This is a genomic window from Azospirillum sp. P4_B5 (assembly GCF_056402275.1).
Genome location: NZ_JBFUHT010000004.1, coordinates 56608 through 170404, shown reverse-complemented (window position 1 = coordinate 170404; position 113797 = coordinate 56608). Strand labels below are relative to the sequence as shown.

Sequence of the window (113797 nt, the reverse complement as noted above, 5' to 3'; positions counted from 1 at the left end):
CAAGGCGCGGGACTTCATCCGCTCCGCCTGGGCCGGGCAGATCGACCGCGCGGAGCCGCCGCCGCTGGACTCCAAGACGGCGTTGCAGGAATGGGCGCAAGGCAACGGGCGGCCCCTTCCCACCTATGAACTGATCGAGCAGAGCGGCCCGGCGCACGAGCCGATGTTCCGCATCGCGGTCCGGCTGAAGGGTATGGAGCCGGTGACGGCCACCGGCCCGTCCAAGCGGGTCGCCGAACGGAAAGCGGCCAGCGCCTTGCTGCGCCAATTGGGAGTGCAGGTCGATGACTGACGGCCGCGACAAGTTTGAAGACGACGATTTCGACGATAAGGACGAGGGCGTGAGCGAGAGCGTGGACGCTGATCTTGAAGAGGGCGGCTCGGAAGAGGGCGCCGAAGAGGCTGCCTATGTGCCGGAGAATCCGCGCTGCGGCTTCGTTGCCCTGGTCGGCGCGCCGAACGCCGGCAAGTCGACCCTGCTGAACGCCATGGTCGGCTCCAAGGTGTCGATCGTCAGCTCCAAGGTGCAGACCACCCGCACGCGCGTGCTCGGCATCACCATTGCCGGCGACAGCCAGATCATCTTCGTGGACACGCCCGGCATCTTCAAGCCGAAGCGCCGTCTGGACCGGGCCATGGTGGCGGCGGCCTGGCAGGGGGCGGAGGACGCCGATCTCGTCGGACTGCTGTTCGACGTGTCGCGCCGCGGCATCGACCAGGACACGCAGGGCATCATCGCCCGGCTGAAGGAGCAGGGGCGCAAGGCCATCCTGATCCTGAACAAGATCGACCTCGTGCCGCGCGAGAAGCTGCTGGGCCTCGCCGACAGCTTCAACCAGGAAGGCATCTTCACCGACATCTTCATGCTGTCCGCCTCGACGGGCGACGGGGTGGAGCATTTGCGCGGCTTCCTGGCCGCCCGCATGCCGGAAGGCCCCTGGCACTACCCGGAGGACCAGATCTCCGACATGCCGATGCGCCTCCTGGCGGCGGAGATCACCCGCGAGAAGCTGTTCCAGCAGCTTCACCAGGAACTCCCCTATTCGGCGACGGTCGAGACCGAGCAGTGGGAGGAGTTCGAGAACGGGTCGGTCAAGATCTCCCAGGTCGTGTATGTCCAGCGCGACAGCCAGAAGGCCATCGTGCTCGGCAAGCAGGGCTCGCGCATCAAGGCGCTGGGGCAGGCCGCCCGCACCGAGCTGGAGGAGATGCTGGAGCAGCGCGTCCACCTGATGCTGTTCGTCAAGGTGCGCGAGGACTGGGAGAACGATCCGGAGCGCTACGAGGCGTGGAACCTCGACTTCGGCGCGTCGTAAAGCGCCGGTCTGGGTATAGGCGTGGGCGGACGGTCCCCCATATAGAGGGGCGATCGTCCCCTACACGGACCGGCTGACCGTGCGCGTGCCCATTTTCAACGATCTGTACGACGCCGGCTCGCGCCTGTTGGGGCGGGCCGGCGATCTCGTTTCCGGCGGCATCCTGGAGCAGGACGTCCGTCTTGGCGTCACCGGGCTGCGGCGGGCTGGTAAGACCGTGTTCGTCACCTCGCTGGTCGACAACCTGCTGAAGGCCGGGCGGCTTCCCTTCCTCGACGTCGTGTCCTCCGGCCGCTTCCAGGCCTCGCGCCTGCGTCCGCAGCCCGACGCCCAGGTCCCCCGCTTCGAGGTCGAGCAGCGGCTGGCCGAACTGGCCGGCCCGGCACCCCACTGGCCGACCGAGACGCGGGGCATCAGCCAGCTCCGCCTGTCCATGCGCTACCGCCCGAACGCGATGCTGAGGCGCACGGTGCAGCCGGTCGCCACGCTGAATCTGGACATCGTCGACTATCCCGGCGAATGGCTGCTCGACCTGCCGCTGCTCCACCAGTCCTTCGCGGAATGGAGCGCGCTCACCCTGGAACTGGCCGGTCGGGCGCCGCGCGACGAGCTTTCGGTGTCCTGGCGCGGCTGGCTCGCCACCCTCGACACGGCGGCTCCGGCGGAGGAGGAGCAGGCGCGGCGCGGCGCGGCGCTGTTCACGGATTACCTGCACGCCTGCCGCCGCTCCGACAACCTGCTGAGCCTGATCCAGCCGGGGCGCTTCGTCGAGCCGGGCGACATGGCCAACGCGCCGCTGCTGACCTTCTGCCCGCTGCCGGGCGAAAGACCGCGCGCGCGCGGCAGCCTGTGGGCGCTGATGGAGGACCGTTACGAGGCGTACAAGTCCAAGGTGGTTCGCCGCTTCTTCGCCGAGCATTTTGCCCGCCTCGACCGGCAGATCGTTCTGATCGACGTGCTGGGGGCGCTGAACTCCGGCCCGGCGGGCATGGCGGATATGAAGCGCGCCCTCGAACTGAGTCTGGAGCCCTTCCGCCACGGGTCCAGCAGTTGGCTGGACTGGCTGCTGGGCCGGAAGATCGACCGCGTGCTGTTCGCCGCGACCAAGGCCGACCATGTCGCCTCGCACCAGCACAACAGCCTGCGCCACCTGCTGGACCGGCTGGTGTCCGACGCCCGCGCCGGCATCCGCTTCGAAGGGGCGCAGGTGGAGACGATGGCCATCGCCGCCCTGAAATCCACCGAGACGGTGGTGACCGAGCATGAGGGGCGGCAGTTGCGCTGCGTGCGCGGCGTGCCGCTCGGGCGCGACCGCCCGACCGTGTTGTTCCCCGGCGAGATCCCCGAGGACGCCGATTTCCCGCCGGGGCAGGAGCGGCCCTACAACTTCATGGCCTTCCAGCCGCCCGCCGACCTCGCCCACGAGGCGCGCGGCCTGCCGCACATCCGGCTGGATCAGGCCATGCAGTTCCTGCTGGGGGATTATCTGGAATGAGCGAGCGCACGCGCGACCGCCACTGGGTCCCGCCGATGGAACTGGATCCCGCACGCGCCGCCGCCGTCCCCGCGGCGGAGGAGGAGGCGATCATCGCCGGCCCCCTAGCCGGTTCGGCGGCGGAGCGCCTCCCCGCGCTGCTGGCGGAGGACCGGCCGCGAAGCCGGTTCGGCCGCTGGTTGGCCGGCTCGGTCGCCGCGCTGGTGCTGATCGCGCTGGGCTTCGACACCTGGGACCTGTTCAATCGAGCCTTCGCCACCAGCGCCGCGCTGGGCGTCCTGGTGGCCGCCGCCGTGACGGTGGCCGGCGGGGCGGCAGTGGCGATGCTGCTGCGCGAGTTGCGCGCGCTGCGCCGCCTGCGCAAGATCGAGGAGCTGCGCGGCGAGGCGGGACGCCTGTCCACGGAGATCGCGACGCAAGCCGGGGAGCCGGGCCACGCCGAGCGCTTCGCCGGGTCGCTGACCCGGCTCTACGAGGGCCGTGCCGATCTGGCGCCTTCGTTGGAGCGGGTGCGCGACCATGTGACCGACGCCCACGACGATGCGGAGATTCTCCGCCTGCTCGACCGCGAGGTGGTGGGACCGCTGGACCGCCGCGCCTACCAGACCGTCCTGCGCGCCTCCCGTGACACGGCGGTGGCGACGGCGCTCAGCCCGGCGGCGGTCGTCGACCTTGCCGTGGTGCTGTGGCGCAACCTGAAGCTGGTGCGGGAGATCGCGGCGCTCTACGGCGCGCGGCCCGGCTATGTCGGGTCGCTGCGGCTGTTGCGGCGGATGCTCGCCAACCTCGCCGTCGCCGGGGTGGCGGAAAGCGCCCACCACGTCGCCGTCGAGGCGCTGGGCGGCTCCATCGCCGCGGCCATCTCCACCCGCATGGGGCAGGGGGTGATCAACGGGCTGCTGACCGCGCGGGTCGGGCTGACCGCCATGCATCTGTGCCGCCCCATCGCCTTCGGGCCGGACAACCGCCCCAGCATGGGGCAGATCCGCAAGGAACTGCTGTCACTGCCGAAGCAGGTGTTGTAGCCGGTCAGGTTTTCGGAATGGGCAGGCCGTGCCGGGGATGGGCGCGGTCGTGGATCAGGGCGCGGTCGCGGATCATCGGCCAGACGATCCGGCGCAGGAACCGGTGATCCTGCGCCCGGTCCACCTCGGCGGCGGCGTGGCGTTCGGCCAGCGGCAGCAGGTCGGGCAGCAGTCCGGCGACGCCGCCCCAGTGACCGCCCGACATCACCTCCGTGTGCAGCACCCCGTCACGCAAGACGTGGAAGGGTAGGCCGGAGGCGATCCAGGCATCGACGGCCGCCTTTCCGTCGGCGGACGGCAGCGCATCCCAATCCCGGCAGAGGAAGCGCGCCGTCGTGGGATCGTCGGCGGCGGTCAGACGCCAATAGGGAGCACCGGTCGGCGCGTCGGAGGCCACCGCCACGAGGTCCGCCCCCGCCCGGGCCAGTTCGGCCAACCGGTCCGCGGCAAGACTGCCGTCATGGTAAACCCGGCAGACCCAGCCTGGATGCAGCGCCACGGCTCGCCGCAGAATTTCCGGCGGGTCGTTGGCGCCGACGGGTTGGCCGTTCCACAGGCTGAAGGCGATGACGTTGTGCCGCCGCTGCTCCGCCCCGCGCGGCTGAGCGGGCAGCGGCGGCAGAGCAGGAGTCGTGCCCATGGCCGCCCGGTCCTTCAGGTCCAGCGCGCGTTCACCCCAAGCGGCGGCCTCGTCCTCCCGACCGAGAAGGGCGAGGGCGACGACCAACCGGTCGATGGCGTCGAGATGGCGAGGGTCCAGGCGGGCGGCCCGCTCCAGCGCGCGGGCGGAGTCCTCCAGCCGATCCACGCCCCCAAGCGCGACCCCCAGATTGAAGGCGGCGGAGGGGAAGTCCGGCGTGATGGCCAGGGCGTTGCGGTAGGCGAGGGTGGAATCCTCCCGCAATCCCATGGCGAACAGGGCGTTGCCGTAGAGAAAGGCGACGTCGGCGTCCAGCGGCAGCAGTTCCGCGGCCCGGGCCAGCGGGCGAAGGGATTCGGTACCGCGCCCTTGCTCCACAAGAAGGCGCCCTTCCTCGTGTCGCAGCGCGCCCAAGCGTTCCACGGCGATGGCGAGGGTGGGGGCGGACGTGACGGCGCGCTCCAGGGCGCTGATGGCTCCGGCGAAGCGGCCCAGGCTGCGCAGGGCGTTCGCCATGTCGGTCCAGGCTTCCGCGAAATCGGGCTGGAGGGCGACGGCACGCCGGTAGTCCTCCACCGCGACCTCCGGTTGCCCGGAAGAGCGCCGGATGTTGCCGCTGTTGGCGTGCATGTCCGCCGCCTCTGGCCGCTGGGCGATGGCGCGGTCGATGAGTTGCAGAGCAAGCGCCTGCTCTCCCACCTGACCGGCTAGAACGCCAAGGAAATGCAGGGCGTCCGGCTGATCCGGGTCCACATCCAAGATGCGGTTGTAGAGCTGCTGGGCCTCGGCCAGCCGGCCGGCCAGATGGTGGTCCAGGGCGAGCGTCAGCGCTTCCGCGATCGTAGCCATGCATACAGGCTTAAGCACACCGGCGCCCCTCCGCAAGCGTCATGGCTGTGAGAAGGGTAGGCGACGGCCTCAATGGTCCTGGAATGCGAAGCTTTGGTGCCGGAAACAGCCTGCGAGACTTCATCCTTTGGCATAGCCGGAAAAAAGGTGAACGAACCCTTTACAATGCACGAGTGCGGCTGCAATATATGAGCTGGATTGTCCAATCATCGGTGTAATGTCATGAACGTGGCCATCGCCACCGCAACGGCTGCAAGGCCGTTGGCCTTCATGACGGCCCGCAACAGCGAGGCTGTTGAAACCGGGGCCGATACCGGGACTCCGCCCGCGAAGGACCCCGTGACCGGGCAGTCCGAACCTCTCTCCGGGCGTTACACGAAGACCGCGTACCGCTATGACGCCGATGCGTCGCGGCTGGTGCTGCTGTTCCGCAGCCCGGAAGACGGGGCGACCCTCGACCAGATACCGACCGAGGCGGCTCTGCGGCAGTACCGCGAGGCGCAGAAGGACCGGAAGAGCGGCAAGGCGTCGCTTGAGCTTCTGGTCGGTGGTTCGGACGGGCAGGACCAGCCGAACGGTGCGGGCCAGAGCGGGACCTCCGCCACCGGTTCGCCTGTGCACCGGTGGGCCTCGGGCCATTCCGGGACCGGCGCGGGCCGCTCCGGACCTTCACAGGGGACTTCCGCGCACGCGTCGCCGGTGGTAGCCTCGACACCGATGGTGGCCCACGCGTCGGCCGCTCCCTCGGCGGGGACCGGTTCCGTCAACGTCGTCATCTGACTGGCGCGGCGCGGGCCGTACGGCGTCGGCCGACTGTTTCCTTTGAAGGCATCCTGCGATGGCTCTCGACATTTCCTCCTCCACCCTGGGTGCCGCGGTCGGCTTGCGGCAGGCGCAGGGACAGATGGACTTCGGCGTGAAGACGCTGAACCAGACCGCGCAACAGCAGGATCAGGCGATCGCCACATTGCTTCAGGGCGGTTCGGATGGGTCCTCGTCCGGCGGAAACGTCACGGCCACGCGCGGGCAGAATCTGAACATCGTCGTGTAAGCGGCTGATTTGACGGGCTTGATCGCTCAAGCCAAGCGGCGGCCATAAAAAAAGCCCCTCTCGCAAGAGAGGGGCTTCGTGCGTTCCGGAGGACCGCTTACTTCAGCTCGTCGAAGGTGTCGATGACATGGGTGACGATGCCGTACTCGCGGGCCTCGTCGGCCATCATCCAGTAGTTCCGGTCGGTGTCCTTGGAAACCTTCTCCACCGGCTGGCCGGTCTCGCGCGCGATGATGCGGTTCAGACGCTCACGCATGCGGATGATTTCCTTCGCCTCGATGGCGATGTCCGTCGCCCGGCCACCAGTGCCGCCCAGCGGCTGGTGGATCAGGAAGCGGGTGTTCGGCAGGCAGTAGCGGTCTTCCTTCTTCGCGGCCAGGAAAATGTGGCAGCCGGCGCTGGCGACCCAGCCGGTGCCCAACATCTTCACGCGCGGTTTCACGAAGCGGATCATGTCGTGAATGGTGTCGCCCGCCTCGACGTGGCCGCCGGGGGAGTTCACCACGACCGTGATGTCGTCGTTGCTCTCGTGGGCCAGAGCCAGCAGTTGGGCCGAGACGGCCTGCGCCAGCTTCATGTCGATCTGCCCGAAGATCAGCACCGTGCGCGCCTTGAACAGGTTCGACTGCACGGCAGCGAACGGCGGCGGGGCGCTTTCCTTCGACTTCTCGTCCGGCTCCTGCTCGGGCTCGTCGTCGAAGCGGGTGTATCCGTCTTGCGCCATCGTTTTTGAACTCCCTGAGGTCGGCGTGTCTACCGGGGGGCTTTGGCTTGCGGGGGCTTGGGATGTCGGATGGGGACCGAACCACGCCACTCGTTTCTCCACATAGCCCGTATCGGTTCCTTGTTCAACGGGCCGCGACGCCAAATCCCACCCCGGCGCCGTCATAGTCGCGCTCAGGCTGGCCGCATCGGTGCGGATCGCCGCTTGCCGACCATAGGGAAGGATAGGCACACTGCCCCTTGCACAATCGGAGGGCGGTGCATGGAAAGGGGCATCGGGGGCGGCGTATCGGTCATCATTCCAGCCTACCGGGCGCAGGACACCATCGCCCGCGCCGTGTCCAGCCTTTTGGTGCAGAGCTTTCCCCACTGGGAGGCGGTGGTGGTCAGCGACGACGGCGCCGACTACCGCGCCCTTCTGGCGGCCGCCGGAATCACCGACTCGCGCCTGACCTTCACCGGAACCGGCCGCGTCGGGTCCGGCGCACCGGCGGCGCGCAACGCCGGACTGCGGTGCGCCAGTCTACCGCTGATCGCCCCGCTGGACGCCGACGACCGGTTCGAGCCGGACCGGCTGGCGCGGCTGGCCCCGCTTGCGGCGGCGCAGGGTGCGGCGGCGGACAATGTGGCGGTGGTGCGCGACGGCGACGGCTCGCCGCTCTCCACCCTGTTCCCACCCGGGACCGGGATCACGACGCTGGACGCGGCGGCCTTCCTGGAAACCTCCGTCCCGATGTTCTTCGTGGTTCGCCGCGCCCTCGTCCCCGGCTGGGAGGAGGGGGTCGATTTCTGCGACGACGTGGTTTTCAACGTCCAGGTCCTCGACCGGCTGGGCCGTCTGCCGCTGGTGCTGGAACCGCTCTACGAATACCGGCAGCGGGAGGGGTCGATCACCTGCTCCGCCGACAGCGGCGCGCGGGCGGACCTCTGCTACCGCCATGTTCTCGACCGCTTGGACGGCGACGGGCTGCGGATCGCCGACGCCATGCTGCGCCACCGCTTCGCCGCCGCCCTGGGCGCCAAGCGCGCCTTGAACGCCGCCTACATGGCGGCGCAGGCCGCCGGACGCTGTGCCAATTTTCAGGAGTTCCTGGCCCTGCGGGAAAACTCCCTGCCGGGATAGTCGCCGATCACGCTCAGATGCGTCACCACCGTGCCATCCGGTCGGAATTGATGAAGAGCGAGCGCGGACGGCTCCTCCGTCCAGCGGTAGGGCGGCTCCGGCGCCAAGTCCAGGGCGATCTGATAGGCCACCGACGGGGCGACGTAGCCGTGCGCCCCGTTCCAGGCAACCGCGGTCTGGCGGTGGGTGTGGCCGCTCAGAACGGCCCGGACATTTGGGCGGCTCCGCACCAGCCGCCCCAGTTCCTCCGCGCCCTCCAGGCAGCGCAGCGTGTCGAGGAAGGCCAGCCCGGTGTCGAAGAGAGGATGGTGCAGCGCCAGCACGGTCGGGCGCTCCGGCTGCTCGGCCAGACGCTCCGCCAGCCAGGACAGCCGGTCGGCGCACAGGCCGCCCACCGCCATGCCGGGGATCACCGAATCGAGCATCAGGATGCGGACCGGAAATTCCTCCACCGCGTGGTGAAGGAAGGGGCCATTCATAGGCATCCAGCCGGTGCCGGCGAAGGTCCGGCGCAGTTCCGCACGGTCGTCATGATTGCCTGGCAGCACGCGCAAAGGAATAGAGAGCGGTTCCAGCAGGGCGAACAGCGCCTCGTACTCGCCGGGCTTCGGTCCGTTGACAAGGTCGCCGGTGATGAGGACGAGGTCCGGGCGCGGCACCAGAGCGTTCAAGTGGGCCACCGCGGCGGCGAGGCGGGCGTTCGTGTCGTAGGCGGTGGTCGGGGTGGTGCCGGGGGCCATCACATGCAGGTCGGACATCTGGGCGATCAGCATCGGGAACCCCTTGGAACGCGAAGGTCGGAGGACCAAGGATTGTCACATCGCCGATTTCCCGGACGCGTTCAAGAGTCCAACCGGAGCAAAACTTCCTTTACGCTTCCGTGACAGGCTGTGCCATCAGCCGAACGACCGTCTTGCCGCCACTGCATCGGATCGGGGAATGAGCGTGTCTACCTCCTCCTGCCTGCTCGCACGGTTGCTGGCGTCCGGGAAGTTCTGGCTGAAACGCGCCCGCATCGAACCCCGGGACCTCGGCGAGGGCACCCCGCCACCCGGCGCGGACGGCGCCCTGCTGGCCGATCTTCGCATTGAAGGCGATCGGATTCGTGCGGTTCTACCGGCAGGCGAAGCGCCCTGCTGCGCTCCCGGCCTCTGCCTCGATGGCGCGTCGGTACGTCCGTGCGGTGGCTGCACCGCAGTTGGTCCCGGACAACCAGCTGATTTGAAAGTGATTTTTCCTGATGGTGCGCGGTTGGAGATAGGGGAGGGCCGGGTTGTGCACGCCGATCCGCCGCCGCCGCGCGTGTGAACTCTTGCAACCGTCTCGACTCCGGAACTGAACTGAACGATATAGTTCAGTTTACCGCCCGCCCCTCACAGCGGCCCGGTTGACACGAAACGCCCCGCGCGCCCGTCCGGCGGGTCAGCGGGCCTGTGCGGGTTCCGTATCCATGCGCCACACGCTTCGCATCGTCGCCCTTCTGGTCCTGGTCGCTCTCGGCGGCGGTGCCTACTGGTACTTCGTCAAGCAGGGCGGAACCATCAACACGCTGCTCGCCGGCAAGGTTCCGTCTCCCGGAGGCGCGTCGTCTGGCGCTCCGGCGGCGGGAGGGCCGCCGGGCGGCACGCCGCCGATTCCGGTGGAGGCCCTGCCGGTCAAGGTCGGCACGGTGTCGCGCCAGGTCACCGCGGTCGGCTCGCTGCTGTCCAGCGAATCGGTGGTCATCCGGCCCGAGGTGGCGGGCAAGGTCTCCGAGATCGCCTTCCTGGAAGGGCAGGCGGTGAAGAAGGGGGCGGTGCTGATCCGGCTGGACGATTCCATCGCCCGCGCCACGCTGGCCCAGGCGCAGGCGAGCATCGCCTTCTCCCGCGCCGAGCTGAGCCGCGCCGAGGAGCTGTACCGCCAGCGCACCGGCCCCGCCCGCAACCGCGAGCAGGCGCTCGCCAAGCTCCAGTCCGACGAGGCGGCGGTGCAGCTGGCCAGGGCGCAGCTTGAGAAGCTGACCCTGACGGCCCCCTTCGACGGCGTGCTGGGCCTGCGCAAGGTGTCGGTGGGCGACGTGGTGGCGGCGGGCAAGGACATCGTGAATCTGGAGGCCATCGAAACCCTGAAGCTCGATTTCCGGGTGCCGGAGCTGTATCTGCCGACCGTCCGCACCGGCCAGACCCTGAAGGTCGCCGTGGACTCCTTCGGCGGGCGGACCTTCGACGGTACGGTCTACGCCATCGACCCGCTGGTCGACGTGAACGGCCGCGCGGTGGTGATTCGCGCCCGCGTCCCCAACACCGACGGCGCGCTGCGCCCCGGCCTGTTCGCGCGGGTGGCGCTGACGCTGGACCAGAATCCGAACGCCGTGCTGGTGCCCGAGCAGGCGGTCAGCGCCTTCGGCAACAAGCAGTTCGTCTTCAAGGTGGTGGAGGGCAAGGCGGTGCAGACCACGGTCACGCTGGGCGAGCGCCGCAACGCCGAGGTGGAGATCACCGCCGGCCTGCAGCCCGGCGACGTGGTGGTGACCGCCGGCCAGCTGAAGATCCGCGACGGCGCCCCGGTGATGGTCGTCAACAACAAGCCGGCGGGGAGCTGATCCGATGGTCCTCTCCGACATCTCCATCCGCCGGCCCGTCCTGGCGACGGTCATGAGCCTCGCGCTCATGCTGATCGGCATCGTGTCGTACCAACGCCTGTCGGTGCGCGAATACCCGAAGATCGACGAACCCGTCGTCACGGTGGAAACCACCTACAAGGGCGCTTCGGCCGAGATCATCGAAAGCCAGGTCACCCAGATCCTGGAGGATTCGCTGTCGGGCATCGAGGGCATCGACGTGATGTCCTCGATCAGCCGCGCCGAGAAGAGCCAGATCACCCTGCGCTTCCGGCTGGACCGCAACGTCGACACGGCGGCCAGCGACGTGCGCGATCGCGTCGGCCGCGTGCGCGCCCAGCTTCCCAACGAGATCGACGAACCGGTCATCGCGAAGGTGGAGGCCGATGCGCAGCCGATCATCTATCTGGCCTTCTCCTCCGACCGCCATTCGCCGCTGGACGTGACGGACTTCGCCGACCGCTACGTCAAGGACCGCTTGCAGAACCTGCCCGGCGTCGCCCAGGTGCGAATCTTCGGCGAGCGGCGCTTCGCCATGCGGCTGTGGCTCGACCCGCAGCGCATGGCCGCCTACCGCGTCACCCCGCAAGACGTCGAGAACGCGCTGCGCAAGCAGAACGTCGAGATCCCGGCGGGCCGCGTCGAGAGCAAGGCGCGGGAGTTCACCGTCGTCTCCGAAACCGACCTGCGCACGCCGGAGGAGTTCGACCGCATCATCCTGCGCGACGACGGCGGCTATCTGGTCCGGCTGAAGGACGTCGGCCGGGCCGAGCTGGGGGCGCGGGACGAGCGGGTCAGCGCCCGTTTCAACGGGCGCGGCGCCGTCGCCATCGGCGTGGTGAAGCAGTCCACCGCCAACCCGCTGGACGTCTCCAAGGCGGTGAACGAGGCGCTGCCGAAGATCCGCGCCGCCCTTCCGGAGGGCATGGGGGTGGATGTCGGCTACGACAGCTCCGTCTTCATCGCCAAGTCGATCGACGCGGTGTTCAGCACGATCTTCGAGGCCATCGTCCTGGTCGTTCTGGTCATCTTCGTGTTCCTGCGCAGCTTCCGCGCCACGCTGGTGCCGCTGGTGACCATCCCGGTGTCGCTGATCGGCGGCTTCGCGCTGATGTACGCCTTCGGCTTCTCAGTCAACACGCTGACTCTGCTGTCCATGGTGCTGGCCATCGGCCTCGTCGTGGACGACGCCATCGTGATGCTGGAGAACATCTACCGGCACATCGAGGAGGGCGTTCCGCCTTTCCAGGCGGCGTTGCAGGGATCGAAGGAGATCGGCTTCGCGGTCATCGCGATGACCATCACTCTGGCCGCGGTCTACGCGCCCATCGGCTTCATGACTGGCCGCACCGGCCGCCTCTTCTCCGAGTTCGCGCTGACGCTGGCGGGGGCGGTGATCGTGTCGGGCTTCGTCGCCCTGACCCTGTCGCCGATGATGTGCTCCAAGCTTCTGAAGCACCAGACCAAGCACAACGCGCTCTACAACGCCATCGAGCGGCTGCTGAACGGGCTGACCAACGGCTACCGGGCGCTGCTCCGCCTGTCGCTGAAGGCGCGGCCGCTGGTGCTGCTGGTCGGCGCGGTGGTGGCGGGGCTCAGCTACACGCTGTTCACCGGGCTGAAGTCGGAACTGGCGCCGGTCGAGGACCGGGGCACCATCGTCGGCATCGCCATCGCGCCGGAAGGCTCGACGCTCGACTACACGGAGAGCTACGCCAAGCGGATGGAGGAGCTGTTCCGCCAGATCCCCATCGTCGAGAAGTTCTTCGTCGTGGTCGGCTTCCCGGTGGTCAACCAGGGCATCTCCTTCGTCCGCCTGATCGACTGGGACGAGCGCGACGTGAAGCAGCAGGCGATCACCGCCCAGCTCTTCCCCAAGATGTTCGGCATCCCCGGCATCCTCGCCTTCGTCACCAACCCGCCCTCGCTGGGGCAGAGCCCGGTGGACAAGCCGGTTAACTTCGTCATCCAAAGCTCGCTGCCCTACGACGAGCTTCAGAAGATGGTCGACGGGCTGATGGCCGAAGCGCGGAAGTTCCCCGGCCTGACCAACCTCGACACCGACCTGAAGCTGAACAAGCCGGAACTGCGCATCACCATCGACCGCGACAAGGCCGCCGACCTCGGCGTGGATGTGGAGACGGTGGGCCGCACTCTGGAGACCCTGCTGGGCGGGCGGCAGGTCACCCGCTTCAAGAAGGAGGGCAAGCAGTACGACGTGGTGGTCCAGGTCGGCGACGTCGACCGCCGCAACCCGGACGACATCGCTTCCATCTACGTCCGCGGCACGCCCACCGCGGCGGCGGAGGCCGGGGTCGCCACCAGCGCCGGGGCGATGATCTCGCTCGCCAACCTCGTCCACATCGAGGAGCGGGTGGCGCCCAAGGAGCTGAACCACTTCAACAAGCTGCGCTCCGTCACCATCACCGCCACGCTGGCGCCGGGCACCTCGCTGGGCGAGGCGCTGGGCTATCTCCAGGAGGCGGCGAACCGCGTGCTGCCGGCCACCGCCCAGACCGATTATGCGGGGCAGAGCCGCGAGTTCCGGGAATCGGCGACCGGCCTCTACTTCGTCTTCATCCTGGCGCTGGCCTTCATCTATCTGGTGCTGGCGGCGCAGTTCGAGAGCTTCATCGACCCCTTCGTGATCATGCTGACGGTGCCGCTGTCGATGACCGGCGCGCTGGCCGCCCTGCATTTCACCGGCGGGACGATGAACGTCTACAGCCAGATCGGGTTGGTGACGCTCGTCGGCCTCATCACCAAGCACGGCATCCTGATCGTGGAGTTCGCCAACCAGCTCCAGCGCGAGGGGGTGGACATCCGCAAGGCGGTGGAGGAGGCCGCCGTGCTGCGCCTGCGCCCGATCCTGATGACCACGGGTGCCATGGTGCTGGGTGCCGTGCCGCTCGCCAACGCCCATGGGGCGGGCGCGGAGAGCCGTCAGGCCATCGGCGCGGTGATCGTCGGCGGCATGCTGCTGGGCACCTTCCTGACTCTGTTCGTGGTGCCGACGGTCTACAGCTACATCGCCAAGAAGAAGCCCCTCCCGGCGGTGGACGGCTCTGCCAGCCATCCGACGGGCGCGCACCCGCAGCCGGCGGAGTGATCGGCGGCCAGATGGCTGTATTTTGAACAGGCGGTGAAGAGCGAAGCGGGGCGCCCAGATCAGGGCGCCCCGTTCTCATCCAGCGGCTCGACATCGACGCTGACCGACAGAGTGTGGCCGGCGGCCCCCATCAGGACGCCGCGGGCGGGGCTGACGTCGTCGTAGTCGCGGCCCCAGGCGATGGTGATGAAGTCCTGGTCGGCGCGCCGCGCGTTGGTCGGGCAGACGTCGATCCAGCCGGCCTCGGTGCCGCACCAGACGGAGGCCCAGGCGTGGCTGACGTCGGCGCCGATCAGCCGCGGCCGGCCCGGCGGGGGCAGGGTGCGCAGATAGCCGGAGACGTAGCGGGACGGCAGCCCCATGGCACGCGCGCAGCCGACCACGATGTGGGCGAAGTCCTGGCAGACGCCGCGACGGTGCCGCATCACCTCGGCCATCGGGGTGGCGATCGTCGTCGCGGTGGGGTCGAAGGTGAAGTCGTCGTGGATCCGCTGCATCAGGTCCAGGGCAGCGTCCGCCGCCGCGCGGCCGGGAGTGAAGGACAGCGCGGCGTACTCCTGCAGCGTCGGGCCGGCCGCCACCAGCGCGCTGTCGAAGCGGTACTGGAGCACCTCCGCCCCGTCCTCCGGCCCGGTCAGGCCGCCCAGCGAATCGCGCACAAGCTCCCAGGATGGGGTTAACATGGCGTCGAGCAGCGGCGGTGGGCCGACCTCCACCTCGCTCTCCGCCGTCACAACCAATTGCCGGTGCGGCTCCTGCATCGCGACATAGGTGACGGTGTTGCCGAAATAGTCGGTGTGGGACGACTGCACCGCCGGAGCCGGCAGGATGGTCAGCGTGCTCCGGTGGACGCGCTGGCGCGGGTGCGGCCGGGCGTTCAGGTGCAGCAGATGGTGCGACACCGACACGTCCTCGCCATAGTCGTAGCGGGTCGTGTGGCGCACGCGGAAGCGAACGCCGAAACGGTCACCGGAGGGATCGTCAGCGGGGGCCGCGCCGGCCAGGGTCGGGGAGAGGTCAGGCCGGTCGGGCAAAGGCATGGCTGAAATAGGCGTGGGTCAGGAGGTTGGAAATCTCAGGCAACGACAGGGCGAGCGAGTCCAGCAGCGTGTGCAGGGCGGCGCCCGAATCCAGAGCCTCCGGCGCACGCAACGAGGCGCGGGCGGCGCCCAGGATCGAGCGGGCCGAGGCGGCCGTGTCGCCCGGCACGGCCTGCGACCCGCTGGGCAGGGCCGCCACATGCCGCTCCAGCGCCGCCAGCTGGAAATCCAGGGCGCGTGGGTTGGAGTCGTCGGCCAGCAGGAGTTCCAGCACCGGGCGCCGTCGCACGCTGGTCAGGTAGCGGGACCGGTAGGTCATCACGCTTTCTCCCAGTTCCAGCAGCACGCTCAGCGTCGCCACCTGGACGGGCTCGTCCTGCCGTTCGAGCGCGTGGACCTGGATGCCCCGCATCACCGAAATGATGTGGAGCGCCCGCTCCATGCGCCGTCCGATGTCGAGGAAGCGCCAGCCCTGGCCGCGCGTCATGCTTTCCTGTTCCAGCCCGGCGATGGCGGCGAGGCTGGTCATCAGGTCGTCCAGCCGCAGCAGCATGGCGGCGGCGTCCAGCTTGTGCGCCGGCGGCTGGCTCTGCCGCTCCAGCATCGTGACCACGCGCCACATGTCGAGCGACAGGCGGTCGCGCACCGAATAGGCGGTGCGGTGCACCCGCTGAACCTGGGCGCGCAGGCTGTTGGGATGGTCCGGGTCGACGACCGAGCTGTAGAGCGCCGTCCTCAACGCCCGCCCGCCACCGAGTGCCGTGACGCGCGTCAGGTCCCAGGGGATCATGCCCTCCCAGGCCATCAGATGGAGCAGCGGGCGAAGCTGCAGCGACGCGCCCGGCACGTTGCCGTCGGTCAGGCGGGAATGGGTGGAGCGCAGCAGGCGCACCGTGCCCTCCGACCGCTCCGCGTAGCGGCCCAGCCAATAAAGGCTGTCGGCCACCCGGCTGGGCAGGTCGGCGGAGGCCGCCCTGGGCGCCGGCTGCGGCTCCTGGGCCGGCTGCGGGCGTGGCGTCGCCAAGGTGGCCTCGGCCCGGCGCCCGGACAGGATCCAGGTGTCCTTGCTGCCGCCGCCCCGCTGCATGGAGACGACCAGCTTTCCGGATTCGGTGGACACGCGGGTCAGGCCGCCGGGCATGACGGTGTAACTGCCGTCCGGACGGGCGCAGAGGAAGACGCGCAGCACCAGCGGGCGCGGCTGCAACCGTCCGCCCTGCCAGACCGGCGCCGTGGACAGGGCCAGCCGCTCCTGCGCGACGTAACACCAGGGGCGGGCTTTGATGCGCTCCACGAGGGAAGCGCGCTCGGCCGCCGACAGGTCGGCGCCGAAGATCGGCTCGAAAGACAGGGACGGGAAGGCGGGCTTCACCACCAGCCCGTCGAGATGCTCGATGACGTAGGCCCGCTCGTCGTCGTTGCCGCACCACCAGACCGCCACGCCCGGCATCTTCAGCTCCTCGCCCAGCAGATGGCGGCACAGCATGGGCAGCGACGGCTTGACCGCCATGGATTCCATGAAGCCGGAGCCGAGCGCGTTCGCCACCACCACGTTGCCGGCGCGCACCGCCTCGATCAGCCCCGCCACGCCCAGCGAGCTGTCGGCGCGCAGCTCCAACGGGTCGGCGAAATCGGCGTCCAGGCGGCGCAGGATCACGTCCACCGGCTCCAGCCCCGACAGGGTCTTCAGATAGACCTGACGGTCGCGCACGGTCAGGTCGCCGCCCTCTACCAACGTGATGCCGAGGTAGCGGGCCAGATAGACGTGCTCGAAATAGGTTTCGTTGTAAGGGCCGGGCGTCAGCAGAACGATCCGCGGCTGGTCGCGGCGCGGGCTGAGCGACAGCAGCGTTTCCTTGTACGCCTCGAAGAAGGGGGACAGATGCTCCACCTGGCAATGGCGGAAGCTGTCCGGCAACACCTTCGCCAGCACCGCCCGGTTCTCCAGCGCGTAGCCGCTGCCGCTCGGCGCCTGGGTGCGGTCGGACAGCACCCACCAGCGCCCGTCCGGCGCGCGGGCGAGGTCCGCCGCGTAGAAATGCAGGTGGATGTCGTTGGGCACCGGAATGCCATGCACGGCGCGGCGAAATCCGGGATCGGCATGGATCACCGCCGGGGACAGCCGCCCGCTGCGCGTCAAGGTCTGCGGCCCGTAGATGTCGGCCAGCACCGCGTTCAGCAGCGTGGCGCGCTGGATCAGCCCCGATTCGACCGCCTTCCACTCGTGAGCGGGGATCAGCAGCGGCACCATGTCGAGCGGCCAGGGCCGCTCCATCCCCTTGGGGTCGCCGTAGATGTTGTAGGTGACGCCGTTCTGGTGCAGCAGGCGCCGCGCCTCCTCCCATCTCTCGGCCATCAGCTCCGGGTCGAGGGGACCCAGCGTGCCCATGAAGGTCTGCCAATGCGGGCGCAGGCGACCCTGCCCGGTGACCATCTCGTCATAGACCTGCCCGCCGCCATAACCCATGGCGTCAGCCTCGCCGAACAGCGATCCCTGAAGGAACGGCACCGGACGCAGCCCCGGAAGGGCCGGCGTGCTGGGGTCGAGAAAGGGGGAATCGCGGTCGGACAAGGCGGGTTCGGGCGCTCAACTCTGGTACGGTGCTGGGGAGTGTGAACGTCCGTTCCCGCCGATGCAAGCGGCGGTTCGGAGGCGGCGTGGCGCAATCGCGTTCCGTCGCCCTCCGGGGACAGGGGGCGCGTGTGAGGGGTGCCCTTTTGCCGGACGTTTCCGCTTCCCCGCTCTCCGGCCCTTCGGGGCACCCTCTCCCCGAAGGGAGAGGGCTGTGTACGGCCGCCTTACAGGGTCTTCAGGTACTCGAGCAACTGCCAGCGCTGTTCGTCGGTCAGCGACGCGCCGAATTCGTGACCGGTGTTGTGATTGCCGGGCTTGGCCGTGTCGAAGGTGAAGCTGTTGTCGTCCGCGCTCTGGTCCACGCCGACCTTGAGCGGCTCGAAGGAGTGCGTGCCCAGGCGGAAGGTCGCCGAACGCTGCGAGGCCGGGAGCAGCATCTCGTACAGGTTCGGGACCGAACCGTTGTGCATGTACGGCGCCGTCGCCCACACGCCGTCCAGCGGACGGGCCTTGTAAGCCAGGATGCTCTGGATCAGCTCAGCCAGAGCCTTGGTCGCCTTGGCATCGGCGTCTTTGGCGGCCTGCGTCGGCTCGGTCGTGAGGTTCGTCGCGGCAGCGGCTGAGGCCTGCTCGCTCGAAGGGGACGCCCGCTCCTTCAGCCTGCGCAGCAGGGCCTGGGCGGCTTCGTCAACGGGCTTGCCCTCGACCGGCTTGGTGAAGGCGCGGGTGTCCTTGACCAGCACGGATGGCTGCGGGGCGGAGGCTGAGGCGGCTCCGGTCTCCGTCCGCCACACCGGCGGATCGTCCCACGGGGTCGGGGTCCGCACGTCCTTGGCGCCCGTCCAGCTGGTGTCCAGCAGCAGCGAGGCGACCGTCCGGTCGTGGATGACCGTGCCGATCAGCGAACCGGTCACGGCGTTGGCCAGGACGTTGACGGCCAGATCCTCCTTCTTCAGCGCCGTGCCGATGATCGGCGGCATGACCACGCCCTCGATCGGGCCGGTCTTCAGGAAGCGGCAGGCGGCGTCCACCGCCATGGTCGGATCGGATTCGTAGGCGACGGAGATATGGCCAGCCTTGACGGCGGCGGGAACTCCCTTCGCCGGGTCGCAGATGGTCTTGGTGAAGACCTCGACCACCGTCTCCGGCCGCTTGTCCGCCCAATTGAACAGCGGGATCATCCGGATCGGCGTGTCGGTGACGGTCATGTCACGCGGCAGGACCTCATGACAGCTCTCGCAATTTTCCTTGTAGATCGACTCGCCGGCCGAAGCCGTGACGATGTCCACCTTGCCGGCGATCGAGTCCGGCCACACGGGCGAACGCAGCTCGCGCACCAGTTCTTCCATCCAGATCAGGTTTTTCGCCCGGATGGTGGAGTTGTAATAGTATTGATCCTTGCTGGGCGGTGCCTTCAGCGCGGCCTTGCCGAACACGCCCAGAACCTCTCCGGCGTTGCGGGCAAGCGCGGTCAGGCGATCGCCGTTCGGCACCGCGCCGTTCCACTGGGCCTTCGGCTGCTTGGAGGCGTCCCACAGGTAGGGGAAGCTGACCGGCGCGTTGGGGTGAGCGCTGTTGGACGGGATCTTCAGGTCGATGGCCCCGACCCGGTTGAAGATCATCTGGAATGCGTCGGTGCGCATCGGCCCCCACGGTGACGCCGGGGTGCTGTCGGCGACGAAGGTCGCGAAGTCCTTGTGGAAGGCGGCCAACTTCCGGTGCAGGTCCACCCGCTGCGCGTCGGTGGCATAGGGACCGAGAACGCGGCGGGAGAACACGTCGAAGGCGGCCGTGTTGCCCAACGTGTATTTCACCGCGTCCGAGATGCCGCTGATCAGGCCGTACAGGTCACCGGTGGTGGCCGAGCCGTCGATGCGCATGGTTTTGTCGCCGACGCGCCAGTCGCCGGTGTGGCAGGCCGCGCAGGTCAGGCCGATCCAGGCGGCGCCATCCTTCGGGTCGGTGTCCTTGATGAAGCCGACCGGCAGAACGCCGTCGCTCCAGCCACTCTTGCTCGCCGCCAGATAGCCGTAGCGCGCCAGATCCTGATGGAAATAGCTTTGCTCCAGCGGCGTGGTCAGCGACGAGTCCGGCAAGGCCATGAACCAGTCATGGGGCATGATCTGCGAACCCTGGGTGGTGCTGTAGTACCACTGGCGCTCGGCGTCGGTCCAGTTCTGGTCCAGGTACCAGTAGTCGCCGATCTTCTGCGGCAGGCTGACGGGAACGGGCCGCGGCGGCTCCGGCGGCCTTTCGGCGCAAGCGCCGAGCAGCACGGTCCCCGCCACGACGGTAAGAAGGCTGGCTTTCATCCCTTTCGCTCCTGAAGGATATCGGCGGCAGGCCGACGGAAATCGGTCAGAAGCTAGCCCGGATAACAACCAAAGGGATATTTAATCCAGAAACACTCTCCTTTCTGTTCTTATTTCGCCGAATGCGCCGCCTTCTGGGAGGTGAAATCCAGAACTGCACCTACAAATGGATGATCATGAAGCCGAATCGCGCAGCGCGCGCGAATCGGCCTTTCGCCCCCGCCGCGGATCACCCTCGCCGCAGGTCCAGCGTCATCGGAAACTGCGGGTTGCGCTCCTCCGCTGGGGTATCCATAGGGCCGGGGGTGTGGCCGAAGGGGAAGAAGCGGGCGAGGCGCCGCCCCTCCGCCTCGTTGGCGTTGACCGGGAAGGTGTCGTAGCTGCGCCCGCCAGGATGCATGACGTGGTAGGTGCAGCCGCCGATGGAGCGGCCCGCCCACTGGTCCAGGATGTCGAAGACCAGCGGCGTGTGCACCGGGATGGTCGGGTGCAGGCAGGAGGGCGGTTGCCACGCCCGGTACCGCACGCCGGCCACGAATTCGCCCTCCGTCCCGGTGGGAATCAGCGGCACGCGGCGGCCGTTGCAGGTGATGGCGTAGCGCGCGTCGGTCAGGCCGGCGACCCGCACCTGCACCCGCTCGACCGAGCTGTCGACGTAGCGCACGGTGCCGCCGCCGCCCGGCTCCTCGCCCAGGACGTTCCAGGGCTCCAGCGCCATGCGCAGTTCCAGCGCGATGCCGCGCTGGTTGACATGGCCGTAGACCGGGAAGCGGAAGTTCATGTGCGGGTCGAACCAGCGCTCCTCGATGGGATAGCCGTGGTCGCGCAGGTCGGCGATGACGTCCGCCAGATCCTGCTGCACGAAGTACGGCAGCATGAAGCGGTCGTGCAGTTCCGTCCCCCAGCGCACCAGCTTGCCCTTGTAGGGCGTCTTCCAGAAGCGCGCGACCAGGGCGCGCAGCAGAAGTTGCTGGGTCAGGCTCATCTCGGCGTGCGGCGGCATCTCGAAGGCGCGGAACTCGACCAGCCCGAGCCGCCCGGTCGCGCTGTCAGGCGAATAGAGCTTGTCGATGCAGAACTCCGCCCGGTGGGTGTTGCCCTGCACGTCGGTCAGCAGGTTGCGCAGCACGCGGTCGACCATCCAGGGCGGGCAATCGCCCGCGGCGGCGGCCTTGTCGATCTGGTTGAAGGCGATCTCCAGCTCGTAGAGCGCGTCGTCGCGGGCCTCGTCCACGCGCGGCGCCTGGCTGGTCGGGCCGATGAACATGCCGGAGAAGGCGTAGGACAGGGACGGGTGGTTCTGCCAGAAGGCGATCAGGCTGCGCAGCATGTCGGGCCGCCGCAGGAAGGGGCTGTCCGCCGCGGTGGCGCCGCCCATCACCACATGGTTGCCGCCGCCGGTGCCGCAGTGGCGCCCGTCGATCATGAACTTCTCGGCGCCCAGCCGCGACTGGCGGGCATCCTCGTAAAGTTCCAGCGTGTTGCGGACCAACTCGTCCCAACTGTGGGCGGGGTGGATGTTCACCTCGATCACGCCGGGGTCGGGCGTGACGGCCAGCGAGTTCAGGCGCGGGTCTTTCGGCGGCTGGTAGCCCTCGATCACCACCGGCATGTCCAGTTCGAGCGCCGTCGCCTCGATCTCCGCCAGCATCGCCAGATAGTCCTCCAGCGTGTTCATCGGCGGCAGGAAGAGGTGGATGCGCCCGTTGCGCGCCTCGCAGGTCAGGGCGGTGCGCACCACCCACCACGCGGATTTGCCATGCTCCGGCATCTCGCTGCGCACCTCGGCCATGGCGCGCTGGACGCGCTCGCTCCGCCGAGGATCGTCCTGGCGTCCCGCCTCCTCGCGCATGGCGTGCTGGCGCAGCGGCACCCGGTTCGGCGGCAGAGGCGCCCGCTCCTCGAACGGGTCGGTCTCCCAGGAATAAGGATAGTCCTGCGGCGACACCCAGGGCAGCGAGCCGAGCGGCAGGCGGAAGCCGACCGGGCTGTCGCCCGGCATCAGCAGCAGCCGTTCCTGGCGCAGCGGCCACGCGCTGGACAGCCACACCGGCCCCTGCTGGGTCATCTTGCGGTTGATCGGCAGGGCGAAGCCGACCGGCTCGTTCAGGCCGCGGGTGAAGACGTGGGCGAGGCGCGCGCGCTCCTCCTTGTCCTCCAGCTTGCTGTCCAGCGGATCGACGTTGACCGGCAGAAGCGATTCGCGGCGCAGGTAGTGCCAGGGGTCCTCATAGGCCGCCAGCACCAGCGCCGGGTCCAGCCCCAGCTTTTTGGCCAGCGTGACCAGGAAGGCGCCGGCATCCTCCGCGGTGTGGCCGTAATCGGTGTCCTCGCGGGCCAGCAGGTCGCTGTTCGCCCACAGCGCCTCGCCGTCGCGGCGCCAGTAAACGGTCATCGCCCAGCGCGGCAGCGATTCGCCGGGATACCATTTGCCCTGGCCGAAATGCAGCAACCCGCCCGGCGCGAAGCGCTTGGCCAGCCGGTGCACGAGGTCGGCGGCCATCTTGCGCTTGTTGGGCCCGAGCGCCGTGGTGTTCCACTCCGCCCCGTCCATGTCGTCGATGGACACGAAGGTCGGCTCGCCGCCCATGGTCAGGCGCACGTCGCCGGCGGTCAGCTCCTCGTCGATGCGGTGGCCCAGCGCTTCGATCCCCGCCCATTGCCGGGGAGTGTAGGGCTTGGTGACGCGCGGCGCCTCGTAGATGCGGGTGACCGACATCTCGTGCCCAAACTCCACCTCGCACTCGTCGATGAGTCCGGAGATCGGGGCGGCGGACGAGGCGTCCGGCGTGCAGGCCAGCGGGATGTGCCCTTCGCCGGCCAGCAGGCCGGAGGTGGGATCGAGGCCGACCCAGCCGGCGCCGGGCAGGAACACCTCGGTCCAGGCGTGCAGGTCGGTGAAGTCCTCTTCCGGACCGGATGGGCCGTCGAGCGCCTTCTGGTCGGCGGTGAGCTGGATCAGGTAGCCGGAGACGAAGCGCGCGGCCAGACCGAGGTTGCGCAGGATCTGCACCAGCAGCCACGCCGAATCGCGGCAGGAGCCGGTCCGCTTGCCCAGCGTCTCCTCGCAGGTCTGGATGCCCGGCTCGAGGCGGATGACGTAGCCGATGTCCGTCTGGAGCCGCTGGTTGATGTCCACCAGGAAGTTGATGGACGCCGCCGGCTCCCGCGAAATGCCGGTCAGGTAGTCGGCCAGCAGCGGCCCCGGCTCCTCCACCTCCAGATAGGGGCGCAGCTCGCGCTCCAGCCAGGGTTCGTAGGCGAAGGGGATGGTCTGGGCCTTCTCCTCCAGGAAGAAGTCGAAGGGGTTGATCGCCGCGATCTCCGCGACGAGATCGACCTCGATCACGAATTCGCGGGTCTTTTCCGGGAAGACGAAGCGGGCCTGGTAGTTGGACTGCGGGTCCTGCTGCCAGTTCAGGAAATGATGCTTCGGGGTGACGCGCAGCGAATAGCTGAGGATCGGGGTGCGGCAGTGGGGGGCCGGGCGGAGCCGGACGATCTGTGGTCCCAGATTGACCAATCGGTCGTAACGGTAGACGGTCTTGTGGTTGAGAGCGACGTGGATCGCCATGAAGTTCCACCCGTTGTCTGCGCTGGCCGGTCCCCTGCGGCTCTCCGCCGCACGGACGAGGGCATAGTACCATCGAAGAGTTCGCGCAGACCAGAGCGCCTTCGCAATCGCGGCACGAACTGGTTGCACAAAAAACAAGCAGATGCATATTGGACCGGTTGCGCCTTTCATCGACGCCCCGACCGCTTTATAAAGACCCATCTCTGTCCGCGGGCCTCGCCCGCCGGGCGGGAGCGACGCAGGCAGAGTGTGCATTGGGAATGGCGACGCTGGCGGGCCTGTCTGTGGGTGGCGGTGTTCCGGCGGGCGATGGAGCGCCCGGCGGTGCCACGCGTGGTGTCGTCACGGGCAAATATTTCAATTTCAACCCTCTGCCGCCTCCGCCCGACGTGCTCGGCAACCCGCTGGTCGTCGGCAATCTGCCGACCCACAAGGCGCCGAAGGAAACTTGGCGCAGTCGGTGGCAGCGCCGCCTGGCGCGTTTCCACATCGGCAAGCAATCGGCGCAGGTGAAGCGGCGCTGGAAGATCCAGGACACCATCTCCTCGGTGATCGCCTCGGTGTCGCCGGCGGCGACCCTTCTGGGTGAGCGACGGGTGCCGGAAAAACGCCAAGCATCGAGCGCTCCGGTCATCGTGGTCAGGCACCCCTATCATCTCCGCCATGTCTTTGAACTGATTCTGCAGACATCGGACGACCTCGCGGCGGAGCGCCGGTTCCTCGAATTGCTGATGGGGCGCGTTCTGCGCCGGTATGGGGAGCAGCTCGCGCAAATCCGCGGCTCCGCTTTTTCCTTCGAGAACGAGGCGCGGGAGTATTTTTTTGCAGGGTTCAAGCTGGAGCGCCAGATCAAGAAATACACAAGTCCCGACGAGCGCTTTGCCGCGCTGCAATCAATTTATGTCAATTATTTCCATGGGCGGAACTACTACCTTTACGCGCTGCTGCGCCGGGAGAAGATGGCGCCGGACAACAAGCTGTTCATGCTGAATTCCCGTGCCGTCTATTTCATGGCGCGGATCGGCTGGAACGGGGAACTGCTGGACAAGCCCAACCCGCGCTCCCTGCCCAGCCGGGAGGACATCTTTTTCCTTGTTCAGCGTGACAAGACGGTCCTGACGCGCTATCGCAGCGATCAGGATTTCCAACGGCAGGTGAAGGCCGTCCTGGAAGCGTTTCCGGCGTAAGGGATTTTGTGCGATGCGGGCAGCGATTCTTCTGGCGGGCATGCTGGTGGCCGGCACGGCCATGGCGGCGGACACCAGCGGGGAGGCCGCCAAGCCCGCGGACTGCGCCGGGGAGACTCCGCTGGCACTGCTGCTGTGCCGCGACGCGTCTCTGGAGGCCTTCGCCGACAAGCTCGATTCGGCGCTGCGGGCGCTGACCGAAGAGGCCGGGAAGGTGGGTGAGGAGGCGGTAGCCGCCGGCCAGCGCGCCTGGGTTCAGCGGCGGGACGCCGCCTGCCCGGTCGCGGAAGCCGATCTGGCCGACCCGAAGAAGGGCAGGGAGCGGGCCGGGTGTCTGGTACGCCAGATGGCCGAGCGCACCAAGGCGCTGGAAGCGGAACTGGCCGCCCGCCGCGCTCCGGTGGCCGACGAACCGCTGACCGTTTCCGCGTCCGCCCCGCAGCGCCCGGCTCCAACCAGTCTTCAGGGCCAAGCGAAGCCTGCCTCGGCGAAGCGCATGGTGGGCGTGCCGGCTCTGACCGGCCGTTGGGCCAAGGCCGATCCGGCCACCCGGACGCCGATCGACGATTGCCGGACCTCCTACCTGGAGATCACCGGCGACGGCGCCTTCGGCCTGCATGACCCGCGCATTGCCGCTTTTCCGCTGGAAGGACCACTGGCACCCGGCGAGGGCGACGTGGCGGAGGGCCTGTCCTTCGGCGGGGAGGAGGGGTTGCCGGAGGGCACGCTGCGCCTGGACGCCGCCGACGTGCCGAGATTCGACCGCCTGTTCGTGACGCTGGATCAACCGGCCTTCGGCGCCACCTTCGTCCGCTGCCGCTGACGCCGGTCTCTGGGTCTCAACGGGCGAGCGTTCCCAGGCGCAAGCGCATGGTGCCGCTCAGTTCTTCGCCCGGTTCGAGACGGCGCAGGCCGGTGTCGGTTTGCTCGGGGTGGTTGACCGCGTCGGTCATGTGGGATACCGGCTCGACGCAGAGATAGCCCTCGCCCGGCGGGGCATAGACGATGAGATGGCCGAACGGTCCTTCGGTCTCGATCGACAATCGACGGTCGAGCGTCGGCCAGTCCAGCGCCGCCGCCCCGTCCCAGCCGGTGAAGCCGTTGTCGAGAACGGTCCGGTCCATGACGATTCCGTCGGCAAAGGCCCAGCGGGATGGCACCGCGACGCGCTCCACCGGAAGGATGGTCGGCCCGTTCAGCCAGACGCCGTCGACCCGCGCGGTCAGGCGGGTGCCCGGCGGCTTCGGGAAATAGGGGTGCAGCCCAATTCCGGCGGGCATCGGCGTGTCGTCCTCGTTGACGAGGGAAAGGGTCAGGCTGGCCCCATCCTCCTCCAACACCACCGTCTGCGTCGCGCGGTAACGCCAGGGCCAAGCGTCGGCAGCGTGCCGGAAAACCATGCGCACGGCCGAGGCGCTGGCGTCCTCGACCGTCCAGGAGGCGCGCCAGCCATGGCCGTGGATGACGTGCGGATTGCCGTCGCCGTCGAGTGGGAGCCGCACCTGTCGCCCGTCGTAGCTGAATTGCCCCCCACCGATGCGGTTGGAGAAGGGCACAAGCGGGAAGCAGCCCATGTCGTTGGCCGAGCCGTGGCGCAACGCCCAGTCGGAAGCCGGACGCAAGAGGTCGATCGTTCCGTCCGCGCCGTGCCAGGCGAGGCGCGCCACGACGCCGCCGCGCTGTGGGCACAGCGTGCATTCCAGGGATCCGTTCGCAGCGCTGCGATTCAGCGTAAGGGTGTGGGCACCGATTCCCTGGTCCAACTCGACCTGCTCCATCCGGATCTCCTGCCGGCGGTGGTTGGGCGCCGGTATCGGTTCGGGTATCGCACAGCCCGCAGGGGAAGGGAAGGGCAGGGCTGCGCGCAAAAGTGTGCGGCGGGCCAAGCCCTATGGCCCCTTGCAACACCTTTGCGCAAACATTCTCCTCCGCCGTCGCGCAACCGGGCCGTTCGGCCAAGTCGGTCCGCGTATACCGGCTGTTTACCGGATCGCGTGGATGATGACCGACCGTTCACGCCATCCGCCGCCGCGCCGATCCTGACCAAAGGCCGCCCGTGTCAATGCCCGCCTCCAGGACGCCCGCTTCCGCCGGGGCGGCCGGCCCCGCCGGCACGCTCGACGAGGCGGTGCTGTGCCAGACGCTCGCCGATCACCATGACGGGCCGGCGCGGATGGTCATCGGCATCGCCCTGCGTCCGCATCTCGACAGCCTCGTGCTGACCCCGACGGAGCTGATCCACAGCAGCCGGCATCTGAAGGCGCTCCAGTCCAAGGCCACGCTGATGGAGTCCGCCCTGGGCCGGGTCGCCACGGTGCAGGCACGCCTCCCCGGCCAGGATGCCAAGGCCCGCCGCCGTGCGCTGGACCACGCACTTTTCGAGACCATGGCGAAGGCTCGCGCCGCCCAGCTCGCCTTCACCGGGCTGGGGCGGGGACGTTCCCTCATCGACCTCGTCCTGCGCAGCGCACCGGGAAAATCGCCGACCGGCGACGCTGGATTCGATTTGCGCGCAGCGGTTTGCCTGGAGCTTGAGGACTGCCGGACCTGGTCGTCGAAGCTCGACGCTCTGATCCAGCTGTTTCCGGCGGAGCGGCAGGACGCCTTGTCCACCGCTCTGGACGAGGTGATCGGCGACGTGCTGGCCTCGCCCGCCGCGACGCAGGAGCTGTTCGGAAACACGCCGGCCGGCGGGTCGCCGCTGGTGAGGCTGTGCGATCTTCTGTTCGGGCGCGTGCCGATGGAGGCGTCCGGGCCGAATCGGCTGGGCGTTCTCAACGGCCTGTTCCGCCAGGGGCGCTTGCCTGCCGCCCGCGACATGGTGCTGGAGCGCATCCGGCGCCAGTTGCGCGCTCCACAGCCGCTCGGGCGCGGCACGGCGGAGCAGGAAGCCGCTCTGCTGCGTGCGCTGATGGGGCATCTGCTGTCCCCGGCTGGACTGACCGGCGGGTCCGCCATGGCCGATGCCTTGACCATCCGCTATTCCCGTCGGTTGGAACAGGGCGGGGCGAGCGCCTACCGGCGTTCCCTCGTGGGTCTCAGCGAAACGCAACCGGACCTGATCTGCCGGATCCATTATCTGACCGCCATCTCCGCGGTGCCCGCCGCGGAGCGGCACATGGGCGAAATCGTGGACGCGCTGGACGCCGCGCTGAAGAACGAGCTGCTGGTGGAGAACATGGTGCTCCAGACGCCCGATACGGCGCTGGTGCGGCAGGCCCTGACCGGGGCGGTGGAGGCCGTCCGAGGCTCGGCCATGGCAGAGTATGACCGGGAGCGGATCGCCGCCCGTGCGGCCTCTGTGGTCGACGAGTTTGCCCGGCGGGGCCGGCTCGTCCAGCGACTCCGTCAGACCGAACCGCTGCCGCGCCGCCGGATCATCCGTCTGGCGGAACTGGCCTGTTCCGGTCTGATCGCCGACGACGGGGCGCTTTCGGTCCTACGCCAGCACATTCTGGAGACGGTCCGCCAGCCGCAGTTCCAGGCCGAACTGGCCGGCTCTCAAGGCGACGACATCGCCCAGGCGGAGGTCCGCCGCCTGTACGAACTGCTCGACCGCTTGAGCCAGATGCAGTTGCCTTCGGCCAAGCCGTCGTCCCGGCGCGACCAGACGGCAGCGCGGTCCGCCTTCGAACCTTGCGGCGCGACGGCGCTGCCCACCGTCGTGGCTCCGCAGGTCCGCAGCATAGCCCTTCCGGTGAGCGCCGCCGCAGTGACGATGGAGGCGCCTTTGGCCGGCGCCGCCGCGTCGGGCCTGTGCCCGGCCTGCTTCGTGCCGAAGGCTCCGCGCGACGTGTGCCGGGATTGCGGCTACCCGGTCCGGGTGCCGAACCGCAACGGGGTCCATCTGCTTCCGGGAACGCGGCTGCTGGGCCGCTATCTGGTGGGCCGTGTCCTGGGGCAGGGGGGCTTCGGGGCAACCTATCTTGGTTGGGACGAACGGCTTCAGATCAAGGTCGCGGTGAAGGAGTTCTATCCGGCCAATCTGGTGTCCCGCGTCGTCGGATCGCCGGGGATCGCTCCCTTCTCCGACGAGCATGCGGAGAGCTTCTCCGCCGGGCTGGCGAAGTTCCTGGAGGAGGCGCGGATGCTCGCCCGCCTGCGGGAGGTCAAGGAGATCGTCAGCGTCCAGGACTTCTTCGAGGAGAACGAGACCGCCTACATCGTCATGGAGCTTCTCGACGGGCGGACCCTGAAGCGGCATGTCTCCGAAAATGGCGGACGGATCGCGGCGCGTCAGACGCTGACCCTGCTGTCACCGATCATCAAGGCGCTGCACGCCGTGCACGAGCAGGGTCTGATCCACCGCGACATCAGCCCCGACAATATTTTCCTCACCAGTTCCGGCGACCGCAAGCTGCTGGATTTCGGTGCCGCGCGCCACGCCGCGGGAAAGAGCGCCGACCTGACGGTGATCCTGAAGCCGGGCTACGCGCCGCCCGAACAATACGCGCCGGATGGCAAGCAGGGGCCTTGGACGGACGTCTACGCGCTGTGCGCCACCGCTTACTTCGTGCTGACCGGCAAGACACCGCCCGACGCCACCAGCCGCTTCATGAGTGACCGGGTGCCCCGTCTGGCCGAAGGCGGCGCCACAGTGCCGCCCGGGTTCGAGAAGGTCCTGTTGAGCGGCCTGTCGATGCGCTGGCAGGACCGTCCCCGCAGCATGCGGGATCTCCTGGTGGCGCTGACCGGGGCGATGAACGGGTCGTGACGACCCGGAGGAACGGCACGGGAAACGGGGCGGCGCGCGGTTTCACCGCCCCAATCACCTGAACAGGACCGCCGCGAACGGCGATCCTTTCCCCGGCGCCGTTACTTGGCGTCGGCGGCGACCTGCATCTTGACGATCTTGTCCGGGTCGCTGACCTGACCGTTGCGGGACTGGCTGCCCTTCTTGATCTTGTCGACGAATTCCATGCCTTCGACGACCTTGCCCCAGACGGTGTACTGCTTGTCCAGGAACGAGGCCGGGGCGAAGCAGATGAAGAACTGGCTGTCGGCGCTGTCCGGGTCCGGCGTGCGGGCCATCGACAGCGTGCCGCGGACGTGCGGCTCGTTGCTGAACTCGGCCTTCAGCTTCTTGCCGGAGCCGCCGGTGCCGGTGCCGGTCGGGTCGCCGGTCTGTGCCATGAAGCCGTCGATCACACGGTGGAAGACGACGCCGTTGTAGAAGCCCTGACGGGTCAGCTCCTTGATGCGGGCGACGTGGTTCGGTGCCAGGTCGGGGCGCAGTTCGATGACCACGCGGCCGTCCTTGAGGTCGAGATAGAGGGTGTTTTCCGGATCCAAGGCCTTGGCCTCCCCCTGAGCGAAGATGAATGTGGCGAACAGTGCCGCCATGAGAATGCGCGTCCACCGCAACATGCGAAACACTCCGATGTGCCGATTCCGCGGACGCGACCATAGGGGAAACCGGCGCCGATGCAAAGACGCCCTGCGGGGCTGCCTTCATCGAAGCCTTTCCGATCCGTTTCCGCCGCCGGCTCATCATTGTCCCAACGCTGCACGGTCGCGCCCCGGCCGCGATGGACGATAGACTGCCTTTCGGGTGTTCATACCCGAAAGAGACCGGCGGCGATTTCAAAGGCGAGGGGTGGGGCGTGCGGCAGCAAAGCGTGCGGCGGTTGAGACGATGGCTGGTGCTGGTGAAGCTGGTGCTGATCGGTGGTGCGGTCACCCTCGCCGTCCAGCACCGGACCGATCTGGCCGGCACCGCCGCCACGCAGGCGCTGCGCCGCGCCGGCTTCCCGGACGCCGCCGTGACGGTGACCGACCTGTCGGTGGAGCAGACCAGCGCCGTGGTCCGCCTGGACCGGCAGGGCACGGTCGCTGGAACGCTCACCATCCGTCATCCGACAGACGCCCTTCGGGAGGGGCGAATCGAACGCCTCGATCTTGCGGACGTGCGCCTGAGGCTGGACGTGGCCAAGGACGGTGCCCTGCGCGTCGCCGGCTATCCATTGGCCGGTTCCGCCGGGGCGGGAAGCAACGGCGGCGCGGCGGGCGGTGGCGCCTTCGCGATTCCCATCGACACCATCCGGCTCGGCGATGCCGCGGTCACGCTGGCGACACCGCGGGGCACGGCCGGCGGGACGCTGCGCCTGACCATGGCCCGCGACGGCGCGATTCACCGCGGGCAGGCGACGCTGAACGCACCGGCCAAGGGGTTGCCGGCCCTGACCCACTGGACCGGTGCCGGGACCATCGCCGAGACGGTGGGCACCCTGACGGCCAAGGTCCGCTTCACCTGGGATGGTTCGGCCTTGAAAGCCCAGGGCGACCTGCTGCTCGCCGATCTCGCCGGACAGTTCGGGCCGGTCTCGGCCAGCGGGATCAACGGGGTGGTCTCCCTTCCCAGCCTGTTCCCCCCTGTGATCGCGCCCGGCCAGACGCTGGCGGTGAAGCTGCTCGATGTCGGGTTGCCGCTGACCGACGGCACCCTGCGCTTCGGCTATGGGGCGAAGGGCCGGCTGAACGTGGAGCGCGCCGAATGGCAATGGGCCGGCGGCGTGCTGCGGGCCGACCCCTTCACCATCGACCCGGTGGCGCCGCGGGGAACGGTGACGCTGCGGGCGGAGCGCGTCCATCTCGGCCCCATGCTGGCGATGGTCGCCGTGGACGGGCTGGAGGCGAGCGGAACGGTGAGCGGGCGCCTGCCGGTGCGCATCGGCACCGATTCCGTCCATCTCGACGGTGGGCTGCTGGAGGCCGACGGTCCCGGCACGCTGCGCTACGATCCCGAAAACCCTCCGGGCTTTCTGAAGGGCGAGGAGGGCAGCCCGACGGCCCTGCTGATGGGGGCGCTGACCGACTTCCGCTACGACACGCTGACCGCCACCGTGGAGGGACAGGCGGGCGGAGAACTGGCGGTCGGCATCGCCATCCGCGGCTCCAACCCGGCATTCTACGATGGCTATCCGGTCGCGCTTAATCTTAAGGTGAGCGGCGCGCTCGACCGGATTCTGCGGCAGAGCCTCGACACCTACCGCATTCCCGAGACGGTGCGCGACCGCATGACGGAGTTCCAACGAAAGAATCCATGAGACACACGGTTCGAAGCCGGCGCGTCCTGACCGCCGCACTGATCGCCGGGATGGGTGCCGGAATGGGCGCCTGCACCCCGACCGTCAAGGTCGAGGCCCCCGACAAGCCCATCGAAATCAATCTGAACATCCGGATCGAACAGGAGGTCCGCGTGAAGGTCGAACGCGACCTGGAAAAGGCCATTGCGGACGATCCGGCGCTGTTCGGCCTGCCGCCGGCCCAGGACCCCTTGGGCGCCGCGAAGGGAGGGAAGAAGCCATGAAGCGCATGATTGCCGCCGCCGGACTGGTCCTGGCACTCGCCTTGTCGGGTCCCGTTCCGGCGCCGGCGCAGGACGCCCTGGGCGCCGCCAAGGCCGCCGGGCAGATCGGCGAGCGTCCGGATGGTCTGGTCGGGGCGGTCCCCGGCGCGCCGGCCACGGCGGCTCAGCTCGCCGAGCAGGTCAACGCCCAGCGCATAGCCCGCTACAGAGAGATCGCCGGCAGCAACGGCACCTCGGTGGATCAGGTCCAGGCCCTGGCCGGGAAGCAGCTGATCGAGCGGACCCCCGCCGGCCAGTATGTCCTTTCGGGCGGGCGCTGGGTCCGCAAGTAGGCCACCCGCGGGCATGACCGCCGCCCTCCGTGCCCGGATCGGGGAGTGCCGTGCGGCCCTGGCCGCCACGCCCGGCGATTCCGCGGCTCTGGCCGGATTGTTCGACGGGCTCGATGCGCTGGGCGAGCCCGGTACGCCGGAGGAGGCGGTGGCCCGCTCCGCCTTCGGCGAGGCGCTGCGGCGGCAGGGGCGGGCGGCCGAGGCCGAGGCGCACCACCGCGCCGCGCTGTCCTGGCTGCCCGATTTCGGCGGCAGCCATTTCAATCTCGGCCTGACGCTCCAGGCGCTGGGTCGCATCGCGGAGGCGGCGGACGCCTATGGCGAGGCCGCGAGGCTGATGCCGCGCTTCGCCCCGGCTCTCTGCAACCAGGGTGTCCTGCTCCGCGCGCTGGGCCATCGGGGAGCGGCGGAAACGGCGTTGCGCCGGGCCGTTTCGCTCGACCCCATGCTGGTTCCCGTCTGGCTCAACCTCGGCGCGGTGGTCCAGGAGTTGGAGCAGGCGGAGGCCGCCGCCGGCTGTTACCGCAACGCTTTGGCGCTGCGTCCCGATTTGGCCGAAGCCCACGCGAATCTCGGGCTCGTGGTGAAGGAGGCTGGACACCTCGCGGACAGCCTGCCGACCTTCGAACGCGCCCTGGCGATCGGCCTGCCCGACGCGGGCGGTGTGCTTGCCCAGCTCGTCCAGCAGATGCGTCATCTCTGCCGCTGGAACGGACTGGCGGAACGCTCCGCGCAACTGACTGCCCTGGTGGGCGGCGGCAGGACGCGGCAGGTCCACCCTTGGATCTTCCTCGGCGAGGGCGCCGGTCCGGCGGCGGAGTTGGCGTGCGCCCGCCGCTACGCGGGCTGGCGGACGCAGGGCATCGCCGCCCTGCCGGTTCGCCGCGACACCGGACCGCGCGGCCGCCTGCGCATCGGTTACCTGTCCGCCGACTACCACGAGCACGCCACAGCCGCCCTCATCGCGGAATTGATCGAGCGCCACGACCGGTCTCGGGTTGAGGCGGTCGCCTTCAGCTATGGACCCGACGACGGCGGCCCGATGCGGCGCCGGCTGATCGCCGGCTTCGACGGTTTCGTGGACATCTCCGCCTGTTCACACGCCGATGCCGCGGCGCGCATCCGAGCGGACGGCGTGGACATCCTGGTGGATTTGAAGGGCTACACCCAGCACGCCCGGCCGGAGATCGCCGCCCATCGGCCCGCCCCCGTGCAGGTGCAGTGGCTCGGTTATCCAGGGACGACGGGAACTGGGTTCATCGATTACGTGATCGGCGATCCCCTGGTCACGCCGCTCGACCACCAGCCATTCTACGCGGAGCGAATCGTCCAGCTTCCCGTCTGCTACCAACCCAACGACCGGAACCGGCCGATCGGCCCGACCCCGTCTCGCGCGGCCTGCGGCCTGCCGGAGCGGGGCGTGGTCTTCTGCTGCTTCAACGCCGCCTACAAGATCACGCCGGCCCTGTTCGACCTGTGGTGCCGCCTGCTGCGCGCTGTGCCGGACAGCGTGCTGTGGCTGCTCGACAGTCACCCGGAGGCGAGCGCGAACCTGCGGCGTGAGGCGGCACGCCGCGGCGTGGCGGGGGATCGGCTGATCTTTGCAGCCCGGCGCGCTCCGGCGGAGCATCTGGCGCGCTATCGTCTGGCCGACCTGTTCCTCGACACCACGCCGGTCGGAGCCCATACCACCGCCAGCGACGCGCTGTGGGCGGGCCTGCCGGTGTTGACGGTGACGGGGGACGGGTTCGCGTCCCGCGTCGGGACGAGTCTGCTGCGCGCCGCCAGCCTGCCCGAGCTGGCCGTCCGTTCGCTCGCTGATTATGAAGCAACGGCTTTGCGATTGGCCTGCGACCCGGCCGGCCTCGTCCGGCTGAAGGCTCGCCTCGCCGCAGAGCGGGACCGCACGCCGCTGTTCGACACCGACCGCTTCGCCCGCGCTCTGGAACGCGCCTACGCGACGATGTGGGAGGTCCAGGCGGCCGGAATGCCGCCCCGCCCCTTCACCGTCCCGGACGACGGCTAAGGGAAGGGGCAACGGTCGGCGGTCACGTCCACGAAGGAGCGGGCGCCGGGCGCGAAGGTGAAGCGGTACTCGGTGTTGTCGATCACCACCGTCTGGTGAAGGGGAAGAACGCCCTTGGCGACCGTCTCCTTGCCGCCCATGCCGGCGATCTTGATGGTCACCGGCTGCGCCGGGTCGAACCAGCTTTCGGCGTTGCCCTGGGCGTTGCGCGACGATTGGCCCTCGCCGCTGACCGTCACCGCGCCGTTGTTGAAGCTGGTGCTGCGGTTGCCCGATTTCAGGAGGGGGGTGGCCAGGGCGAAGCGCTTGGTTTCCGCCGGCTGGCAGTTGCGCACCGTCTGGACCTGGGCGATCACGAAGGCAAGGCGGTTGGGGTCCATGCCGCCCTTCAGCCGTTCCGATACCAGTCCGGTCAGCCGTGCGAGATCGCCCGAGGGGACCTCGCGCTGGAGACGGGCCTCCAACTCCGCGGCGCGGGCCTCCGCCGTGCGGGCGGCGTGCTGCATCTGGCTGGCGAGCAGCTCAAGCTCGGCCTTCTGGCGCGACAGGGTGGAGATCTCCTCCCGCAGCGTGACGTCGCGGCCCTTCAACTGCTCGATGCCCATCTGGTAGGCGAACAGACCGACACCGAGGAGAACGGCGGCGAACAGACCGAACTTCGCGAACCCCGCCCAGAAGCGGCGGCGATAACGGCGTTCGTAGTCGTAGCGTCCCAAGGCCATGTGCAGCAAACCCAAGCGGAAGAAGAGGGTGCTATGGCTACCCAGATCGGCCGCCCGATGCAACCCCTTGACCTTGGCGGGAGACGCCGCTCCCGATCAGTTGCTGGCCCCGGACGGGCCGAGGAATCCGGCGCTGATCCCGGGCGTGCGGAACTCGCCGACATTCTTGAACACGAAGCGGAAGAAGATGGTGTTTCCTTCCTGCTCGCCGTTCTGGATGACGGTGTAGTCGCGCTGGGCGATGGTTTCGAAGATCAGGCATTCGTCCTGATAGCGGAGGATGCCCGCGCTGGAACGCGGTCCCGCATCGGGACGGAAGGCTTGAGAATGGGACACGCCGATCGACCAATGTTCTGAAAACTGCGACGACACCGAAACGCCTGCCTGCTCCACCTCGTTCCGCTCGACGACGTAGGGATTCTCGGTCTGGTCGACATAGGTGTAGGTGCCGGAAATGCGCAGCAGCGGCACGCCGGCCGACGCGTTGACCGAATGGCGGCGCGGCTTCAGCGTGTCGTGGTCGATGCGGAAGCCGTAATTCACGTCCAGCCAATCCGCCGGGCGCAGATCGAGACGACCGACGTAATCCGACGTCTTCTTGTCGAGCCCCGATCCGCCACGGAAGTTGTCCGTGTCGTCGGCGCGGAAGCTCTGACCGACGAACAGGCTGGCCGAACCGGTCTTGTAGCCCTGGAACGTCGTGCGCAGGCCATAGGTGGCGCGCGGTCCCCCGTCCAGCCGGTCGATGCCGGTGAAGCGGTTGGGCATCAGCAGGTTGACCTCGTCGAACTCGACGTCGAGGCTGTCCTCGTTCGGGAAGGCCGGATCGTTGTCCACCCGCGGCGACACGCTGATCTGACCGATCGGCTCGATGGTCTGGAAACTGCTCTCCCCGTAGCGGACGAAGGGATAGCGGACGGTGGCCGTGGCCTGCGGGAAGAAGCGCAGGCGCTGCACGCTGTCGTTGCCGGTTCCGGCCGGATCGTTCGGATCGAACCGCTGGGCGGTGTAGCCGGCCAGCAGGACGCTGCCCTCGATCGTGGTGACGAAACCGAGGTTGGAGTAGATGTCCCGCTGCCAGCCGGGCTGCACGGCCAACCGCTGGGTGTCGGGACCGCCGCTGCCCGGACGGGCGACGGCCAGCAGGCTGCTGTCCAGAGACCACCGCCCGCCCAACAGGCTTCCCGGTTCGCCCAGAGCGTTGTAGCGCGCCTCAGGCAGCACGTAGGGCTCCTGCACCGTGTTGCCCCAGCGCAGATCCTGGAAGCTGTAGGCGTTGACGGCCGCATAGTTGCGGCCGTTGAAACCTTCGACGAAGGCGCGGCTGGTCAGCACTTCGTCGCGGATGTTGAAGTAGCGGCGCAGATACAGCTCGTCGCTGGCCCGTTTCAGATTGAAGCCCCAGCGCCACGTCTCGTCGATGTCGAACAGGCCGCTGGCGAAGGCGTGGCCGCGCCAGCGCCGGTCGTCGGCGCCCTTCAGCGTCCCGTTGGGGATTTCGCCCTGAGTCCCCGACACGTCGAGTTGCAGCCGCCCATTCTCGAAGCGCTTGCGGTACTGGCCGCCCAGGAACAGGCCCTGGTTCGAGTAGCCGCCGACGTCGAAGGTGGCGTCCTGATCCGGCGCGATGTCCCAATAATAGTGAGAGATGACACCGAAACCGAGATCGGAATTGTTCCGGAAGCTGGGCGTCAGGAACCCCGAGCGCCGGTCCACCGTGGGATCGGGATGGGACAGGTAGGGCGTGTAAAAGAACGGGACGCCGAACATCTCCATGACGGCGTCGCGGTAGCGGACCTCGTGATCCTCGTTGTCCTGCACCACGCGGGCGGCGCGGATCTGCCAGACCGGTGCGCGGTCCGGATCGGTCTTGCAAAGTTCGCAAGGGCTGTAGACGGCGCGATTCAGGCGGATCAGCCGCCCGCCGCGGCGCTCGCCTTCGGTGCCGGCCATGCGGCTGTTGTCGGTCATCAGCACGCGGACATTCTCGACGAACGCGTCACGCATGTCGTCGGTCAGTTCCGCATAGTTGGAAAACAGGATGTCGCCCGACGGTTCGACCAGGCGGACGTTGCCGGAGGCGATGACCACCTTGGTCTTCTGGTTGTAGGTGATCGTGTCGGCGTGGACGGTCCGCGGCCCCTGCGACAGTTCCACGTTCCCCGATGCCGTCACGAGGCTGTTCGCCTCGTCGAAGGAAACCGTGTCCGCTCCCAGAAGGACCGGCGGGTCCTGCGGCTTTCCGTTGGACGGTCCCGGCGTTGGAGCGACGACTTCGAGCCGTCCGCCCTGGTCCGCACCGGCGGGCGGCGCGGCATCGGCCTGCGGCGCCGGAGCGGGAGGCTGCTGCGCGTCGGCCAGATCGGCGAAGACAACGCCACAGGCGGCCATCAGGGCGACGATACCGGATCGCAGGACCAGCGACCGGCGGTCCAACGGGCGATGCGTCTTCGGGTTGGTGGCGCGGGCGCGCCGGGCATGTCGGGACGGGAGCTGGGACATGCGGAACGTTTGAGGTAACCAACCGGCCAAGTCAACGGTTTCGCGGCGCGTCTCGCGAATTGTCCAACCGCTGTTGCCGTAAGGCGGAGTCATGAAAAAGGGGACCGGCCGCGACAGGCGGACGTCCCCTTTTTCGTGCCCGGCCCGCCCCTTTTCAGGGCGGTTTCCGCATCCGTCGAACCACTAGGCGAAGGCCTTGAAGGCGATGAGGGTGAAGGTATCGCGCACCCCGGTCAGGGTCTGGATGTTTTCGGTCACGAATCGGCCGATGTCCAGATCCTGAGGCAGATAGCATTTCATCAGCAGATCGTACTGGCCGGAGGTGGAATGCACCTCCGACACCTGTTCGATGTCCTGAACGGCCTGATCGGCCACCTGATAGGCTTTTCCCAGCTCGCACTTGACCATGACGAAGATGGTCTGCATGGCGCTCAGCCCTCCTGCGAGGATTGCTCGGCGGGTTCGGCCGGGGCGGGGCGCCGCGCCGAGCGGAGCATGAAGGCCGGCATATGGTCACCGAAGCCGATCACCGGTGTGTCGTCCTCGTCCTCGTCGCGGCGACGACGGCGGTCGCGGTCGCGGTCGCGATCCCGGCGGGGCTCCTGCCGGCGGCTCTCGGCGGCGGCCAACGATTCGCGCGGCTGGCGTTCCTCACGGGGCTGCCGGTCGTCGCGCACCGGGCGCTCGTCACGGCTCGGCCGCTCCTCGCGCGGTTGACGTTCCTCGCGCGGTTGACGCTCCTCACGCGGTTGACGTTCCTCGCGGGGCGCCCGATCCTCGCGTTCGGGGCGCTCGGCACGCTCACGCGGCGCGCGGTCGCCGCGCTCCTTGTCCTTGGCACGACCCCGGCTGCGGCCACGGCGCGCCTCGTCCTCGCTGAGGAACTCGGCCGACTCGAGGCCGTCAATGGCGATCAACGGAATCTCCCGCTTGATGAGACGGCCGATGGCCGAAACCTGCTTGCCGTCCAGCGGGCTGGCCAGCGTGAAGGCGCGGCCCATGCGGCCCGCCCGGCCGGTGCGCCCGATGCGGTGGACATAGTCTTCCGGGCTGATCGGCACGTCGAAGTTGAAGACGTGGCTCAGCCCCTGCACGTCCAGGCCGCGCGCCGCCACGTCGGAACAGACGAGCAGCGTGATCTCGCCCTTCTTGAAGGCATCCAACGTCTCCGTCCGCTTCGACTGCACCATGTCGCCGTGCAGGGCGCCGGCGTTGAAGCCGTGGCTCTCCAGCGACTTCTGCAGGATGGCGACGTCGCGCTTGCGGTTGCAGAAGATGAAGGCGTTCTTGACGTCCTCGGTGCGCAGCAGGTGGCGCAGCGCCTTGCGCTTGTCCTCCTCGTGCACCAGGACCATGGCCTGGGTCACCGTCTCCGACGGCGAGGCTGGCGGGGCGACGGTCACTTCCTTCGGGTTCGACAGGAAGGCGTCGGCCAGACGGCGGATCTCCGGCGGCATGGTGGCGGAGAAGAACAGCGTCTGGCGCTGCTTGGGCAGCTTGCTGACGATCCGTTCAATGTCCGGGATGAAGCCCATGTCGAGCATCCGGTCCGCTTCGTCGATGACGAAGACCTTGATGTCGTTGAGCATGATGTTGCCGCGCTCGAACAGGTCGATCAGACGACCCGGCGTCGCGATCAACACGTCCACCCCGCGGTCCAGCCGCTTCACCTGCTCGGTGAAGGTTTCGCCGCCGATCAGGAGCGCCATGCTGAGCTTGTGGTGCTTGCCGTAGGTCTCGAAGCTTTCCGCGACCTGCGCCGCCAGCTCCCGAGTCGGCTCCAGGATGAGCGAACGGGGCATGCGCGCCCGTGCCCGGCCCGACGCCAGGATGCTGATCATCGGCAAGGTGAAGCTGGCCGTCTTCCCGGTGCCGGTTTGCGCGCAGCCGAGCACGTCGCGGCCTTGCAGGACCCAGGGAATGGCCTGTTCCTGAATTGGCGTCGGCTGGGTGTAACCCTTGTCCTCGATTGCCCGCAGGACGTCAGGTCCAAGCCCAAGTTCCGAAAAGAGCATCCAACCTGTTTCTGTCTGGAGTGCGAAAATCGTGCCGGTACGGCCCGACGAGTAGATGGTGCGGCAGAATATGAAGTCAAAGGGCGCTGTCAATAGACCTTGTGATGAAATCGCGCATCGCGCGGCTTCGGATGGACCGCTTGGCGTGCCGCGTCCGCTCGAGTAGGCTGCGAAAAAGCCGGGAAAACCGCGAAAATCCGGGGCTTGGGACGGTTGAAGGGCAGGTTTCAGCCTTGTTCTCCGCCCGGACCGGACAATGAAAAAAGGCAGCCCTCCGATGCTTCTTTCCTCTCAACGCTCCGTCCTGGTGGTGGTCGATATCCAGGAAAAGCTGATGCCGGCCATCGCCGAGTCCGCGCGGGTCGAGCGCAACGCCGCCATCCTGCTGAAGGCTGCGGCCCTGCTCGGCGTGCCCGCTTTCGCCACAGAACAGTACCCCAAGGGCCTCGGCCCGACCGCCGCCTCTCTGCGCGCCCTGCTGCCGCCGGACGGGGTGGTGGAGAAGATCAGCTTCTCCGCCGCGCGGGAGCCCGCCTTCCTGGAGCGGCTGGAGCGGATTGGCCGCCGACAGGTCGTGCTGGCCGGATCGGAGGCCCATGTGTGCGTGATGCAGACGGCGCTGTCGCTGGTCGGGCTGGGGTTCGAGGTGGTGCTGGTGGCCGACGCCGTGTCGTCGCGCACGCCCGCCAACGCGGAGCTTGGCATCGCCCGCATGCGCGCGGCCGGGGCGACCATCGTCAGCACGGAAATGGTTCTGTTCGAGTGGATGGAGCGGTCGGACATCCCCGCCTTCAAGGCGGTGCTGGACCTGATCCGCTGACCGGGTCACGAAGGCCAACAACGAGGAAGGAAGAGGGATGAGCGACCGGATTCCCCTGATCCTGCTGCCTGGCATGCCGCTGGACGCCGCGCTGTGGGAACACCAGACCAACCATCTCGCCGAAGTGGCCGAGCCGACCGTCGGCGACCTGACCGGCCACGACTCGGTGGCTGCCCTCGCCGCCGCGGTGCTGGCGCAGGCGCCGGCACGATTCGCGCTTGCCGGTCTGTCGATGGGCGGTTACGTCGCCTTCGAGATTATGCGGCAGGCGCCGGAGCGGGTGGCGAAGCTCGCCCTGCTCGACACCAGCGCCCGTCCCGACACGCCCGAGCAGACCGCCACGCGCCAGGACGCAGTTCGTCTGGTGGGGCAGGGGCGGTTGCGTCAGGTGGTGGCCGCCGGCATGCCGCGTCTCGTCCATCCCGACCGCACCGCCGACATCACCCTGGTCGAATCGGTGCAGGCCCAGGCCCAGCGGGTCGGGGCGGACGGCTATGCGCGCCAGCAGACCGCCATCATGAACCGCCCGGACAGCCGGCCCGGCCTCGGCGTCATCGCCTGCCCGACGCTGGTGCTGTGCGGGCGGCAGGACGCCATCACACCGCCGGCGGTGCATGAGGAGATGGCTGCGGGGATCCCCGGCGCCCGCCTGGCCCTGATCGAGGACTGCGGCCACCTGTCGGCCATGGAACAGCCGCAGGTGGTCACCGCCCTGCTGCGCCAGTGGCTTCTCTACGCCTGAGCGCCGTCCCCCGCCTCAGCAGTCAGGACCCCCGCCGCAGCCGTCCAGGTCGGCGCGGCGGGCCGGAAAAAGCGCGAAGGTCATGTCGCTGATGAGCGACCGGAAATCCGGGTCGTTCGGTCCCTGCGGACGGTCGAGCCAGCCGGTGGCCGAGGACAGGGGGCCGCCGCCCCGGCAGAAGGCGCCCTGGACCACGATGGGGCCGCCGGGCGGGCTGGTGCGCAGGGGTTGGCCGCTGCACAGATACGAGTTCAGGGTCGTCTCGGCGGGGTTGAAGGCTAGGACGACGCGGTAGTCCGGCCGCGCCGTCTGGTTCGGCGTGGTGGTGAAGTTGGTGCGCACGCCGGAAATGCGGTTCTGCATGTTGGCGGTCACCAGCGGCCCGAAGGTCTGCGGGTCCATGCCGAAGGGATTGCCGAGGATCACCACGCGCAGGTCGCGATTGGAGGCCGCGTAGGACACCTCGCTCAGCGTGTAGGCGGGAACGGGCAGATCGGCCACCACGCGTTCGTTGGTGCAGGCCGCCGCCATCGCGCAAAGGGCGAGAAGGCTGGCACGGGACAGGAAGGTCATGGCTCGCCTGGGCTGCTGGGTGGACATGGGCGATCAATCATGGGACGCCGCCCCGGCACCGACAAGCCTACGCCTCCGGAAGAGCCGCCGCTCAGCCGGCCGCGCATCCTGGCGGCGTTCAAAATCACACGTCGATGTCGTCGACCCGGACGAACTTCGCATTCTCCTGGATGAACTGGAACCTCAGCTCCGGACGGCGGCCCATCAGCTCCTCCACGCGGGTCTTGGTGGCCTTCACGTCCTCCGCCTGTTCCGGATCGGCGGCGTTCGGCACGACGACGCGCAGCAGCGTGCGCTTGGCCGGGTCCATGGTCGTCTCGCGGAGCTGGGCCGGCATCATCTCGCCCAGGCCCTTGAAGCGGCTGATCTCCACCTTCTTGCCCTTGAACGTCTTGTTCATGAGCTGGTCCTTGTGCGCGTCGTCGCGGGCGTAGACCGACTTGGCGCCGTGGCTGATGCGGTAGAGCGGCGGCAAGGCGAGGTACAGGTGCCCGTTCTGGATCAGCCCACCCATCTCCCGGTAGAAGAAGGTCATCAGCAGCGAGGCGATGTGCGCGCCGTCCACGTCGGCGTCGGTCATGATGATGACCCGCTCGTAGCGCAGCTTGTCGCTGGAGAAGTCCTTCCCCACCCCGCAGCCCAGCGCCTGGGTGAGGTCGTTCAGCTCCTGGTTGGCCTTCATCTTGTCGGCGGAGGCCGACGCGACGTTCAGGATTTTGCCGCGCAGCGGCAGGATGGCCTGGGTCTCGCGGTTGCGCGCCTGCTTGGCGGAGCCACCCGCGGAATCGCCCTCGACCAGGAAGATCTCGGTGCCCTCCGGCGAATTGCGGGAGCAGTCGGCCAGCTTGCCGGGCAGGCGCAGGCGGCGGGTCGCGGATTTGCGTCCCAACTCCTTGGACTGCTTGCGCTTGGCGCGCTCCTCCGCCTTCTCGATGAGCCGTTCCAGAAGGGCCTTGGAGGAGGAGGGATCGCCCGACAGCCAGTGGTCGAAGTGATCCTTGATCGCCGCCTCGACCAGCCGGTGGGCTTCCGCCGTCACCAGCTTCTCCTTGGTCTGGCCCTGGAAATGCGGTTCGCGAATGAATACCGACAGCAGGATGCAGGCGTCGCCCATCACGTCGTCCGCGGTGACCTGGGCGGCGCGCTTGTTGCTGGTCAGCTCGCCATAGCCCTTCAGGCCGCGGGTCAGCGCGGCGCGCAGGCCGGCCTCGTGCGTGCCGCCCTGCGGGGTGGGCACGGTGTTGCAGTAGGTGTGGGAGAAGCCCTCGTCATCTTCCGGCCAGGCGATGGCCCATTCCACGCGGCCCTGCTGGTTCGGGAAGTCCAACGCGCCGGAGAAGGGCAGGCGGGTCAGCGTCCGACGCTCCTTCAGGGCAGCGTTCAGGTAGTCGAGCAGGCCGCCGGGGAAGTGCAGCGTCTCCTGCGCCGGGGTGGTGGACTCCGCCGACAGCAGAGACGGGTCGCAGCTCCAGCGGATCTCGACGCCCCGGTACAGGTAGGCCTTGGAGCGCGCCAGACGGTACAGCCGGTGCGGCTCGAAATGGGCGGCCTCGCCGAAGATTTCGGGGTCGGCGTGGAAACGGATGGTCGTGCCGCGGCGATTGGCCGCGCCCTGGCGGGTCAGCGGCCCCTGGGGCAGGCCGCGGCTGTAATGCTGCACGTAGAGCTGGCGGTCGCGCGCCACCTCCACCGTCAGCCGATCCGACAGGGCGTTCACCACCGACAGGCCCACGCCGTGCAGGCCGCCGGAGGTCTGGTAGACCTTGTTGGAGAATTTGCCGCCCGAATGCAGGGTGGTGAGGATGACCTCCAGCGCCGACTTCCCGGGGTATTTCGGGTGGTCGTCGATCGGGATGCCGCGCCCGTTGTCGCGCACCACCACCGTGCCGTCGACGGTCAGTTCCAGGTCGATGCGGCTGGCGTGGCCGGCCACCGCCTCGTCCATGGCGTTGTCCAGAACCTCGGCCACCAGATGGTGCAGCGCCCGGTCGTCGGTGCCGCCGATGTACATGCCGGGGCGCCGGCGGACGGGCTCAAGCCCCTCCAGAACCTCGATATCCTGGGCGGAATAGGTCTCGGCCTTGCGCGCCGTGTTCTCGAAAAGATCGCTCATGGCCCAGTTATAGGAATTTCGTCAGGGCTGCGCAAGCGCATGCGGTGGCTCCTATATACTCCCCGCACCATATTTTGTGATGCGCTTTTTCGACCCTACAGAGAGGGCGGGTTCACGATGAGCGACGGCACCCCGACCAACCACCCCCCGACCCATCCGGACATGGAGGGCGGCCCGGCGCTGCGCACCATCGCCATGCCGGCCGACACCAACCCCAACGGCGACATTTTCGGCGGCTGGTTGCTGGCCCAGATGGATCTGGCCGGCGGGGTCGCCGCCCTGCGCCGCGCGGGCGGGCGCGTGGCGACGGTGGGGATCGAAGCGATGACCTTCCACAAGCCGGTCTATGTCGGCGACGAGGTGAGCTGCTTCGCCCATGTCACCAAGGTGGGCCGCACCTCCATCCGCGTGCGCGTCGAGACCTGGGTGCGCCGCCAGCGCAGCGCGGGGGAGGCGACCAAAGTGACGGAGGGCGTCTTCACCTACGTCGCCATCGGCGAGGATCGCCGCCCGCGTGAGGTCCCGCCGGAGTGAATCGGCGCACGCCTTCTTTCGAAGGTTGCGCACTGTGTCCCTCTCCTTTGGGGGTGTAAGCCGCCTATTACTCGGCGGTGCAAAGAGCATGGCGCGGTGAATTCTTTCGGATTGCTTCTTTTCCGTTTGACCGAAGGAATCGCGTATGATTCCATCATACCGCCATGACCATGCTCCAGAACCTCACCGACTCGCTGAAACGCGCCGCGAAAAGCGCCCTTCGCCAGGCCATCGGGCCGGCCATCGGCTCCTGCGTCGTCGCCTACTTCGTCTATTACGCCGTTCAGGGGGACCGCGGGCTGCTCGCCATGAACCATCTGAAGGCGGAGATCGCCACGGCGGAATCCGTCCTGGATCAGGTGAAGGCCGAGCGCGAGCGAATGGACCGCCGCGCGCAACTGATGCGCAGCGACCACCTGGACCGCGACATGCTGGACGAGCGTGCGCGCACGATGTTGAACCTTTCAGGCCCCCGCGACGTCATAATCGCACTCCCTCCGGCGCAGGTCGAAGGTGATGCTAGCGCTGAGAAGTAGGTCATATCAGTGAATTAACCGAAAGCCGGTTAACGCCGAATTTCGCGTTTAAAAACAGATATTTGCGTCTCGTGCGCTTGTCGTGTACTGTGCGCCCCGCATCCGCTTCCGGTGCGAGGGGGATGCACCCTCATAAGTGGGATGTACCCTCGCAACGTGCTGCAGCCCTGGCTGTTCGCTTGCCGTCGCTGCATAAACCCTGGGGAGGAAACATGGCCGCGTCACGACGCCGTCCGAAGGCGCAGACTGATTCCGCGTCGAAGCAGGCCGCTTCGGCCGAGGATCTGATCAAGTACTACCGTGAGATGCTGCTGATCCGCCGCTTCGAGGAGAAGGCGGGCCAGTTGTACGGCATGGGCCTCATCGGCGGTTTCTGCCACCTCTACATCGGCCAGGAAGCCGTCGTGGTCGGCATCCAGGCCGCGCTGAAGAACAACGACGACGTCATCACCAGCTACCGTGACCATGGCCACATGCTGGCCTGCGGCATGGACCCCAAGGGCGTGATGGCCGAGCTGACCGGTCGCCGTGGAGGCTACTCCAAGGGCAAGGGCGGCTCGATGCACATGTTCAGCCGCGAGAAGAACTTCTACGGCGGCCACGGCATCGTCGGCGCGCAGGTTCCGCTGGGCACCGGTCTCGCCTTCTCGCACAAGTACAACAAGGATGACGGCCTGTCCGCGGTCTATTGCGGCGACGGCGCCATCAACCAGGGTCAGGTTTACGAGAGCTTCAACATGGCGGCGCTGTGGAAGCTGCCGGTGCTCTACGTGATCGAGAACAACAAGTACGCCATGGGCACCTCGCAGGAGCGCGCCTCGGCGGGCGAACTGCACCAGCGCGGCGCGGCCTACGGCATTCCCGGCCATCAGGTCAACGGCATGGACGTCCTCGAGGTCCGCGAGGCCGCCGACAAGTGGGTGGAGTACATCCGCGCCGGCAACGGCCCGGTCATCCTCGAGATGAAGACCTACCGCTACCGCGGCCACTCGATGTCCGACCCGGCCAAGTACCGGACCAAGGAGGAGGTCGAGAAGATGCGGAGCGAGTCCGATCCGATCGACAACCTGAAGCGCGTCCTGCTGGAAGGCGCTTACGTGACCGAGGACCAGCTCAAAGAGATCGACCGCGAGGTCAAGGCCGTGGTGACCGAGGCTGCCGAATTCGCGCAGCAGAGCCCCGAGCCCGATCCGGCGGAGCTGTGGACGGACGTCCTGGTCGAAGCCTGACGACAACGATAAGAGGAGCGGCGCCGAGGGCCGGAGGCTATGCCTCCCGGCGAACCCGCGCCGCCGGAGGTTGAGGAATGCCGATCGAAGTGCTGATGCCGGCGCTGTCGCCCACCATGACCGAGGGCAAGCTGGCGAAGTGGGTCAAAAAGGAAGGTGACGAGGTCAAGTCCGGCGACGTGCTCGCCGAGATCGAGACCGACAAGGCGACCATGGAGGTCGAGGCGGTCGATGAGGGCCGCATCGGCAAGATCCTGGTCGCCGAGGGCACCGAGAACGTCGCCGTGAACACCCCCATCGCCGTGATCCTCGGCGAGGGCGAGAGCGTCACCGACGCCGTGTCCGGCTCCCCGACGCCGGCCCCGAAGGTCGCCGCCGAGCCGGTGGTGAAAGACACGGGCGCGCACGCCCCGGCCACCCTGCCGATCGGTCCGGCCAGCGGCCCCGCCGCCGCCCCACCGGCCTCGGACGAGGACAAGTTCTTCGACAAGACGGTTAAGAAGACCGTCCGCGAAGCGCTGCGCGACGCCATGGCCGAAGAGATGCGCCGCGATCCGACCGTCTTCCTGATGGGTGAAGAGGTCGCGCAGTACCAGGGCGCCTACAAGGTGTCGCAGGGCCTGCTCCAGGAGTTCGGCGCCGACCGCGTCATCGACACGCCGATCACCGAGATCGGCTTCGCCGGCCTGGGCGTCGGTGCGGCCTTCCGCGGCCTGCGCCCGATCGTCGAGTTCATGACGTTCAACTTCGCGATGCAGGCGATCGACCACATCGTGAACTCCGCCGCCAAGACGCTGTACATGTCCGGCGGCCAGATGGGCTGCCCGATCGTGTTCCGCGGCCCGAACGGCGCCGCCGCCCGCGTCGCCGCGCAGCACAGCCAGGACTTCACCCCCTGGTACGCCAGCGTGCCCGGCCTGAAGGTCGTCGCCCCCTACAGCGCGTCGGACTTCAAGGGCCTGATGAAGTCGGCCATCCGCGATCCGAACCCGGTCATCTTCCTCGAGAACGAGATCCTCTACGGCCAGTCCTTCGAGGTGCCGGAGAGCGAGGACTTCATCGTTCCGATCGGCCGCGCCAAGATCCGCCGCGCCGGCACGGACGTGACCATCACCGCCCATTCGCTGATGGTCAGCTACGCGCTCGCCGCCGCCGATCTGCTGGAGAAGGACGGGATCAGCGCCGAGGTCATCGACCTGCGCACGATCCGTCCGCTCGACACCGAGACGATCGTCAACTCCGTCAAAAAGACCAACCGCCTCGTCACCGTCGAGGAGGCCTGGCCGACCTGTGGCATCGGCGCCGAGCTGTCGGCCCTGATGATGGAGCAGGCCTTCGACTATCTGGACGCCCCGGTGATCCGCGTGACCGGCCTCGACGTGCCGATGCCCTACGCGGCGAACCTGGAAAAGCTCGTCCTTCCTTCGCCCGACCGCATTGCGGAAGCGGCGAAGAAGGCCTGCTACCGCAAGTAAGGAGGGCGAGCGAATGACCATTCAGATTCTCATGCCCGCCCTCTCTCCGACCATGACCGAGGGCAACCTCGCGAAGTGGCTGAAGAAGGAAGGCGACGCGGTGAAGTCCGGCGACGTGATCGCCGAGATCGAAACCGACAAGGCCACCATGGAAGTCGAAGCGGCCGACGAAGGCCGTCTCGGCAAGATCCTCGTGCAGGCCGGCACGCAGGGCGTCGCGGTGAACACCCCGATCGCCGTGCTGCTGGAAGAGGGCGAGGACGACAGCGCGCTCGCCAAGGCCGCCGCTCCCGCTCCGGCGGCGGCGCCCGCCGCGGCTCCGGCCCCGGCCCAGGCTGCTTCCGCTCCGGCTCCGGCCGCTGCCCCGGCTCCGCAGGCCGCCGCCGCTCCCGCCCATGGCGGTGGCCGCGTGTTCGCCAGCCCGCTGGCCCGCCGTCTTGCCGAGCAGGCCGGTCTCGACCTGAAGGCCGTCACGGGCTCCGGTCCGAACGGCCGCATCGTCAAGGCCGACGTCGAGGCCGCCAAGGCCGGCGGCACCGCCAAGGCCGCCGCTCCGCAGGCCGCCGCTCCGGCTCCCGCCGCGGCTCCGGCGGCTGCTCCGGCCGCCGCTCCGGCCTCGAAGGCCGCGGGCATCGACGCCAAGGACCTGTCGGACAAGCTGGGCATGCGCTACAAGGCGCAGCCGAACAGCTCGATGCGCAAGACGATCTCCCGTCGTCTGACCGAGGTGCAGCAGACGGTGCCGGATTACTTCCTGGCCATCGACTGCGAGCTGGATGCGCTGCTGAAGGTCCGCTCGGACCTGAACGCCCGCTCCAAGGACTACAAGCTGTCGGTCAACGATTTCATCATCCGCGCCGCCGCGCTGACGCTGAAGAAGTTCCCGAACATCAACGCCGCCTGGTCGGAGGAGGCCATCCTCCGTTACGACCACGTCGACATCTCGGTCGCCGTGGCCACCCCGACCGGCCTGATCACGCCCATCGTCAAGAAGGCGGAGACCAAGGGGCTGGCCGAGATCTCCAACGAGATGAAGGGTCTGGCGGAGCGCGCCCGCGACGGCAAGCTGAAGCCGGAAGAGTACCAGGGCGGCACCTTCTCGATCTCGAACCTCGGCATGTACGGCATCCGGGAGTTCGCGGCGATCATCAACCCGCCGCAGGCCTGCATCATGGCGGTCGGTGCCGGTGAGCAGCGTCCGGTCGTGAAGAACGGTGCGCTCGCCATCGCCACCGTGATGACCGTCTCGGTCACCGTGGATCACCGCGTCGCCGACGGCGCGCAGGGTGCGGAATTCCTCGCGGCTTTCAAGAAGCTGATCGAGGACCCGCTGAGCATGCTGCTGTAAGGGGGCGCCGACCATGGCTGACATGAACTACGATCTCATCGTCATCGGCGGTGGTCCGGGCGGCTATGTGGCGGCGATCCGCGCCGCCCAGCTCGGCCTCAGCACCGCGGTGGTGGAGCGTGAGAACCTCGGCGGCATCTGCCTCAACTGGGGCTGCATCCCGACCAAGGCGCTCCTGCGCTCCGCCGAGGTGCTGCGCAACGCCAAGCACGCTGCCGACTACGGGCTGGTCATCCAGAACCCGTCCTTCGACCTGGACAAGGTCGTTCAGCGGTCCCGCAAGGTGGCGGGGCAGCTCAACGGCGGCGTCAAACACCTGCTGAAGAAGAACAAGGTCGCCGTCATCGAGGGCGAGGCGAAGCTGCTCGGCAAGGGGCAGGTGGCCGTGTCCAAGGGCGGTGCGGCGGTCGGCACCTTCGGGGCGAAGAACATCATCATCGCCACGGGCGCCCGCGCCCGCACCCTGCCGGGTCTGGAGGACGACGGCAACCTCGTCTGGACCTACCGCAAGGCGATGACTCCGAACACGACTCCGAAGTCGCTGCTGGTCATCGGCTCCGGCGCCATCGGCATCGAGTTCGCCAGCTTCTACAACGAGCTGGGCGCCAAGGTGACGGTGGTCGAGGTGATGGACCGCATCCTGCCGGTCGAGGACGAGGAAATCTCGGCCTTCGCCCGCAAGCAGTTCGAAAAGCAGGGCATGCGCATCATCACCAACGGCAAGGCCGGCAACCTGCGCAAGGGGGCCGACAGCGTGACGGTGGCGGTGGAAGCCAACGGCAAGACCGAGGACATCACGGTCGACCGCGTGATCCTCGCCGTCGGCATCTCGCCGAACACGGAAAATCTGGGCCTGGAGAACACCAAGGTCCAGACCGACCGCGGCCACATCAAGACCAACGCCAACTGCCAGACCGACGAGCCGGGCGTCTACGCCATCGGCGACGTGACGGGGGCTCCCTGGCTCGCCCACAAGGCCAGCCACGAGGGTGTCATCGCCGTCGAGCACATCGCCGGCAAGCACCCGCACGCGCTGGACGTCCGCAACATCCCGGGCTGCACCTACTCGCACCCGCAGATCGCGTCGGTCGGTCTGACCGAGAAGAAGGCGAAGGAGGCGGGCTACGAGGTCCGCGTCGGCCGCTTCCCCTTCATCGGCAACGGCAAGGCCATCGCCCTGGGCGAGGCGGACGGCATGGTGAAGACCGTGTTCGACGCCAAGACGGGCGAGCTGCTGGGTGCGCACATGGTCGGCGCCGAGGTGACGGAGCTGATCCAGGGCTACACGGTCGCCAAGACCATGGAGACCACCGAACAGGAGTTGATGCAGACGGTGTTCCCGCATCCGACCCTGTCGGAGATGATGCACGAGTCGGTTCTTGATGCCTACGGCCGGGCCATCCACTTCTAAGTGGAGCGTCTGACTGACGGTCGTTTTCTCCCTCGCCCTCCGGGGCGGGGGAGCAACGATTCGGGCGCCGTCATCATTTTGGCGGTGTTGTTTCGTTGCGGCCGATAATCAGACTTGACCGGTCGGTCATTCCGGCCTATCCGGCGGGACCGCGTCCGCCGGCCTTGCGCCGTCCCTTGCGCCGCCCCTTGCGCGGTCGGTGGCGCGTTACCGTCCAGCATCGGCGCTGCCACCGGGCAGCCCGTGGGAGCACTTCAGACCATGACCGTGGCCGATCACCCCGAGAAGCTTCGCCATCCCGAAAAGGCCCACAAGCCCGACAACCCGATCCAGCGCAAACCGGGCTGGATTCGCGTCAAGGCGCCGACCAGCCAGGAATACAACGAGACGCGCAACCTGATGCGCGGGCTCAAGCTCAACACCGTGTGCGAAGAGGCGGCCTGCCCGAACATCGGGGAGTGCTGGAAGCACAAGCACGCGACCTTCATGATTCTCGGCGCCGTCTGCACCCGCGGCTGCGCCTTCTGCAACGTCGGCACCGGCCGCCCCGACCAGCTCGACCCGCACGAGCCGGACAATGTGGCGGAGGCGGTGGCCCAGCTGAAGCTGAGCCACGTCGTCGTCACCTCGGTGGACCGCGACGACCTGGAGGACGGCGGGGCGGAGCATTTCGCCCGGACCATCCGCGCCATCCGCGCGGCGTCGCCCGACACGACCATCGAGATCCTCACCCCCGACTTCCAGAAGAAGAAGGGTGCGGTGGAGGTGGTGGTCGAAGCGAAGCCCGACGTCTTCAACCACAATCTGGAAACCGCGCCGCGCCTCTATCCGACGATCCGTCCGGGTGCGCGCTATTTCACCTCGCTGCAGCTGCTGGCGCGGGTGAAGGAGCTGGACCCGTCGATGTTCACCAAGTCCGGCGTCATGGTGGGCTTGGGCGAGACGCGCGAGGAGGTCGGGCAGGTGATGGACGACCTGCGCGCCGCCGATGTTGACTTCATGACGATCGGCCAGTACCTCCAGCCGACGCCCAAGCACGCGGCGGTGGACCGGTTCGTGACTCCGGAAGAATTCCAGAGCTACGCAACACTTGGCCGCGGCAAGGGTTTCCTGATGGTGGCCTCGACGCCGCTGACCCGCTCCAGCTATCACGCGGGGGCGGACTTCGCGATGCTGCGCGAGGCTCGCCTCCGCAAGCTCGCGGCAGCGGCGGTCTGAGGCGGCCGAAAGAGAAACGGAGCGGGTATGCCGACGCACGCGGAAAAGAAGGTTCTTCCCTACACGCCGGAACAGATGTACCGGCTGGTCGCCGATGTGGAGAAGTATCCGGAATTCCTGCCCTGGTGCCTTGCCGCCCGCATCCGCCGCCGCGAAGGCGACGTGATGTTCGCGGACCTCGTGATCGGCTTCAAGATGGTGCGGGAACGCTTCACCTCGCGCGTGGAACTGGACGAAGAGAGCCGTCGCATCAACGTCCAGTACACCGAGGGGCCGTTCCAGTACCTGAACAATCACTGGCTCTTCACCCCCCACGAGGGTGGCGTCTGCGTGGATTTCTACGTGGACTTCGAGTTCCGCTCGAAGATGCTGCAGAAGATCATGGGTGTGCTGTTCAACGAGGCGGTGCGCCGGATGGTGCAGGCTTTCGAGACCCGCGCCAACCAACTCTACGGCAACGGCGCCACCCGGCCCGCCGCGGCGCGGACCGCCTGAGGCTGGTCTTCCGTCAGCGAATCGCGGTTTCCGGGCGGGCCGTGCGCAGCCGCTCCAGCGCGGTCTGCACGGTCGCCAGGCGCACCGCATCGCGGTCGCCGGGGAAGGTGTATTCCTTGTGCTTAGCCGCGCCGCGGCGAACCGCCGTGGCGATGTAGACGCGCCCCACCGGCTTTTCCGGCGTTCCGCCGCCGGGACCGGCGACTCCGGTCACCGCCACCGTCACGTCGGCCTTCGACTTGGCCAGGGCGCCCACCGCCATCGCCACCGCCACCTCCGGGCTTACCGCGCCGTGGGCGTAGATCAGGCTGGGCGGCACGCCGAGCATCTCGGACTTGGCGACGTTGGAGTAGGTGACGAAGCCACGGTCCACCACCTTGGATGACCCCGCGATGTCGGTCAGCGCGCCCGCGATCAGACCGCCCGTGCAGGATTCGGCGGTCGCCAGGGTGTAGCCGGCCAGTTCGTACTCGGCGAGGAGCTTGGCGGCGAGTTCGCGGATGTGATCGGGAAACATGCGGGTCCCTTTCGTCGTGCAAAATCCCCGCTCCCCAGAAGGGAGAGGGTTAAGAACACCTATCCCGGCAGGCGGACCGTCGCCACCGCCTGCGCCGCGATGCCCTCGCCGCGCCCGGTGAAGCCCAGCCGCTCCGTCGTCGTCGCCTTCACGCTGACCCGGTCCACCGGTATGCCCAAAATCTCGGCAACGCGCGCGGTCATCGCCTCGCGGTGCGGGCCGACCTTTGGACGCTCGCAGATGATCGTCACGTCGACATGGGCGATCCGCCCGCCGCGCGCCGTCACCAGTTCCGCCGCGTGTTTCAGGAACAGCGCGCTGTCCGCGCCGCGCCATTGCGGGTCGCTGGGCGGGAAATGGCTGCCGATGTCCCCGGCGCAGAGCGCGCCCAGGATGGCGTCGGTCAGCGCGTGCAGCCCGACGTCGGCGTCCGAATGGCCGTCCAGCCGGTGCGTGTGCCGAACCCGCACACCGCAGAGCGTGACGTGATCGCCCTCGGCGAAGCGGTGCACGTCGAAGCCCGAGCCGGTCCGGATGTCGGACAGGGCGGAGTCGAGCGCGCGGGTGGCGCGGGTCAGGTCGTCGGGGGTGGTCACCTTGAAATTCTCCTCCCTGGCGGGCACCAGCGCGACCGGCAGCCCGGCGCGTTCGGCGACCGCCGCGTCGTCGGTCAATTCCAGCCCGGCGGCGGCGCGGTGCGCGGCCAGGATGTCGGGAAAGCGGAAGCCTTGGGGGGTCTGGGCGCGCCACAGGGCGCTGCGGTCCACCGTGCCAGCCACCAGACCGTCCTCGCCGCGCTTCAGCGTGTCGGCGACCGGAACGGCGGCTAGCGCCGCGGGGTGGGTACCCAGCGCCGCGATCACGGCGTCGATGGTGTCGGGATCGATCAGCGGGCGGGCCGCGTCGTGGATCAGCACGTAGTGCGGGGCCGAGTCGGCCAACGCCTCCAGCCCGTTGCGCACCGAATCCTGGCGGGACGCCCCGCCGGTCACTGGCTCGGGCAGATCCAGCCCCGCAACCGCCGCATCGTAGAGATCGCGAAACGCGGGATTGATGACCACGCGCACCGCGCTCACCTTGGGGTGGCGCCGAAAGGCGTCGATCGTGCGGCGCAGAACGGGCTGGCCGGCGAGATCGAGATACTGCTTGGGCCGCTCGGCGCCGAACCGCTGTCCGCTTCCGGCGGCGACGATCAGCGCGATACAGGAAGACGCGTTCAAGGAAGACGCGTTTAAGGAAGACATGGGGCGTTTCCCCGCCGTTTGGGCTATGGTATCCGCACTTGACGGGCCGTCCGCGTGACGCTTACGTCATGGCGGCCGGACGCAGCGGAGCCTAGCCGCTCACCGGCGTTCCGCCAAGAGCTTCAGAGACTTGATCACCAGCGACTTTGGGTTTCCGCAGAGGGAAGGGCACGGGTCCGCCGCATGTCGCAGAACATCGTCTACAGCCTGACCGCGCTGATGGCGCTGCTGCCGGCGTCCCTCTACCCCTACCATCGGATCGCGGGGCAGGGGGCGGACGGGCGGTCCGCCTATTTCTGGGGCGCACTGGCGTTGGGCTTCGCCGGGCCGGCGGCCTGGGCGCTGACCCAGGTGGCGGGACGCTGGCACACCGGCCTGTCCACCGCGCTGTGGATCACCATCGCCGCCTGCATGCTCCTGTTCATGGCGATGAGCGCGTTGACCCGGTCGGCGTGGCGGCTGTCGCCGCTGCTGCTGCCCTATCTGCTGACCGTCGGCGCCTTCGCGACGCTGGCCCAGCAGGCCCCGGCGCCGGTGCTGCGCGGCGGGGCTCCGGGCATCTGGATCGACCTGCACATCGCCGTTTCGGTCATCACCTACGCGCTGCTGACCATGGCCGCCGTGGCGTCGCTCGCCGCCTTCCTTCAGGAGCGGGCGCTGAAGTCGAAACGGCCGACGCCGCTGACCCGTTTCCTGCCTCCGGTGGCGGAAAGCGAGCGGATGCAACTCCACCTTCTCGCCGCGTCGGAAGCGGTCCTGGGCGCCGGTCTCGCCACGGGAATGGCGGTGCTCTATTACGAAACCGGCGCGCTGTTGCGCGCCGACCACAAGACGCTGCTGTCGGTTGCCAGCTTCGTCGTCATCGGCGGGTTGCTGCTCGCCCACGCCCGCACCGGCGTGCGCGGGCGGATGGCCGCGCGTCTCGTGCTGATCGCCTATCTGCTGCTGACCCTCGCCTATCCGGGTGTCAAGTTCGTCACCGACGTCCTGCTCGGCTAGCTGCTGCGCATGACGGCCACCGTGGCGCTCGCGGTATGTGCACTTGCAACATGCCGAAACGCTGTGCTACCGTGCACAAATTCTCATCATATCGCAAATGTGCCCATCATGTGGGCAGGTGAACATGGCCATTCAGATCGGCACCATCTCGCTTGAGGGTCCGGTGATCCTCGCCCCTATGTCCGGCGTCACCGACCTGCCGTTCCGGCGGCTGGTGAAGCAGTCGGGCTGCGGACTGGTCGTGTCCGAGATGGTCGCTAGTCAGGCGATGATCCGCGAGAACCGCCAGACGCTGCGCATGGTCGAGTGCGAGCCGGAGCAGTTCCCCATGGCGGTCCAACTCGCCGGCTGCGAGCCCGACGTGATGGCCGAGGCGGCGAAGCTGAACGAGGACCGCGGGGCGGCCATCGTCGACATCAATTTCGGCTGCCCGGTGAAGAAGGTGGTCAACGGCCACGCCGGTTCCTCCCTGATGCGGGACGAGGCGCTCGCCGCTCGCATCCTGAAGGCCACGGTGAAGGCGGTTTCCATCCCCGTGACGCTGAAGATGCGCAAGGGTTGGGACGAGACGAGCCTGAACGCGCCGCGGCTGGCCCGCATCGCGGAGGAGTGCGGGATCAAGCTGGTCACCGTCCACGGCCGCACCCGCGAGCAGTTCTACAACGGCACTGCCGACTGGTCCTTCATCCGCTCCGTGAAAGAGGCGGTGTCGATCCCGGTGGTGGTCAACGGTGACATCGCGTCCTTCGACGCCGTGGACCGCGCGCTTGCCGAGTCCGGCGCCGATGGGGTGATGATCGGGCGCGGCAGCTACGGGCGCCCCTGGTTCCCCGCCCAGGTGATGCATTACCTGCGCACCGGCGACAAGCTGCCCGACCCGCCGCTCGACCGGCAGCTCGACACGCTGCTGGAGCATTACGACGCCATGCTGACCCATTACGGAGTCGAGGGCGGGCTGCGCGTCGCCCGCAAGCACATCTCCTGGTACTCCACGGGCCTGCGTGATTCCGCCGAATTCCGCTCGGAGGTCAACCGCATGTCCGATCCCGAACGAGTGCGCGGCTTCATCCGCGACTTCTACGCCCCGGCGATCGAAAGGATGGCTGCCTGATGGCCCGTGCATCTGCCGCTGCTCCACTGCCCCGCCGCCAAGCGCGGCCCCGTGCGCCCTCCGGTTCCTATCGCCCCGTCCGCCCCTGCATCGATCCGTCCGTCATGCTGAACGCGCTCCCCGACCCGGTTCTGGTCGTCGACGGAGCCGGCGACATCCGCTACGTCAATCTGGAGGCGCAGGAGTTCTTCGGCCTGTCGGCCGCCATGATGGAAGGCATGCCCCTGGCGGAGCTGTTGCCGCCCAACAGCCCGGTCAGCCAGCTGATCGAGCAGGTCCAGCAGGGCCGGCACCGCGCCTCGCAGGAGGGCGTCATCATCGACACGCCGCGCATCGGCCCGCACCACGTCACTGTGCGGGTGACCGCCTTGGGGGAGCCCGCCGACCATGTGCTGCTGACGGTCAACGAGCGCACGCTGGCCCGCAAGATCGACAACTCCCTGACCCACCGCAACGCCGCCCGCTCGGTCACCGCCATGGCGTCGATGCTCGGGCACGAGGTCAAGAACCCGCTGTCGGGCATCCGCGGCGCGGCGCAGCTCCTGGAGGAGAACTGCAGCGAGTCCGACCGCGTGCTGACCCGGCTGATTTGCGACGAGGCCGACCGCATCGTTGCCCTGGTCAACCGGATGGAGGTCTTCTCCGACCAGCGCCCGCTGGAACGCGACGCGGTGAACATCCACACCGTTCTGGAGCATGTCCGCAAGGTCGCCCAGAGCGGCTTCGCCCGGAACATCCGTTTCATCGAGCGCTACGACCCGTCGTTGCCTCCGGTTTATGGCAACCGCGACCAGCTCATCCAGATTTTCCTCAACCTGATTAAAAATGCGGCAGAGGCTGCACCGGAATCGGGCGGCGAGATCATTCTCAGCACATCTTATCAGCACGGCGTCCGCATGGCTCTGCCTGGCGGCGACACCCGGCTGCACCTGCCGTTGCTAGTGTCCGTTCAGGATAATGGGGACGGCATACCCGACGACCTGCGCTCCAACCTGTTCGATGCCTTCATCACGACCAAGGTGAATGGGACTGGCCTGGGGCTTGCATTGGTAGCCAAAATCGTCGGCGACCATGGCGGCGTCATCGAATTTGACAGCCAGCCGCGCCGCACCGTCTTCAAGGTCTCGCTACCCATGTTCGATGAAGCGCAGATGAGCGGCGATCCTGCACCGGCCAGAGGCATCCGAGGGGCCATCGGATGAGTGCAGCCACGATCCTGGTTGCGGACGACGACCGCGCCATCCGCACCGTTCTGACCCAGGCGCTCGCCCGCCTCGGGCACGAGGTGCGCACCACCGGCAACGCCTCCACGCTCTGGCGCTGGGTGGCGGACGGGCAGGGCGACCTCATCATCACCGACGTGGTGATGCCCGACGAGAACGGGCTGGACCTGATTCCGCGGATCAAGAAGATCCGGCCCGATCTGCGCGTCATCGTGATGAGCGCGCAGAACACGCTCATCACCGCCGTGAAGGCGGCGGAGCGCGGAGCGTTCGAATATCTGCCCAAGCCCTTCGACCTGAAAGAACTGGTCTCGGTCGTCGAGCGGGCGCTGAACTCCAACACGCCGCTGGCGGCACTTCCCGCCGATTCGTCGGAGGCGGACGAGCAGCTTCCCCTGATCGGCCGTTCGCCGGCCATGCAGGAGATCTACCGCGTCCTTGCCCGTTTGATGGGCACCGACCTGACGGTGACGATCACCGGCGAGTCGGGCACCGGCAAGGAGTTGGTGGCCCGCGCGCTTCACGACTACGGCAAGCGCCGCAACGGCCCCTTCGTCGCCATCAACATGGCGGCCATCCCGCGCGAGCTGATCGAGTCCGAGCTGTTCGGCCACGAAAAGGGCGCCTTCACCGGGGCCACCAACCGCTCCACCGGCCGGTTCGAGCAGGCGCAGGGCGGCACCCTGTTCCTCGACGAGATCGGCGACATGCCGCTGGAGGCGCAGACCCGCCTGCTGCGCGTGCTTCAGGAGGGCGAGTACACCACGGTCGGCGGGCGTACACCGATCAAGACGGACGTACGTATCGTCGCCGCGACCCACCGCGACCTGCGCACATTGATCCGCCAGGGACTGTTCCGCGAGGATCTGTTCTACCGTCTGTGCGTCGTTCCCATCCGTCTGCCGCCGTTGCGCGAGCGTACGGAGGACGTGCCCCTTCTGGTCCGCCACTTCCTGAACCAGTGCTCGGCCCAAGGGCTGCCGGTGAAGAGCATCGACCAGCCCGCCATGGACCGGCTGAAGCGCTACCGCTGGCCGGGCAACGTGCGCGAGTTGGAGAACCTCGTCCGCCGCCTCGCCGCGCTCTATTCGCAGGAGGTCATCGGGCTGGACGTGGTGGAGGCGGAGCTTGCCGACACCACGCCCGCTGCCCAGCCGGTGGAGGAGCCGCAGGGCGAGGGGCTGTCCGCCGCCGTGGAACGGCACCTGAAGGACTATTTCGCCGCGCACAAGGACGGCATGCCGTCGAACGGCCTGTACGACCGGGTGCTGCGCGAGGTGGAGCGGCCGCTGATCGCGCTCAGCCTCTCGGCGACGCGGGGCAACCAGATCAAGGCGGCGCAACTGCTCGGCCTCAACCGCAACACGCTGCGCAAGAAGATCCGCGACCTCGACATCCAAGTGGTGCGCGGGCTGAAATGATCCGACGCCCGGCGGGTCGGCCGGGCGTCGCTCCCATCCCACAGCGTGTTGTTTTTGCGACAGGCTTCCGGCGCCTCTGCCGTTCGCAATGCTCCTTAGGGACTGTGCGAAAGGCAGAGGGGTTGCCGCTTGGCAGGACGGCAACAGCTCGTGTATCATTCTGGCAACAGACTGGTTGCCGGATTGATGTCGCCCACACCCCCTGAAACCGCCACGCCGCTTTGGCAACAGTTCCTTCGCTGGGCAACCCGGGTCGGGTTGGCGAAGCGGCTTGCCTTTGCGCTGTCGTTGGCCGCTCTGGTGGCGGGCTTTGCGACCTACACGGCGCTGACGGAGAGCGCGCCCTTCGGGGAAACCAACCCGCGCACCGTCACGTGGCTGCTGACCCTCGATCTGGCGCTCCTGCTCCTGCTCGGCGTGCTGATCGCGCGGCGCATCGTCTATCTTTGGATCGGGCGGCGGCGCGGTCTGGCCGGGTCGCAGATGCATGTGCGACTGGTCGCGGTGTTCAGCCTGCTCGCCGTCGCGCCGGCCATCATCATGGCCATCTTCTCGACGGTCTTCTTCTATGTCGGCGTGCAGTCCTGGTTCAGCGAGCGGGTGCGCACCGCGGTGAACGAATCGCTGGCGGTCGCCAGCGCCTATCTGCACGAGCACCAGCAGAACATCCGCGCCGACGCGCTCGCCATGGCGAACGACCTGAACCAGGAGGCGGCGCGCCTCGCCAGCGATCCCGAGCGGTTCGAGCAGGTTGTCGCCACCCAGGCGATGCTGCGCGCCCTGTCGGAGGCCATCGTCTTCAACGGGACGACCGGCGCCATCGTCGCGCGGTCCGGCTACACCTTCGCGCTCGAGTTCGACCCGATCCCCGATGACAAGCTCGCCACCGCCCGCCGCGGCGAGGTGGCGATGATCGTCAGCGAGAACGACGACCGCGTGCGCGCCCTGGTCCGGCTCGACCGCTTCGCCGACACCTATCTCTATGTCGGCCGCATGGTCGAGCCGCGCGTGCTCTCCCACATGGCTTCTGCGGAAGGGGCGGTGCGGGAATTCGGAGCGCTGGAAAGCCAGCGCGGCAGCCTGCAGATCACCTTCACCCTGATCTTCCTCGTGGTCGCCCTGCTGTTGCTGCTGGCGGCGGTGTGGGCGGGGCTGATCTTCGCGACGCGGCTGGCGCGGCCGATCAGCGCCCTGATCGGTGCCGCGGAGCGGGTGCGCGCAGGCGATCTGACCGTGCGGGTGACCGAGCCGCCCGCCGAGGACGAGCTTGGCCTGCTGTCGCGCGCCTTCAACCGCATGACGACGGAGATCGAAAGCCAGCGGCACGAGCTTCTCTCGGCCAACCGCCTGATCGACGAGCGCCGCCGCTTTACGGAAACGGTGCTGGGTGGCGTGTCGGCAGGCGTCATCGGGTTGAACGCCGAAGGGCGCATCACCCTGCCCAACTTCTCGGCCGCGCGCCTTCTTGGCGTCGAGGACGCGGAAAGCCTGATCGGGATGAAGCTGGCCGAACTGTCGCCGGAGATGGGAGAGCTTCTGGACCACGCGCCGGGCCGACCCGGCCGGGTGGTGCAGGACCAGATCCAGATCCGCCGTCCCGGCACGACGCCGCTGACCCTGCTCGTCCGCATCTCCACCGAAGGGCGGGGCAGCGGGGAAATCCGCGGCTATGTCGTCACCTTCGACGACATCACCGAACTGGTCTCCGCCCAGCGCAAGGCCGCCTGGGCCGACGTCGCCCGCCGCATCGCCCACGAGATCAAGAACCCGCTGACGCCGATCCAGCTCTCCGCCGAACGGCTGCGCCGCAAGTACCTGAAGGAGATCACCAGCGACACCGAGGTCTTCACCATGTGCACGGACACCATCGTCCGTCAGGTGGACGACATCCGGCGCATGGTGGACGAGTTCTCGGCCTTCGCGCGCATGCCGCAGCCGGTGATGAAGCCCTGCAATCTCAACGATCTCGTCCGGCAGGCGGTGTTCCTGCAATCCAGCGCGCACGCCGGGAAGATCAAGTTCGACATGGGGCTTCCCCAGGGGCCGCTGACCGTGCCCTGCGACAGCCGGCAGATCAGCCAGGCGCTGACCAACCTGCTGCAGAACGCCGCGGACGCCATCGAAGGGCGCCCGCCGCCTGCCGAGGGTATGGAACTGCCGCCCGGCCACGTGTCCATCCGGGTCGAGGCCGATGCCGAGCGCATCGCCGTGATCGTCGAGGACAATGGCAAGGGTCTGCCGACCGAGGAGCGCGACCGGCTGACCGAGCCCTACGTGACGACGCGCGCCAAAGGCACGGGACTGGGGCTGGCAATCGTCAAGAAGATCATGGAGGACCACGGCGGCGTGCTGACCCTGGAGGACCGCGAAGGCGGCGGGGCGCGCGTCGGTCTGGTCATCCCCAACACGTCCACCAGCTCCGGCACGGCCGCGGGCGACGCCTCCGGCGGCGTTGGCACGCCGGCGGAGACCGGTGAAGAGAAGAGGCACGCAGCCCATGGCGCATGACATTCTGATCGTCGATGACGAAGCGGACATCCGGATGCTGATCGCCGGCATCCTGAACGACGAAGGCATGAAGACGCGCGAGGCCGCCGACGCCGATCAGGCGTTCGCCCAGGTTTCCGCTCGCCGACCGAGCCTCGTGGTTTTGGACATCTGGCTCCAAGGCAGCCGGCTCGACGGGCTTCAGATCCTCGAACAGCTCATGCGCGATCACCGGAATCTGCCGATCATCATGATCTCCGGCCACGGCAACATCGAAACCGCCGTTTCGGCGATCAAGATCGGCGCCTACGACTTCATCGAGAAGCCCTTCAAGGCCGACCGGCTGCTGCTGATGGTGGACCGTGCCATCGAGGCGGCCCGGCTGAAGCGCGAGAACGAGGAGCTGAAGCTGCGGGCCGGCGGCGAAGTGGAACTGATCGGCCGGTCCACCGCCGTCAACCACGTCCGCCAGAGCATCGAGAAGGTGTCGCCTACCGGCAGCCGCGTCCTCGTCACCGGCCCCGCCGGCTCCGGCAAGGAGGTGGTGGCCCGGTTGATCCACGCGCGGTCGCGCCGGGCCGGCGGTCCCTTCGTCGGGCTGAACTGCGCCACCATGCGTCCCGACCGGCTGGAGATGGAGCTGTTCGGAACGGAAGCCGGGGTGGACGGCGGCGGGCGCAAGATCGGCACCTTCGAGCAGGCGCACGGCGGCACGCTGCTGCTCGACGAGGTCGCCGACATGCCGTTGGAAACCCAGGGCAAGATCGTCCGCGCCCTGCAGGAGCAGGTGTTCGAGCGGGTCGGCGGCGGCCAGCGGGTCGAGGTGGACGTGCGAGTCGTCGCGACCTCCAACCGCGACCTCCAGGCGGAGATCGACCAGGGCCGCTTCCGCCAGGACCTGTTCTACCGCCTCGCCGTCGTGCCGATCCGTGTGCCCTCGCTGGCCGAGCGGCGCGAGGACATCCCGCTGCTGGCCCGCCATTTCATGCAACGCTCCGCCGAAGCCGCCGGCCTGCCGGCCCGCGACTTCGGCGAAGACGCCATGGCCGCGCTTCAGGCCTACGACTGGCCGGGCAACGTGCGGCAGCTGCGCAACGTCGTGGATTGGCTGCTCATCATGGCGCAGGGCGACCCCAAGGAGCCGATCCGCGCCGACCAGCTTCCGCCGGAGATCGGCGCCATCACCCCCACGGTCCTGAAATGGGACAAGGGTGGCGAGATCATGGGCCTGCCGCTCCGCGAGGCGCGCGAGGTGTTCGAGCGCGAGTATTTGCTGGCCCAGGTGACGCGCTTCGGCGGCAACATTTCCCGCACCGCCTCATTCGTGGGGATGGAGCGCTCCGCCCTGCACCGCAAGCTGAAATCGCTCGGCGTGCACGGCAGCGAGAAGGGCAAGCTGTTCGTGGAATGAGCGCGTCGGCGACGCCGGCAGGGCAGGGAAGGGTGCAAAGGCCGTGAAGGTCATCGTATGCGGAGCCGGGCAGGTCGGCTCGAACATCGCGCGCTATCTGGCGTCCGAGGGCAACAACGTTACGGTGATCGACCATTCGCCGGAGCTCATCCAGCGGATCAGCGACACGCTCGACGTGCAGGCCATGGTCGGCCACGCCTCGCACCCTGACGTTCTGGAGGCGGCGGGGGCGGGCGAGACCGACATGATCATCGCGGTCACCCAGATCGACGAGATCAACATGGTCGCCTGCGAGGTCGCGCACGCCCTATTCAAGGTGCCGACCAAAATTGCCCGGGTGCGCAACCAGAGCTATCTGAAGCCGATCTGGGCTGACCTGTTCAGCCGCGACCACATGCCGATCGACGTCATCATCTCGCCGGAGATCGCGGTGGCGCGGGCCATCGCCCGCCGGCTCCAGGTGCCGGGCGCCTTCGACATGATCCCGCTGGCGGACGGCAAGGTCCGCGTCGTCGGCGTGCTGTGCACGGAGACCTGTCCGGTGCTGCACACGCCGCTGCGCCAGTTGACCGGCCTGTTCCCCGATCTCGGGCTGGAGGTGGTGGCGATCATCCGCAACGACCGGTCCTTCATCCCCGGTGGCGACGACCAGATGCTGCCCGGCGACGAGGTCTATTTCGCCTGCGACAACCGCCACCTGAACCGCGCCATGGCCGCCTTCGGCCATGAGGAGGTGGAGGCCCGCCGTATCATCATCCTGGGCGGCGGCAACATCGGGCTGTGCCTGGCGGAGGAACTGGAGGCCAAGTACCCCCAGGTCAGCGCCCGCATCATCGAGATGAACCGCAGCCGCGCCCAGTATGTGGCGCAGCGCCTGTCGCGCACCATGGTGCTGCATGGCGACGGGCTGGACCCGGAGATCCTGGAGGAGGCCAATGTCCGGGCCACCGAAACGGTGGTCGCCGTGACCAACGACGACGAGGGCAACATCCTGTCCTCGCTGCTCGCCAAGCGGCATGGGGCGAAGCGCGCCATCACGCTGATCAACAAGGCGTCCTACACCTCGCTGGTGTCGCCGCTGGGAATCGACGCGGTGGTCAGCCCGCGCGCCATCACCGTATCGAACATTCTCCAGCACGTCCGGCGCGGCCGCATCCGCGCGGTGCACAGCCTGCGCGACGGCTTCGCCGAGGTGATCGAGGCGGAGGCGCTGGAGACTTCCGCGGTGGTGAACACGCCGCTGCGGGAGGTGAAGCTGCCCTCCGGAGTCATCGTCGGCGCGATCGTGCGCGGCGACGAGGTCATCATCCCACGCCCGGCCACGGTGATCCGCCCGAAGGACCGCGTCATCATCCTCGCCACCGCCGGTCAGGTGAAAAAGGTGGAGAAGATGTTCGCCGTCCGGCTTGAATTTTTCTAAGCGCCTCCCGTATCGTTTATTCCACCAACAAAAAGAATCTCCATGGCTCGATGGGCATACGTCAACGGCCGTTACCTGCCGCACCGGCAGGCCGCGGTCCATGTGGAAGACCGCGGCTTCCAGTTCGCCGATGGCGTCTATGAGGTGGTCACCCTCCTCGACGGGCGCTTCGCGGACCTGGACGGCCATATGGAACGTCTGGGCCGCAGCCTGTCGGAACTGCGCATGGATTGGCCGGCGGCGCCCCGCGTCGTCACGATGATCGCCCGCGAACTGGTGCGGCGGAACAGCGTCCGCAACGGCTCGCTGTACATCCAGGTTACCCGCGGCGTCGCGCCGCGCGACTTCAAGTTCCCGGCGGACATCCCCGCGACCCTGGTGATGACCGTCAAGCGGGTCACCGCCTTCGCCAAGCCGGAGCAACTCGAGCAGGGTGTGGCCGTGGTGACGGTGCCCGACATCCGTTGGGGCCGACGCGACATCAAGACGGTCGGCCTCCTCGCGCCCGTGCTGGCCAAGCAGCAGGCCGCCGAATCGGGCGCCTACGAGGCGTGGCTGATCGACCCGGACGGTACCGTGACGGAGGGGTCCTCTTCCAACGCCTGGATCGTCACGCAGGACGGTGTGCTGGTGACCCGCGCGCCCTCGCAGAAGATCCTGAACGGCATCACCCGCCTGTCGCTCCTGCGGCTGGCCGGCGAGCGGGGCATCCCGGTGGAGGAGCGCAGCTTCACCGTGGAGGAGGCGCTCGCCGCCCGCGAGGCCTTCGTGTCCTCCGCCGGCACCTTTGCGCTGCCGGTGACCCGCATCGACGGGAAGCCGGTGGGCGAGGGCAGGCCGGGGCCGGTCACCCGGACGCTGCGTCAGGCCTATTTGGATTATGTGGCCGCCGGTGTGCCGTCATGAGCGACGCCACCGCCGTCATCGACCGTCTGCCGGTCCTGCCGCGCGCCGTCCTCTACGACTGGGACAACACGCTGGTCGATAATTGGGGCACCGTGCGCGCCGCGCTGAACCACGCGCTGCTCACCTTCGGCCATCCGGCCTGGACGGAGGAGGAGGCGCGGGAGCGCATCAAGCAGTCGCTGCGCGACAGTTTCCCCCGCATCTTCGGGGAGCGCTGGATAGACGCGCGCGACCTTTTCTACGCCTATTTCTCGGCGCATCACCTGGAGCATCTCCGGCCCTTGCCGGGTGCCGAATCCCTGCTGCGCGGCTTCGCCGAGCGCGGGATCTATCAGGCGGTGGTGTCGAACAAGACCGGCCGCTTCCTGCGGGCGGAAGCCGACGCGCTGGGCTGGACCGGCTATTTCGGCCGTCTGGTCGGCGCCCAGGACGCCGAATTCGACAAGCCGCACGGCGCACCGGTGCTGATGGCGCTGGAACCGGCGAACATTCCGCCGGGCCCGGACGTCTGGTTCGTGGGGGACGCCGACATCGACATGGAATGTGCCCATGGCGCAGGAATGGTCCCGGTGCTAATAGGGGCGGGCGAGGGCAGCGGCTTCACCCGCTTTCCTCCGGCCCATCGGTACGACACGTGCCATGCATTGTGCGGGTTGGTGGGCGGCGGTGGTGACACCATATCGGATGACCAGTAGTCGAGACGGTTGCGACCAACCATACCTTATCGCTGCAGGGGGCGGGCTTCTAACAAGGAGCCCCAAAAAACACTGAAGAAGGGGGCGACATAAAATGTCTGAAAAAAGCCAAAATGTGCAGGACGTGTTCCTCAACCACGTCCGCAAGAACAAGACTCCCGTAACCGTGTTCCTCGTGAACGGTGTTAAACTTCAGGGAATCATCACCTGGTTCGACAACTTCTCGGTACTGCTGCGGCGCGACGCGCATTCGCAGCTCGTCTACAAGCACGCCATCTCGACCGTGATGCCCGCGCATCCGATCCAACTTTTCGAGCCGCCCAAGGAAGGTGAAAACGTCTGATTTTTCGACCAATGGCAATGGCCGGACGCCTGATGCCTCCGGCCGCGCCATCGTGGTCCACCCCGTCCTCCGCAATGAGGCGGACGGGGTCCTGCGCCATCCCGAATCCTGCCTGGACGAGGCGGTGGGCCTTGCCCGCGCCATCGATCTGGAGGTCGTGCACGCCGAATGCGCGCGGGTCAACCGCCCGCAGCCTTCGATCCTTCTCGGGTCGGGGACGGTGGAGCATTTCGCCCAGATCGTGGAGGAGACGGAGGCATCCCTCGTCATCCTCGACCACGCGCTGTCGCCGGTGCAGCAGCGCAATCTGGAAAAGGCCCTCAAGGTCAAGGTCATCGACCGCACCGGTCTGATCCTGGAGATCTTTGGTGCCCGCGCTCGGACGCGCGAAGGCATGCTCCAGGTCGAGCTGGCCGCCCTGACCTACCAGAAATCGCGCCTCGTCCGCTCCTGGACCCACCTGGAACGCCAGCGCGGCGGCTTCGGCTTCCTCGGCGGTCCTGGCGAATCCCAGCTGGAGATGGACCGCCGGCTGATCGGCGACCGCATCGTCAAGATCAAGAAGGAACTGGAGGAGGTCCGCCGCACCCGTGGCCTGCACCGCAAGGCGCGCGCCAAGGTGCCGTACCCCGTGGTGGCGTTGGTCGGCTACACCAACGCCGGCAAGTCGACGCTGTTCAACCGGCTGGCCAACGCCGACGTCTTCGCCAAAGACCTGCTGTTCGCCACGCTGGACCCGACGATGCGTCAGGTGACCCTGCCGTCCGGGCGCAAGGTGATCCTGTCGGATACGGTTGGTTTCATCTCCGACCTGCCGCACGGCTTGGTCGCCGCCTTCCGCGCCACGCTGGAGGAGGTCGACGCCGCCGACATCATCCTGCATGTCCGCGACGTGTCCCACCAGGACAGCGAGGCCCAGAAGGCCGACGTGCACGAGGTCATGAGCGACATGGGCATCGACCCGGAGGCTGACGACCGCGTGATCGAGGTGCTGAACAAGATCGACGCGCTTGACGAGGAGTCCCGCGAGGCGATCCTGGCCCAGACCGCCCGCAACCCCCGTGCCGTCGCGGTGTCCGCCCTGTCGGGGGCGGGAATCGCCGATCTGGACCGGTTGCTCGACCAGCGGATGAACGCCCACCGCCATGTGGTGGACCTGTCTGTCGAGCTGGGGGATGGGGCGGCGCTCGCGTGGCTCTATGAAAAAGGTGAGGTGCTGGAACGGCGGGACGACGAGGCCCAGGCCCACATCCAGGTGGCCATCGACCCGGCGGATCTGGCCCGTTTCGAGAAACGGTTCGTGCACGGCTGATCTTTCGCCATACAGGGATCGGGCGCGTCATAATTCGTTCGTGCACGTGCGACGACATGACGCGCCCGATTTCAGCCCCGTCCTACGACGTCCGAGGTGTAGCCTTTTCCCAACGCGCCCCCGATATTTGAGCCGGGGAGCCGATGGGTTATCCCCGGGAGGAGGCCCGCCTATGCGTTTGCAGACCGATCCAACACACTTTTCGATCACCGCCTTCCTGGCCGATCAGGTGACGCTGGTCGCCCGGCAGGAGCAGTTGTCGCCCGGTGCCGCGGTGCTGCGCATCCAGGAACTGTCGCGCGACAACGCCGGTCGCGCCCGTCTTCTGGAAATCATCAGTGACGCCTGGCGCAAGGAAACCAACCCGACGGAAAGCAGCAAGATTGCCGCCCTGCGGTCCGAACTGGCCGCCTGGGCGCTGCACGCCACCCCGAGCGACAGCCTGCCGCGCTCCTGACGGAGGCGGGGGTGCCGGGACAAGGATTTGTCCGTGGCTATGCAGCGGGCAGGGCGCCATAATGGGTGCTCGGCCCGCTTCTTTTCTTTTTCGGATTCCCTTGCGCGTCCCGATCGCTCTCCTGTCCCTGGCGTTTCTGGCCTTCGCGGGCACCGCCGCCGCCGCCGAGCAGGTGTTGCCACCGGGATTCGTGGAGGAGCCGCCGGTCGCGCCGGAAGATCCCCTGCCGCCTGAGCCCGCGGAGTTTCCTCCCGCCCCGTTCAGCCCACTGGTCGTGGCGCCGGACCCGAAGGAACTGCTGAAAGCCTGCAAGGAAGCCACCTTCACCGACTGTTTCCGCCTGTGGCGTCCGCCCCCGCCGCCGCCCAAGGAGGAGACGCGGGAAGCGCGCGACGTGCCGCAGCCCCCGCCCGATCCGAACGCCCCGCGCAAGCCGCCGGAGCCCGGCCCGCTGACCGGCACGCCGCCCGCTCCGAACCCGATGGCCGATCAAGCCACCTATGACGCGCTGGTCAAAGCGTTGAAAGACAGCGGTTTGGACGGCAAAGTCATGCTGCCGGAACCGCCGAAGGATGGCGGAACGGTTCTGAGACTCGACCCCCGATCCAACAAAGCGGCACCGAAACCGTGACGAATTTTCCGATTCCTGACATCGACCGCGTCTCCGCGATCATCCGCGAGGTCGCGGAGAGCGAGATTCTTCCCTATTTCCGCGATCTGGCGAACGCCGGCATCCGCGAGAAGACCGGGCCGGCCGATCTGGTGACCCTGGCCGACGAGGCGGGCGAACGCGCCCTGACGCCGCGTCTGCTGGACCTGCTTCCCGGCAGCACGGTGGTGGGGGAGGAGGCCGTCTCCGAAGACAAGTCCCTGCTCGACCGCATCCACGGCGACGCGCCGGTCTGGATCATCGACCCGATCGACGGCACGCTGAACTTTGCGAACGGGCGTCCGCTCTTTGCCGTGATCATTGCCCTGGCCTGCCGCGGCGAGACGGTGGCCGGCTGGATCTACGACCCGTGCGACGGGCGCATCGCCACGGCGGTGAAAGGGCAGGGCGCTTATCTGAACGGCAAGCGCGTCACGGTCGCCCCGGCGGTCCCCTTGGCCGAGATGACCGGAGCCCTGTCGACGCGCTTCTGCGCCGAGGATCTCGGGCGCCAACTCGACGAGCGCGGACGCGCCCTCGGCCCCCGCGTCTGCCTGTCCAGCGCCGCGCAGGAGTATCTGCGCCTGCTCGACGGCCGGGCGCATTTCTCGATGTACCATCGCCTGATGCCGTGGGACCACGCAGCCGGAGTTCTCCTCCACGCGGAGGCCGGCGGCTACAGCGCGCTGTTCGACGGCTCGCCCTATCGTCCGACCGCCCTCAACGGTGGGGTGATGCTGACCCCCGACCGCGCGAGTTGGGAGGCGATGCACCGGCATCTGTTCGGCTAACGCGGGGGCGCACCGGACTACCGCACACGTCCTCCGGCGGGGACCGGATTCGGCGGGAACTCCGCGAGCACGGCGGCCTTATAGTGCCAGGATGCCGGAAACGGCCGCCGTGAGGCTTGTGGAGCGCCCGAACATGAAGGCCATTGCCCTGAAGCGCGTGCTGTTGGTGGCGTCTTTGCTGGCGCCCACGGCCTGCGCGGAGCGGGTCGCCGATTGTCAGCCCGCAGGCGGGACGGCTTTTGCCGCCGGTTCGGCGCTATGCTCCACAGACGCCGACACCGCGGATGTTGCTTTGGAGCATGAGGAGGTTCGCGCAATCGACGCCGAGCCGGTGCTCAGCGTGGCGCCGCCACAGCGCCGGAAGGCGCGGCCCGCATCGCACGCGCATTCCATAGAGTGAAATGGCCCGCGGTCCTTCGGAACCTGCAATCGCCAATGTGTGTTGGACCAACGCAACAACGGCGGGTGATCCATGCAGACGGCCAATATCCATGATCCCTTGAGCATCGAGAGCGTCTATCCACGAAGCGCCTTCGACAACGATGCGCGGCAGAACGCGCGGGACAAGGAGGCAGTGGAGCATGGCGTGATGATCCTGTCGATGCCGGACGCCGACGGGAATTTCTCGCTGAAGCCTTCCCAACGTCATGTCGGCGAGCCGGACACGACGACCCATTCGATTTTTCTGTCGCCGACGCTGGAAAGCTCGGAGTATGGAGCGCTCATTCCGAGCGACACCGGCTATGACGGGCCGATCGAACCGGCGGAGGCTCCCAAGACCTCCGGCGATCCTTACCGGTCCTTCGTGGAATCGCTGATCCAGGCCGCCCGTGACGCGGATTTTCCACCTCAGCCGCCCGCAGAAAGCCTGAAGGGCTTTCGCGGCGGCTGAGGCACCGAGGACCGGAGAGTGACCAGCCGCCCCCTCCTTACCCCTCCGAGTATGTTTTCCATAATCTCACTTATATGATTTCTGCCGACGGGCGAGGTCTGTCTTCTTTTCTCACTGCCATGGGTCGGCTAAGGTCGCTTTCCCGTCCCATCCCGCTGCCGAAGAAGACTCTCCCATGGCCCGCAACATCGACCGCTTGATCGACGTCATGGCCCGCCTGCGCGACCCCAACGGCGGATGCCCGTGGGATCTGGAGCAGACCTACGCCACCATCGCGCCGCACACGATCGAGGAAGCCTACGAGGTGGCCGACGCCATCGAGAAAGGCGACATGCCGGCGCTGCGCGAGGAGTTGGGCGACCTGCTCTTCCAGGTGGTCTATTACAGCCAGATGGCCCGCGAGGAGAGTCTGTTCGATTTCGACGAGGTCGCCGGCGTCATCGCCGACAAGATGATCCGCCGCCACCCGCATGTCTTCGGCGCCGAGGAGGTCAAGGGCGCCGACATGCAGACCTCGCGCTGGGAGGACCACAAGGCCGCCGAGCGCGCCGCCAAGGCCGCCGAGGAAGGTCGCGCCCCGTCCGCCCTGGAAGGCGTGATCGCCGGTCTCCCTGCCCTCACTCGCGCCCTCAAGCTGCAGAACCGCGCCGCCCGCGTCGGCTTCGACTGGACCGACGCGCGGGATATCCTCGACAAGATCGAGGAGGAGGTCCGCGAACTGCGGCATGAGATGGACAGCGGCTCCGCCCCGGACCGGGTGGCCGACGAACTGGGCGATCTGCTCTTCGCGCTGGTCAACCTTGCCCGCCGCCTGAAGGTCGAGCCGGAATCGGCGCTGCGCGGCACCAACGCCAAGTTCGAACGCCGTTTCCATCGCATCGAAGCGCTGCTGTCCGAGCAGGGCCGCACGCCCAAGGAGGCGACGCTGGAGGAGATGGAGGCCTTCTGGCAGCAGGCCAAGCGCGAGGAACGCGGGGAAGCCTGAGCCGCCCTCACCGCGCCGCGCTGGTCTCCAACAGGGCCAGCAGGCCGGCCAGCAGATCGGTCGGCCGCGGCGGGCAGCCGGGAATGCGCAGGTCCACCGGCAGCACCTCCTCCACCGGGCCGACGCAGGCGTAGCCGCCGGCGAATAGGCCGCCACTGACGGCGCAGTCGCCGCAGGCCACCAGCCATTTCGGTCCGGGGGTCGCGTCCCAGGTGCGGACCAGCGCCTCGCGCATGTTGCGGGCGACCGGGCCTGTGACCAGCAGGACGTCGGCGTGCCGCGGCGAGGCGACGAAGCGGATGCCGAACCGTTCCAGATCGTAGATCGGGTTGTTCAGCGCGTGGATTTCCAGCTCACAGCCGTTGCAGGACCCCGCATCGACCTCGCGGATCGACAGGCTGCGGCCCAGCCGGGCCTTGGCGGCCCGGTCGAGCTTTCCGGCCAGCTCGGCCAGGGCCGGATCGGCGGGAGCCGGGGCGGCCTCGGTGACCGGGCCGCCGGTCAAGGAGGTCAGGATGTGCCTCAGCATCGGTGGCCTCCTTACAGGTCGTGACCCGCGTAGGAACAGTTGAACGACTTGTTGCACAGCGGGAAGTCGGCGACGATGTTGCCGCCGATGGCCGCCTCCAGCAACGGCCACTGGAACCAGGACGGGTCGCGCGGGTGGCAACGGGTGACGACGCCCTCCCCGTCCAGCCGCACCCAGGTCAGAATCTCGCCGCGGAAGGACTCCACGAGGGCCATGCCCTCCCCGCCCCGCCCCGACACCAGCGGGACCGACGGGTGGTCGAGGCCGCGCGAGATCGCCGGCAGACGGGCCACGATCTGCTCGATCAGGGACAGGGACTGCTCCACCTCGCGGATGCGCACCCAGACGCGGGCGTTCACGTCGCCCTCGGTCAGCACCGGCACCTCGAAAATCAGCTCGTCGTAAGGCGCGTAGCCCGGGCTGCGTCGGGCGTCCTGGTCGCGGCCGGAGGCACGCCCGACATGGCCGCCGGCGCCGAAGCGGGCAACCAGCTCCGCGGACACGAACCCGGTGGTGACCGTGCGGTCCTGCAAGGACGCCTTGCCGTCATAGATGGCCACCAGCGGCGGGAAGCGCTTCCGAAGCTCCGCCACCAATTCCAGCAGCAGTCCCGCGCCGCGTTCCGGCAGGTCGGTGGCGACGCCGCCGGGGATCACCCGGTCCATCATCAGCCGGTGCCCGAAGCAGGCGTCCGCCGTGCGCAGCACGCGCTCCCGCAACTGGCTGGTCTGGGCCAGCATGAAGGCGAAGGCGGCGTCGTTGCAGATGGCCCCGATGTCGCCCAGATGGTTGGCGATCCGCTCCAGCTCGGCCATCAGGGCGCGCAGCCACACCGCCCGTGCCGGCACCTCAACGCCGAGCGCCGCTTCCACCGCGCGGGCGAAGGCGAGGCTGTGCGCCACCGTCGCGTCGCCGGAGATGCGGGCGGCCAGTTTCGCCGCCTCCGCCACCGGCCTGCCCTGCATCAGCCCCTCCACCCCGCGGTGGACGTAGCCGAGCCGCTCCTCCAGCCGGACGACGGTCTCGCCGTTGGCGGTGAAGCGGAAATGGCCGGGCTCGATGATGCCGGCATGGACGGGGCCGACCGGAATCTGGTGCAGCCCCTCGCCCTCCACCGGCAGGAAGGTGTAGGGGCCGGGGTTGGGCGCCGCTGCCGCCGGCTGTTCGGACAGGGGACGGCGCACGCCCCAGGCGTCGTGGTCCAGCCAGGGGCGCGGATCGGTCGTGCGCTCCGCCGTCAGGCCATAGAGGTCGTGGGCGGCGCGCTCCAGCCGGTTGGCGGCGGGACGCACGGCGCTCAGGCTCGGGAAACGGCCTTGCGGGCAGTCGAGGCTGACCACCGCGACGTCGCCGGAGAAATCCTCGCGGAAGGCGGCGTGGACCGCCTTGGGTTCCCCCCACAGGCCGAGCAGGCTCCAGCCGTTGCCCGCCAGCCCTTCGATCAGCCGCAGCCAACCGTCGCGGCCCAGCCGGTAGCGCGGCCAGGGCCGGTGGCCCTCCACCGGCGTGCCGATGCGGTTCAACAGGCTGAACAGCGGTTCTTCCCCGTACATGCAGCCCCCTACCCCAGCAACGCCGCGACGGTCTGGAACCACGCGACCAGCGGCCCCGGCAGCCAGACCCCCGCCACCAGAACCAGCGCCAGATGCGCGTAGAGCGGAACCAGCGTTCCCTCCAGCGGCACCGATGCCACCGGGACGCCGCTGCCCTCCACCGTGCCGGGCGCGCCGAAGCACAATTGCTGGACTCGCAGCACCAGCGCCCCGAAGGCGACCAGGATGCCAACGACCAGCGGCAGGGCCAGCAGCGGTTCCCGCGCGAAGGTGCTGGTGACCAGCAGGAATTCGCTCATGAAGACGCCGAAGGGCGGCAGGCCGGCGATGGCCACCACCCCGGCCAGCAGGCCCCAGCCCAGCGCCGGATGGCTGACCGTCAGACCGGAAATCCGCTCGATCCGCTGCGTCCCCGTCACCTGCACCGCATGACCGACCGCGTAGAAGATGGCCGACTTGGTCAGGCTGTGCATCGCCATGTGCAGCAGCCCGGCGAAGTTGGCGAGCGGCCCGCCCATGCCGAAGGCGAAAGTGATGATGCCCATATGCTCGATGGAGCTGTAGGCGAAGAAGCGCTTCACGTCGCGCCGCCGGTAGAGCATCAGCCCGGCCAGCAGCAGCGAGGCCAGCCCCATGGCGATCATCAGCGGCCCGGGCGCGATGGCCTGCCCGTTCGCCGCCAGCAGCATCTTGAAGCGCAGCACGGCGTAGAGCGCCACGTTCAGCAGCAGCCCCGACAGCACCGCGGAGATCGGCGTCGGCCCCTCCGCGTGGGCGTCCGGAAGCCAGGCGTGCAGCGGCGCCAGCCCGACCTTGGTGCCGTAGCCGATCAGCAGGAAGACGAAGGCGAGATTGAGGATCGCCGGGCTGATCTTGGCGACGTGGCCCATCAGCTCCGTCCAGGTCATCGCCGCCATGCCCGGCCCCATCACCGGCTGGGCGGCCATGTACATCAGGATGGTGCCGAACAGGGCGAGCGCGATGCCGACGCCGCACAGGATGAAGTACTTCCAGGCGGCCTCGATGCTGGCCGCGGTGCGGTACAGGCTGACCATCAGGACGGTGGTCAGCGTCGCCCCCTCCACCGCCACCCACATGACGCCCAGGTTGTTGGCCGACAGGGCCAGCAGCATGGTGAACATGAAGGCTTGGTACATGGCGTGGTAGAAGCGCAGCTTGCGCTCGTCCAGCTTCCCCACCGCGATCTCGTGCGCGATGTAGCCGGCGGAAAAGACGCTGGTGGTCAGCCCGACGAAGGCGGTGAGCGCGATCAGGTAGATGTTGAAGGCGTCCACCACGAACAGCGCGCCGCTCGACGCCTCCTGCCCGAACAGGACCAGCGACGCCAGCAGCGTGGCCGCGGAGAAGCCGATGTTCAGCCGCGCGCCCAGCCGGTGGCCGGGAACCAGGGCGAGGATGGCGGCGCCGATCAGCGGGGTGGCGACGATGACGGCGACGGCGCTCAATCGCTCTCCCCCCGGAAGCTCTCGATCTTCTGCATGTCGAGCGTGTCGAACCGCTCGCGGATGTGGAACAGGAAGATGCCGAAGATGATGAAGGCGACCATGACGGAGAAGGCGATCGACATCTCGACCACCAGCGGCATGCCGGCCACCCCGACCGCCGCCAGGATCAGCCCGTTCTCGATCGACATGAAGCCGACCACCTGGCTGACCGCGTTGCGCCGGGAGATCATCATCAGCAGGCCGAGCAGGACGACCGACAGCGACAGCGCCAGATTCTCGCGGGTCAGGGCCGTGGCGTCGGCGGTCACCGGCAGCACCAGCAGGATCGACAGGGTGACCAGCGACACGCCCGCCACCATGGTCAGCCCGATGCCCAGCGCCGGCTCGATGGTACGATGGATCTTCATCTTCACGATGATGCGGTGCAGCGCCACCGGGATCAGGATGGCCTTGAGGACCAGCGTCAGCAGCGCCGTGATGTAGAGGTGTGGCTCCCCGTGGGAATAGGCCTGCCACGCCGCCGTCGCGGTCAGGGCGAGCGCCTGCATCGTGAAGACGTTGAGCAGGGAGAACAGCCGCCGCTGGTAGAGCAGAGCGAAGCTCATCAGCAGGACGACGGCCCCCAGCATGTGCGCAGCATCATAACCCAGGTCGCTCATCTCACACCCCCCGCGACACGTAGAGGAAGATCGCGCCGAGCAGGCTCAGCAGCAGGGCGCCGCCGAGGAACTCGCCGACCCGGAAGACACGCATCTTGGCGATGGAGGTCTCGAACAGCGCCAGCAGAACCCCGCCGAAGGCGAGCTTCGTCACGAAGACCAACACGCCCCCCAACGCCGCCATAACGCCTGATCCGGCGGTCGCCATGCCCCAGGGCGCGAAGACGCAGGCGATCAGCGCCATGTAGAGCAGCAGCTTGAGCATGCTCGCCGCTTCGACCAGGGCGAGGTGACGGCCGGAATATTCCAGCACCATGGCCTCGTGCACCATGGTCAACTCCAGGTGCGTGGCCGGGTTGTCGATGGGGATGCGGGCGTTCTCGGCGATCGCCACCATCACCAGCGCGATCAGCGCCAGGGCCAGTGAGATGCGCAGCCCGACCACGCCGGACAACATGAAATCGGCGATCTCGGCGAGCGAGGTGCTGCGGACCAGGATCGCCACCGAGAAGACGATCATCAGCATCGCCGGTTCGGCGAGCGCCGCGATCATCATCTCGCGCGACGAGCCGATGCCGCCGAAGCTCGTTCCTGTGTCCATCCCGGCGAGCGCCAGGAAGAAGCGCGCGGAGCCCAGCAACGCGATCAGCGCGATCAGGTCCGCCGTGGGGGCGAGCGCCAGTTGCGTGGTGAAGACCGGCACCAGCCCCGCCGCCAGCCAGATTGCCGTGAACATCATGTAGGGCACGGAGCGGAACAGCCAGGAGGCGTTGCGGGCCAGCACCACCTCCTTGCGCAGCAGCCGCAGCAGGTCGCGGTAGGGCTGGAGGACGGACGGCCCCTGCCGCCCGACCAGCCGCGCCTTCACCAGCCGCACCCAGCCGGTCAGCAGCGGCGCCAGGGCCAGCACCAGCAGCATTTGCAGGATCTGATAGAGGGTGGCGAGCAGCAGCGTCATCGTTGCGTCACCGCCACCATCACCAGCAGCACGACCAGCGCCAGGAACATCAGGGTCAGGTAGCGGCGGATGGTCATGAACTGCAATCGGTTGGCCCGGTCGGCCAGCCAAGTCACCGCGCGGGACAACGGCTCCACCACCACGAGCCAGGCCGGGTCGGTCCAGGTCACCGCCAGGCGCGCGGGGCGCGTGTCGCCCGGTGCCGGCATATCCACATGGTCGCGGGCGCGGAACACCGTGCTGCCGAAGGCGCGGCGGATCGGCTGGCCGAAGCTGGAGGCCGTGTATTGGGTGACCGCCGCCGGGTCGGGCCCGTCGAAGCCGCAGCCCCAGGGGATCGACCAGCGCACGCGGTCGCTCGCCTTGCGGTGGATGCCCAGCACCAGCACGACCGACAGCAGCGCGATCACCACCAGCATGATCAGGCCGTTGTAGGAATTGCCGATGGCCGAGGTCGGGGCCAGCCAGAACCAGGGCTGATAGGCGCGGCCGTCGAACGGCCCGGCCTCGACCAGCAGGCGCAGCGCCGGCTCGAACAGGCGGATCAACGGGGTCGGCAGGATGCCGAGAACGACGCAGAGCACCGCCGGCACCGCCATGCCCAGGCGCATCGCCCGCCCGACCTCCACCGCTTCCGCGGCGGCGCGCGACCGCGGGCGGCCCAGGAAGGCAATGCCGTAGAGCCTCACGAAGCAGGCGCCGGCGAGCGCGGTAGCGAGCGCCAGTGCGGCACCGACCACGGCGATCTCGATCTTCAGCGACCATTCCGACAGGGCCGGGGCGTTCAGGATGGCCTGGAACAGCAGCCATTCCCCGACGAAGCCGTTCAGCGGCGGCAGGGCCGAGATCGCCGCGGCGCCGATCAGGGCGAGCACGGCGGTGGTCGGCATCCGGTGGATCAGCCCGCCCAGCCGGTTGAGGTCGCGCGACCCCGTGGCGGTCAGCATGGCGCCCGCCGCGAAGAACAGCAGGCTCTTGAACAAGGAATGGTTGACCACATGGAGAAGCGCCGCCGCCAGGGCGAGCGCCGCGATCACCGGCGTGTGGGCGGCCTTGAAGACCAGCGCCAGCCCCAGCGCGATGACGATGGCCCCGATGTTCTCCACCGTCGAATAGGCCAGCAGCCGCTTCACGTCGTCCTGCATCAGCGCATAGAGCACGCCCATCACGGCGGTCAGCGCGCCGAATCCCATGGTCACGCCGCCCCACCACCACTCCGGCTCGCCCAGCAGGTCGAACAGCACGCGGATCATCGCGTAGACGGCGACCTTGGTCATCACGCCGGACATCAGGGCCGACACGTGGCTGGGTGCGGCCGGATGGGCCAGCGGCAGCCAGACATGCAGCGGCACCAGCCCGGCCTTCGACCCCGCCCCCAGCAGGATCAGCACGACGACCAGCGCCGAGGCCCCCGCCGCCGGCGCATGGGCGCGGATGGCGGCGAAGCTGTAGTCGCCGTGCGCCGTCGCCAGCACCCCGAAGGCCAGCAGCAGGCAGGCCGTGCCGAAGCTCGCCATGATGATGTAGAGGCGCGCGGCCTTGGGCGTGTCCGGCTCCCGGTGGGTGGAGAGCACGAGCAGCCAGGAGGCCAGCGACATGAACTCCCAGGACAGCAGGAAGGTGAAGGCGTCGGCGGCGATCAGCACCATGTTCATGCCCGCCAGGAACAGCGGAAAGAGCGGCAGGACAGGGCCGTCCTGAGAGCCGCCGTGAGATCCGCCATGGCGCTCGTGATGCGCCCGTTCGTACCCCCAGCCGAACAGGCTGGCGGTGATGCCGCCCAGATTGACGACGATCAGGAAGACGGCGGACAGCGCGTCGGTGCGCAGATGGGCCTGAATCCAGGGCAGCCCGACCGGCAAAATCATCGTTGCATCCGGCCCGCCTCCGGCCAGCCCGACCGCCGCCCACAGCGCGATCAGCGCGCAGGCCCCCGCCGTTCCGCCATAGACGACCGTGGGCGCTTGCGGCAGCCGCTTCGCCGCGGCCCCGGCGATGGCCACAGCGAACAGAAAGGCGATTGCCGAAACGACCGGTCCCAAGGTTGCGAATCCGTTTGGATTAGGCCCACAATCAGTAAGGATGTTTCTCCCAACGAACGCAAGGGGAAAAACTCTGTCGCATTCATCTCGCGGATGCGCGTGCTTTGGGCGCCACGCGCACAGAAAAAAGGCGGCTCCCCAAATCGGGAGCCGCCGGAGTCTGTTCGGGAGGAAACGCAACCAAGTTGCAGGGGAAGATATGCGCCCGTTAAGGTTAACGACGCGTAAAGGGCGCGGGACTTTTCTTCAACTATACTTTTTCGCAAGCAACGGGCTGCGGATTCGCGCGTCCACTCCGAACCGGTCTCCCCGCCCTCTCCCAGATCGGCACTGGCCGGGAAGGCCCGCTTCGCGCTATAGGAGGCACCCTTCCCTTTCACCAGTCACCGGTCCTCCATGCCGTCCACCTCCATCAGCCAACGCATCGCCGACGAGCTTTCGGTCCGTGAATCCCAGGTCGCCGCGGCCGTCAAGCTGCTCGACGAGGGATCGACCGTCCCCTTCATCGCCCGGTACCGCAAGGAGGCCACAGGCGGGCTCGACGACACGCAGTTGCGCACGCTGGAGGAACGGCTGTCCTACCTGCGCGAGCTTGAAGACCGGCGCGCGGCGATCCTGTCCTCCGTCCGCGAGCAGGACAAGCTGACGCCGGAGCTGGAGCTGCAGATCCGTCAGGCCGACACCAAGACGCGCCTGGAAGACCTCTACCTGCCCTACAAGCCGAAGCGCCGCACCAAGGCGCAGATCGCCCGCGAGGCCGGGCTGGAGCCGCTGGCCGACCGGCTGCTCGCCGACCCGTCCCGCCAGCCGGACGCCGAGGCCGCCGGCTTCGTCAGCGCCGACAAGGGCGTGGCCGACGTCAAGGCGGCGCTCGACGGCGCCCGCCACATCCTGGTGGAGCGCTTCGGCGAGGACGCCGAACTGGTCGGCCGGCTGCGCGCCGCCATGGCCGACAAGGGCGTGGTGACCTCAAAGGTGATCGAGGAGAAGCGGGCCGAGGGCGCCAAGTTCTCCGATTACTTCGAGTTCGACGAACCCTGGGCGAAGGTGCCCTCGCACCGCGCGCTGGCGCTGTTCCGCGGCCGGACGCAGGGCGTGCTGGACATCCGGCTTGACCTGCCCGTCGAGGAGGGCCAGCCCCATCCGGCGGAGCGCACCATCGCCGCCCACACCGGCATCCGCGACCAGGGCCGCCCGGCCGACAAGTGGCTGTCCGACGTGGTGCGCTGGACCTGGAAGCTGAAGATCGGCCCGCACGTCGAGACCGACCTGATGGGCGACCTGCGCGAGCGCGCGGAGGACGAGGCCATCCGCGTCTTCGCCCGCAACCTGCACGACCTGCTGCTGGCCGCCCCGGCCGGCCCGCGCACCACCATCGGCCTCGACCCCGGCATCCGCACCGGCGTGAAGGTCGCCGTGGTCGACGCCACGGGCAAGCTGGTCGACACCGCCACCGTCTACCCGCACCAGCCGAGGAACGACTGGGACGGCTCGATCGCCGCCATCGCCGCACTGGCGGTGCGCCACAAGGCGGAGCTGATTTCGATCGGCAACGGCACGGCGAGCCGCGAGACGGACAAGCTGGTCGCCGACCTGTTCAAGCGCCATCCGGAGCTGAAGCTGACCAAGCTGGTGGTCAGTGAGGCCGGCGCGTCGGTCTATTCCGCTTCCGAGACCGCGGCGGCGGAGTTCCCGAAGCTGGACGTCAGCCTGCGCGGCGCCGTCTCCATCGCCCGCCGCCTTCAGGATCCGCTGGCCGAGCTGGTGAAGATCGAGCCGAAGTCCATCGGCGTCGGCCAGTACCAGCACGACGTGTCCGGCGGCAAACTCGCCCGCTCGCTGGACGCGGTGGTTGAGGATTGCGTGAACGCGGTCGGCGTGGACCTGAACATGGCGTCCGTCCCCCTGCTCACCCGCGTGTCCGGCCTGAACGAGACGATCGCCCGCAACATCGTGGAGCACCGCGACCGCAACGGCGCTTTCCGCTCGCGCAAGCAGCTGCTCGACGTGGCGCGCCTCGGCCCGAAGACGTTTGAGCAGGCCGCCGGCTTCCTGCGCATCCGTGAGGGCGACAACCCGCTGGACACCTCCGCCGTCCACCCCGAAGCCTACCCGCTGGTCGAGCGCATCCTGAAGAAGACCGGCAAGGATCTGGGCAGCGTCATCGGCGACGCCCGATTCCTGCGCGGGCTGAATGCCGAGGACTTCACCGACGAGCGGTTCGGCGTGCCGACCGTCGAGGACATCCTGAAGGAACTTGAGAAGCCGGGCCGCGACCCCCGCCCCGAATTCAAGACCGCCACCTTCCAGGAGGGGGTCGAGGAGTTGAAAGACCTCCAGCCCGGCATGGTTCTGGAAGGGGTGGTGACCAACGTCACCGCCTTCGGCGCCTTCGTGGACATCGGCGTGCACCAGGATGGTCTGGTCCACATCTCGCAGCTGTCCACCAGCTTCGTGAAGGACCCGCACACCGTCGTGAAGGCCGGCGACATCGTGAAGGTCAAGGTGATGGAGGTCGACATCCCGCGCAAGCGCATCGGCCTGACCATGCGCCTGACCGACGACGCCCCGCGCCCGGAGAAGGGTCAAGGCCGGAGAGAGGGCCAGCGTAGCGAAGGCCAGCGTGGCGACGACAGGCGCCGGGACGACCGCCGCGGCCCGCCGCCCGGCAAGGGCGGCCCCGCTCCGAAGCCGGCCCCCAAACCGGTGAAGGCCCCCGAGCCCATCAACAACGCTTTCGCCGAAGCCTTCGCACGGGCGCAGGCCGGCAAGAAGCGGTAGGCTCCGCACACATGGGGAGCGTCCCGCATACACGCCGGCACTCTCCCCATGGACGGTTCGCGCGCCAAAGGCTAGTGTGCACCGACGCCAACCGCATAGGCGCCCATGCTCTCTTCGGCAACCCGAATCGTCGGCCTGTACACGGGCCTCGCCACCGCCTGGGTGGTGGGGTCCGACCGTTTTTTGGACGCCGCCGGTCTGGGCGAGGTGGTGCTGATCCAGAACGTCAAGGGCACCGCCTTCGTCCTGTTCACCGCCCTGGCCCTGTGGGGCTTCCTGCGCCAGGAATTCCAGCGCCGCTCCCGGTCGGAGGATGCGCTGCGCTCCACGTTGGAGCGGTTGGCCCAATCGGAAGCCGATCTCCGCTCGGTCATCGAGAAGCTGCCGGACGCTTTCTTCCGCACGGACCTGGACGGTCGGGTCAGCATGGCCTCGCCCCAGTTCGCGCGGGAGTTCGGGCTGACTCCCGAGACGGTGATCGGCACCCGCATCGCCGACCATTACGTGGAGGAGGACGGGCGCGCCAAGTTCCTTACGGCTCTGGAGGAATCGGGCGGCGAGGTCCGCGACCACCGCATGCCGATGCGGCGGCAGGACGGCACCACCTTCTGGATTTCCGCCAACGCCTACATTCGCCGCGACCCCGCCGGGCGTCGCATCGGCATTGAGGGAATTGCCCGCAACACCACCGCACAGCACCATCTGGAGGAACGGCTGCGCTACCTCGCCGGGCATGACGCGCTGACCGGGCTGTGCAATCGCATCCGCTTCGAAGACCGGCTGGAACACGCCATCACCCGCGCCAAGCGGGAGGACAAGAGCTTCGCCCTGCTTTTCCTCGACCTCGACGGCTTCAAGGAGGTCAACGACACCCACGGTCACCACAAGGGCGACGAGGTGCTGGTGACCACAGCGCAGCGCCTGTCCGGCGCGCTGCGCAACAGCGACACCACCGCCCGCATCGGCGGCGACGAATTCGCCGTCCTTCTGGAGGGGGACATCTCCGTCGAGAACGCCCGGGCCGTGGCGGAAAAAGTCATCGACTCCATCGACCGGCCCCTGCCCGGCCTTGACCTGTCGGTGTCGGCCAGCGTGGGCATGGCCTTCTTTCCATCGGACGGCGCCGATGCCGGTGTTCTGCTGCGCTGTGCCGATCAGGCCATGTACCGCGCCAAGCGTCTGGGCAAGAATCGGCTGGAACTGGGCACCGCCTGAGCGGGACTGCGGACGTCAGGATGGCTTGGCCGCGTCCATCACCAACCGAATGCCCAGCGCACCGATGACCGAGGCCGCCAGCCGGTCGATCCACGCCTTGGACCGCAGATAGGCGGCGCGGGGGCGGCCGGCGGAGAAAGCCACGGCGACGATGGCGTACCAGCCTGTCTCGACCAGGAACACGGCGGGGGGCAGGGCCAGCACAATCCAGGCCGGCGGGGATACCGGCAGAAGGGCGGCGAAGATGCTGGCGTAGACGACGGCGGTCTTCGGGTTGCTGATCTGCGTCGCCAAACCGATCCCGAAGGAGCGCAAGGTGCCGTGGGAATTGGCGGGCCCATCCGGAACGCGTATCGGCTCCGCCGCCCCCCGCCAGATTCGCACCGCCAGATGAACGAGATAAAGGCCGCCTGCGACCTTCAGGATCAGATAGAGCCACCCGACCTGGATCAGCAGGGTTTGCAGACCGAGGAGGGCCAAGGTGGCAAAGGCGACGCCGCCAAAGCCCATGCCGAGGGCGGAGGCGAGCCCGGCACGGCGCGACACGGCGATGGAGGTGCGTGCCACCAGGACGAAGCTCGGGCCGGGACTGATGGCGCCGATGGCCAAGGCGCCGAGGATGCTCAAAAGGGCAAGAACCGACCCATCCATGGCTGCGGCTCCGATGTTCGGGGAAACCGCAGTTTATGAGTGGCGAACGGGATCGTCAGCCGACAAAATGGTCGCGGTGTCACGTCCGCTCACTCCGCGGCCATCAGAAAGCTCGCGCCGTGGTGGGTGCGCGGGGGCATGTCAGGGAGACCGATCGTCCGCCCGACCTCTTCGGTCGTCGGCTGACGCCGGTAGGTCTCCACATAGCGGTCGAGGGCGGCGAGGCACTCGGCGATCGAGCCGGAACCGACGGCCCGGCAGTCCTCGAAGGCATGCGGGTCGGGGCGGAACCAGTGGGTGATGTAGCCGTCCTCGGTCCCGTTCAGGGTGAGTGTCAGGGCAAAGCGTCCCTCATGCCCGATCCGGGCGTGGGCCGCGCGCAGCCGGGACTGGACCTCTTCGATGGTCATGGCGCGTGCTTCCTTCTTAAACATCAGGCGGCCTTTCGATCACGCGGCGTTGCGGAGCAGCCGGTCTTCCAGGCTGCGCGCCCATTCGGCGTCGCGGGCCAGCGATTCGACCAGCAGGCGGGCCGGGCCGGCCGCGTCCGCCGGGGTGTCGGGGCGGAGCAGCCCGGCCAGCCGCATGGCCAGCGATTCCGCCTCCGCCTCGACCCAGCGGGCATACTGCTTGCGGCGTTCCGCCTCGTTCCAATACCAGCGCGGAAGCTGGGGGTAGCTGCGCTCCATCTCGCCTTCCCAGGCGCTCATGCGGAACAGACCGCTGGGGGAGCGTTCGGTGGTGGTGCTTGTGGCGGGTGTCATACAGGGCTTCTCCCTTCCACGCCGCAGGAATGGCGTGGCTCAGGCGGCCTCCAGATCGCCGCCCTCTTCGTCCTGCTTCAGGATTTCCGCCTTCTTCTGGGCGAACAGGCTGGTGATGCGGTGCTGGGCCGTGCGGTCCACCGTGCCGATCTCACGCAGGCGGGTGCCGGCGCCGGTGCGCCACAGCTCCTCCAGGTCGTCCAGGTCCAGGCAGGCGCCGAGCCGCTTGCGGATCTCCTCCTCGAAGGCGGCGATGGCGGTCGGCTGAAGGTCCGGGTTGGACTTGGCGGCATAGAAGGCCTCGGCCTCCTCCCGGTACTTGCTGTCGTCGAACTGGCCCATATGCACGTCGGCGGCGAGACCGAGCTGGACGAGGCATTTGCCCACAGCGTCGGTCATCGACATTTTGAAGCACTCGTCGTCGGGCGCCTCGATGCCGTTGCGGCGGCGGACCATCTCCGTGCCGCCCCACTGCGGGCCGGTCCAGCATTTCTCGCCCGTCTCCGGGTCGAGGTACCAAACGCGGGCGCAGATGAAGATCATGCGCTCGGCGATGGTCCAATCCATCTGCTCATAGCCCCAGCCTTTGCCGACCGGGCCGAACACCTCGGTCATCATCATCAGGCGCCAGGTCGGGTCGATCTGCGTGCCGCGGAAGCCGCCGGAGCGGGTGAAGGGCTTGGTCGCCTTCGGGTCGGTCCGCTTCAGCCGGTTCCACAAATGCATTGGGTCCAGAGCGGCGGGGCCCCCGGTGGCGGTCTGGGAACCCGCGATCTTCGGAGCGGCCGTGCTGACGGTCTTCTCGGTTTCGGCAACGGTGTCGGTCTTGCTCATGCGTCCCATGGTCGTCGGGTTCCCCTTTTGGCCAGCATTTTGGTCAGTAGCGTTCGTCTCTCCCCTCACCCCAGCCGCCGCTGAGCACAGCGTCCAGGCTCGGGTCAGGGGACGGATCGGCCGTGGCGGGCTGCCACGGTTCGGCTGTGTCGAGCGCCCGCCGTGGCGGCGCGCCGTAGCGCAGGGACAGGCGTCCCTCGCGGTCACGGGCGAGGTAAAGGCCGCGGCCCGGCTCCTCCCCGGCCACAAAGGCGATGCGCGCGTCGGCGGGCATCAGCGCCTTCAGGGCGGCCTCCGCCTCGCGGACGGCGAGGGCGGCGGCGCGGCGGTCCACCAGCTCCGCGGCCAGGGCGGCGAAGCGGTTGTGCCGGGCCATGTCGACCACCCGTCGGGTCTCGTAGGCCGGCGCGTCCGCAGGCAACGGATCGCCGGGCTCCACATCGTTGGCGACGTGCCACCAGAAGGCGTCCAGCGTCGCCATCAGCCGCCCGCAATCCGCTTCCCGACGCGGAACGCGGACGAGCGCATGGCCGGTGGGGCGTAGGATCGACAGCATCGCCCGGTCCAGCCCGGTGACCACCAGCTGGTGCTGGACCTGCCAGTGGTAGCGCTGGGCCAGCTCCGCATCCGTCTGAAAGCCGCCTGTGAATTTCGCCTCCACAAGCGTGTCCGGCTCACCGGTGTCCGTGTCGCCCTCCCAGGTCAGGAAATCCGGGTGGGCAACCATCCAGTCATGCTCCGGATGGACCCAGGTCCGTTCCGCCGGCACGCAGGGAAGGCCGGTGACCTTCTCCACGAAGCGCGGGTGCAGATGCTCGGTCGCGATGCCGATCTGCACCGCGGCGACGAGGTCGAGATCGGCAGGCGCCGACCGTCCCGTCTTTTCGCGCCACAGGTTCAGCCAGTCGCCCGCCATGATGCGGGTGGCGTCGGAAGACCCGATACGCCCTGCCCGCGCGGCCCGCTGCGCGTCCGTAATCGCCATTCCCCTGCCGGCCCCCAGCCGTTTCTCTGCGTCTCTGGCTTCGAGTCGATGCGTCTTCGCAGCGCCATCGCCGTTAACCATAAACCGTATCGTGAATATGGGCTGCGAACACGCAGGATTCAAGAACAAAAAGAGAACCTGCGGCTTGGCCGTAGGGTCGAATCTTCGAACCTTTTCAAAAAACTAAGTAGAATGCAGCGCGGCCGCGGTCTCGCTGTGACCGAATCGGGCGACTCGGCACAGATGGTTATGGATTCGTGGCGTCAAAGGGGGTGTAAAAAAGAATTTCACCGACGGAATTGGCGGCTTTTCTTCCAGATTCCCGCCAAATACGCGCGATCAGGCGCGCAGGCAGCGCGTGATGTGAACCGCGACACCCGCGACGTTGGCGCGCTCGATGGGCGTCGGGCGGCAGCCGGGGTCGGTGCTGACCGGCAGCAGATGGGGCGGGAAGAAGCGGTAGCCGCACACCGTTCCGTCGCCCACCGTAACCACCACGTCGCCGGCCTGCGGGGCCAGCACGTCCAACGGTTCCAGCACCACGCAGTCGTCCGGCAGGACGCCGGCGGCGTTGAGGCTCGAGGAGGCGATGGTCAGCGCGAAGGCGCGGCGCGACGCCGGACGGTCCACGGCAATGCCCCGCGCCCCGCCCGTCAAGGCTGCGGCGATGAAGGCTTCCCCGGCCCTTCGCCCCAATTCCAGAAAGTCCCGCACCTGCTCCACCGACAGCAGCGGCACCCGTGCCACGGCCTGGTAGGCGGCATCATCGAGGAATCGCGGCTCGGAACCGGCGACGCGGGCCAAGCGGCCCAGGGTTTCGGCGCTGGGAACGCTGCCCCGCGCCGGGTCGCGCAGGAAGCGCGTGATGTTGGTCGGCGTGACCTCGGCCAGTCGCGCCCAGGCCCCGGCACTCCAGCCCTGGGCCTCCATCACGCCGGTCATCCAACGCAGGATCGCCCGCCGCGTGTCGTCCATACTGCCGTCCTCCCCGCCGAAAGAGCGCCCTTATAAGAGAGAACGTTGAAGGAACGCGCAAGGTTTCTTCGCTTATGTCGCAATTTCGCCGAGGATGCGCTGCGATTTCGCAGTATCGCGTCCGACTCCCCTCATCTCCCGCTTCGCCCTTTCCCCACCCATTGCGACACGCCGTGCGCGCCGCCATCTGGAAGGCGCAAATCCACATCCGGAGGAACCGATGATCGTCACCAGCACCGACACCGTCGAAGGCCGTCGCATCACCCAGTATCTCGGCATGGTCGCGGGCGAAGCGATTCTGGGCGTGAACATGTTCCGCGACCTGTTTTCCGGCATCCGCGACATCGTCGGCGGTCGGGCCGGCGGTTACCAGAACGCGCTTCGCGACGCCCGCGAAGCCGCTTTCGCCGATCTTCAGGAATCTGCGCGGGCGCTCGGAGCGGACGCGATCGTCGGCGTGGACATCGATTACGAGGTGCTGGGCAAGGAGAACGGCATGCTGATGGTTTCCATCAATGGAACCGCCGTCCGGCTGGGCTGAGTTCCCCCAACCGTTTAGGCCGATTGCCCGCCTGGACGGACGGTCGCACCCCCTTACACTCCCTCCCCGCATCGATAGGGACCTTGAGAAACGGGAGGGACGACATGCGTTCTCTGGCGAAACGGCTCGGCGGCCTGGCCCTGGCCGCCGGGCTCTTTTGTGCCGCGCCAGCCCTGGCCTTCGAGGGCCTTGTGGAGAAGAAGGTGTTCGAAATGCCGTCCTACACCACGGTGGGCGGCGGCACGATCAAGAACGTCCGTATCGGCTGGGAAAGCTACGGCAAGCTGAACGACGCCAGGGACAACGTCATCCTCCTCACCCATTTCTTCAGCGGCAACAGCCACGCCGCCGGCAAGTACAAGATGGAGGACCCGGCCCCCGGCTATTGGGATTCCATCATCGGACCGGGCAAGCCACTGGACACCGACAAGTTCTTCATCATCAGTTCCGACACGCTGGTGAACCTGTCGCCGAAGGACCCGACCGTCGTCACCACCGGCCCGGCCAGCGTCAATCCCGACACCGGCAAGCCCTACGGCATGAGCTTTCCGGTCGTCACCATCCGCGATTTCATCAATGTTCAGAAGGCATTGCTGGACAGTCTTAATGTAAAATCACTGCACGCGGTGATGGGCGGCTCGATGGGATCGCTCCAGGCGCTGGAATGGGGCGCCGCCCATCCGGAGATGGTCAAACGCGTGGTCGCGGTGATCGGCGGGGCCGAGGCGGACCCCTTTCTGATCGGCTGGCTGAACCTGTGGGCGGCGCCCATCCGCGTCGATCCGAACTGGCAGGGCGGCGATTACTACGGCAAGGCGGAACCCAAGGCCGGGCTGACCGAGGCGTTGAAACTGGTGACCCTGCACGCCCGCCATTGGAAATGGGCGGACGCCACCTTCGGCCGCGGCTGGGCGGAGGACGGCAAGGACCCCGCCGCCAGCATGAACAACCAATACGCCATCGAAGTGTGGCTGGACAAGGCGGCGGCGGCCCGCGCCGCGGTCAGCGACGCCAACCACTTCCTGTATCTGGTGAAGGCCAACCAGACCTTCCTGGTGGGCGGCGGCGGGGCGCTGGACGAAGGGCTGGCGAAGATCAAGGCGCCGGTGCTGCTGATCCCCTCCGCAGACGACCTCGTCTTCCCGCCGGAACGGGCCATGCATCCGCTGAAGGAGCGGCTGGAGAAGCAGGGCGTCGCGGTCACCTACACCGACTCGATCACCACCAGCCTCGGCCATCTCGACGGCATCGCCAACATCGCAAAGGCCGGGGACACGATAGCGTCGTTCATGGCGAAATAACGGACCCTGTCGCCTCGCCCGGAGACGACCGCCCGGCGGGGCATTCCGTCAGGGGCCGACGTAATGCGGCATCAGCTTGGCCTGTTCGCCGACAAAGACGTTGCAGCGGCTGTCCTGACCGTCGAAGAAATACACCTGACCGGTCTGGCGCTTATTCTGCGGGTCCGACAGGTTCGCCCCGCCGGAGAAGGCGACGCCATAACGTTTGTCCGGGGTCCGTGCCCAGTAAATACCGTCCATCTCCTGCCCGAAGGCGCCGCGCTGGCACAGGCGCGACAGGGCGGCGTCGTAGCGGGCCAGCCCGTTCAGCCCCGTTGGCAAATTGTAGACCGCTTGGCTGCGCACATGGCGGGTGCGGGGCGGAATGACCTCTTGGGGAATGGAGGAGCGGCTCAAGGCGCGCAAGTGGCTGGGATCGGTGCGCTCCACCCGCATCGGGTCCGCCGCCGCTGGCGCAACCAGCAGCGCAAGCAACAGAGGAACGGCGGCGATGGCTTTCATGGGCCGAGCGGAAAAAGGGCCAAGGGCACAGAACCATAGCACGGGTTCCCCGCTCGTGGGCAGCGGTCTCCGGTGGGAGAAGCCGTTACGGTTGGAAAAATCGTTTATTACTAACTATCTCCGATGAAATTCTAAGAGTTTAGGTCAGGAATTGCGAACGCCTCCTTGTCAGAAAGAAATTCAAGAAATCACTTTAAACCATTGAATCATAATACGCTTTATATCCGCTCGCCCTTGCCCTCCAGATAGCTGGTGATCGTCGCCAGGAAGTCCCTCGGCTGGATCGGCTTGGGCACATGCCCGTCAAAGCCGGCGCGGGAGAAGCGCAGCATGTCGGTGGGCGTCGACAGGTTGGTGACCGCGACGACCAGCGTGGGCGCCAATGCCCGATCGGCGCGGATCATCCGGACCAGTTCGACGCCGGACAGACCGGGCATCACCACGTCCATGATCACCAGATCGGGCTTCAGAGCCCGCATCAGGTCGAGCACGCCCCGCGGGTCGTCCGTCTCCACCACGCGGTGTCCGCCCTCCTCAAGGCAACGAACCAACAGTTTGCGCATCAGTGCGTTGTCATCGACAACGAGGATGGTCCGCGTCCGGTCCGAAGGATGAGCGTCCATGGCTTCCGCCTCTCCCTGGTCACGGCGCCTTGCGTGCGCCGGCGGACGAGGCGTCCGACAGCCACCAGGAGTCGAAGGAGAGCGAATAGGGCGGCACGGTGTCGGGGCGCTTCAACCGGTTCCAATAGGCGACGCGGTAGACGCCGGAATACCAGTGCGGCACCACGTAATGGTTCCACAGCAGCACCCGGTCCAGGGCCGACACCGCGGCTTTCAGATCCTCCTGGCTGCCGGCGCGGACGATCTCGCCGATCAGGTGATCGACCGCCTCGCTGCGCACCCCGGCCAGATTCTGGCTTCCCGGACGGTCGGCGAAGGCCGATCCCCAATAGCCGGTCTGCTCGTTCCCCGGCGACAGGGACTGCGGCCAGACATGGACCACCATGTCGAAATCGAAGTCGCGGGTGCGGTTCTCGTACTGGGTGGTGTCCACCGTGCGGATGGTGGCCCGGATGCCGAGCCGCTTCAGATTCTCGATGAAGGGCAGAGTCACCCGCTCGAAGGTCGGGCTGTCCAGCAGGATTTCGAAATCCAGCGGCTTGCCGGTCGCGACGTCGACCCGCACCCCGTTGCGCACGTCGGTCCCCGCCTCGTCGAGCAGCCGCTTGGCCTCCAAGAGGTTGCGGCGCAGCCCGTTCTGGCCCTCGGTGCTGGGCGGGTGGTAGGTCTTCTCGAAGACCTCGGCGGGGATCTTCCCGCGCAGCGGCTCCAGGATCGCCAGTTCGCGGCCCTGCGGAAGCCCCGTGGACTGGAGCGGCGAGTTCTCGAAATAGCTCTCCGTCCGCTTGTAGGCGCCGTAGAACAGCGTCTGGTTCGTCCATTCGAAGTCGAAGGCATAGGCGATGGCCTGGCGCACCTTGGGGTTCGCGAAGACCGGGCGGCGCGTGTTGAACACGAAACCCTGCATGCCCGCCGGTACCTCGTTGGCGATCTCCTCCTTCACCACCTTGCCGTTGCGCACCGCGTCGAAGTCGTAGCCGGTGGCCCAGGTCTTGGCGACGTTCTCCTGGCGGAAGTCGTACAGCCCGCCGCGGAAGGCCTGGAGGGCGACGCTGGCGTCCCGGTAATACTCGTAGGCCATGCTGCCGAAATTGTTCCGCCCGACATTCACCGGCAGGTCCCGGCCCCAATAGTCGGCGACCCGCTCGTAGGTGATGCCGCGGCCCGGATCGAAGGACGCGATGCGGTAGGGACCGCTGCCCAGCGGCGGGTCCAGCGTGGTCGACTGGAAGTCCTTGCCCTCCCAATAATGCTTCGGCAGCACCGGCAGCTGGCCGACGATCATCGGAAGCTCGCGGTTGTCGCCCGGCTTGAAGGTGAAGCGGACGCGGCGCTCCCCCTCCGCCTCGACCTTGTCCACGGCGCCGTAATAGCTGCGGTAGAAGGGGTGGCTCTCGGTCAGGATGGTGAAGGAGAACACCACGTCATCCGCGGTGACCGGCTTTCCATCGTGCCACCGCGCGCCGGAGCGCAGGTTGAAGGTGATGGAGGAACGATCCTCCGGCATCTCCACACTTTCGGCGAGCAGGCCGTATTCGGTGAAGGGCTCGTCCGCCGACCCGGTCATCAGCGTGTCGTAGATCAGCGTCGCCCCCGCCGCGGGCACGCCGCGCAGCGTGAAGGGGTTCAGCGTGTCGAAGGAGCCGATGGCCTGGAGGGTCACCTTGCCGCCCTTCGGAGCGTCCGGGTTGACGTAATCGAAATGCCGGAAATCCGGCCCGTATTTCGGCTCGCCATACAGCGCCATGCCGTGCCGCGCCATGCCGTGCCGCGCCATGCCGTGCTGCGGCTGCGCGCCCGCCGGTCCGGCAACGGCGACGATCAGCCCGATCAACAGTCCAGCGGCCACACGGCGCATGCCCCATTCTCCCATCGTTCGCTCCGGAGTGCTTGGCCCCGGTTCCGCTCTGATAACATGTGGGTGGGGTGAAGCGGTGCGAAACCCCCTTCCCCACCCCGCGGCATCGCGCCCCGCGATTTGCTCTGGTGTCCCGGCGGGCTTGCGGTCATGGTTTTCGGCAATCCGCGCCGATAAGCGCGACCAGCATGGAGGGTTCTTCGACCGTGTCCGCCGAATTCACCGTCTACGGCAATTTCAATTCACAGCCCGCCACCCGCGTCGTCCTGTTCCTGTCGATGGCCGGCGTGCCCTACGCCTACCGCCATGTCGACCTGCGCGGCGGCCAGCAGAAGTCGGCGGACTATCTCGCCATCAACCGCTTCGGCCGGGTGCCGACCCTGGTCCACGGCGACCTCAGCATTTCCGAATCGGGCGTCATCCTGACCTATCTGGCGGCAAAGACCGGCCGGTTCGGCGGGCGGGACGAGGCGGAACGGATCCGGCTGGCGGAGTGGCTGTCCTGGCTGGCCGACGTGCTGCTGCCGGTCCAGCGCGCCCGCGCGGTGCGCAAGTTCAACGGCGACGCCAACGCCCTGCCCTGGATCGACGCGGCGGCGGCCGGCGGGCTCGCCCAGTTCGACCGCCATCTGGCGGGGCGGACCTTCATCGAGGGCGAGCGGCTCAGCATCGCCGACATCTTCGCCTTCCCGTGGATCGACCTCGTGGAGGAGTCGAACATCGACATCGCCACCTACCCCAACGTCCAGGCGTGGCACGCCCGCATGCTGGCCCAGCCCGGCGCCAAGCGCCAGATGGCGCTGATGCCGCAGCAGGACGTCGACTGATCCCACAAGAAAAGGCCCCCACCCGCGATGCGGATGGGGGCCCCCTTTCAAGCCAACGCTCTTACTTTTTGGTGCCGGCCGACGCCACGAAGCTGTCGTAGGGCAGCTCGGCGACGCGGAACCAGAGCTGGGTCTCGTCGAGGAACGGCTTCCAGCTCTCGTAGATCGTCTTGAAGTTCGGGTTGGTCTTCGCCAGCTCGTCGTAATACTCGAAGGCGATCTTGTGCGCCTGCTCCATCAGGTCGCGCGGGTAGGCGCGCAGGATGGTGCCCTTGGCGACCAGACGCTTCAGAGCCTTGGCGTTCTCCGAATCGTAGCGGGCGATCATGTAGGTGTTCGCCTCGGCGCAGGCGGCCGTCAGGATCGACTGGTAGGACTTGGGGAGCTTCTCCCACTCCTGCAGGTTGACGTAGAGCGAGACGTTCGGCCCGCCTTCCCACCAGCCCGGGTAGTAGTAGTACTTGGCGACCTGATGGAAGCCCAGCCGCTCGTCGTCGTAGGGGCCGACGAACTCGGTCGCGTCGATGGTTCCCTTCTCCAGCGCCGGATAGACGTCCGCGCCGGCGATCTGGGTCGGGGTGGCGCCCATCTTCGACATGATCTGGCCGGTGATGCCGGCGATGCGGATCTTCAGGCCCTGGAAGTCCGCCGCGGTCTTGATTTCCTTGCGGTACCAGCCGCCCATCTGGGCGCCGGTGTTGCCCGCCGGGAATTGGATGACGTTGTGGTTCTTCATGAAGGCGCGCATCAGGTCGAGGCCGCCGGCCTGGAACCAGGCGGTGGTCTGACGGGCGTTCGGGCCGAACGGGATGGCCGTGTCGAAGGCGAAGGTCGGGTCCTTGCCGACATAATAGTAGCCGCAGGTGTGGCCGCACTGCACCGAACCGTTCTGCACGGCGTCGAGCACCTGCAGGCCGGGCACCAGCTCACCACCCGGGAAGGCGCGGATCTGGAACTTGCCGTCCGTGCTCTCGGCGACGCGGCGGGCGATCAGCTCCGAAGCGCCGAACAGGATGTCGGTGCTCTTCGGGAAGCTCGACGCCAGGCGCCACTGGATTTCCGGCTGCGACTGCGCAATGGCCGGCGCGGCCACGCCGGCAACCGCCAGCCCCGCACCCGCGGCCGCAGCGCCCGCACCCGCCGACTTCAGAAACGCACGTCTTTTCACGATTCTTCTCCCGTGGACTCCGCCTTCCCTTTTCGTTTCAAGCGGCCCGTCGGACCACTTGTTGCGAGGGAATTTTCACAACTGTAACAAAGCAGCGTTTTCGTTCCGATTCATCGCACAAAAGCGCATGACAGGTCTACCCTGGCCCTACGGATTAGGCCCGCGCCTCAGCCGCGCCGTCCCAGGAAGGCCGAGAGCGGCGGCAGGACCAGCGTCCGCCCGTCTGCGCTGACCTCGGGAACCGCTGCGCCCGGCGGACGCGGCAGGTCGAGTGCCGCCATCGGCGGCTTGCGCTTCAGCGCGTATTCCGCCGGCTGGTCGGACAGGTTGAAGACGGCCAGCAGGTCTTCGCCCTCCGCCGCCCGTTCGAAGGCCAGGACGCTGCCGGCCTCCTCCACCGCCGCTACGCCGCCCTGGGTCAGCGCCGGATGACGGCGGCGCAGGCGCATTGCCCCCCGCCAGACGTCGAGCGGACTGCCGGGGCGCCGCTCCTGCGCGTCGACCGCCAGGGCATGGTGGTATTCCGCCACCGGCAACCAGGTCTCGACCGCGCTGGAGAAACCGGCGTTCGCGGCGCCGGACCTCCAGGGCATCGGCGTGCGGCTGCCGTCGCGCCCCTGGAAGTCCGGCCAATAGGCGATGCCGAAGGGGTCGCGCAGGTCTTCCGGCTCCAGCACCGCGTTGGGCAGCGCCAGCTCCTCCCCCTGGTAGAGGCAGACGGTGCCGGGCAGTGTGGCGAACAGGGTGGCGAGCAGGGCGTTGAAGCGCTCCGGATCGGCGCCGGGCGGCAGCCAGCGGCTGGCGGCGCGCTCGACGTCGTGGTTGGAGAAGCTCCAGCAAATGGCTTCCGGCTGCGGCGTGCCGGTCAGCGCCCCGGCGAAGTTCTGTGCGGTGAAAGGCTGCTTGGCCAGCGACAGGGTGTAGGCGGCGTGCAGTCCCTGCGGCCTGCAATAGGCGGCGATGCGCCGCGCCGCGCCGGGCTGGCTCGACAGCTCGCCCAGCAGCACCCGGTCGGGATAGCGGTCGACCACCGCGCGCAGGCGGGCCAGCACGGTGTGAATGGCCGGGTGCATCATGTCGTAGAGATGCTGTTGCAGGGCGAACAGCTTGGCCGGCGGCTCCGCCCCGCTCCAGGCGGCCGCGGGGTTGGGGCGGAGTTGCGGGTCGTGGGCGAAGAAATCGACCGCGTCGATGCGGAAGCCGTCCACCCCGCGCTTCAGCCAGAAGGCCGCGGTCTCGCCGAGCGCCTGGAGCACCGCCTCGTCGTGCAGGTTCAGGGCGGGCTGGCTGGATAGGAAATGGTGCAGATAATACTGGCGCCGCCGCGGCTCCCACGTCCAGGCGGGACCGCCGAACACCGACAGCCAGTTGTTGGGCGGTGTGCCGTCGGGGCGCGGGTCGGCCCAGACGTACCAGTCCGCGAACGCACCACCGCGCGACCGGCGGCTGTCGCTGAACCAGGGATGCGCGTCCGAGGTGTGGCCGCAGACCAGATCCAGGATGACCTTCAACCCGTGGCCGTGCGCCGCCTCGATGATGCGGTCCACCGTCTCCAGCCGGCCCATGCGCGGGTCGACCGCCCGGTGGTCGGTGATGTCGTAGCCGAAGTCTTTCTGCGGCGACGGGTAGAAGGGGCTGATCCATATCCCCTGCACGCCGAGCGACGCCACATGGCCGATGCCCTCCAGCACGCCGTCCAGATCGCCCCAGCCGTCGCCGTTCCGGTCGAGGAAGCTGAGGGGGTAGATCTGGTACAGCGCGGCACCGCGCAGCCACGAAGACGCCTGGGACATAAGGACCCTCCACACGAGACTCGTGCAAAGGGTCGGCCCATAGCCCTAACGATCGGTTACCGGGCTGCGATTGGTCACGGCCTGCGACCACCCGGCGGTGGCGTCAGGCGCAGCCAGGGCGCCCAGACCTGCCGCATGGCGTCGCTCCACATCCGCATCGGCGCCGCCCACAGGGCCAGCATCGGGTTCGCGTTGGCGAAGGCCGGGTTGAGCATCGGGTTGGCCGAGGCCAGCAGCGCCGGCCCCATCATCCCGCGCAGCGCGTCGAAGGACGGCGTGGCGGTGATCTGGATGGCGATCGTCTCGGCCCCGCGCTCCGGGTCCTCCCGGTGCAGGATCTGGATGTCCAGGTTCGGCAGGGCGGCGGTCAGCTTGGTCTCTTCCATCGTGCTCATCCCTTCGGTGCCGGCGGGCCTCAAGGCCGGGGCCATGGTCGCCGAATGGCGCTCCCGCCGCAACCATGCAACCAAAACGCGGCGCCGATGTTTCCCCGCAAGCAACAGATGGGGATGCCAGCATGGACGGATTGACGGTCACCGATCCCCGCCCCGACGCTGAAGAGGCTGCGGCCTGCGCCGGGCTGAGCTATGTCTGCGACGACGAGCCGGGCATCCGGCGACGCCGCGCCGGCAAGGGCTTCTCCTACCGCTGGCCCGACGGCACGCGGGTGACCGAGGACGATACGCTGGAGCGCATCCGCAAGCTGGCGATCCCGCCGGCCTACCGCGGCGTCTGGATCTGCCCGGACCCGGACGGCCATCTCCAGGCCACCGGCCGGGACACGCGCGGGCGCAAGCAGTACCGCTACCATCCCCGCTGGACCGAGATGCGCGAGGGCACGAAGTTCGGGCGCATGCTGGACTTCTGCCGCGCCCTACCGGCCATCCGCCGTCAGGTGGACAACGACCTCGCCCGCCGCGGCCTGCCGCGGGAAAAGGTGTTGGCCGCCGTGGTCCGGCTGCTGGAAACCACGCTGATCCGCGTCGGCAACGAAAGCTACGCGCGGGAGAACAGCAGCTACGGCCTCACCACCCTGCGCGACGACCACGCGGACATCGAAGGGACGGAGATCCGCTTCACCTTCAAGGGCAAGTCCGGAAAGGAATGGAACGTCGCGCTGAAGGACCGCCGCCTTGCCCGCGTCGTCGGCGCCTGCCGCGACGTGCCGGGGGACGAACTGTTCCAATACATCGACCGCGACGGTCAGCGCCACGCGGTGAGTTCCGGCGACGTGAACGAGTATCTGCGCGGCGTCACGGGCCAAGACTTCACCGCCAAGGACTTCCGCACCTGGGCCGGCACCGTTCTGGCCGCCATGGCGCTGCGCGAGTTCGAGACCTTCGACAGCGCCGCCAAGGCCAAGCGCAACGTCACCCACGCCATCGAGCAGGTGGCCGCCCGGCTTGGCAACACCGCCAGCGTTTGCCGCAAGAGCTACGTCCATCCCGAGATTCTGGACGCCTATCTGGAGGGCAACCTGCTGGACTCCCTGACCCGCGAGGTGGAGACCGAGTTGCGCGAGGAGCTTTCCGAGTTGGAGGCCGAGGAAGCCGCTGTGCTGGCCTTCCTGCGCGGCCGGCTGGAGCGCGAACAGCGATCCCGTGCCAGCGAGAGCCGGCGGCGGCGCGCGGCGTAGAGCCTATGCTTCCGGCTGGTCCTGGGAGGACAGGCCGTCGCCCCAGTCCAGCCGGCGCGCGGCCTTGAAGGCGGCGCCGTCGCGCTTGCCGAGAATCCGCTCCGTCCGGGCGCCGTCCCGGCCGCAGAGCTTGAAGCCGATGCGTCCGTTTCCGGCGTTCCAGGGCGGCGCGATGATGCGGGCGTCGGGGCCGGCGCCGGGCTGGCGGGAGGCGGCGATGTAGACGAACTTCTCGTCCTCCCACGGCACCTCCGCCCCCTTGGCCATGCGGTGCAGGCGGGAACGGGCGACCCGGCGGGAAAAATGGCACCAGTCCGGTGCCGCCAACGGACAGGCGGCGCTGTGCACGCAGGGTGCCACCAGATGTGCGCCGGCGGCAACCAGCCTCTCCCGCGCCCGGATGATCCGCGCCCAGCCGGCGGGCGTACCGGGCTCCACGATCAGCAGCGTCCCGGCGGTGAGCGACCACAGCCGGCCGACCAGCCGGTCGCGTGCCGGCTCCGCCAATTCGTCCAGCACATAGGCCAGCGTCACCAGATCGCGCGGCTCCAGACCGGGCAGGTCACCCGKGGCGTCGCCGGCCCGCCATGCGATCCGTGCGGGCGACGCCGCGCCCGACAGCGTCTCGCCGACCGCGCGGATGGCCGGGCTGCCCTCGATCAGCAGGGCGTCGTCCAGGGTCGCCCAGCAATCGGACGCCGCCCACAGCGCCGTCCCCGGCCCCGCCCCGACGTCCAGGGCGGTGACCGGCGCGAAGTCGGGAAGCGCCTCGGCCACCGCCGCCATGCTGGACCGTACGGCGGCGAAAGTGGCCGGCAGGCGGGTGGCGAGATAGGCCCGCGCCGCCAGATCGTCCGACAGGTGAAAGCGCCCGTCCCGCACCTCCGCCCGGTAGCGTTGGGAAAGGCGGTCCGCCGCGCGCTTGAGGTCGGACAGGGCGATGCCGTCGAGCGCGCGGTCCACCGCGTGGCGGAGCGAAATGGGGAGTTCCATGGGTCCGAAAAAGTGCAGGCGTGGTCGTCGTCCAGCCTGTTAGCACGCCGCCCGCCCCGGGCAAACGGACAAAACAGGGAACGGGCGGCTACGCCCGCACCTGCCGCAGGAAGTCGTCGACCGCGCCATTCAGGGTGCCGGCCAACTCCGACAGGCGGTCGGCGGCCCCCATCATGGCGTCGGCGGAGCGCCCGGTGTCCACCGCCACGCGGCTGACGTCGCCGATGTTCGACGACACGTCGGTGTTCATGCACTCCACGATGCGCACGTTGTGGGTGATCTCCGAGGTGGCCTGGCGCTGCTGCTCGACCGCCGCGGCGATGCCGGACACGCTGTCGCCGATGACCGCGATGGTCGAGCCGATGCGGGCGATGGCGTCCACCACCCCCATCGTCGATTGCTGAATGCCATGGACCAGCGTGGCGATCTCCTCCGTCGAGGAGGCGGTCTGGGAGGCGAGCGCCTTCACCTCGGTGGCGACGACGGCGAAGCCCTTGCCGGCGTCGCCGGCCCGCGCCGCCTCGATGCTGGCGTTGAGCGCCAGGAGGTTGGTCTGCTGGGCGATGGCGGTGATGATGGCGACCACCTCGCCGATCTTCTGGGCGGAGTCCGACAGGCCCTTGGTCAGGCCATCGGCGCGCCGGGATTCGGCGACGGCGTCCTCCGCCACGCTGCGCGACTGGGCGATCTGCCGTCCGATCCCGTCGATGGAGGCGGAGAGCTGCTCGCTCGCCGAGGCCACGGCGCCGACGTTGCTGGTGGCCGTGCCGGCGGCGTCCGCGGCGGCGCGGGTGCGCTGCGCGGTGTCCGACGCCATGCCGGCCACCGCGCGGGCGGAGCCGGTGACCTCCGCCGCCGCCACGGACAGCGAACCCGCCACCGCCTGCACGCTGCGTTCCAGCCCGTCCGCCAGCGTCGCCATCAGGGCGCGGCGTTCCTCTTCGGCGCGCCGTTCCTGGTCGCGGCGGGTCTCCTCCGCCCTTTGGCGGGCGTCCAGCGCGTCGCGGAACGCCTCGACCGCGCCGTGGATGTCGGCGATCTCGCGCAGGGGCGAAGGGCGCAGGGGCACCGCGCCCTCGCCGCGGGTCAGCGCCTGGAGCGCCCGGCTGGCGTCGCGCACCGGCTGCATGATGAAGCGGTAGCCCAGCAGCATGTTCAGGCCGCCAATCAGCCCGATCAGCACGAAGGCCCCCAGCGCGATCAGCGTCAGCCGGTCGAGCACCGCGGTCAGAGCCGCGGCGCCCTCCTGGCTGCGCGTGGTCACCGCGTCGGAGGCGGCGTTCATCCCCTGCACCAGCCCGTCGACCAGCGTCCGGACCTCCTGGTTGTGGGCGTGGGCGTCGGTGGTCAGGCGCAGCGTTTCGGTGCGCTGCGCGAAGGCCTCGTCGAGTGCGGCGAAGGACGCGATGTCGTCGGCAACGCTCTCGAACTCGTCGGCGGCCGGCAGATGCCGGCGCAGCTCCATGGCCTTGGCCATGTGCTCGCGGAATTGGCGCAGGTCGTTGCCCACCGCCGGCGGGTAGAGCTGGGACGGCAGGCGGGTCAGCAGGAACTTGGCGTCGCGGATGGTCGAGAAGAGCGTGGCGAGCGCCTGCTCGTCCGCCGGTTGCGTCGTCGCGCGCATCGCCGCGGACAGGCCGCGGGCGATGTCGCCGGACAGGCTTTCCGCGCGGCTGATGTTGAAGCCGAACTTCTTGTCCAGCGCCTCGACCTTGGCGCCGATGCCGGCGGCCTCGCGGCTGGCCGCGACCGCCTTGGCGACGGTCTGGGCGATCTCCGGCGCGGCGTTGGCAGACATCCGCGCGGCGTGGGCGTCCAGGCTGGTCAGCGCGTCGCCGCGCGTCGCCTCGTCCCCGCTGGCGATCACCGCCTCGCCCAGCTTGGCGAGCCGTTCGGCCTCCAGCGCGATCCTCTGGTTTTCGGCCACCCGCTGCGCCAGCTCGGCGTTGCCGTCGGCGATGCGCGTCGCCTCGATGGCGGTCATGCCGCCGAACACCGCCAAAACGGCCACCACAACGCCTGCAATCAGGCAATCCACCACAACGACTTGAAAGGTCGAGCGTTTTGCCCGTTCACCTGCACCGGATACCATCTCCACACCTCATCCGCAGCGTTCCCCCGAACTCTTCGTTCTTCCGGATGGGTCGCGCGGGGCGGCTCCTCCGGGGCCTTATCGTTTGAGTACCTATATGCTCGGGGATGTGAGGATGAGGCTATTGTGGAAAACCGAAGACGGCGCCCGMCCGTCCGGTGGGCGCCGCCTCTGCTTGTTGTCGATGCTTGTGAAACGGGAAGGGACGGAGGCCGTTACAGACCGGCGCCCTCTCCTCCGGCCAGGGCGACGCAGACGCGGTCCCGGCCCTCCAGGCTGCCGCAGCCGCCGCTGCGCTGGGACACGAAGCGGATGACCACCCGTTCCCCCTTGCCGACCGCGTTGGGCGGCAGCATCGCCTCGGCGACCAGGGTTTCCACCGTCCGGGACGGCGTCCGTCCGGAGCGGGCAGCGAGCGGCGCGGCGCGGTCGGTGGCGGCGACGAATTCCGCGGGCGGGCGGGCCTCGCCGCGACCGCTCGGTTCCACCACCAGAGGCGCCGGGCGCGGCTCCAGAGCGGCCACGGCGACCGGCGCCGGGGTGACCGGGGTTTGCGGCACCGGCGCCACCGGTTCCGGGACCACCGCGGCGACGGCGACCGGTTCCGGAGCCGCCGGCTTGACGGCGGGCTTGGCGGCCACCGCCGCAGACTGCGTCGCGGGGGCGCTCGCCGGAACGATGGCGACCTCGATTGCGCTGGCGCCCGCCGCCTGCGACGGCTCGCGCGGCGCCACGCCGCGCAGGTTCGGCGTCAAGGCCGCGATGTACATCCGGGTTTCCCGCGGCAGCCTCTGCTTGCCCGCGAGGTGCGAGGCGTAGCAGGCCGGGCCGCAATTGTAGGCCGCGAGGAAGCCCGGCGCGCCGAACAGGTCGTACATCTCGCGCAGATAGGCGGTGCCGGCCAGGATGTTGTCGCGCGGGTCCGACGGATCGGACCCCAGCCCGTATTGCGTGCGCATCATGTCGTAGGTGCCGGGCATCACCTGCATCAGCCCGATGGCGCCGGCATGGCTGGTGATGGTGCGGCCGTTCACGACGGAACGCCCGCCGCTCTCGCGCATCATCACGGCCCTGATCCACTTCTCCGGCACGTCGAACCGCTCCGACGCCTCGCGCATGTGGGGGACCCAGCGGCCGAGCGGGTCGTTCGGATCAATCGGGACGACGGCCACCTCCGGGGCCTTGACGGCAAGCTCCGCCGTTTCCGGAGCGTTCGAGGCGCAACCCGCCAAGCCGAGGGCGAGAATCAGGGCGGCACCGGCGGTGCGAGCCGCGGTGAAGTCACGATAAGCCACGAGGAGGGGTCCGTGCTGATTGCACAAAGATCGAAAGCGTTACCCTCTCTTTGCGATGTAATGGTGCCGGCTGTCAAGCAACAAGGCGGGTGTAATGTCCTGATTCCACGGCCTTTCCCTTTTTCATAGCCCATTGGAATGGTTTTCGGCCAAATGCTGTTCATCCGCATTCGCCCTTTTTCTGTCCCCATCGACACTGTGGCGGTCTTTGCCGAGGCAGGCGAGAGACCCATTCCTGTCACGCCCTGAACTTGCAGGGCTGACCGCCGCCGCCCCGCAACCACTTGACTTTTCAAAGGCCATTCCATATTGAATGAACGTTCATTTATAGCCACGAACCGATGCCGGACAGCTCTCCCCTTCCCCCGTCGCGCCGGTCCCGGCGCAAGGAGGCCCGCCCCGCCGAGGTGATCGAGGCGGCGCGCGACCTGTTCATCTCGCGCGGATTTGCCGCAACCAAGCTGGAGCATGTCGCCCGCCGGGCCGGAGTCAGCGTCGGGCTGCCCTACCTCTATTTCGAGAACAAGGAAGGGCTGTTCAAAGAAGTCGTCCGTCAGTCCATCCTGCCCCAGTTCCAGATGGGCGAAGACCTGCTGGATAGCTTCACCGGCAGCAGCGAGGAATTCCTGCGCATCCTGACCCGCGGCTTCTGGGAGATGGAACAGAGCCCCAACGCCGGGCTGTCGAAACTGGTCATCGCCGAAGCGCAGAACTTCCCCGACCTCGCCCGCTTCTACATGGAGGAGGTCGTCCTGCGCGGCCGCCGCTTCTTCGCGCGCATCCTGCGCCGCGGCATCGAGCGCGGGGAATTCCGGCCCGTCGATGTGGACGAGATGGCCCGCGTGATCGCCGCCCCGCTCAGCATGCTCTCGCTGTGGAACCATTCACTGCGCCCCTTCGAGCCGGACCCCGCCGCGGCCTCCGCCGAAGCCTACCTCGACGCCTATCTCGACCTCCTCCTCAACGGGCTGAGGGTCGACCCTAAGGACCGCACCCCATGATCGACGCCGCCCGTTCCGATGGTTCCGCCGCCAAGCCGCGACGCCTCCTCCTGCTGCCCCTGCTGATCGTCGGGGCGCTGGCCGCGGGTGGTGTCGCGTGGAAGACCATGGGCCACACGGAAGCGGTGCCTCCCGCCGCGGCCAGCCTGCCCCCGGCCGAGCGGGCGGTGGAACTGTCGCCCATCGAGCTGACCCGCATGGCCCCGCGCCGCCTGACCGAGCTGGTGCGGCTCAGCGGCTCCGTGAAGCCGATGGAACAGTCGATGGTGAAGTCGGAGGTCGCCGCCCGCCTGGTCGAGGTGCCGGTGCGCGAGGGCCAAGCCGTCCGAAAGGGCGAAGTTCTGGCCCGCTTCGACACGTTGGAGCTTCAGGCCAAGCTGGACGAGAAGCTGAGCAATCTGGAGGGCGCCAAGGCGCAGCTCGTCCTGGCGGACAAGACGCGCGCCAAGAATCTGGCGCTGCGCCAGAAGGACATCGTCTCGGAAACCAACATGGACCAGGCGCAGAGCACCTTCCGCTTCCAGCAGGCCGCCGTCTCGGCGCTGGAGGCCCAGGTGGACCTCGCCCGCAAGGCGCTGCGCGACGCGGTGGTGGCGAGCCCGATCGACGGCACGGTGGCCGAGCGGTCGGTCAACCCCGGCGAGACGCTGGCGGTCAACGCCAAGATGTTCTCCGTCGTCGATCTCAGCCGCGTCGAGGTCGAGGCGGCAGTGCCCGCCGACGACGTGGCGCGGCTGAAGCCCGGCCAGACCGTGCGGCTGCGCGTGGAGGGCTTCGGCGACCGGGACTTCGTCGGCCAGATCGCCCGCATCAACCCGATGGCCCGCGCCGGCACCCGCGCCATCCCCGTCTACATCGTCCTCGACAACGCCGACGGGGCCCTGCGCGGCGGCATGTTCGCCGCGGGCGACGCGGTGGTCGACGAGGTGGAGGGCGCCTTCGCCCTGCCCCCGGCGGCCGTCCGCCACGACCAGGACGGCGACTTCGTGCTGGTGGTCTCCGGGGGGCGGGTGGAGCGCCGCAAGGTCGAGGTTCTGGGCGCCTGGTCGCGCGGCGATCTCGTCCAGGTGCGCGGGCTGGCCGACGGCGATCTGGCGGTGACCGCCCCCCTGCCCGGCCTGACTGCTGGGCGGGCCGTCAAGGTCATGGGTTCGTAAGGGGACGCGCCGCGCCATGCCGATCACCCGCATCAGCGTCGACAACCCCGTCTTCGCCACCATGATGATGGTGGCGCTGATGGTGCTGGGCCTGTTCTCCTACAACCGGCTGGGCGTCGACCAGTTTCCCGACGTGGATTTCCCGCTGGTCGTCGTCTCCACCGAGTACCCCGGCGCCAGCCCGGAATCGGTCGAGACCGACGTCACCCGCCCCATCGAGGACGCGGTCAACACCATCGCCGGCATCAAGACGCTGACCTCCCGCTCCTACGAGAGCCAGTCGGTGGTGATCGCCGAGTTCGACCTGAAGACCGCCTCCACCCAGGCGTTGCAGGACGTGCGCGAGAAGGTGTCGGCGCTACGCCCCAAGTTCCGGGACGAGGTGAAGGACCCGCAGATCACCCGCTTCAACCCGGACGACCAGCCCATCCTGTCCCTCGCGGTCAAGTCGGACATCCGGTCCTTGCGCGACCTGACCACCATGACCGACCAGATCGTCCTGAAGCGCCTGCAGAACGTGCGCGGCGTCGGGCGGGCGACCATCGCCGGCGGGGTGAAGCGGCAGGTCCAGGTGCGGCTGCGCCCGGAACGGCTGGAGGCGCTGGGCGTCGGCGTCGATCAGGTCCTCAAGGCGATCCGCGACGAGAACCAGGACATTCCCGCCGGCACCGTCTCGGGCAACGGGGCGGAGCGCGTCGTCCAGGTCGATGGCCGCGTCATCAACCCGCGGGAGCTTCTCGACATCATCGTCACGCGCCGCGGCGGCGAGCCGGTGCGGCTGCGCCAGGTTGCCGAGGTTCTGGACGGCCAGGAGGAGCAGGACTCCGTCGCCCTGTTCAACGGGCAGCCGGCGCTGGCCGTCGATGTGGTGAAAATCCAGGGCTCCAACACGGTGGAGGTGGCGCGCGGCCTCTACAAGGCGCTGGACGAGCTGCGCCGCGACGGCTCGCTGCCCTCCGATGTCGCCCTGGAGGTGGTGCGCGACACCTCGCGCGGGATCACCAACTCGCTGAGCAACGTGCAGCGCACGCTGGTCGAGGGCGGTGTGCTGACCATCGCCATCGTCATGGTCTTCCTGGGGTCCTGGCGCAGCACGGTGATCACCGCGCTGACCCTGCCGGTGGCGGTGATGGGCACCTTCGGCGTGCTCGCGGCCTTCGGCTTCACGCTGAACACGATGACGCTGATGGCGCTGTCGCTGGCCATCGGCATCCTGATCGACGACGCCATCGTGGTGCGCGAGAACATCATGCGCCACCTCGGCAAGGGCCAGGGGCACCGGCAGGCGGCGCTGGACGGCACCAAGGAGATCGGTCTGGCGGTCCTGGCGACCACGCTGACCATCGTGGCGGTGTTCCTGCCGGTGGCCTTCATGGGCGGCATCATCGGGCGCTTCTTCCTGCAATTCGGCATCACCGTGTCGGCGGCGGTGCTGATCTCGCTGTTCGTGTCCTTCACGCTGGACCCCATGCTGTCCAGTCTGTGGTACGACCCGGCGGCCCACGGGAGGCACGGGCGCGGCGTCTTCGGGCGTTTCGCGGCGGGCTTCCAGGGCGCCTTCGACGCGTTGGCGCGAGTCTACGGCCGGACGCTGCGCTGGGCGCTGCGCTGGCGCTGGCTGGTGCTGCTGATGGCGCTGGGGATCTTCGTCGGCAGCTTCTTCCTGGTGCCACGCATCGGCGTCGAGTTCGTGCCCGCCGCCGACCTCGGGGAATCCATCGTCGACGTGGAGACGCCGGTCGGGTCGTCGCTCGACTACACGGCGGCCAAGCTGCGGCAGGTCGAGGCGGCGATCCGCGAGTTTCCGGAGGTCGCCTACACCTATTCCACGGTCAACACGGGCGCGTCGGTCGGCAAGAACCGGGGCAGCGTCTATGTCCGGCTGAAGCCGATCGACCAGCGCACGCGCACCCCGAACACGCTGGCCCCGCCGCTGCGCGAACGGCTGTCGGCGATCCCCGGCGTCCAGATCGGCATCGGCATCCCCGGCGTCGGCGGCGTGCAGAAGCAGATCCAGGTGTCCGTCCAGGGCCGCGACATCGCGGAGCTGGACCGCATCGGCAAGCAGGTGACCGCCGCCATGGCCGGCATCCGCGGCTTCGTCGACGTGGACGTCAGCCTGAAGGCCGCCAAGCCGACCCTCTCGGTGCGGCTGGAGCGCGATCTGGCGAGTGATCTCGGCGTCGGCACGGCGCAGGTGGCGAACACGCTGCGTCCCCTCTTCGCCGGCGACAAGGTGTCCACCTGGAAGGCGCCGGACGGCGAGACCTACGACGTGCTGGTCCGCCTGCCGGAAAACGACCGGGCGGGCCGCGCCGACCTCGACCGCATCTACCTGACCGGCTCCAACGACGCCGAGGGGGCGCCACGCATGGTGCCGCTGTCGCAGGTCAGCCGGGTCGAGACGACGCTCGGCGCCTCGCAGATCAACCGCCGCGACCTGTCGCGCGAGGTGAACGTCCAGGCCAACGTCCAGGGCCGGCCGGCGGGCGACGCCGGCAAGGAGCTTCAGGCGGCCATCGCGGAGATCAAGCTGCCGCCGGGCTACCGCATCGTCTTCGGCGGCTCGACCAAGGACATCGCCGAGACGTCGGCCTACGCCACGCAGGCGCTGCTGCTGGCGGTGATCCTGATCTACCTGATCCTGGCCTCGCAGTTCGGCAGCTTCCTGCAGCCCATCGCCATCATGATGTCGCTGCCGCTGTCGCTGGTCGGGGTGTTCCTGGGGCTTCTGGTCGCCGGGTCCACGCTGAACATCTTCAGCGCCATCGGCTTCATCATGCTGATGGGGCTGGTGACCAAGAACGCCATCCTGCTGGTCGATTTCGCCAACCAGGCCCGCGCCCGCGGGGTGGACCTGCGCGACGCGGTGGTAGAGGCCGGCATCATCCGCCTGCGCCCCATCGTGATGACCACCATGGCGATGATCTTCGGCATGATCCCGCTGGCGCTCGGAATCGGCGAGGGCGCGCAGCAGCGGGCGCCCATGGCCCACGCGGTGATCGGCGGCCTCATCAGCTCCACGCTGCTTACGCTTCTGGTGGTTCCGGTGATCCTGACCTATCTCGACGCGCTGTCCCGACGCTTCAAGCGCTGGTTCGCCCACAAGGACCCGGACGCCGTGGCGCACGGCACGGCAACACAGGGCACGGCGGCGGAGTAGCTCCTCACCCCAGATGCTCCAGCATCAGGAACAGCCCGAGCGCCAGCAGGCCGAGGAAGAAGCAGCGCCGGAACACCTCCGCCCGCACCCGTCGGCGGAGGCTCTGGCCGAGCGCCATCCCGGCCAGGGCCGGCAGCAGCGACGCCAGTGATCCCCAGGCCAGCGTGCCGTCGAACAGCCCGTGCTGCGCCAGCCCGGCGGCCAGCGCCAGCGTGGACACCGTGAAGGACAGGCCGAGCGCCTGGATCAGCCGGTCGCGCTCCAGTTCCAGCGCCTGGAGGTAGGGCACGGCGGGGATGACGAAGACGCCGGTGGCCGCCGTCACCACCCCGGTCGCCACGCCGACCAGCGGCGACAGCCAGGATTCCGCCGCCGGCGGCACCCGCAGCGGCAGCCTCACCAGCCCGGCCACCGCGTAGAGCGCCAGGGCCCCGCCCAACGCCGCCGCGGCCTGCCCCGACGAGGTGCCGGCCAGCAGCCCCGCCCCGGCCCAGGTGCCCAGGGTGATCCCCAGCATCATCGGCCAGAAGCGCTCGACGGTGGCGCCCAAGCCGGGACCGAAGGCCAGTTGCCAAAGATTCGTCACCAGCGAAGGCACGATGAGGATCACCGCCGCCTCGGCGGGCGGCATGACGAGGCCGAGCAGACCCATGGCGACGGTCGGCAGGCCCAGGCCGATCATGCCCTTGACGAACCCGGCCAGCAGGAAGGTCAGGCCCATGGCGGCGACGATGAGGAGAGGAAGGTCGGTCATGCCCACCAGTTGAAGCTTGGCCACGACTTCCGGCAATGTGGATGTCACGCAGCCAGTCTTCGGAGCAGACGAAGGCTGATGCCTTGCCGGAGAGTCCGCCCATGCGCTTCGACCTGACCGATCTGCGCCTGTTCCTGAACGTGGCGGAGGCGGAAAGCATCACCCACGGCGCGGAGCGGACGCATCTCGCCCTCGCCTCGGCGAGCGCGCGCATCCGCGGGATGGAGGAGACGCTCGGTGTGCCGCTGCTGGAGCGTGGGCGGCGCGGCGTCAGCCCGACCCCGGCGGGACAGGCGCTGGTCCACCACGCCCGCCTCCTTCTCCAGCAAGTCGAGCGGATGCGGGGCGAGTTGGGCGACTACGCCAAGGGATTGAAGGGGCATGTACGGCTGCTGTCCAACACCGCCGCCCTGGCCGAATTCCTGCCCGAGGCCCTGGCGCCTTTCCTCGCCGCCCACCCCAACATCGACATCGACCTGGAGGAGAAGCCCAGCCACGAGATCGTGCGGGCGGTGGCGGAGGGGCTGGCCGACGCCGGGGTGGTGTCCGATCACGCCGACCTGTCGGGGCTGGAGGTCTTTCCCTTCCGCACCGACCGCATGGTGCTGGTCACGCCGCATGGCCACCCGCTGGCGAACCGCCGCAGCGTCGCCTTGCGCGAGATCCTGGAAGAGGATTTCGTCGGGCTGGCGGCGCGCAACGCCCTTCAGCAGCACATCAACGAGCACGCCATCCGCGCCGGACACCCGCTGAAGCTGCGCGTGCGCGTACGCGGCTTCGACGGGATTTGCCGGATGGTCGAGCAGGGGGTGGGACTCGGCATCGTCCCGGAAGCCTCGGCGAAGCGCTGCCGCCGCTTCACGAAAATCCGCGCGGTGCGCCTCACCGATCCCTGGGCGGTCCGCTCGCTGCTCGTCTGCGTGCGCAGCCTCGACGCGCTGCCCAGCCACAGCCGCGAGCTGGTGACGCGGCTTGCCGGCGGCGCAAACTAGCCCTCTCCCCTCCGGGGAGAGGGTGGCCCGCAGGGCCGGTGAGGGGGTTGCGCATGGTGGGAGGTTCGGCACACGCGCACCCCCCTCACCCTAACCCTCTCCCCCGGAGGGGAGAGGGGGAATCGCTCCGAGGCGTCGGGCGGCATTCCCTACTCCGCGCCCGGCACCGGGTGTGGCGCCTCCGGGGCGACACCGCCACGGCGTTTCCACAGGCGGGAGACGGCGTTGCCGGCGTCCTCCATGTAGAGGAACAGCACCGGCGTGATGTAGAGCGTCAGGATCTGCGACACGCACAGGCCGCCGACCACGGCAAGACCCAGGGGCTGGCGCAGTTCCGCGGCGGCGCCATGGGCGACGGCGATGGGCAGGGTGCCCATGATCGCCGCCATGGTCGTCATCATGATCGGGCGGAAGCGCAGCAGGCAGGCCTGCTCGATCGCCTCGCGCGCGGTCATGCCCTGGTTGCGCTGCGCGTCGATGGCGAAGTCGATCATCATGATCGCGTTCTTCTTCACGATGCCGATCAGCATCAGGATGCCGATGATCGCGATTACACTCAGCTCCTGCCCGAACACCATCAGCGTCGCCAGCGCCCCGATGGCCGCGGACGGCAGGCCGGACAGGATGGTCAGCGGGTGGATGAAGCTCTCATACAGCACGCCGAGCACAATGTAGATCACCAGAACCGCCGCCAGCAGAAGCAGCCCCTGGCTCTTCTGCGCGTCCTCGAAGACCTGGGCGGTGCCGGCGAAGCCGGTGGTGATGCCCGGCGGCAGGGCCATCTCCATCTCCGCCTGCCGGACGGCGTTCACCGCCTCGCCCAGCGAATGGCCGGGCGCCACGTTGAAGGACAGGGTGACGGCGGGAAGCTGGCCCTGATGGTTGACCGTCAGCGGCCCGGCGGTGCGCTGCACGCTGGCGAAGGCGTCCAGCGGCACCAGCTTGCCGGAGCCGGAACGCACATAGATGCGCGACAGGGCGTTGTCGTCCTGCTGGTACTTCGGCGCCAGCTCGATCAGCACCTGATAGTCGTTGGTCGGCGTGTAGATGGTGGAAACCTGCCGCTGGCCGAAGGCGCTGTAGAGGGTCGAGCGCACCTGATCGACGCCAATGCCCAGCGTCGCCGCCTTTTCCCGGTCCACATGCACATAGGCCTGCGGGCTGTTGAGCTGGAGGTCGCTGGTCACGTCCTGAAGGATCGGGATGCCGTTCATCGCCCGCTCCAGCCGTCCCGACCAGGCGTACAGTTCTTCCGTGTTCAGTCCCTGAATCGTGTACTGGAACTCGTTCTTGGACGAGCGGCCGCCGATGCGCAGATTCTGCACCGGCTGCATGTAGACGGCCATGCCGGGAATGCCGGCGAGTTGGCGGCGGAGCTGCTGGATCACCTCGCCCGCCGGCGGCCGCTCGGCGCGCGGCTTCAACACGACGAACATCCGGCCGGTGTTGACCGAATTGCCGCCGATGGCGACCGACGAGGTCATGTTGGCAACCGCCGGATGGGCCTGGATGATCCGCGCCACCTCCTGCTGCCGCTCGGCCATGGCCGGGAAGGAGATGTCGGGTGCGGCCTCCGTCGAGACGGTGATCTGGCCGATGTCCTCCGTCGGGAAGAAGCCCTTGGGGATCGCCTGGAACAGCAGGGCGGAGCCGACCACCGTCGCGATCATGACGAGGCCCATCACCGGGCGGTGCTTCAGCGCCAGCCGCAGGGTCACCGCGTAGCCGCGGTGCAGCGCGGAGAAGCCGCCCTCCAGGATGCGCCCGAACCAGCCCTCCTTGGCGCCATGCGGCTCGTGCGTCAGCATGCGCGCGCACATCATCGGCGTCAGCGTCAGCGCCACGAAGGCCGAGGCGCTGATCGCCATGGTCACCACCAGAGCGAATTCGTGGAAGACGCGCCCGACCACCCCGCCCATCAGCAGGATCGGGATGAAGACGGCCACCAGCGACACGGTGATGGAAATGATGGTGAAGCCGATCTCCCGCGAGCCTTTGAGCGCCGCCTCGAAGGGCTGCATCCCCTCTTCGACGTAGCGGACGATGTTCTCCATCATCACGATGGCGTCGTCCACGACGAGGCCGACCGCCAGCGTCAGCGCCATCAGCGAGATGTTGTCGATGGAGAAGCCCATCAGATGCATCCCGCCCGCCGTCGCGATCAGCGAGATCGGAACGGTCAGCGCCGGGATCATCGTCGCCGTCAGGCGGCGCAGGAACAGGAAGATGACCAGCACGACCAGCGCGATGGTCAGGCCCAGCGTAAACTGCACGTCCTCCACCGCCTCGCGGATCGAGGTGGAGCGGTCGTTCACCACCTCCACCTTGGCGCTGGGCGGAAGCTGCGCGCGGAAGGTGGGCAGCAGGTTGCGCACCCGGTCGACCACGTCCACCGTGTTGGCGTCGGGCTGGCGCTGCACCGCCATCACGATGGCGCGGGTGCCGTTGTGCCAGCTCGCCGTGCGGGCATTCTCGACGCTGTCGAGGACGTTCGCCACGTCGCCCAGCCGGACCGGGGCGCCGTTGCGGTAGGCGACGATCAGGCCGCGGAAGGCGTCGGCGTCGGGAAGCTGCGGGTTGGCGGCGAGGACGAGTTGCTGGCGGGCGCCGGACAGCGTGCCGACCGGGGTGTTGGCGTTGGCGGCGGCCAGCGCCTTCTGAAGCTCGTCGATGCCGATGCCGCGCACGGCCAGCGCGTTGGGGTCGACCTGGACGCGCACGGCGTATTTCTGGGCGCCGTAGATCTGCACCTGGGCGACGCCCGGCAGGGTGGCGACCTTGGGCTGGACCGCGGTTTCCGCGAAGTCGTTCAGCGCCGACAGCGTCAGCGTCGGCGACGAGAGGGCCAGCATCAGGACCGGCTGGTCGGCCGGGTTCACCTTGCGGTAGCTGGGCGCGGTGGTCATCTCCGCCGGCAGGCGGCGCTGGGTGCGGGCGATGGCCGCCTGCACGTCCTGCGCGGCGGCGTCGATGTCGCGTTCCAGAACGAACTGGATGGTGATCGAGGTGTTGCCGAGGCTCGACGTCGAGGTGATCGTGTCGATGCCGGCGATCGTCGAGAATTCGCGCTCCAGCGGGCTGGCGACGGAGGCCGCCATGGTCTCCGGGCTGGCGCCGGGCAGCGTGGCGGAGACGTTGATGACCGGGAAATCCACCCGCGGCAGCGCCGCGACGGGCAATTGGCGGTAGGCGGCGAGGCCCCCCAGAACCAGCGCCGCCGTCAGCAGGATGGTCATCACCGGACGGCGGATGCACAGCTCCGAGAGGGTCATGACGCGCCTCCGGTGAGCGGAGCCTTGCCGTTGACGCCCTCCTTGCCGCCGTTCTTGGCGGCGGCGACCTTGGCGCCGGGATACAGGCGGGACTGGCCGTCGACCACCACGCGCTCACCGGCCTGCACCCCGTCGGCGATGACGGCGATGCCCTCCTGGCTGCGCGCCACGGTGACGTTGCGGATTTCCACCGTGTCGTCGGCCTTGACCACATAGACGAAGCGGCCCTGCTGGCCGGTCTGCACCGCTTCCTGCGGCAGGGTCAGGGCCTGCGGCTCGACCCGCAGGGTCAGGACCACGTCCACGAACTGGCCGGGCCACAGCCGGGTGTCGGCGTTGGTGAACTGGCCCTTCACTAGGATCGTGCCGGTCTGCTGGTCGACTTGGCTGTCCAAGAAATTCAGAACGCCCTCGGCGGGCGGGACGGCGGCGCCGGGGATACCGGCCGTGACCGACAGCGTGCTCGTCTCCATCGCCGCGCGGATGGCCGGCAGGTGGCGCTCCGGCACGTTGAAGGCGACGGTGATCGGGCGGAGCTGGGTCAGCGTGACCAGCGGCGTGGCGTCCGCCGCCCGCACCATCGTGCCGGGCTTGGCGTTCACCGCGCCGGTGCGCCCGTCCATGGGGGCGGCGATGCGGGTGAAGCTGAGCGAGACCTTGGCCGCCTCGATGGCCGCCTGCCCGGCCTTCACCGTGGCCTCCAGCGCGTCGGCGGCGGCCACCGCGGCGTCGTACTGCTGGCGGGCGACGGTGTTGGAGCGGACGAGCTGCTCGTAACGCTTCACGTCGCCACGCGCCTTGTCGAGATTGGCACGGTCGCGTTCCAGATTGGCCTGCGCCTGCCGGAGCTGCGCCTCCAGCGCGCGGGAGTCGAGGGTGAACAGCAGGTCGCCCGCCTTCACCTCCTGCCCCTCGGTGAAATGGACCGTCTCGACCACCGAATCGACACGCGCCTTGATGGCGATGGCGGCCACCGGCTGGACCGAGCCGATGGTGCCCAGCCGCTCCGGCACCGCGCGCTTCTCGACCGTCTGGATGACCACCGGAAGGGCGCGCGGTCCCGCCGGGGCGGCGGCCTTCGCCGTCTGCGCGTCGGCCCCGCCCGCCCGGTGCGTGTACCAATAGCCGCCGCCGATCAGCGCGGCCAGCAGGAGCGCAAACAGCGCTATGCGTTTCGTCACATCGAACTCCCGGTGGGGCTGCCCGGTCCGGCCGGAGCGCGCCATCTTGCCATAAGGCAATGCGGCCCATTATCGCAGGTGAGGCTTTGCAGGTTAATGTCCATCCTACAGCCATTTGGTAACAGACTGTAACAACGGCTATGGGATGCGGGGCGATTCGGCGATGCTGGACCTGAAGAACCTGGAAGCCTTCGTATGGATCGCCCGTTTGGGCGGCTTCCGAGCCGCGGCGGGACGGCTGAACACCACCCAACCGGCCATCTCCGCCCGCATCGCCCAGCTGGAAAAGGAGCTGGGCGTCCAGCTGTTCAACCGCGGCACGCGGCGGGTCACGCTGACGTTGAAGGGCATGGAGCTGCTCGACCATGCCGAGCGGATGCTGACGCTTCAGGCCGAGCTGGTGCATGCGGTGGCCGAATCGACGACCCTGCGCGGGCTGATCCGGCTGGGGGTGGCGGAAACCATCGTGCACACGTGGCTGAGCCGCCTGATCGAACGGCTGCACAACCGGTTCCCCCTGGTCAGCCTGGAGATCGAGGTCGACACCTCCATCCATCTGCGCAACGGGCTGCTGGCGCACGACCTCGACATCGCCTTCATGCTGGGACCGGTGGCCGAGCCGGACATGCGCAACGAGGCGCTGAGCAGCTACTCCATGGCCTGGGTGGCCAGCCCCTCGCTCGACCTGCCCGCCGGGCGGCTCGGGCTGGCTGATCTGGCGCGCTACCCGGTCATCACCTTCTCCCGCCAGACCAAGCCGTCGGTGGCCATCCAGCAGATGTTCAAGCGGCCCGGCCTGCCGCCGCTGCGCTTCTACGGCAACAGCTCGCTCGCCAGCATCGTGCGGATGACCCTGGACGGCATCGGCATCAGTGCCATCCCGCCCGCGGTGATCGAGCGCGAACTGGCGGAAGGGCTGCTGCGGCTGATCCCGGCGGAGGACCCGCTGCCCGATCTCGACTTCACCATCTGCCACCCGGTGGACAGCGACAACCCGCTGGTGCCCATCGTGGCGGACATGGCGTTGGAAATCGTGCGGGCACAACGGCACGGGGCGCCGACTGATAAACGCCGTTTATCGCAAACGATCCAAAATGAAAATTTGACGGATCGGACGGATGCGTGAACCTTTAGGACACAACAGTTCGGTCACCGAGGTTTTGCCCGCCATGCAGTCCGTGACCCCAAGCACCCCGTTTCCGCCCGGCAACCCGTCTGCCGCCCTGCTGGCGCGTCTGGCGATCCGCCGGGGAGAGCATCGCGGGCCCACCGCCGGACTGGCGCCGGGCCATGTGCAGGCGAACCTCGCCATCGTTCCCGCCGAGGTCGCCTCCGCCTTCGAGCGCTTCTGCC

97 protein-coding genes (2 of these 97 running past the window's edge) are annotated in these 113797 nt (G+C 68.3%); 56 read left to right on the top strand and 41 right to left on the bottom strand.

Features of this window, described 5'->3' with window-relative positions; genetic code table 11:
• The 4 genes from rnc to AC1DVI_RS04440 all read left to right on the top strand — a co-directional run.
• Positions 1-292, top strand: partial view of a ribonuclease III gene (gene rnc, locus AC1DVI_RS04455; protein WP_476956912.1) — the 3' portion only. It extends 458 nt beyond the left edge of the window; only the last 292 of its 750 coding nucleotides appear in the window; the start codon falls outside the window, past its left edge; it ends in the stop codon at positions 290-292.
• Positions 285-1316 (top strand): GTPase Era, encoded by a 1032-nt coding sequence (gene era, locus AC1DVI_RS04450; protein WP_476956911.1) that lies wholly within the window; start codon positions 285-287, stop codon positions 1314-1316. The genes rnc and era overlap by 8 nt, the downstream gene beginning before the upstream one ends.
• Positions 1317-1395: 79 nt before the next feature.
• Complete coding sequence (locus tag AC1DVI_RS04445) at positions 1396-2811, top strand: YcjX family GTP-binding protein (protein WP_476956910.1); 1416 nt, start codon at positions 1396-1398, stop codon at positions 2809-2811.
• A complete protein-coding gene (locus AC1DVI_RS04440; RefSeq protein WP_476956909.1) occupies positions 2808-3836 on the top strand; it encodes a YcjF family protein in 1029 nt (342 codons plus the stop codon). Before AC1DVI_RS04445 ends, AC1DVI_RS04440 begins: the two co-directional genes overlap by 4 nt.
• A gap of 4 nt (positions 3837-3840) precedes the next feature.
• Here the strand turns inward: AC1DVI_RS04440 and AC1DVI_RS04435 are convergent, their stop codons facing one another.
• Complete coding sequence (locus tag AC1DVI_RS04435; protein WP_476956908.1) at positions 3841-5325, bottom strand: tetratricopeptide repeat protein; 1485 nt, start codon at positions 5323-5325, stop codon at positions 3841-3843.
• A 222-nt stretch (positions 5326-5547) separates the two neighbouring features.
• Between AC1DVI_RS04435 and AC1DVI_RS04430 the strand changes: the two genes are divergently transcribed.
• Both AC1DVI_RS04430 and AC1DVI_RS04425 read left to right on the top strand, forming a co-directional pair.
• Positions 5548-6105, top strand: a complete 558-nt coding sequence (locus AC1DVI_RS04430) for a hypothetical protein (protein ID WP_476956907.1) — start codon at positions 5548-5550, stop codon at positions 6103-6105.
• A 58-nt stretch (positions 6106-6163) separates the two neighbouring features.
• Positions 6164-6376 carry a hypothetical protein gene (locus AC1DVI_RS04425; RefSeq protein ID WP_040134149.1) on the top strand — a complete coding sequence of 71 codons (213 nt, stop codon included), beginning with the start codon at positions 6164-6166 and terminating at the stop codon, positions 6374-6376.
• Between the two features lie 97 nt (positions 6377-6473).
• Here the strand turns inward: AC1DVI_RS04425 and AC1DVI_RS04420 are convergent, their stop codons facing one another.
• Positions 6474-7100, bottom strand: a complete 627-nt coding sequence (locus AC1DVI_RS04420; protein ID WP_035679230.1) for an ATP-dependent Clp protease proteolytic subunit — start codon at positions 7098-7100, stop codon at positions 6474-6476.
• A gap of 261 nt (positions 7101-7361) precedes the next feature.
• Between AC1DVI_RS04420 and AC1DVI_RS04415 the strand changes: the two genes are divergently transcribed.
• Positions 7362-8222, top strand: a complete 861-nt coding sequence (locus AC1DVI_RS04415) for a glycosyltransferase family 2 protein (RefSeq protein WP_476956906.1) — start codon at positions 7362-7364, stop codon at positions 8220-8222.
• Here the strand turns inward: AC1DVI_RS04415 and AC1DVI_RS04410 are convergent.
• Complete coding sequence (locus AC1DVI_RS04410) at positions 8180-8995, bottom strand: phosphodiesterase (protein ID WP_476956905.1); 816 nt, start codon at positions 8993-8995, stop codon at positions 8180-8182. The genes AC1DVI_RS04415 and AC1DVI_RS04410 overlap by 43 nt on opposite strands.
• A gap of 166 nt (positions 8996-9161) precedes the next feature.
• Here AC1DVI_RS04410 and AC1DVI_RS04405 point away from each other — a divergent pair, with 166 nt between their 5' ends.
• The 3 genes from AC1DVI_RS04405 to AC1DVI_RS04395 all read left to right on the top strand — a co-directional run bounded on the left by AC1DVI_RS04405 (position 9162) and on the right by AC1DVI_RS04395 (position 13933).
• Positions 9162-9530 carry a hypothetical protein gene (locus tag AC1DVI_RS04405; RefSeq protein ID WP_476956904.1) on the top strand — a complete coding sequence of 123 codons (369 nt, stop codon included), beginning with the start codon at positions 9162-9164 and terminating at the stop codon, positions 9528-9530.
• Between the two features lie 142 nt (positions 9531-9672).
• Positions 9673-10806, top strand: a complete 1134-nt coding sequence (locus AC1DVI_RS04400; RefSeq protein WP_476956903.1) for an efflux RND transporter periplasmic adaptor subunit — start codon at positions 9673-9675, stop codon at positions 10804-10806.
• 4 nt (positions 10807-10810) lie between these two features.
• Complete coding sequence (locus tag AC1DVI_RS04395; protein WP_476956902.1) at positions 10811-13933, top strand: efflux RND transporter permease subunit; 3123 nt, start codon at positions 10811-10813, stop codon at positions 13931-13933.
• A 59-nt stretch (positions 13934-13992) separates the two neighbouring features.
• Here the strand turns inward: AC1DVI_RS04395 and AC1DVI_RS04390 are convergent, their stop codons facing one another.
• The 4 genes from AC1DVI_RS04390 to AC1DVI_RS04375 all read right to left on the bottom strand — a co-directional run bounded on the left by AC1DVI_RS04390 (position 13993) and on the right by AC1DVI_RS04375 (position 23434).
• Positions 13993-14973, bottom strand: coding sequence for a transglutaminase family protein (locus tag AC1DVI_RS04390; RefSeq protein ID WP_476956901.1), 981 nt, complete (start codon positions 14971-14973; stop codon positions 13993-13995).
• Complete coding sequence (locus tag AC1DVI_RS04385; protein WP_476956900.1) at positions 14951-17545, bottom strand: circularly permuted type 2 ATP-grasp protein; 2595 nt, start codon at positions 17543-17545, stop codon at positions 14951-14953. The genes AC1DVI_RS04390 and AC1DVI_RS04385 overlap by 23 nt, the downstream gene beginning before the upstream one ends.
• Before the next feature lie 227 nt (positions 17546-17772).
• Positions 17773-19860, bottom strand: a complete 2088-nt coding sequence (locus tag AC1DVI_RS04380; protein ID WP_476956899.1) for a di-heme-cytochrome C peroxidase — start codon at positions 19858-19860, stop codon at positions 17773-17775.
• A gap of 229 nt (positions 19861-20089) precedes the next feature.
• Positions 20090-23434: a transglutaminase family protein gene (locus AC1DVI_RS04375; RefSeq protein WP_476956898.1), complete on the bottom strand. Its 3345-nt coding sequence runs from the start codon at positions 23432-23434 to the stop codon at positions 20090-20092.
• 260 nt (positions 23435-23694) lie between these two features.
• On the opposite strand from AC1DVI_RS04375, the gene AC1DVI_RS04370 reads away from it, so the two are divergent.
• Positions 23695-24621, top strand: coding sequence for a hypothetical protein (locus AC1DVI_RS04370; protein WP_476956897.1), 927 nt, complete (start codon positions 23695-23697; stop codon positions 24619-24621).
• Positions 24622-24634: 13 nt separating this feature from the next.
• Positions 24635-25444, top strand: a complete 810-nt coding sequence (locus AC1DVI_RS04365) for a lysozyme inhibitor LprI family protein (RefSeq protein ID WP_476956896.1) — start codon at positions 24635-24637, stop codon at positions 25442-25444.
• 16 nt (positions 25445-25460) lie between these two features.
• Here the strand turns inward: AC1DVI_RS04365 and AC1DVI_RS04360 are convergent, their stop codons facing one another.
• On the bottom strand, positions 25461-26399 hold the full coding sequence (locus AC1DVI_RS04360; protein WP_476956895.1) for an aldose 1-epimerase: 939 nt from the start codon (positions 26397-26399) through the stop codon (positions 25461-25463).
• A 284-nt stretch (positions 26400-26683) separates the two neighbouring features.
• Between AC1DVI_RS04360 and AC1DVI_RS04355 the strand changes: the two genes are divergently transcribed.
• Entirely contained in the window at positions 26684-29335 is a 2652-nt protein-coding gene (locus AC1DVI_RS04355; protein ID WP_476956894.1) for a serine/threonine-protein kinase, read from the top strand.
• Positions 29336-29436: 101 nt separating this feature from the next.
• Here AC1DVI_RS04355 and AC1DVI_RS04350 read toward each other — a convergent pair whose 3' ends face one another.
• On the bottom strand, positions 29437-29964 hold the full coding sequence (locus AC1DVI_RS04350; RefSeq protein WP_051140648.1) for a peptidylprolyl isomerase: 528 nt from the start codon (positions 29962-29964) through the stop codon (positions 29437-29439).
• 260 nt (positions 29965-30224) lie between these two features.
• On the opposite strand from AC1DVI_RS04350, the gene AC1DVI_RS04345 reads away from it, so the two are divergent.
• Genes AC1DVI_RS04345 through AC1DVI_RS04330 form a run of 4 tightly spaced genes read left to right on the top strand, consistent with a single transcriptional unit; the run spans position 30225 to position 34288 of the window.
• Positions 30225-31667 (top strand): intermembrane phospholipid transport YdbH family protein, encoded by a 1443-nt coding sequence (locus tag AC1DVI_RS04345; protein WP_476956893.1) that lies wholly within the window; start codon positions 30225-30227, stop codon positions 31665-31667.
• A complete protein-coding gene (locus tag AC1DVI_RS04340) occupies positions 31664-31930 on the top strand; it encodes a YnbE family lipoprotein (protein ID WP_149164986.1) in 267 nt (88 codons plus the stop codon). Before AC1DVI_RS04345 ends, AC1DVI_RS04340 begins: the two co-directional genes overlap by 4 nt.
• The gene (locus AC1DVI_RS04335) at positions 31927-32262 is read left to right on the top strand and encodes a YdbL family probable chaperone protein (protein WP_149164987.1); all 336 of its coding nucleotides are present in this window, start codon (positions 31927-31929) and stop codon (positions 32260-32262) included. The genes AC1DVI_RS04340 and AC1DVI_RS04335 overlap by 4 nt, the downstream gene beginning before the upstream one ends.
• 13 nt (positions 32263-32275) lie before the next feature.
• Complete coding sequence (locus AC1DVI_RS04330; RefSeq protein WP_476956892.1) at positions 32276-34288, top strand: O-linked N-acetylglucosamine transferase, SPINDLY family protein; 2013 nt, start codon at positions 32276-32278, stop codon at positions 34286-34288.
• Here AC1DVI_RS04330 and AC1DVI_RS04325 read toward each other — a convergent pair.
• From AC1DVI_RS04325 to AC1DVI_RS04310, 4 genes are all read right to left on the bottom strand, one after another.
• Complete coding sequence (locus AC1DVI_RS04325; RefSeq protein WP_476956891.1) at positions 34285-35010, bottom strand: hypothetical protein; 726 nt, start codon at positions 35008-35010, stop codon at positions 34285-34287. The two genes, AC1DVI_RS04330 and AC1DVI_RS04325, sit on opposite strands and share 4 nt — an antisense overlap.
• A gap of 96 nt (positions 35011-35106) precedes the next feature.
• The gene (locus AC1DVI_RS04320) at positions 35107-37512 is read right to left on the bottom strand and encodes an LPS-assembly protein LptD (RefSeq protein WP_476956890.1); all 2406 of its coding nucleotides are present in this window, start codon (positions 37510-37512) and stop codon (positions 35107-35109) included.
• A 183-nt stretch (positions 37513-37695) separates the two neighbouring features.
• Positions 37696-37938: an Lrp/AsnC ligand binding domain-containing protein gene (locus tag AC1DVI_RS04315; protein WP_145623509.1), complete on the bottom strand. Its 243-nt coding sequence runs from the start codon at positions 37936-37938 to the stop codon at positions 37696-37698.
• A gap of 5 nt (positions 37939-37943) precedes the next feature.
• A complete protein-coding gene (locus AC1DVI_RS04310) occupies positions 37944-39527 on the bottom strand; it encodes a DEAD/DEAH box helicase (RefSeq protein WP_476956889.1) in 1584 nt (527 codons plus the stop codon).
• A gap of 277 nt (positions 39528-39804) precedes the next feature.
• Between AC1DVI_RS04310 and AC1DVI_RS04305 the strand changes: the two genes are divergently transcribed.
• Complete coding sequence (locus AC1DVI_RS04305) at positions 39805-40347, top strand: hydrolase (RefSeq protein WP_149164992.1); 543 nt, start codon at positions 39805-39807, stop codon at positions 40345-40347.
• A gap of 37 nt (positions 40348-40384) precedes the next feature.
• Positions 40385-41089 carry an alpha/beta fold hydrolase gene (locus tag AC1DVI_RS04300; RefSeq protein ID WP_476956888.1) on the top strand — a complete coding sequence of 235 codons (705 nt, stop codon included), beginning with the start codon at positions 40385-40387 and terminating at the stop codon, positions 41087-41089.
• Positions 41090-41104: 15 nt separating this feature from the next.
• Here AC1DVI_RS04300 and AC1DVI_RS04295 read toward each other — a convergent pair whose 3' ends face one another.
• Positions 41105-41689, bottom strand: a complete 585-nt coding sequence (locus AC1DVI_RS04295; protein ID WP_247889891.1) for a hypothetical protein — start codon at positions 41687-41689, stop codon at positions 41105-41107.
• Between the two features lie 97 nt (positions 41690-41786).
• Positions 41787-43775, bottom strand: coding sequence for a DNA topoisomerase IV subunit B (gene parE / locus AC1DVI_RS04290; protein WP_476956887.1), 1989 nt, complete (start codon positions 43773-43775; stop codon positions 41787-41789).
• A gap of 117 nt (positions 43776-43892) precedes the next feature.
• Here parE and AC1DVI_RS04285 point away from each other — a divergent pair, with 117 nt between their 5' ends.
• The 8 genes from AC1DVI_RS04285 (at position 43893) to AC1DVI_RS04250 (ending at position 52021) form a co-directional block, all read left to right on the top strand.
• On the top strand, positions 43893-44309 hold the full coding sequence (locus AC1DVI_RS04285; protein WP_476956886.1) for an acyl-CoA thioesterase: 417 nt from the start codon (positions 43893-43895) through the stop codon (positions 44307-44309).
• A 164-nt stretch (positions 44310-44473) separates the two neighbouring features.
• On the top strand, positions 44474-44845 hold the full coding sequence (locus tag AC1DVI_RS04280) for an FtsB family cell division protein (protein ID WP_014198780.1): 372 nt from the start codon (positions 44474-44476) through the stop codon (positions 44843-44845).
• A 212-nt stretch (positions 44846-45057) separates the two neighbouring features.
• Complete coding sequence (pdhA, locus tag AC1DVI_RS04275; protein ID WP_476956885.1) at positions 45058-46074, top strand: pyruvate dehydrogenase (acetyl-transferring) E1 component subunit alpha; 1017 nt, start codon at positions 45058-45060, stop codon at positions 46072-46074.
• Positions 46075-46151: 77 nt separating this feature from the next.
• Positions 46152-47549 (top strand): pyruvate dehydrogenase complex E1 component subunit beta, encoded by a 1398-nt coding sequence (locus AC1DVI_RS04270; RefSeq protein ID WP_476956884.1) that lies wholly within the window; start codon positions 46152-46154, stop codon positions 47547-47549.
• 13 nt (positions 47550-47562) lie between these two features.
• Complete coding sequence (locus AC1DVI_RS04265; protein WP_476956883.1) at positions 47563-48897, top strand: pyruvate dehydrogenase complex dihydrolipoamide acetyltransferase; 1335 nt, start codon at positions 47563-47565, stop codon at positions 48895-48897.
• Between the two features lie 13 nt (positions 48898-48910).
• Positions 48911-50308, top strand: coding sequence for a dihydrolipoyl dehydrogenase (lpdA, locus tag AC1DVI_RS04260; RefSeq protein ID WP_476956882.1), 1398 nt, complete (start codon positions 48911-48913; stop codon positions 50306-50308).
• A 261-nt stretch (positions 50309-50569) separates the two neighbouring features.
• Entirely contained in the window at positions 50570-51526 is a 957-nt protein-coding gene (gene lipA, locus AC1DVI_RS04255) for a lipoyl synthase (protein WP_200526197.1), read from the top strand.
• 27 nt (positions 51527-51553) lie between these two features.
• Positions 51554-52021 (top strand): type II toxin-antitoxin system RatA family toxin, encoded by a 468-nt coding sequence (locus tag AC1DVI_RS04250; RefSeq protein ID WP_476956881.1) that lies wholly within the window; start codon positions 51554-51556, stop codon positions 52019-52021.
• A 13-nt stretch (positions 52022-52034) separates the two neighbouring features.
• Here the strand turns inward: AC1DVI_RS04250 and AC1DVI_RS04245 are convergent, their stop codons facing one another.
• Positions 52035-52538: a CinA family protein gene (locus AC1DVI_RS04245; protein WP_476956880.1), complete on the bottom strand. Its 504-nt coding sequence runs from the start codon at positions 52536-52538 to the stop codon at positions 52035-52037.
• 59 nt (positions 52539-52597) lie between these two features.
• Positions 52598-53782, bottom strand: coding sequence for a bifunctional 2-C-methyl-D-erythritol 4-phosphate cytidylyltransferase/2-C-methyl-D-erythritol 2,4-cyclodiphosphate synthase (locus AC1DVI_RS04240; protein ID WP_476956879.1), 1185 nt, complete (start codon positions 53780-53782; stop codon positions 52598-52600).
• A 183-nt stretch (positions 53783-53965) separates the two neighbouring features.
• Between AC1DVI_RS04240 and AC1DVI_RS04235 the strand changes: the two genes are divergently transcribed.
• The 17 genes from AC1DVI_RS04235 to mazG all read left to right on the top strand — a co-directional run bounded on the left by AC1DVI_RS04235 (position 53966) and on the right by mazG (position 70884).
• The gene (locus AC1DVI_RS04235) at positions 53966-54781 is read left to right on the top strand and encodes a cytochrome C assembly family protein (RefSeq protein WP_476956878.1); all 816 of its coding nucleotides are present in this window, start codon (positions 53966-53968) and stop codon (positions 54779-54781) included.
• Positions 54782-54905: 124 nt separating this feature from the next.
• Positions 54906-55892, top strand: coding sequence for a tRNA dihydrouridine synthase DusB (gene dusB, locus AC1DVI_RS04230; RefSeq protein ID WP_476956877.1), 987 nt, complete (start codon positions 54906-54908; stop codon positions 55890-55892).
• On the top strand, positions 55892-57094 hold the full coding sequence (locus tag AC1DVI_RS04225) for a two-component system sensor histidine kinase NtrB (protein WP_476956876.1): 1203 nt from the start codon (positions 55892-55894) through the stop codon (positions 57092-57094). Before dusB ends, AC1DVI_RS04225 begins: the two co-directional genes overlap by 1 nt.
• Complete coding sequence (ntrC, locus tag AC1DVI_RS04220) at positions 57091-58536, top strand: nitrogen regulation protein NR(I) (protein WP_476956875.1); 1446 nt, start codon at positions 57091-57093, stop codon at positions 58534-58536. The genes AC1DVI_RS04225 and ntrC overlap by 4 nt, the downstream gene beginning before the upstream one ends.
• A 186-nt stretch (positions 58537-58722) precedes the next feature.
• Positions 58723-61044: a sensor histidine kinase NtrY-like gene (locus tag AC1DVI_RS04215; RefSeq protein ID WP_149165005.1), complete on the top strand. Its 2322-nt coding sequence runs from the start codon at positions 58723-58725 to the stop codon at positions 61042-61044.
• The gene (gene ntrX, locus AC1DVI_RS04210; protein WP_149165006.1) at positions 61034-62434 is read left to right on the top strand and encodes a nitrogen assimilation response regulator NtrX; all 1401 of its coding nucleotides are present in this window, start codon (positions 61034-61036) and stop codon (positions 62432-62434) included. The genes AC1DVI_RS04215 and ntrX overlap by 11 nt, the downstream gene beginning before the upstream one ends.
• 43 nt (positions 62435-62477) lie before the next feature.
• Positions 62478-63854, top strand: a complete 1377-nt coding sequence (trkA, locus tag AC1DVI_RS04205) for a Trk system potassium transporter TrkA (protein WP_149165007.1) — start codon at positions 62478-62480, stop codon at positions 63852-63854.
• 42 nt (positions 63855-63896) lie between these two features.
• Positions 63897-64760, top strand: a complete 864-nt coding sequence (locus tag AC1DVI_RS04200; protein WP_476956874.1) for a D-amino-acid transaminase — start codon at positions 63897-63899, stop codon at positions 64758-64760.
• Positions 64757-65455: an HAD family hydrolase gene (locus tag AC1DVI_RS04195; RefSeq protein WP_476956873.1), complete on the top strand. Its 699-nt coding sequence runs from the start codon at positions 64757-64759 to the stop codon at positions 65453-65455. Before AC1DVI_RS04200 ends, AC1DVI_RS04195 begins: the two co-directional genes overlap by 4 nt.
• A 94-nt stretch (positions 65456-65549) precedes the next feature.
• Positions 65550-65798: an RNA chaperone Hfq gene (hfq, locus tag AC1DVI_RS04190; protein WP_035675971.1), complete on the top strand. Its 249-nt coding sequence runs from the start codon at positions 65550-65552 to the stop codon at positions 65796-65798.
• 52 nt (positions 65799-65850) lie between these two features.
• Complete coding sequence (gene hflX, locus AC1DVI_RS04185) at positions 65851-67110, top strand: GTPase HflX (RefSeq protein WP_149165112.1); 1260 nt, start codon at positions 65851-65853, stop codon at positions 67108-67110.
• 172 nt (positions 67111-67282) lie between these two features.
• Positions 67283-67567 (top strand): hypothetical protein, encoded by a 285-nt coding sequence (locus AC1DVI_RS04180; RefSeq protein ID WP_035675976.1) that lies wholly within the window; start codon positions 67283-67285, stop codon positions 67565-67567.
• A 100-nt stretch (positions 67568-67667) separates the two neighbouring features.
• On the top strand, positions 67668-68198 hold the full coding sequence (locus tag AC1DVI_RS04175) for a hypothetical protein (protein WP_476956872.1): 531 nt from the start codon (positions 67668-67670) through the stop codon (positions 68196-68198).
• Complete coding sequence (locus AC1DVI_RS04170; RefSeq protein WP_476956871.1) at positions 68195-69007, top strand: inositol monophosphatase family protein; 813 nt, start codon at positions 68195-68197, stop codon at positions 69005-69007. Before AC1DVI_RS04175 ends, AC1DVI_RS04170 begins: the two co-directional genes overlap by 4 nt.
• A 133-nt stretch (positions 69008-69140) precedes the next feature.
• On the top strand, positions 69141-69407 hold the full coding sequence (locus AC1DVI_RS04165; RefSeq protein ID WP_476956870.1) for a hypothetical protein: 267 nt from the start codon (positions 69141-69143) through the stop codon (positions 69405-69407).
• A 72-nt stretch (positions 69408-69479) separates the two neighbouring features.
• On the top strand, positions 69480-69899 hold the full coding sequence (locus tag AC1DVI_RS04160) for a hypothetical protein (RefSeq protein WP_149165013.1): 420 nt from the start codon (positions 69480-69482) through the stop codon (positions 69897-69899).
• Between the two features lie 175 nt (positions 69900-70074).
• A complete protein-coding gene (mazG, locus tag AC1DVI_RS04155) occupies positions 70075-70884 on the top strand; it encodes a nucleoside triphosphate pyrophosphohydrolase (RefSeq protein WP_476956869.1) in 810 nt (269 codons plus the stop codon).
• Between the two features lie 7 nt (positions 70885-70891).
• On the opposite strand, the gene AC1DVI_RS04150 is transcribed toward mazG, so the two are convergent.
• The 6 genes from AC1DVI_RS04150 to hyfB are packed head-to-tail and all read right to left on the bottom strand — an operon-like array spanning position 70892 to position 78091.
• Positions 70892-71413, bottom strand: a complete 522-nt coding sequence (locus AC1DVI_RS04150; RefSeq protein ID WP_476956868.1) for an NADH-quinone oxidoreductase subunit B family protein — start codon at positions 71411-71413, stop codon at positions 70892-70894.
• An 11-nt stretch (positions 71414-71424) separates the two neighbouring features.
• Entirely contained in the window at positions 71425-72966 is a 1542-nt protein-coding gene (locus AC1DVI_RS04145; RefSeq protein WP_476956867.1) for a hydrogenase large subunit, read from the bottom strand.
• Between the two features lie 8 nt (positions 72967-72974).
• Positions 72975-74432, bottom strand: a complete 1458-nt coding sequence (locus AC1DVI_RS04140; RefSeq protein ID WP_476956866.1) for a hydrogenase 4 subunit F — start codon at positions 74430-74432, stop codon at positions 72975-72977.
• On the bottom strand, positions 74429-75091 hold the full coding sequence (locus AC1DVI_RS04135; protein ID WP_476956865.1) for a hydrogenase-4 component E: 663 nt from the start codon (positions 75089-75091) through the stop codon (positions 74429-74431). Before AC1DVI_RS04135 ends, AC1DVI_RS04140 begins: the two co-directional genes overlap by 4 nt.
• Position 75092: 1 nt before the next feature.
• Positions 75093-76049: a respiratory chain complex I subunit 1 family protein gene (locus AC1DVI_RS04130; RefSeq protein WP_476956864.1), complete on the bottom strand. Its 957-nt coding sequence runs from the start codon at positions 76047-76049 to the stop codon at positions 75093-75095.
• Complete coding sequence (gene hyfB, locus AC1DVI_RS04125) at positions 76046-78091, bottom strand: hydrogenase 4 subunit B (RefSeq protein WP_476956863.1); 2046 nt, start codon at positions 78089-78091, stop codon at positions 76046-76048. Before hyfB ends, AC1DVI_RS04130 begins: the two co-directional genes overlap by 4 nt.
• Before the next feature lie 396 nt (positions 78092-78487).
• Here hyfB and AC1DVI_RS04120 point away from each other — a divergent pair, with 396 nt between their 5' ends.
• Positions 78488-80872, top strand: coding sequence for a Tex family protein (locus AC1DVI_RS04120; protein WP_476956862.1), 2385 nt, complete (start codon positions 78488-78490; stop codon positions 80870-80872).
• Between the two features lie 105 nt (positions 80873-80977).
• Positions 80978-82087 carry a diguanylate cyclase domain-containing protein gene (locus AC1DVI_RS04115; RefSeq protein ID WP_476956861.1) on the top strand — a complete coding sequence of 370 codons (1110 nt, stop codon included), beginning with the start codon at positions 80978-80980 and terminating at the stop codon, positions 82085-82087.
• A 15-nt stretch (positions 82088-82102) separates the two neighbouring features.
• Here the strand turns inward: AC1DVI_RS04115 and AC1DVI_RS04110 are convergent, their stop codons facing one another.
• The 6 genes from AC1DVI_RS04110 to AC1DVI_RS04085 form a co-directional block, all read right to left on the bottom strand.
• Complete coding sequence (locus tag AC1DVI_RS04110) at positions 82103-82738, bottom strand: LysE family translocator (protein ID WP_476956860.1); 636 nt, start codon at positions 82736-82738, stop codon at positions 82103-82105.
• Positions 82739-82827: 89 nt separating this feature from the next.
• Entirely contained in the window at positions 82828-83148 is a 321-nt protein-coding gene (locus AC1DVI_RS04105) for a hypothetical protein (protein ID WP_149165023.1), read from the bottom strand.
• A 39-nt stretch (positions 83149-83187) separates the two neighbouring features.
• Positions 83188-83502, bottom strand: a complete 315-nt coding sequence (locus AC1DVI_RS04100) for a hypothetical protein (RefSeq protein WP_476956859.1) — start codon at positions 83500-83502, stop codon at positions 83188-83190.
• Between the two features lie 39 nt (positions 83503-83541).
• On the bottom strand, positions 83542-84336 hold the full coding sequence (locus tag AC1DVI_RS04095; RefSeq protein ID WP_476956858.1) for a hypothetical protein: 795 nt from the start codon (positions 84334-84336) through the stop codon (positions 83542-83544).
• Positions 84337-84379: 43 nt separating this feature from the next.
• Positions 84380-85321: a YqaJ viral recombinase family protein gene (locus tag AC1DVI_RS04090; RefSeq protein WP_476956857.1), complete on the bottom strand. Its 942-nt coding sequence runs from the start codon at positions 85319-85321 to the stop codon at positions 84380-84382.
• 339 nt (positions 85322-85660) lie between these two features.
• The gene (locus AC1DVI_RS04085) at positions 85661-86296 is read right to left on the bottom strand and encodes an XRE family transcriptional regulator (RefSeq protein ID WP_476956856.1); all 636 of its coding nucleotides are present in this window, start codon (positions 86294-86296) and stop codon (positions 85661-85663) included.
• Positions 86297-86516: 220 nt separating this feature from the next.
• Between AC1DVI_RS04085 and AC1DVI_RS04080 the strand changes: the two genes are divergently transcribed.
• Entirely contained in the window at positions 86517-86837 is a 321-nt protein-coding gene (locus AC1DVI_RS04080) for a heavy metal-binding domain-containing protein (RefSeq protein ID WP_149165027.1), read from the top strand.
• A 104-nt stretch (positions 86838-86941) separates the two neighbouring features.
• The gene (locus AC1DVI_RS04075; protein WP_476956855.1) at positions 86942-88138 is read left to right on the top strand and encodes an E22 family MetX-like putative esterase; all 1197 of its coding nucleotides are present in this window, start codon (positions 86942-86944) and stop codon (positions 88136-88138) included.
• 48 nt (positions 88139-88186) lie between these two features.
• On the opposite strand, the gene AC1DVI_RS04070 is transcribed toward AC1DVI_RS04075, so the two are convergent.
• The 3 genes from AC1DVI_RS04070 to AC1DVI_RS04060 all read right to left on the bottom strand — a co-directional run bounded on the left by AC1DVI_RS04070 (position 88187) and on the right by AC1DVI_RS04060 (position 91120).
• Positions 88187-88639, bottom strand: coding sequence for a hypothetical protein (locus AC1DVI_RS04070; protein ID WP_476956854.1), 453 nt, complete (start codon positions 88637-88639; stop codon positions 88187-88189).
• A 218-nt stretch (positions 88640-88857) separates the two neighbouring features.
• The gene (locus AC1DVI_RS04065) at positions 88858-89262 is read right to left on the bottom strand and encodes a response regulator (RefSeq protein ID WP_476956853.1); all 405 of its coding nucleotides are present in this window, start codon (positions 89260-89262) and stop codon (positions 88858-88860) included.
• Positions 89263-89281: 19 nt separating this feature from the next.
• Positions 89282-91120, bottom strand: coding sequence for an extracellular solute-binding protein (locus tag AC1DVI_RS04060; RefSeq protein WP_476956852.1), 1839 nt, complete (start codon positions 91118-91120; stop codon positions 89282-89284).
• Between the two features lie 206 nt (positions 91121-91326).
• On the opposite strand from AC1DVI_RS04060, the gene AC1DVI_RS04055 reads away from it, so the two are divergent.
• Entirely contained in the window at positions 91327-91947 is a 621-nt protein-coding gene (locus tag AC1DVI_RS04055; RefSeq protein WP_476956851.1) for a glutathione S-transferase family protein, read from the top strand.
• Positions 91948-92008: 61 nt separating this feature from the next.
• Here AC1DVI_RS04055 and AC1DVI_RS04050 read toward each other — a convergent pair whose 3' ends face one another.
• The 3 genes from AC1DVI_RS04050 to AC1DVI_RS04040 all read right to left on the bottom strand — a co-directional run bounded on the left by AC1DVI_RS04050 (position 92009) and on the right by AC1DVI_RS04040 (position 95294).
• On the bottom strand, positions 92009-93115 hold the full coding sequence (locus tag AC1DVI_RS04050) for a TRAP transporter substrate-binding protein (RefSeq protein WP_145623558.1): 1107 nt from the start codon (positions 93113-93115) through the stop codon (positions 92009-92011).
• A gap of 167 nt (positions 93116-93282) precedes the next feature.
• Entirely contained in the window at positions 93283-94908 is a 1626-nt protein-coding gene (locus AC1DVI_RS04045; RefSeq protein ID WP_476956850.1) for an alpha-glucosidase family protein, read from the bottom strand.
• 74 nt (positions 94909-94982) lie between these two features.
• On the bottom strand, positions 94983-95294 hold the full coding sequence (locus AC1DVI_RS04040) for a hypothetical protein (RefSeq protein ID WP_476956849.1): 312 nt from the start codon (positions 95292-95294) through the stop codon (positions 94983-94985).
• 131 nt (positions 95295-95425) lie between these two features.
• On the opposite strand from AC1DVI_RS04040, the gene AC1DVI_RS04035 reads away from it, so the two are divergent.
• On the top strand, positions 95426-96544 hold the full coding sequence (locus tag AC1DVI_RS04035) for a DNA topoisomerase IB (protein ID WP_476956848.1): 1119 nt from the start codon (positions 95426-95428) through the stop codon (positions 96542-96544).
• Between the two features lie 3 nt (positions 96545-96547).
• On the opposite strand, the gene AC1DVI_RS04030 is transcribed toward AC1DVI_RS04035, so the two are convergent.
• From AC1DVI_RS04030 to AC1DVI_RS04020, 3 genes are all read right to left on the bottom strand, one after another.
• The gene (locus AC1DVI_RS04030) at positions 96548-97537 is read right to left on the bottom strand and encodes a small ribosomal subunit Rsm22 family protein (protein WP_476956847.1); all 990 of its coding nucleotides are present in this window, start codon (positions 97535-97537) and stop codon (positions 96548-96550) included.
• Positions 97538-97625: 88 nt separating this feature from the next.
• A complete protein-coding gene (locus tag AC1DVI_RS04025) occupies positions 97626-99548 on the bottom strand; it encodes a methyl-accepting chemotaxis protein (protein WP_476956846.1) in 1923 nt (640 codons plus the stop codon).
• A gap of 296 nt (positions 99549-99844) precedes the next feature.
• The gene (locus tag AC1DVI_RS04020) at positions 99845-100924 is read right to left on the bottom strand and encodes a lytic transglycosylase domain-containing protein (protein ID WP_476956845.1); all 1080 of its coding nucleotides are present in this window, start codon (positions 100922-100924) and stop codon (positions 99845-99847) included.
• A 341-nt stretch (positions 100925-101265) separates the two neighbouring features.
• Between AC1DVI_RS04020 and AC1DVI_RS04015 the strand changes: the two genes are divergently transcribed.
• From AC1DVI_RS04015 to AC1DVI_RS04005, 3 genes are read left to right on the top strand one after another with little or no spacing between them, the layout of a single operon-like run.
• Positions 101266-101925, top strand: coding sequence for a TetR/AcrR family transcriptional regulator (locus AC1DVI_RS04015; protein WP_476956844.1), 660 nt, complete (start codon positions 101266-101268; stop codon positions 101923-101925).
• Positions 101922-103082: an efflux RND transporter periplasmic adaptor subunit gene (locus AC1DVI_RS04010; protein WP_476956843.1), complete on the top strand. Its 1161-nt coding sequence runs from the start codon at positions 101922-101924 to the stop codon at positions 103080-103082. The genes AC1DVI_RS04015 and AC1DVI_RS04010 overlap by 4 nt, the downstream gene beginning before the upstream one ends.
• Positions 103083-103098: 16 nt before the next feature.
• The gene (locus tag AC1DVI_RS04005; RefSeq protein WP_476956842.1) at positions 103099-106245 is read left to right on the top strand and encodes an efflux RND transporter permease subunit; all 3147 of its coding nucleotides are present in this window, start codon (positions 103099-103101) and stop codon (positions 106243-106245) included.
• Between the two features lie 4 nt (positions 106246-106249).
• Here AC1DVI_RS04005 and AC1DVI_RS04000 read toward each other — a convergent pair whose 3' ends face one another.
• A complete protein-coding gene (locus AC1DVI_RS04000) occupies positions 106250-107023 on the bottom strand; it encodes a sulfite exporter TauE/SafE family protein (protein ID WP_476956841.1) in 774 nt (257 codons plus the stop codon).
• Between the two features lie 77 nt (positions 107024-107100).
• Here AC1DVI_RS04000 and AC1DVI_RS03995 point away from each other — a divergent pair, with 77 nt between their 5' ends.
• Complete coding sequence (locus tag AC1DVI_RS03995) at positions 107101-107991, top strand: LysR substrate-binding domain-containing protein (RefSeq protein WP_476956840.1); 891 nt, start codon at positions 107101-107103, stop codon at positions 107989-107991.
• Between the two features lie 149 nt (positions 107992-108140).
• Here the strand turns inward: AC1DVI_RS03995 and AC1DVI_RS03990 are convergent, their stop codons facing one another.
• A complete protein-coding gene (locus tag AC1DVI_RS03990) occupies positions 108141-111263 on the bottom strand; it encodes an efflux RND transporter permease subunit (protein WP_476956839.1) in 3123 nt (1040 codons plus the stop codon).
• A complete protein-coding gene (locus AC1DVI_RS03985) occupies positions 111260-112444 on the bottom strand; it encodes an efflux RND transporter periplasmic adaptor subunit (protein WP_476956838.1) in 1185 nt (394 codons plus the stop codon). Before AC1DVI_RS03985 ends, AC1DVI_RS03990 begins: the two co-directional genes overlap by 4 nt.
• Before the next feature lie 163 nt (positions 112445-112607).
• Between AC1DVI_RS03985 and AC1DVI_RS03980 the strand changes: the two genes are divergently transcribed.
• Together AC1DVI_RS03980 and AC1DVI_RS03975 are read left to right on the top strand one after the other, a co-directional pair.
• Complete coding sequence (locus tag AC1DVI_RS03980; protein WP_449227496.1) at positions 112608-113570, top strand: LysR family transcriptional regulator; 963 nt, start codon at positions 112608-112610, stop codon at positions 113568-113570.
• A gap of 43 nt (positions 113571-113613) precedes the next feature.
• Positions 113614-113797 carry the start of a putative hydro-lyase gene (locus tag AC1DVI_RS03975; protein WP_476956837.1) on the top strand. Its footprint extends 680 nt past the window's final position, so only the first 184 of its 864 coding nucleotides appear in the window; its start codon is at positions 113614-113616; its stop codon lies beyond the right edge, outside the window.

What these genes read in the sequence shown, in the direction of transcription:
- era (WP_476956911.1), top strand. Translation starts at nt 285, where the DNA reads ATGACTGACGGCCGCGACAAGTTTGAAGACGACGATTTCGACGATAAG.
- AC1DVI_RS04440 (WP_476956909.1), top strand. Translation starts at nt 2,808, where the DNA reads ATGAGCGAGCGCACGCGCGACCGCCACTGGGTCCCGCCGATGGAACTG.
- AC1DVI_RS04435 (WP_476956908.1), bottom strand. Translation starts at nt 5,325, where the DNA reads ATGGCTACGATCGCGGAAGCGCTGACGCTCGCCCTGGACCACCATCTG.
- AC1DVI_RS04430 (WP_476956907.1), top strand. Translation starts at nt 5,548, where the DNA reads ATGAACGTGGCCATCGCCACCGCAACGGCTGCAAGGCCGTTGGCCTTC.
- AC1DVI_RS04425 (WP_040134149.1), top strand. Translation starts at nt 6,164, where the DNA reads ATGGCTCTCGACATTTCCTCCTCCACCCTGGGTGCCGCGGTCGGCTTG.
- AC1DVI_RS04420 (WP_035679230.1), bottom strand. Translation starts at nt 7,100, where the DNA reads ATGGCGCAAGACGGATACACCCGCTTCGACGACGAGCCCGAGCAGGAG.
- AC1DVI_RS04415 (WP_476956906.1), top strand. Translation starts at nt 7,362, where the DNA reads ATGGAAAGGGGCATCGGGGGCGGCGTATCGGTCATCATTCCAGCCTAC.
- AC1DVI_RS04410 (WP_476956905.1), bottom strand. Translation starts at nt 8,995, where the DNA reads ATGCTGATCGCCCAGATGTCCGACCTGCATGTGATGGCCCCCGGCACC.
- AC1DVI_RS04405 (WP_476956904.1), top strand. Translation starts at nt 9,162, where the DNA reads ATGAGCGTGTCTACCTCCTCCTGCCTGCTCGCACGGTTGCTGGCGTCC.
- AC1DVI_RS04400 (WP_476956903.1), top strand. Translation starts at nt 9,673, where the DNA reads ATGCGCCACACGCTTCGCATCGTCGCCCTTCTGGTCCTGGTCGCTCTC.
- AC1DVI_RS04395 (WP_476956902.1), top strand. Translation starts at nt 10,811, where the DNA reads ATGGTCCTCTCCGACATCTCCATCCGCCGGCCCGTCCTGGCGACGGTC.
- AC1DVI_RS04390 (WP_476956901.1), bottom strand. Translation starts at nt 14,973, where the DNA reads ATGCCTTTGCCCGACCGGCCTGACCTCTCCCCGACCCTGGCCGGCGCG.
- AC1DVI_RS04380 (WP_476956899.1), bottom strand. Translation starts at nt 19,860, where the DNA reads ATGAAAGCCAGCCTTCTTACCGTCGTGGCGGGGACCGTGCTGCTCGGC.
- AC1DVI_RS04375 (WP_476956898.1), bottom strand. Translation starts at nt 23,434, where the DNA reads ATGGCGATCCACGTCGCTCTCAACCACAAGACCGTCTACCGTTACGAC.
- AC1DVI_RS04370 (WP_476956897.1), top strand. Translation starts at nt 23,695, where the DNA reads ATGGCGACGCTGGCGGGCCTGTCTGTGGGTGGCGGTGTTCCGGCGGGC.
- AC1DVI_RS04365 (WP_476956896.1), top strand. Translation starts at nt 24,635, where the DNA reads ATGCGGGCAGCGATTCTTCTGGCGGGCATGCTGGTGGCCGGCACGGCC.
- AC1DVI_RS04360 (WP_476956895.1), bottom strand. Translation starts at nt 26,399, where the DNA reads ATGGAGCAGGTCGAGTTGGACCAGGGAATCGGTGCCCACACCCTTACG.
- AC1DVI_RS04355 (WP_476956894.1), top strand. Translation starts at nt 26,684, where the DNA reads ATGCCCGCCTCCAGGACGCCCGCTTCCGCCGGGGCGGCCGGCCCCGCC.
- AC1DVI_RS04350 (WP_051140648.1), bottom strand. Translation starts at nt 29,964, where the DNA reads ATGGCGGCACTGTTCGCCACATTCATCTTCGCTCAGGGGGAGGCCAAG.
- AC1DVI_RS04340 (WP_149164986.1), top strand. Translation starts at nt 31,664, where the DNA reads ATGAGACACACGGTTCGAAGCCGGCGCGTCCTGACCGCCGCACTGATC.
- AC1DVI_RS04335 (WP_149164987.1), top strand. Translation starts at nt 31,927, where the DNA reads ATGAAGCGCATGATTGCCGCCGCCGGACTGGTCCTGGCACTCGCCTTG.
- AC1DVI_RS04330 (WP_476956892.1), top strand. Translation starts at nt 32,276, where the DNA reads ATGACCGCCGCCCTCCGTGCCCGGATCGGGGAGTGCCGTGCGGCCCTG.
- AC1DVI_RS04325 (WP_476956891.1), bottom strand. Translation starts at nt 35,010, where the DNA reads ATGGCCTTGGGACGCTACGACTACGAACGCCGTTATCGCCGCCGCTTC.
- AC1DVI_RS04320 (WP_476956890.1), bottom strand. Translation starts at nt 37,512, where the DNA reads ATGTCCCAGCTCCCGTCCCGACATGCCCGGCGCGCCCGCGCCACCAAC.
- AC1DVI_RS04315 (WP_145623509.1), bottom strand. Translation starts at nt 37,938, where the DNA reads ATGCAGACCATCTTCGTCATGGTCAAGTGCGAGCTGGGAAAAGCCTAT.
- AC1DVI_RS04310 (WP_476956889.1), bottom strand. Translation starts at nt 39,527, where the DNA reads ATGCTCTTTTCGGAACTTGGGCTTGGACCTGACGTCCTGCGGGCAATC.
- AC1DVI_RS04305 (WP_149164992.1), top strand. Translation starts at nt 39,805, where the DNA reads ATGCTTCTTTCCTCTCAACGCTCCGTCCTGGTGGTGGTCGATATCCAG.
- AC1DVI_RS04300 (WP_476956888.1), top strand. Translation starts at nt 40,385, where the DNA reads ATGAGCGACCGGATTCCCCTGATCCTGCTGCCTGGCATGCCGCTGGAC.
- AC1DVI_RS04295 (WP_247889891.1), bottom strand. Translation starts at nt 41,689, where the DNA reads ATGTCCACCCAGCAGCCCAGGCGAGCCATGACCTTCCTGTCCCGTGCC.
- parE (WP_476956887.1), bottom strand. Translation starts at nt 43,775, where the DNA reads ATGAGCGATCTTTTCGAGAACACGGCGCGCAAGGCCGAGACCTATTCC.
- AC1DVI_RS04285 (WP_476956886.1), top strand. Translation starts at nt 43,893, where the DNA reads ATGAGCGACGGCACCCCGACCAACCACCCCCCGACCCATCCGGACATG.
- AC1DVI_RS04280 (WP_014198780.1), top strand. Translation starts at nt 44,474, where the DNA reads ATGACCATGCTCCAGAACCTCACCGACTCGCTGAAACGCGCCGCGAAA.
- pdhA (WP_476956885.1), top strand. Translation starts at nt 45,058, where the DNA reads ATGGCCGCGTCACGACGCCGTCCGAAGGCGCAGACTGATTCCGCGTCG.
- AC1DVI_RS04270 (WP_476956884.1), top strand. Translation starts at nt 46,152, where the DNA reads ATGCCGATCGAAGTGCTGATGCCGGCGCTGTCGCCCACCATGACCGAG.
- AC1DVI_RS04265 (WP_476956883.1), top strand. Translation starts at nt 47,563, where the DNA reads ATGACCATTCAGATTCTCATGCCCGCCCTCTCTCCGACCATGACCGAG.
- lpdA (WP_476956882.1), top strand. Translation starts at nt 48,911, where the DNA reads ATGGCTGACATGAACTACGATCTCATCGTCATCGGCGGTGGTCCGGGC.
- lipA (WP_200526197.1), top strand. Translation starts at nt 50,570, where the DNA reads ATGACCGTGGCCGATCACCCCGAGAAGCTTCGCCATCCCGAAAAGGCC.
- AC1DVI_RS04250 (WP_476956881.1), top strand. Translation starts at nt 51,554, where the DNA reads ATGCCGACGCACGCGGAAAAGAAGGTTCTTCCCTACACGCCGGAACAG.
- AC1DVI_RS04245 (WP_476956880.1), bottom strand. Translation starts at nt 52,538, where the DNA reads ATGTTTCCCGATCACATCCGCGAACTCGCCGCCAAGCTCCTCGCCGAG.
- AC1DVI_RS04240 (WP_476956879.1), bottom strand. Translation starts at nt 53,782, where the DNA reads ATGTCTTCCTTAAACGCGTCTTCCTTGAACGCGTCTTCCTGTATCGCG.
- AC1DVI_RS04235 (WP_476956878.1), top strand. Translation starts at nt 53,966, where the DNA reads ATGTCGCAGAACATCGTCTACAGCCTGACCGCGCTGATGGCGCTGCTG.
- dusB (WP_476956877.1), top strand. Translation starts at nt 54,906, where the DNA reads ATGGCCATTCAGATCGGCACCATCTCGCTTGAGGGTCCGGTGATCCTC.
- AC1DVI_RS04225 (WP_476956876.1), top strand. Translation starts at nt 55,892, where the DNA reads ATGGCCCGTGCATCTGCCGCTGCTCCACTGCCCCGCCGCCAAGCGCGG.
- ntrC (WP_476956875.1), top strand. Translation starts at nt 57,091, where the DNA reads ATGAGTGCAGCCACGATCCTGGTTGCGGACGACGACCGCGCCATCCGC.
- AC1DVI_RS04215 (WP_149165005.1), top strand. Translation starts at nt 58,723, where the DNA reads ATGTCGCCCACACCCCCTGAAACCGCCACGCCGCTTTGGCAACAGTTC.
- ntrX (WP_149165006.1), top strand. Translation starts at nt 61,034, where the DNA reads ATGGCGCATGACATTCTGATCGTCGATGACGAAGCGGACATCCGGATG.
- AC1DVI_RS04200 (WP_476956874.1), top strand. Translation starts at nt 63,897, where the DNA reads ATGGCTCGATGGGCATACGTCAACGGCCGTTACCTGCCGCACCGGCAG.
- AC1DVI_RS04195 (WP_476956873.1), top strand. Translation starts at nt 64,757, where the DNA reads ATGAGCGACGCCACCGCCGTCATCGACCGTCTGCCGGTCCTGCCGCGC.
- hfq (WP_035675971.1), top strand. Translation starts at nt 65,550, where the DNA reads ATGTCTGAAAAAAGCCAAAATGTGCAGGACGTGTTCCTCAACCACGTC.
- AC1DVI_RS04180 (WP_035675976.1), top strand. Translation starts at nt 67,283, where the DNA reads ATGCGTTTGCAGACCGATCCAACACACTTTTCGATCACCGCCTTCCTG.
- AC1DVI_RS04165 (WP_476956870.1), top strand. Translation starts at nt 69,141, where the DNA reads ATGAAGGCCATTGCCCTGAAGCGCGTGCTGTTGGTGGCGTCTTTGCTG.
- AC1DVI_RS04160 (WP_149165013.1), top strand. Translation starts at nt 69,480, where the DNA reads ATGCAGACGGCCAATATCCATGATCCCTTGAGCATCGAGAGCGTCTAT.
- mazG (WP_476956869.1), top strand. Translation starts at nt 70,075, where the DNA reads ATGGCCCGCAACATCGACCGCTTGATCGACGTCATGGCCCGCCTGCGC.
- AC1DVI_RS04150 (WP_476956868.1), bottom strand. Translation starts at nt 71,413, where the DNA reads ATGCTGAGGCACATCCTGACCTCCTTGACCGGCGGCCCGGTCACCGAG.
- AC1DVI_RS04145 (WP_476956867.1), bottom strand. Translation starts at nt 72,966, where the DNA reads ATGTACGGGGAAGAACCGCTGTTCAGCCTGTTGAACCGCATCGGCACG.
- AC1DVI_RS04135 (WP_476956865.1), bottom strand. Translation starts at nt 75,091, where the DNA reads ATGAGCGACCTGGGTTATGATGCTGCGCACATGCTGGGGGCCGTCGTC.
- AC1DVI_RS04130 (WP_476956864.1), bottom strand. Translation starts at nt 76,049, where the DNA reads ATGACGCTGCTGCTCGCCACCCTCTATCAGATCCTGCAAATGCTGCTG.
- AC1DVI_RS04120 (WP_476956862.1), top strand. Translation starts at nt 78,488, where the DNA reads ATGCCGTCCACCTCCATCAGCCAACGCATCGCCGACGAGCTTTCGGTC.
- AC1DVI_RS04115 (WP_476956861.1), top strand. Translation starts at nt 80,978, where the DNA reads ATGCTCTCTTCGGCAACCCGAATCGTCGGCCTGTACACGGGCCTCGCC.
- AC1DVI_RS04110 (WP_476956860.1), bottom strand. Translation starts at nt 82,738, where the DNA reads ATGGATGGGTCGGTTCTTGCCCTTTTGAGCATCCTCGGCGCCTTGGCC.
- AC1DVI_RS04105 (WP_149165023.1), bottom strand. Translation starts at nt 83,148, where the DNA reads ATGACCATCGAAGAGGTCCAGTCCCGGCTGCGCGCGGCCCACGCCCGG.
- AC1DVI_RS04100 (WP_476956859.1), bottom strand. Translation starts at nt 83,502, where the DNA reads ATGACACCCGCCACAAGCACCACCACCGAACGCTCCCCCAGCGGTCTG.
- AC1DVI_RS04095 (WP_476956858.1), bottom strand. Translation starts at nt 84,336, where the DNA reads ATGAGCAAGACCGACACCGTTGCCGAAACCGAGAAGACCGTCAGCACG.
- AC1DVI_RS04090 (WP_476956857.1), bottom strand. Translation starts at nt 85,321, where the DNA reads ATGGCGATTACGGACGCGCAGCGGGCCGCGCGGGCAGGGCGTATCGGG.
- AC1DVI_RS04085 (WP_476956856.1), bottom strand. Translation starts at nt 86,296, where the DNA reads ATGGACGACACGCGGCGGGCGATCCTGCGTTGGATGACCGGCGTGATG.
- AC1DVI_RS04080 (WP_149165027.1), top strand. Translation starts at nt 86,517, where the DNA reads ATGATCGTCACCAGCACCGACACCGTCGAAGGCCGTCGCATCACCCAG.
- AC1DVI_RS04075 (WP_476956855.1), top strand. Translation starts at nt 86,942, where the DNA reads ATGCGTTCTCTGGCGAAACGGCTCGGCGGCCTGGCCCTGGCCGCCGGG.
- AC1DVI_RS04070 (WP_476956854.1), bottom strand. Translation starts at nt 88,639, where the DNA reads ATGAAAGCCATCGCCGCCGTTCCTCTGTTGCTTGCGCTGCTGGTTGCG.
- AC1DVI_RS04065 (WP_476956853.1), bottom strand. Translation starts at nt 89,262, where the DNA reads ATGGACGCTCATCCTTCGGACCGGACGCGGACCATCCTCGTTGTCGAT.
- AC1DVI_RS04060 (WP_476956852.1), bottom strand. Translation starts at nt 91,120, where the DNA reads ATGCGCCGTGTGGCCGCTGGACTGTTGATCGGGCTGATCGTCGCCGTT.
- AC1DVI_RS04045 (WP_476956850.1), bottom strand. Translation starts at nt 94,908, where the DNA reads ATGTCCCAGGCGTCTTCGTGGCTGCGCGGTGCCGCGCTGTACCAGATC.
- AC1DVI_RS04040 (WP_476956849.1), bottom strand. Translation starts at nt 95,294, where the DNA reads ATGGAAGAGACCAAGCTGACCGCCGCCCTGCCGAACCTGGACATCCAG.
- AC1DVI_RS04035 (WP_476956848.1), top strand. Translation starts at nt 95,426, where the DNA reads ATGGACGGATTGACGGTCACCGATCCCCGCCCCGACGCTGAAGAGGCT.
- AC1DVI_RS04015 (WP_476956844.1), top strand. Translation starts at nt 101,266, where the DNA reads ATGCCGGACAGCTCTCCCCTTCCCCCGTCGCGCCGGTCCCGGCGCAAG.
- AC1DVI_RS04010 (WP_476956843.1), top strand. Translation starts at nt 101,922, where the DNA reads ATGATCGACGCCGCCCGTTCCGATGGTTCCGCCGCCAAGCCGCGACGC.
- AC1DVI_RS04005 (WP_476956842.1), top strand. Translation starts at nt 103,099, where the DNA reads ATGCCGATCACCCGCATCAGCGTCGACAACCCCGTCTTCGCCACCATG.
- AC1DVI_RS03995 (WP_476956840.1), top strand. Translation starts at nt 107,101, where the DNA reads ATGCGCTTCGACCTGACCGATCTGCGCCTGTTCCTGAACGTGGCGGAG.
- AC1DVI_RS03990 (WP_476956839.1), bottom strand. Translation starts at nt 111,263, where the DNA reads ATGACCCTCTCGGAGCTGTGCATCCGCCGTCCGGTGATGACCATCCTG.
- AC1DVI_RS03980 (WP_449227496.1), top strand. Translation starts at nt 112,608, where the DNA reads ATGCTGGACCTGAAGAACCTGGAAGCCTTCGTATGGATCGCCCGTTTG.